90 protein-coding genes, 3 pseudogenes and 2 riboswitches (1 of these 95 running past the window's edge) are annotated in these 115,343 nt (G+C 65.3%); of the genes and pseudogenes, 38 read left to right on the plus strand and 55 right to left on the minus strand.

The genetic code is table 11. The features are described from left to right. The 3 genes from DCO48_RS07770 to cobW form a co-directional block, all read right to left on the minus strand. Positions 1-877 (minus strand): ATP-binding protein (locus DCO48_RS07770; RefSeq protein ID WP_116550019.1); only part of this gene is annotated, 877 nt, incomplete at its 3' end. A gap of 2 nt (positions 878-879) precedes the next feature. Continuing rightward, on the minus strand, positions 880-4,635 hold the full coding sequence (gene cobN, locus DCO48_RS07775) for a cobaltochelatase subunit CobN (protein ID WP_116550020.1): 3,756 nt from the start codon (positions 4,633-4,635) through the stop codon (positions 880-882). 3 nt (positions 4,636-4,638) lie between these two features. Further along, positions 4,639-5,706, minus strand: a complete 1,068-nt coding sequence (cobW, locus tag DCO48_RS07780) for a cobalamin biosynthesis protein CobW (protein ID WP_116550139.1) — start codon at positions 5,704-5,706, stop codon at positions 4,639-4,641. A gap of 92 nt (positions 5,707-5,798) precedes the next feature. Continuing rightward, a riboswitch (cobalamin riboswitch) is annotated at positions 5,799-6,002 on the minus strand. 56 nt (positions 6,003-6,058) lie between these two features. After that, a riboswitch (cobalamin riboswitch) is annotated at positions 6,059-6,287 on the plus strand. Positions 6,288-6,382: 95 nt separating this feature from the next. Here cobW and DCO48_RS07785 point away from each other — a divergent pair. From DCO48_RS07785 to DCO48_RS07820, 8 genes are all read left to right on the plus strand, one after another. Beyond that, positions 6,383-6,565 (plus strand): CbtB-domain containing protein, encoded by a 183-nt coding sequence (locus DCO48_RS07785; RefSeq protein WP_116550021.1) that lies wholly within the window; start codon positions 6,383-6,385, stop codon positions 6,563-6,565. 11 nt (positions 6,566-6,576) lie between these two features. Next, positions 6,577-7,263 carry a CbtA family protein gene (locus DCO48_RS07790; RefSeq protein WP_116550022.1) on the plus strand — a complete coding sequence of 229 codons (687 nt, stop codon included), beginning with the start codon at positions 6,577-6,579 and terminating at the stop codon, positions 7,261-7,263. Further along, positions 7,263-7,670 carry a cobalamin biosynthesis protein gene (locus tag DCO48_RS07795; RefSeq protein WP_116550023.1) on the plus strand — a complete coding sequence of 136 codons (408 nt, stop codon included), beginning with the start codon at positions 7,263-7,265 and terminating at the stop codon, positions 7,668-7,670. Before DCO48_RS07790 ends, DCO48_RS07795 begins: the two co-directional genes overlap by 1 nt. A gap of 27 nt (positions 7,671-7,697) precedes the next feature. After that, positions 7,698-8,444: a precorrin-4 C(11)-methyltransferase gene (gene cobM, locus DCO48_RS07800; RefSeq protein ID WP_116550024.1), complete on the plus strand. Its 747-nt coding sequence runs from the start codon at positions 7,698-7,700 to the stop codon at positions 8,442-8,444. Positions 8,445-8,516: 72 nt separating this feature from the next. Continuing rightward, positions 8,517-8,762, plus strand: coding sequence for a DUF1272 domain-containing protein (locus DCO48_RS07805; RefSeq protein WP_116550025.1), 246 nt, complete (start codon positions 8,517-8,519; stop codon positions 8,760-8,762). Positions 8,763-9,139: 377 nt separating this feature from the next. Beyond that, the gene (locus DCO48_RS07810; protein ID WP_116550026.1) at positions 9,140-11,362 is read left to right on the plus strand and encodes a TonB-dependent siderophore receptor; all 2,223 of its coding nucleotides are present in this window, start codon (positions 9,140-9,142) and stop codon (positions 11,360-11,362) included. 246 nt (positions 11,363-11,608) lie between these two features. Beyond that, a complete protein-coding gene (locus DCO48_RS07815) occupies positions 11,609-12,223 on the plus strand; it encodes a response regulator transcription factor (RefSeq protein ID WP_116550027.1) in 615 nt (204 codons plus the stop codon). 8 nt (positions 12,224-12,231) lie between these two features. After that, on the plus strand, positions 12,232-15,522 hold the full coding sequence (locus tag DCO48_RS07820) for an ATP-binding protein (RefSeq protein ID WP_116550028.1): 3,291 nt from the start codon (positions 12,232-12,234) through the stop codon (positions 15,520-15,522). Here the strand turns inward: DCO48_RS07820 and DCO48_RS23190 are convergent. The 3 genes and pseudogenes from DCO48_RS23190 to DCO48_RS07830 form a co-directional block, all read right to left on the minus strand. Beyond that, complete coding sequence (locus DCO48_RS23190) at positions 15,519-16,013, minus strand: methyl-accepting chemotaxis protein (RefSeq protein ID WP_371919490.1); 495 nt, start codon at positions 16,011-16,013, stop codon at positions 15,519-15,521. The genes DCO48_RS07820 and DCO48_RS23190 overlap by 4 nt on opposite strands. A 42-nt stretch (positions 16,014-16,055) precedes the next feature. After that, positions 16,056-16,838, minus strand: a pseudogene (locus DCO48_RS23195) (PAS domain-containing protein); the annotation flags it as partial. Between the two features lie 89 nt (positions 16,839-16,927). Beyond that, on the minus strand, positions 16,928-17,947 hold the full coding sequence (locus tag DCO48_RS07830) for a LacI family DNA-binding transcriptional regulator (RefSeq protein ID WP_116550030.1): 1,020 nt from the start codon (positions 17,945-17,947) through the stop codon (positions 16,928-16,930). Between the two features lie 207 nt (positions 17,948-18,154). On the opposite strand from DCO48_RS07830, the gene DCO48_RS07835 reads away from it, so the two are divergent. Next, on the plus strand, positions 18,155-18,694 hold the full coding sequence (locus tag DCO48_RS07835; RefSeq protein ID WP_116550031.1) for a gluconokinase: 540 nt from the start codon (positions 18,155-18,157) through the stop codon (positions 18,692-18,694). 99 nt (positions 18,695-18,793) lie between these two features. Further along, complete coding sequence (locus DCO48_RS07840) at positions 18,794-20,146, plus strand: GntP family permease (RefSeq protein WP_116550032.1); 1,353 nt, start codon at positions 18,794-18,796, stop codon at positions 20,144-20,146. A gap of 118 nt (positions 20,147-20,264) precedes the next feature. Here DCO48_RS07840 and DCO48_RS07845 read toward each other — a convergent pair whose 3' ends face one another. Then, positions 20,265-20,480 carry a molybdopterin-binding protein gene (locus tag DCO48_RS07845; RefSeq protein ID WP_043862773.1) on the minus strand — a complete coding sequence of 72 codons (216 nt, stop codon included), beginning with the start codon at positions 20,478-20,480 and terminating at the stop codon, positions 20,265-20,267. A gap of 171 nt (positions 20,481-20,651) precedes the next feature. Further along, positions 20,652-20,861 carry a hypothetical protein gene (locus tag DCO48_RS22590; RefSeq protein WP_133247601.1) on the minus strand — a complete coding sequence of 70 codons (210 nt, stop codon included), beginning with the start codon at positions 20,859-20,861 and terminating at the stop codon, positions 20,652-20,654. Between DCO48_RS22590 and DCO48_RS07850 the strand changes: the two are divergent. The 5 genes and pseudogenes from DCO48_RS07850 to DCO48_RS07870 all read left to right on the plus strand — a co-directional run. Next, a pseudogene (locus tag DCO48_RS07850) lies at positions 20,860-21,063 on the plus strand (FMN reductase); the annotation flags it as partial. The gene DCO48_RS22590 and the pseudogene DCO48_RS07850 sit on opposite strands and share 2 nt — an antisense overlap. Before the next feature lie 107 nt (positions 21,064-21,170). Beyond that, on the plus strand, positions 21,171-22,358 hold the full coding sequence (locus tag DCO48_RS07855) for an acyl-CoA dehydrogenase family protein (RefSeq protein WP_116550033.1): 1,188 nt from the start codon (positions 21,171-21,173) through the stop codon (positions 22,356-22,358). A gap of 10 nt (positions 22,359-22,368) precedes the next feature. Next, positions 22,369-23,469 carry a sigma-54-dependent Fis family transcriptional regulator gene (locus DCO48_RS07860; protein WP_116550034.1) on the plus strand — a complete coding sequence of 367 codons (1,101 nt, stop codon included), beginning with the start codon at positions 22,369-22,371 and terminating at the stop codon, positions 23,467-23,469. A gap of 180 nt (positions 23,470-23,649) precedes the next feature. Next, entirely contained in the window at positions 23,650-24,822 is a 1,173-nt protein-coding gene (locus tag DCO48_RS07865) for an amidohydrolase family protein (protein WP_116550035.1), read from the plus strand. 84 nt (positions 24,823-24,906) lie between these two features. Then, on the plus strand, positions 24,907-25,962 hold the full coding sequence (locus DCO48_RS07870) for a lipopolysaccharide assembly protein LapB (RefSeq protein WP_116550036.1): 1,056 nt from the start codon (positions 24,907-24,909) through the stop codon (positions 25,960-25,962). A 407-nt stretch (positions 25,963-26,369) separates the two neighbouring features. Here DCO48_RS07870 and DCO48_RS07880 read toward each other — a convergent pair whose 3' ends face one another. Both DCO48_RS07880 and DCO48_RS07885 read right to left on the minus strand, forming a co-directional pair. Then, on the minus strand, positions 26,370-28,415 hold the full coding sequence (locus DCO48_RS07880) for a PAS domain-containing sensor histidine kinase (protein WP_256584008.1): 2,046 nt from the start codon (positions 28,413-28,415) through the stop codon (positions 26,370-26,372). Positions 28,416-28,437: 22 nt separating this feature from the next. Continuing rightward, positions 28,438-28,905, minus strand: a complete 468-nt coding sequence (locus DCO48_RS07885; RefSeq protein ID WP_116550038.1) for a nucleoside deaminase — start codon at positions 28,903-28,905, stop codon at positions 28,438-28,440. 145 nt (positions 28,906-29,050) lie between these two features. Between DCO48_RS07885 and DCO48_RS07890 the strand changes: the two genes are divergently transcribed. Both DCO48_RS07890 and DCO48_RS07895 read left to right on the plus strand, forming a co-directional pair. Further along, positions 29,051-29,740: a type 1 glutamine amidotransferase domain-containing protein gene (locus DCO48_RS07890; RefSeq protein WP_116550039.1), complete on the plus strand. Its 690-nt coding sequence runs from the start codon at positions 29,051-29,053 to the stop codon at positions 29,738-29,740. A gap of 150 nt (positions 29,741-29,890) precedes the next feature. Next, positions 29,891-30,670, plus strand: coding sequence for a CSS-motif domain-containing protein (locus DCO48_RS07895; RefSeq protein WP_116550040.1), 780 nt, complete (start codon positions 29,891-29,893; stop codon positions 30,668-30,670). An 82-nt stretch (positions 30,671-30,752) separates the two neighbouring features. Here DCO48_RS07895 and DCO48_RS07900 read toward each other — a convergent pair whose 3' ends face one another. The 10 genes from DCO48_RS07900 to DCO48_RS07945 all read right to left on the minus strand — a co-directional run bounded on the left by DCO48_RS07900 (position 30,753) and on the right by DCO48_RS07945 (position 43,825). Further along, positions 30,753-32,108, minus strand: a complete 1,356-nt coding sequence (locus DCO48_RS07900; RefSeq protein WP_116550141.1) for an MFS transporter — start codon at positions 32,106-32,108, stop codon at positions 30,753-30,755. Between the two features lie 54 nt (positions 32,109-32,162). Then, on the minus strand, positions 32,163-33,335 hold the full coding sequence (locus DCO48_RS07905) for an acyl-CoA dehydrogenase family protein (protein ID WP_116550041.1): 1,173 nt from the start codon (positions 33,333-33,335) through the stop codon (positions 32,163-32,165). A gap of 9 nt (positions 33,336-33,344) precedes the next feature. Continuing rightward, positions 33,345-35,018 carry an ABC transporter ATP-binding protein gene (locus tag DCO48_RS07910; RefSeq protein WP_116550042.1) on the minus strand — a complete coding sequence of 558 codons (1,674 nt, stop codon included), beginning with the start codon at positions 35,016-35,018 and terminating at the stop codon, positions 33,345-33,347. Next, on the minus strand, positions 35,015-35,902 hold the full coding sequence (locus tag DCO48_RS07915; protein ID WP_116550043.1) for an ABC transporter permease: 888 nt from the start codon (positions 35,900-35,902) through the stop codon (positions 35,015-35,017). Before DCO48_RS07915 ends, DCO48_RS07910 begins: the two co-directional genes overlap by 4 nt. A 27-nt stretch (positions 35,903-35,929) precedes the next feature. Continuing rightward, the gene (locus DCO48_RS07920; RefSeq protein ID WP_116550044.1) at positions 35,930-37,273 is read right to left on the minus strand and encodes an LLM class flavin-dependent oxidoreductase; all 1,344 of its coding nucleotides are present in this window, start codon (positions 37,271-37,273) and stop codon (positions 35,930-35,932) included. A gap of 22 nt (positions 37,274-37,295) precedes the next feature. After that, entirely contained in the window at positions 37,296-38,534 is a 1,239-nt protein-coding gene (locus tag DCO48_RS07925) for an acyl-CoA dehydrogenase family protein (protein ID WP_371919489.1), read from the minus strand. Between the two features lie 57 nt (positions 38,535-38,591). Beyond that, positions 38,592-39,524, minus strand: coding sequence for an ABC transporter permease (locus tag DCO48_RS07930; RefSeq protein WP_116550046.1), 933 nt, complete (start codon positions 39,522-39,524; stop codon positions 38,592-38,594). Then, positions 39,521-41,233, minus strand: coding sequence for an ABC transporter substrate-binding protein (locus tag DCO48_RS07935; protein WP_256584009.1), 1,713 nt, complete (start codon positions 41,231-41,233; stop codon positions 39,521-39,523). Before DCO48_RS07935 ends, DCO48_RS07930 begins: the two co-directional genes overlap by 4 nt. A 56-nt stretch (positions 41,234-41,289) precedes the next feature. Next, positions 41,290-43,395 carry a TonB-dependent receptor domain-containing protein gene (locus tag DCO48_RS07940; RefSeq protein WP_116550047.1) on the minus strand — a complete coding sequence of 702 codons (2,106 nt, stop codon included), beginning with the start codon at positions 43,393-43,395 and terminating at the stop codon, positions 41,290-41,292. A 226-nt stretch (positions 43,396-43,621) separates the two neighbouring features. After that, positions 43,622-43,825: a hypothetical protein gene (locus tag DCO48_RS07945; RefSeq protein WP_116550048.1), complete on the minus strand. Its 204-nt coding sequence runs from the start codon at positions 43,823-43,825 to the stop codon at positions 43,622-43,624. Here DCO48_RS07945 and DCO48_RS07950 point away from each other — a divergent pair. From DCO48_RS07950 to DCO48_RS07960, 3 genes are all read left to right on the plus strand, one after another. Beyond that, a complete protein-coding gene (locus DCO48_RS07950) occupies positions 43,824-44,831 on the plus strand; it encodes an aldo/keto reductase (RefSeq protein ID WP_116550049.1) in 1,008 nt (335 codons plus the stop codon). The two genes, DCO48_RS07945 and DCO48_RS07950, sit on opposite strands and share 2 nt — an antisense overlap. A 184-nt stretch (positions 44,832-45,015) precedes the next feature. Continuing rightward, positions 45,016-46,089 carry an enoyl-CoA hydratase/isomerase family protein gene (locus DCO48_RS07955; protein ID WP_116550050.1) on the plus strand — a complete coding sequence of 358 codons (1,074 nt, stop codon included), beginning with the start codon at positions 45,016-45,018 and terminating at the stop codon, positions 46,087-46,089. A 16-nt stretch (positions 46,090-46,105) separates the two neighbouring features. Further along, a complete protein-coding gene (locus DCO48_RS07960; protein WP_116550051.1) occupies positions 46,106-47,257 on the plus strand; it encodes an acyl-CoA dehydrogenase family protein in 1,152 nt (383 codons plus the stop codon). Positions 47,258-47,308: 51 nt separating this feature from the next. Here DCO48_RS07960 and DCO48_RS07965 read toward each other — a convergent pair whose 3' ends face one another. The 20 genes from DCO48_RS07965 to DCO48_RS08060 all read right to left on the minus strand — a co-directional run bounded on the left by DCO48_RS07965 (position 47,309) and on the right by DCO48_RS08060 (position 69,167). Next, positions 47,309-48,148: a CsgG/HfaB family protein gene (locus DCO48_RS07965; RefSeq protein WP_116550052.1), complete on the minus strand. Its 840-nt coding sequence runs from the start codon at positions 48,146-48,148 to the stop codon at positions 47,309-47,311. Positions 48,149-48,178: 30 nt separating this feature from the next. Further along, on the minus strand, positions 48,179-48,595 hold the full coding sequence (locus tag DCO48_RS07970) for a curli assembly protein CsgF (protein ID WP_116550053.1): 417 nt from the start codon (positions 48,593-48,595) through the stop codon (positions 48,179-48,181). Further along, the gene (csgE, locus tag DCO48_RS07975; RefSeq protein ID WP_116550054.1) at positions 48,592-48,987 is read right to left on the minus strand and encodes a curli production assembly/transport protein CsgE; all 396 of its coding nucleotides are present in this window, start codon (positions 48,985-48,987) and stop codon (positions 48,592-48,594) included. Before csgE ends, DCO48_RS07970 begins: the two co-directional genes overlap by 4 nt. Next, positions 48,984-49,505, minus strand: a complete 522-nt coding sequence (locus DCO48_RS07980) for a type II secretion system protein (protein WP_116550055.1) — start codon at positions 49,503-49,505, stop codon at positions 48,984-48,986. Before DCO48_RS07980 ends, csgE begins: the two co-directional genes overlap by 4 nt. Beyond that, on the minus strand, positions 49,480-49,854 hold the full coding sequence (locus DCO48_RS07985) for a type II secretion system protein (protein ID WP_116550056.1): 375 nt from the start codon (positions 49,852-49,854) through the stop codon (positions 49,480-49,482). Before DCO48_RS07985 ends, DCO48_RS07980 begins: the two co-directional genes overlap by 26 nt. Positions 49,855-49,859: 5 nt before the next feature. After that, on the minus strand, positions 49,860-50,333 hold the full coding sequence (locus DCO48_RS07990; protein WP_116550057.1) for a type II secretion system protein: 474 nt from the start codon (positions 50,331-50,333) through the stop codon (positions 49,860-49,862). A gap of 3 nt (positions 50,334-50,336) precedes the next feature. After that, positions 50,337-52,160 carry a secretin N-terminal domain-containing protein gene (locus tag DCO48_RS07995; RefSeq protein WP_116550058.1) on the minus strand — a complete coding sequence of 608 codons (1,824 nt, stop codon included), beginning with the start codon at positions 52,158-52,160 and terminating at the stop codon, positions 50,337-50,339. Continuing rightward, positions 52,157-52,654 (minus strand): hypothetical protein, encoded by a 498-nt coding sequence (locus DCO48_RS08000; RefSeq protein WP_116550059.1) that lies wholly within the window; start codon positions 52,652-52,654, stop codon positions 52,157-52,159. Before DCO48_RS08000 ends, DCO48_RS07995 begins: the two co-directional genes overlap by 4 nt. Then, positions 52,654-53,199, minus strand: a complete 546-nt coding sequence (locus DCO48_RS08005; RefSeq protein WP_116550060.1) for a GspMb/PilO family protein — start codon at positions 53,197-53,199, stop codon at positions 52,654-52,656. Before DCO48_RS08005 ends, DCO48_RS08000 begins: the two co-directional genes overlap by 1 nt. Further along, positions 53,186-53,728, minus strand: coding sequence for a PilN domain-containing protein (locus DCO48_RS08010; RefSeq protein WP_116550061.1), 543 nt, complete (start codon positions 53,726-53,728; stop codon positions 53,186-53,188). Before DCO48_RS08010 ends, DCO48_RS08005 begins: the two co-directional genes overlap by 14 nt. A 1-nt stretch (position 53,729) precedes the next feature. Then, on the minus strand, positions 53,730-54,521 hold the full coding sequence (locus DCO48_RS08015) for a hypothetical protein (protein ID WP_116550062.1): 792 nt from the start codon (positions 54,519-54,521) through the stop codon (positions 53,730-53,732). Beyond that, positions 54,502-56,205, minus strand: coding sequence for a GspE/PulE family protein (locus tag DCO48_RS08020; RefSeq protein ID WP_116550063.1), 1,704 nt, complete (start codon positions 56,203-56,205; stop codon positions 54,502-54,504). The genes DCO48_RS08015 and DCO48_RS08020 overlap by 20 nt, the downstream gene beginning before the upstream one ends. Before the next feature lie 71 nt (positions 56,206-56,276). Next, on the minus strand, positions 56,277-56,810 hold the full coding sequence (locus DCO48_RS08025; protein ID WP_116550064.1) for a response regulator: 534 nt from the start codon (positions 56,808-56,810) through the stop codon (positions 56,277-56,279). A 223-nt stretch (positions 56,811-57,033) separates the two neighbouring features. Continuing rightward, positions 57,034-57,699, minus strand: a complete 666-nt coding sequence (locus DCO48_RS08030; RefSeq protein ID WP_116550065.1) for a SurA N-terminal domain-containing protein — start codon at positions 57,697-57,699, stop codon at positions 57,034-57,036. Positions 57,700-57,749: 50 nt separating this feature from the next. After that, positions 57,750-59,273 (minus strand): ABC transporter substrate-binding protein, encoded by a 1,524-nt coding sequence (locus DCO48_RS08035; protein WP_177410595.1) that lies wholly within the window; start codon positions 59,271-59,273, stop codon positions 57,750-57,752. A 3-nt stretch (positions 59,274-59,276) separates the two neighbouring features. Then, the gene (locus tag DCO48_RS08040; protein ID WP_116550066.1) at positions 59,277-59,942 is read right to left on the minus strand and encodes an SCO family protein; all 666 of its coding nucleotides are present in this window, start codon (positions 59,940-59,942) and stop codon (positions 59,277-59,279) included. Next, a complete protein-coding gene (locus tag DCO48_RS08045; RefSeq protein WP_116550067.1) occupies positions 59,939-60,595 on the minus strand; it encodes an SCO family protein in 657 nt (218 codons plus the stop codon). The genes DCO48_RS08040 and DCO48_RS08045 overlap by 4 nt, the downstream gene beginning before the upstream one ends. A 28-nt stretch (positions 60,596-60,623) precedes the next feature. Beyond that, a complete protein-coding gene (locus tag DCO48_RS08050; RefSeq protein ID WP_116550068.1) occupies positions 60,624-62,570 on the minus strand; it encodes a YncE family protein in 1,947 nt (648 codons plus the stop codon). An 18-nt stretch (positions 62,571-62,588) separates the two neighbouring features. Continuing rightward, positions 62,589-68,411: a manganese-oxidizing multicopper oxidase MnxG gene (gene mnxG, locus DCO48_RS08055; protein ID WP_116550069.1), complete on the minus strand. Its 5,823-nt coding sequence runs from the start codon at positions 68,409-68,411 to the stop codon at positions 62,589-62,591. Positions 68,412-68,561: 150 nt separating this feature from the next. After that, positions 68,562-69,167, minus strand: a complete 606-nt coding sequence (locus DCO48_RS08060) for a lytic transglycosylase domain-containing protein (protein WP_116550070.1) — start codon at positions 69,165-69,167, stop codon at positions 68,562-68,564. Positions 69,168-69,341: 174 nt separating this feature from the next. Here DCO48_RS08060 and gspG point away from each other — a divergent pair, with 174 nt between their 5' ends. Both gspG and DCO48_RS08070 read left to right on the plus strand, forming a co-directional pair. Further along, positions 69,342-69,764, plus strand: coding sequence for a type II secretion system major pseudopilin GspG (gspG, locus tag DCO48_RS08065; RefSeq protein ID WP_116550071.1), 423 nt, complete (start codon positions 69,342-69,344; stop codon positions 69,762-69,764). A gap of 12 nt (positions 69,765-69,776) precedes the next feature. Then, entirely contained in the window at positions 69,777-70,964 is a 1,188-nt protein-coding gene (locus DCO48_RS08070) for a type II secretion system F family protein (RefSeq protein ID WP_116550072.1), read from the plus strand. A 1-nt stretch (position 70,965) separates the two neighbouring features. On the opposite strand, the gene DCO48_RS08075 is transcribed toward DCO48_RS08070, so the two are convergent. The 4 genes from DCO48_RS08075 to DCO48_RS08090 all read right to left on the minus strand — a co-directional run bounded on the left by DCO48_RS08075 (position 70,966) and on the right by DCO48_RS08090 (position 75,076). Then, positions 70,966-72,075: an RHS repeat-associated core domain-containing protein gene (locus DCO48_RS08075; RefSeq protein ID WP_116550073.1), complete on the minus strand. Its 1,110-nt coding sequence runs from the start codon at positions 72,073-72,075 to the stop codon at positions 70,966-70,968. 169 nt (positions 72,076-72,244) lie between these two features. Then, complete coding sequence (locus DCO48_RS08080) at positions 72,245-73,276, minus strand: RHS repeat-associated core domain-containing protein (protein ID WP_116550074.1); 1,032 nt, start codon at positions 73,274-73,276, stop codon at positions 72,245-72,247. 103 nt (positions 73,277-73,379) lie between these two features. Beyond that, positions 73,380-74,225: a tyrosine recombinase XerC gene (xerC, locus tag DCO48_RS08085; protein WP_371919491.1), complete on the minus strand. Its 846-nt coding sequence runs from the start codon at positions 74,223-74,225 to the stop codon at positions 73,380-73,382. 179 nt (positions 74,226-74,404) lie between these two features. Next, entirely contained in the window at positions 74,405-75,076 is a 672-nt protein-coding gene (locus tag DCO48_RS08090; RefSeq protein ID WP_116550076.1) for a DUF3313 domain-containing protein, read from the minus strand. Positions 75,077-75,235: 159 nt separating this feature from the next. On the opposite strand from DCO48_RS08090, the gene DCO48_RS08095 reads away from it, so the two are divergent. Both DCO48_RS08095 and DCO48_RS08100 read left to right on the plus strand, forming a co-directional pair. Continuing rightward, positions 75,236-75,829: a hypothetical protein gene (locus DCO48_RS08095; RefSeq protein WP_116550077.1), complete on the plus strand. Its 594-nt coding sequence runs from the start codon at positions 75,236-75,238 to the stop codon at positions 75,827-75,829. 181 nt (positions 75,830-76,010) lie between these two features. Further along, on the plus strand, positions 76,011-76,658 hold the full coding sequence (locus tag DCO48_RS08100; RefSeq protein WP_116550078.1) for a DUF1345 domain-containing protein: 648 nt from the start codon (positions 76,011-76,013) through the stop codon (positions 76,656-76,658). On the opposite strand, the gene DCO48_RS08105 is transcribed toward DCO48_RS08100, so the two are convergent. After that, positions 76,630-77,841: a pyridoxal phosphate-dependent aminotransferase gene (locus DCO48_RS08105; protein WP_116550079.1), complete on the minus strand. Its 1,212-nt coding sequence runs from the start codon at positions 77,839-77,841 to the stop codon at positions 76,630-76,632. The genes DCO48_RS08100 and DCO48_RS08105 overlap by 29 nt on opposite strands. 286 nt (positions 77,842-78,127) lie before the next feature. Between DCO48_RS08105 and DCO48_RS08110 the strand changes: the two genes are divergently transcribed. Beyond that, entirely contained in the window at positions 78,128-78,385 is a 258-nt protein-coding gene (locus DCO48_RS08110; protein WP_116550080.1) for a DUF1652 domain-containing protein, read from the plus strand. Positions 78,386-78,388: 3 nt separating this feature from the next. Here the strand turns inward: DCO48_RS08110 and DCO48_RS08115 are convergent, their stop codons facing one another. After that, positions 78,389-80,467 carry a bifunctional diguanylate cyclase/phosphodiesterase gene (locus DCO48_RS08115; RefSeq protein ID WP_116550081.1) on the minus strand — a complete coding sequence of 693 codons (2,079 nt, stop codon included), beginning with the start codon at positions 80,465-80,467 and terminating at the stop codon, positions 78,389-78,391. Positions 80,468-80,800: 333 nt separating this feature from the next. Between DCO48_RS08115 and DCO48_RS08120 the strand changes: the two genes are divergently transcribed. From DCO48_RS08120 to DCO48_RS08140, 5 genes are all read left to right on the plus strand, one after another. Then, positions 80,801-81,721, plus strand: coding sequence for an RHS repeat-associated core domain-containing protein (locus DCO48_RS08120; RefSeq protein ID WP_133247602.1), 921 nt, complete (start codon positions 80,801-80,803; stop codon positions 81,719-81,721). 207 nt (positions 81,722-81,928) lie between these two features. After that, positions 81,929-82,462, plus strand: a complete 534-nt coding sequence (locus DCO48_RS08125) for a cysteine hydrolase family protein (RefSeq protein ID WP_116550083.1) — start codon at positions 81,929-81,931, stop codon at positions 82,460-82,462. A 313-nt stretch (positions 82,463-82,775) separates the two neighbouring features. After that, positions 82,776-83,936, plus strand: coding sequence for an LLM class flavin-dependent oxidoreductase (locus tag DCO48_RS08130; RefSeq protein WP_116550084.1), 1,161 nt, complete (start codon positions 82,776-82,778; stop codon positions 83,934-83,936). Next, complete coding sequence (locus DCO48_RS08135; RefSeq protein WP_116550085.1) at positions 83,933-84,991, plus strand: ABC transporter substrate-binding protein; 1,059 nt, start codon at positions 83,933-83,935, stop codon at positions 84,989-84,991. The genes DCO48_RS08130 and DCO48_RS08135 overlap by 4 nt, the downstream gene beginning before the upstream one ends. A gap of 194 nt (positions 84,992-85,185) precedes the next feature. Then, entirely contained in the window at positions 85,186-87,420 is a 2,235-nt protein-coding gene (locus DCO48_RS08140; RefSeq protein WP_116550086.1) for a TonB-dependent receptor, read from the plus strand. Positions 87,421-87,474: 54 nt separating this feature from the next. Here the strand turns inward: DCO48_RS08140 and DCO48_RS08145 are convergent, their stop codons facing one another. The 3 genes from DCO48_RS08145 to DCO48_RS08155 form a co-directional block, all read right to left on the minus strand. Then, complete coding sequence (locus DCO48_RS08145) at positions 87,475-87,852, minus strand: hypothetical protein (RefSeq protein ID WP_116550087.1); 378 nt, start codon at positions 87,850-87,852, stop codon at positions 87,475-87,477. A 114-nt stretch (positions 87,853-87,966) separates the two neighbouring features. Next, positions 87,967-88,551 (minus strand): Fe-S biogenesis protein NfuA, encoded by a 585-nt coding sequence (gene nfuA, locus DCO48_RS08150; protein ID WP_116550088.1) that lies wholly within the window; start codon positions 88,549-88,551, stop codon positions 87,967-87,969. A gap of 95 nt (positions 88,552-88,646) precedes the next feature. Next, positions 88,647-90,947, minus strand: coding sequence for a fatty acid cis/trans isomerase (locus DCO48_RS08155; protein WP_116550089.1), 2,301 nt, complete (start codon positions 90,945-90,947; stop codon positions 88,647-88,649). Positions 90,948-91,102: 155 nt separating this feature from the next. Between DCO48_RS08155 and metH the strand changes: the two genes are divergently transcribed. Beyond that, entirely contained in the window at positions 91,103-94,810 is a 3,708-nt protein-coding gene (gene metH / locus DCO48_RS08160) for a methionine synthase (protein WP_116550090.1), read from the plus strand. A gap of 60 nt (positions 94,811-94,870) precedes the next feature. On the opposite strand, the gene DCO48_RS08165 is transcribed toward metH, so the two are convergent. Then, a complete protein-coding gene (locus tag DCO48_RS08165; protein WP_116550091.1) occupies positions 94,871-95,875 on the minus strand; it encodes an RHS repeat-associated core domain-containing protein in 1,005 nt (334 codons plus the stop codon). A gap of 144 nt (positions 95,876-96,019) precedes the next feature. Between DCO48_RS08165 and DCO48_RS08170 the strand changes: the two genes are divergently transcribed. Further along, the gene (locus DCO48_RS08170; protein WP_116550092.1) at positions 96,020-96,238 is read left to right on the plus strand and encodes a DUF2970 domain-containing protein; all 219 of its coding nucleotides are present in this window, start codon (positions 96,020-96,022) and stop codon (positions 96,236-96,238) included. A gap of 275 nt (positions 96,239-96,513) precedes the next feature. Here the strand turns inward: DCO48_RS08170 and DCO48_RS08175 are convergent, their stop codons facing one another. Beyond that, positions 96,514-97,596, minus strand: a complete 1,083-nt coding sequence (locus tag DCO48_RS08175) for an ABC transporter substrate-binding protein (RefSeq protein ID WP_116550093.1) — start codon at positions 97,594-97,596, stop codon at positions 96,514-96,516. A gap of 217 nt (positions 97,597-97,813) precedes the next feature. On the opposite strand from DCO48_RS08175, the gene DCO48_RS08180 reads away from it, so the two are divergent. Both DCO48_RS08180 and DCO48_RS08185 read left to right on the plus strand, forming a co-directional pair. Then, complete coding sequence (locus DCO48_RS08180) at positions 97,814-99,472, plus strand: nitrite/sulfite reductase (RefSeq protein WP_116550094.1); 1,659 nt, start codon at positions 97,814-97,816, stop codon at positions 99,470-99,472. Beyond that, on the plus strand, positions 99,456-99,950 hold the full coding sequence (locus tag DCO48_RS08185) for a DUF934 domain-containing protein (protein WP_116550095.1): 495 nt from the start codon (positions 99,456-99,458) through the stop codon (positions 99,948-99,950). Before DCO48_RS08180 ends, DCO48_RS08185 begins: the two co-directional genes overlap by 17 nt. Positions 99,951-100,001: 51 nt before the next feature. Here DCO48_RS08185 and DCO48_RS08190 read toward each other — a convergent pair whose 3' ends face one another. The 3 genes from DCO48_RS08190 to sohB form a co-directional block, all read right to left on the minus strand. After that, positions 100,002-104,927, minus strand: coding sequence for an NEL-type E3 ubiquitin ligase domain-containing protein (locus DCO48_RS08190; protein ID WP_116550096.1), 4,926 nt, complete (start codon positions 104,925-104,927; stop codon positions 100,002-100,004). Positions 104,928-104,996: 69 nt separating this feature from the next. Beyond that, positions 104,997-110,207: an NEL-type E3 ubiquitin ligase domain-containing protein gene (locus DCO48_RS08195; protein ID WP_116550097.1), complete on the minus strand. Its 5,211-nt coding sequence runs from the start codon at positions 110,205-110,207 to the stop codon at positions 104,997-104,999. A gap of 140 nt (positions 110,208-110,347) precedes the next feature. Continuing rightward, positions 110,348-111,364, minus strand: a complete 1,017-nt coding sequence (gene sohB / locus DCO48_RS08200; RefSeq protein ID WP_116550098.1) for a protease SohB — start codon at positions 111,362-111,364, stop codon at positions 110,348-110,350. Positions 111,365-111,691: 327 nt separating this feature from the next. On the opposite strand from sohB, the gene DCO48_RS08205 reads away from it, so the two are divergent. The 4 genes from DCO48_RS08205 to DCO48_RS08220 all read left to right on the plus strand — a co-directional run bounded on the left by DCO48_RS08205 (position 111,692) and on the right by DCO48_RS08220 (position 114,817). Further along, positions 111,692-112,390 carry a histidine phosphatase family protein gene (locus tag DCO48_RS08205; RefSeq protein WP_116550099.1) on the plus strand — a complete coding sequence of 233 codons (699 nt, stop codon included), beginning with the start codon at positions 111,692-111,694 and terminating at the stop codon, positions 112,388-112,390. A 57-nt stretch (positions 112,391-112,447) separates the two neighbouring features. After that, complete coding sequence (locus DCO48_RS08210) at positions 112,448-112,765, plus strand: SCP2 sterol-binding domain-containing protein (protein ID WP_116550100.1); 318 nt, start codon at positions 112,448-112,450, stop codon at positions 112,763-112,765. Between the two features lie 193 nt (positions 112,766-112,958). Then, entirely contained in the window at positions 112,959-114,026 is a 1,068-nt protein-coding gene (locus tag DCO48_RS08215; RefSeq protein WP_116550101.1) for a phosphotransferase family protein, read from the plus strand. Positions 114,027-114,049: 23 nt separating this feature from the next. Then, the gene (locus DCO48_RS08220; protein WP_116550102.1) at positions 114,050-114,817 is read left to right on the plus strand and encodes an SDR family oxidoreductase; all 768 of its coding nucleotides are present in this window, start codon (positions 114,050-114,052) and stop codon (positions 114,815-114,817) included. A gap of 12 nt (positions 114,818-114,829) precedes the next feature. On the opposite strand, the pseudogene DCO48_RS08225 reads toward DCO48_RS08220, so the two are convergent. Next, a pseudogene (locus tag DCO48_RS08225) lies at positions 114,830-115,343 on the minus strand (AraC family transcriptional regulator N-terminal domain-containing protein); it runs 385 nt beyond the window's last position.

Genomic DNA, 115,343 nt, shown 5'->3' on the forward strand with positions numbered 1-115,343 from the left:
CGGCCGGCGGCGGGGCCGACTGCGCAGGCGGCTGGCGGCGATGGCGCAGGGCGAACTCGGCCACGGCGTCGATATCTTCTTCCTTTATATGCGCATCACCACGCCAGGCGGCATGCGCCCGCGCCGCACGCAGCCACACCAGGTCGGCGCGCAGGCCATCGACGCCCGCCGCAAAGCAGCGTTCGGTGATCTGCGCCAACGCGGCGTCGTCCAGTGCGATCTGTGGCAGGCGACTGCGCGCCGCCTGGCACTGCTCGCGCAGCGCCGCCTGAGCCGCTGCCCACTGGGCACAGAACGCTTCAGGGTCGCTGTCGAAGTCCAGCCGCCGGCGAATGATCTGCCCGCGCGCTTCGGGCAATGGCTGCCCGTGCAGCACCACGTTGAGGCCAAAACGGTCGAGCAGTTGCGGACGCAACTCGCCCTCTTCCGGGTTCATCGTGCCAATCAGCACGAACCGCGCACTGTGCCGGTGGGAAATACCGTCGCGCTCGACGCGGTTGGTGCCGCTGGCGGCAACGTCCAGCAGCAGGTCGACCAGGTGGTCTGGCAGCAGGTTCACTTCATCGACATAGAGCACACCACCGTCGGCCTTGGCCAGCACCCCCGGCGAGAATTGCGCACGGCCCTGGCCGAGCGCTGCATTCAGGTCGAGGGTGCCGACCAGACGTTCCTCGCTCGCACCGAGCGGCAGGGTCACGAACGGGCCCTCGCCCAGCAGGTCGGCCAGGCCGCGGGCCAGGGTGCTCTTGGCCATGCCGCGCGGGCCTTCGATCAGCACACCGCCGATCTTCGGGTCGATGGCGGTGAGGCACAGGGCCAGTTTCAGTTCCTCGGCGCCTACCACGGCAGCCAACGGAAAATGGATCGGTTCGCTCATGTTCAGTTCTCTTCTTCGCCGTCCAGCAGCTGCTCTTCAAGGGCCTCGCGGTACTCGCCCGGTTCCTGCCACAGCCCGCGCTGCTGGGCTTCCAGCAAGCGCTCGGTGATGTCGCGCAGGGCCTCGGGGTTGTGCTGTTGGATAAACGCGCGGGTCGCGGCGTCGAGCACGTAGGCGTCGGCCAACCCCTGATAATGGTGGTCGTCGATCAGTTGCGTGGTGGCGTCGAAGGCAAACAGGTTGTCGACGGTCGCCGCCAACTCGAAAGCGCCCTTGTAGCCATGGCGCTTGATCCCGTCGATCCACTTCGGGTTCAGCGCGCGGGCACGCATCACCCGGTTCAGTTCTTCCTTGAGGGTGCGGATGCGCGGCCGGTCGGGCTGGCTGTGGTCGCCGTGGTAGCTGGCCGCCGGTGCGCCGCCAAGGGTTTCCACCGCCGCCAGCATGCCGCCCTGGAACTGATAGTAGTCGTTGGAATCGAGCACGTCGTGCTCGTGATTGTCCTGGTTCTGCAGCACCGCCTGGACCTGGCTCAGGCGCCGGGCAAAGTGCTCGCGGGCGGCGGTGCCGTCGTCGGCGCCGCCATACGCATAGCCACCATGGTTGAGGTAGACCTCGGCGAGGTCTTCGCGGCGGTTCCACAGCCGGCCGTCGATGGCGTTCTGCACGCCGGCCCCGTAGGCACCGGGCTTGGAGCCGAAGATCCGCCAGCCCGCCTGACGCTGAGCGTCGTCGCGGCTCACACCATTGGCCTCAAGCGCAGCGCGCTCGCTGCGCACCTTGGCCGCCAGCGGGTTGAGGTCATCCGGCTCGTCCAGTGCCGCCACCGCCTGCACGGCGGCATCGAACAGCTTGATCAGGTTGCCGAAGGCATCGCGGAAGAACCCGGATACGCGCAAGGTCACGTCGACCCGGGGCCGGTCGAGCAGGCTCAACGGCAGAATCTCGAAGTCGTCGACGCGCTGGCTGCCGCTAGCCCAGACCGGGCGCACGCCAAGCAGGGCCATGGCCTGGGCGATGTCGTCGCCGCCGGTGCGCATGGTCGCGGTGCCCCACACCGACAGACCGAGCTGGCGCAGGTGGTCACCGTGGTCCTGCAGGTGGCGCTCAAGAATCAGGTTGGCCGAGGCGAAACCGATGCGCCAGGCCGTGGTAGTGGGCAGATTGCGCACGTCCACGGTATAGAAGTTGCGCCCGGTCGGCAGCACGTCCAGGCGTCCCCGGCTGGGGGCACCACTCGGTCCGGCGGGGACGAAACGGCCGTCTAGCGCCGCCAGCAGGCCGTGCATTTCCGCCGGACCACAGGCATCGAGCTGTGGCGCGACCTGCACCTGCAGGGCATGCAGGATCGCCTGCACCTCAGGCCAGTCCTCGGGCAGGCAGAGGCTGGCATTCAGGCTCGACACGATCAACTGTGCCGCATACAGCTCCAGACGCTCGCGGCTGTCGCCCGCCGTGCGCCATGGCTCGGCGCTGAGCGCCAGCAACGCAGCGGGGCGCGGTCCTTGCCACGGCTGGCCGAGGTCGCAGTCCAGCGGATCGAAGCCCAGGCGCATGGCGCGGGCCAGCGCCCGCAACAGGCTGGCATTGGCCCCGCGGCCATCGCCACGCTCGACGCGCAGCAGGGCCAGCAAGGTGTCGATGCGCAGGCGGCCGGCCGGCGACTCGCCGAAAACGTGCAGGCCGTCACGAATCTGCGACTCCTTCAGGTCGCACAGGTAGGTGTCCAGGCGTGGCAGCCAGACGGCGGCATCGTCCAGCGCACCTTCCAGCTGCAACTCGCGGTCGATATGGTTGTCGCGCACCAGTTCGAGAATTTGTCGCTGCAGCTCGCGCGCCCGGCGCGGGTCAAGCAACTGTGCCTCGTAGTACTCGTCGGCGAGCAGCTCCAGGTGACGCAACGGCCCGTAGGTTTCGGCACGGGTCAGTGGCGGCATCAGGTGATCGATGATCACCGCCTGGGTGCGGCGCTTGGCCTGGGCGCCCTCGCCCGGGTCGTTGACGATAAACGGGTAGATGTTCGGCAACGGCCCGAGCAGCGCGTCCGGCCAGCACTCGGCAGACAGACCGACGCCTTTGCCCGGCAGCCATTCGAGGTTGCCGTGCTTGCCGACATGGATCAGCGCATCGGCCGCGAAACCATGGCGCAGCCAGAAATAGAACGCCAGGTAGGCGTGCGGCGGCACCAGGTCGGGGTCGTGATAGACCGCGCTCGGGTCGACCTGGTAGCCGCGCGCCGGCTGGATGCCGACGAAGGTCAGGCCAAAGCGCAGGCCAGCGATCATCATCCGTCCGTTGCGGCACATCGGGTCGTTTTCCGGCTCGCCCCAGCGCTCGCGCACGGCCTGCTGGTTGGCCAGCGGCAGGCTGGCGAAGGCGGCGCGGTAAGCGTCCAGCGCCATGCTCTGCGCGCAGGGGCGCTGGTCGCGGCTGTCGAGGTCGTTGCTGACCCCACCGAGCAACGCCTGGATCAGCGCCGTGCCGCTCTCCGGCAGCGGTGCCAATGGGTAACCTTGTGCCTGCATGGCGCGCAGGATGTTCAGCGCTGCAGCCGGCGTATCCAGGCCGACACCGTTGCCGATCCGGCCATCGCGGGTCGGGTAATTGGCCAGGATCAGCGCCACGCGCTTCTGTGCGTTGGGCTGGCGCGCCAGTTCGCACCAGCGCCGCGCCAGCTCGGCGACGAAATCCATGCGTTCCGGGTGCGCGCGGTAGCAGACCACATCGGACTGGCTGCGCTCGCTGCGCCAGGCCAGGTCCTTGAAGCTGATCGGCCGGGTAATGATGCGCCCATCCAGTTCCGGCAAGGCAATGTGCATGGCCAGGTCGCGCGCGCCCAGGCCCTGTTCGCTGGCCTGCCAGCCTTGTTCGTTGTCCTGCGCGCAAATCGCCTGCAACACCGGAATGTCGCGGCGGAACGGCCGCAGGTGCGGCTGCTGCGGGCTGGACTGGGCAAAGCCGGTGGTGTTGATGATCAGCGCCGCGTCGACCTCGTCGAGCCACTGCTCGACCTGCTCCAGGCAGGCCGCCTCTTTCAGGCTGGCGACGGCAATCGGCAGCGGATTGAGACCGGCCGCCAACAAGCGCGCGCAGAAGGTATCGATAAAGGCCGTGTTGGCCGCCTGCAAGTGCGAGCGGTAGAACAGGATCGGCGTTACCGGCTGCTGCGGTAGCCAATCGGCGAACCAGTCGCGCAGTTGCGCCGTGGCCTGGTTCGGGTGATAGACGCTGGTCCGCGGCAGTTGCTGTGGCTCCTGCCAGGGGTAGGCACGGCCCAGCCATTGGCTGGCCAGGCAATTGAACAGGTTCAGCGCGTTGGCCTTGCCACCCTCGCGCAGAAAACGCCAGAGCCGTTCGGCCTGCTCCGCCGGCACCGTGCCGAGGCTGCTCAGCTCCGGGTCGGGACGGTCGTCGCCTGGCACCAGGATCAGTTGCACGCCCCGTGCCGCCAGTTCAACCAGCTGTTCGACGCCGTAGCGCCAATAGCCGATGCCGCCATGCAGCGACACCAGAATCACCTTGGCGTGACGCAGCACCTCGTCGACATAGAGGTCGACCGAGGCATGGTTCTGCACCTGCATCGGGTTAGCCAGACGCAGGCTGGGGTAGTCCTCGGGCAACTGCTGGGCGGTTTCCGCCAGCAGCGCCAGGTGCGAGTCACCGCTGCAGAGAATGACCAGCTCGGCCGGGGTCTGGCCGAGGTCGGCAATACTGTCGTCCGGTACAAAGCCACCGGGCTGGGTCCGCAGCAAGTGCATGGGTCAAGCGCCCAGGGCAGCGCGCAGCTTGGCTTCCAGTGCCGCCGCGTCAAGCTCCTGGCCAATCAGCACGAGGCGCGTGGTGCGCGGCTCGTCGGCACGCCAGGCGCGATCGAAGTGCTTGTCGAAGCGGGTGCCGACGCCCTGGATCAGCAGGCGCATCGGTTTGCCCGGAATCGCCGCGAAGCCTTTGACCCGCAGAATGCCGTGCTGCACCACCAGTTGGGTCAGTGCGTCGAGCAGCAGGCTCTCGTCGGCTTGCGGCAGCTCGATGGAGATCGAGTCGAAGGCGTCGTGGTCGTGATCGTCATGGTCGTCGCCGTCGTGGTGCGAATCGTGATGGGTCTTGCGCCCATCGATATGCACCTCGGACTCGGCGCCCAGGCCCAGCAGCACGTCCAGTGGCAGGCGGCCGTTGCTCGCCTCGATCACCTTGACCGCCGGCGGCAGTTCTTCCTGTACTTCGGCACGCACGGCGGCCAGGGCATCGGCGGCGATCAGGTCGGCCTTGTTCAGGATCACCAGGTCGGCGCTGGCCAGTTGGTCGGCAAACAGTTCGTGCAGTGGCGATTCGTGGTCCAGGTTCGGGTCGAGCTTGCGCTGCGCGTCGACCTGGTCCGGGAAGGCGGCGAACGTGCCGGCGGCCACCGCTGGGCTATCGACCACGGTGATCACCGCGTCGACGGTGCAGGCATTGCGGATTTCCGGCCACTGGAAGGCTTGCACCAGCGGTTTTGGCAGGGCCAGGCCGCTGGTTTCGATGAGAATGTGGTCCAGATCGCCGCGGCGCGCCACCAGCTCGCGCATCACCGGGAAGAATTCTTCCTGCACGGTGCAGCACAGGCAGCCATTGGCCAGTTCATAGACCCGGCCGCTGGCCTCTTCCTCGCTGCAGCCGATGCTGCATTGCTTGAGGATTTCGCCATCGATGCCGAGCTCGCCGAATTCGTTGACGATCACCGCGATGCGGCGGCCCTGGGCATTGTCGAGCATGTGCCGGAGCAAGGTGGTTTTGCCCGAACCGAGGAAGCCGGTAACGATGGTAACGGGGAGTTTGGCCAGTGTTTTCATGTCGATGCCCTTGGCAGGATGGCGGGCATGCAGGACGAGAGCCACAGGTGCAACCTGGGCGCGTTCGCCACCGGATCACCCCGCCCGGTTGAATGTTGGAAACTGTTCGAGGCAGGTCTCCTGGCTTGCGTTGTGCCGGCTGTTTCTCCGGCGCCAGCGACGCCTTCCCGCACCGTTGTGCAGTGGCTGTGTCGCTGTAGGGGCAACGCTTACAGTTGCGGGGGCAGCCGCGGCTTGAACCGCGTTCCCGTCTTAGCTCCGATTTGCACCGAAGAACCTCGAAGCGGCTAGGCTACGCAGTGCCTCCAGGCAGGTCAACCGCTGTATTGACGGATGCCGGCGCCCGTGATTTGCTAGCCGCATTCGTTTGGGTGCCTTTTTACAAGGTGAAACGGGAAACCGGTGCGTCGTCCACGGCTGTAAACGCCGAGCGACAATGCCGGTGCTGCCCCCGCAACGGTAAGCGAGGAAGCGTCTTGACCACTGTGCCCGCTGTTCCGGCATGGGAAGGTGACGCCCTTGGCTGCGCGTGATGCCAGCCCTCGCCAGCCCGGAGACCGGCCCAACGCTGATAGACAAACCCGCGGTGGGCGGGCGCTGTTGCAACCCCTGGGCGCTCTGCGTGCGGGGGGCGCTGCGCTTGCCTGTTGCCGAACAACACCCAGAGGAAAGCGCCATGCCGATCACCGCCAGTCACTCCGCCGTCACCCCCGTCAGCCTCAGCCAACGTATCGTCGTCGCCATCGGCGCGTCGCTGCTGGGCCTGTGCCTGGTGTACTTCGCCGGTTTCTCGCACATCGAAGCGGTGCACAACGCTGCCCACGATACCCGCCACAGCGCCGCCTTCCCTTGCCACTGAGACCTGCCCCGATGATCAAGCGCATCGCCCGCACCGCAGGCTTCAGCGGCCTGCTGGCTGCCCTGCTGCTGACCCTGCTGCAAAGTTTCTGGGTCGCACCGCTGATTCTGCAGGCGGAAACCTACGAAACCGCCACGCCGGTGGCCGAAGCGCACGAACATGCCGCCGGCACCGCCGAGCACCACCACGATGCCGAAGCCTGGTCGCCGGAGGATGGCTGGCAGCGCGTGCTGTCGACCACCGGCGGCAACCTGGTCGTCGCCGTCGGCTTCGCCCTGATCCTCGCTGCGCTGTATACCCTGCGCGCGCCTGGGCGTGCCGCCAGCGGCGCACTGTGGGGCCTGGCTGGGTTTGCCGTGTTCTGCCTGGCACCAACCCTCGGCCTGCCGCCGGAGTTGCCGGGCACCGCCGCTGCCGAACTGGCCCAGCGCCAAGCCTGGTGGGCCGGCACCGCTGCTGGCACTGCGGTCGGCCTGGCGCTGATCGTGTTTGCCCGCAACTGGCTGCTCAAGGCCCTGGGCGGGGTGCTGCTGGTGCTGCCACACGTGATCGGCGCGCCACAGCCGGAAGTCCATGCAAGCCTGGCACCGCAAGCGCTGGAAACGCAGTTCAAGGTGGCTTCGCTGCTGACCAACGCCGCGTTCTGGCTGGCCCTGGGCCTGATCAGCGCCTGGCTGTACCGTCGTCAGCAGGCTTGATGCCTGCGCTGTATGTCGGGCTGGGCTGCCGTCGCGGTTGCCCGGCCGAGACCCTCGAAGGGCTGCTGCGCCGGTCCTTCGCGGCCAACGCCCTGCCCCTCGACCGGCTTGCCGGTATCGCCAGTATCGGCCTCAAGCATGATGAACCCGGCCTGCACGCACTGGCGCGGGCGCTGGACGTACCCTTGCGTTTCTTCAGTGCTGGCGAGCTGGCGCAGTTCGAAGCGCGCCTGAGCCAGCGCTCTGCCATCGCCTTTGCCCACAGCGGTTGTTATGGCGTGGCCGAAAGCGCTGCCCTGGCCTTGGCCGAACGCCGCAGCGCGGGCCCTGCCAGCCTGCGCCTGCCACGCACCCTGGCCGCCGACGCCAGCCTGGCAGTGGCCTGGGTGCCGACCTTTGGCGGATAATCCGCCGACTCTTTTCAAGGATTTGCCATGACCGTCTATTTCATCGGCGCCGGCCCCGGCGATCCGGAGCTGATCACCGTCAAGGGCCAGCGCCTGATCCATCGCTGCCCGGTGATCATCTACGCCGGCTCGCTGGTTCCCGCCGCGGTGCTCGAAGGGCATTGCGCCAGCACCGTGATCAACAGCGCCGAACTGCACTTGGCGCAGATCATCGAAGCGATCCAGGCCGCACATGCCCAGGGCCAAGACGTGGCCCGCGTGCACAGCGGCGATCCGAGCCTGTACGGTGCGATCGGCGAGCAGATCCGTCACCTGCGCACGCTGGGCATTCCCTACGAGATCGTTCCCGGCGTGACCGCAGCCGCGGCCAGTGCCGCGCTGCTGGGCTGCGAGCTGACCCTGCCGGACATCGCCCAAAGCGTCATCCTCACCCGCTACGCCGATAAATCGCCGATGCCGGCCGGCGAGGCCCTGGCGAGCCTGGCCAGCCATGGCACCACCATGGCCATCCACCTCGGGGTGCAGCACCTGGAGAAGATCGTCGCGCAGCTGCGCCCGCACTACGGCGGCGACTGCCCGATCGCCGTGGTGCACCGCGCCACCTGGCCCGACCAGGACTGGGTGCTCGGCTGCCTCGACGATATCGTGCCGCAGGTGCTGGCCAAGGGCTTCCGGCGCACCGCGCTGATCCTGGTCGGCCGGGTGCTGGCCAGCGACAGCTTTGCCGAGTCGGCGCTGTACCGGGCCGGGCATGCCCATCTGTATCGCCCCTGAGCGGGGCCATTGCATCACGCCCACGATCGTCGCAGAGTAACCGCTCAATCGCCCCTGCCAGAGGATTCGCCCATGCTCGCGTTACGCCCGTTCTGTGAATGCTGTGCCACCCCCTTGCCGGGCGATAGCCGCGAGGCGTTCATCTGCTCGTTTGAATGCACCTTCTGCCGCGACTGCCACGACCATATCTTGAAGGGCCAGTGCCCGAATTGTGGCGGCGAGCTGGTCGCGCGGCCACCGCGTGTGGGGGCGGCACTGGCGCGCAATCCCGCGTCGACCGAGCGCATCGTCAAGCAGCAAGGCTGCAGCCGGCACTGAGCGGCGGGCGCCGGCAGGGTCGGCGCCTTGCTTCATTTGGCTTACGGCCTAATCCAAGATATAGCTGTAACTATAGCTCATAAGTCTTTGTTTTTATTGATTTTTAATCACTGAGAATACGCCAAACACCAAACCTAATAAAATGATTCAAAAATTCCTTATAACGCATTGATTTATAAGGTATTTACACAAAATTTACTTATTTCCTCTCCTCACTTACCCCTCGCTCAAACCGCTCTAACCCGTGGTTCCCGCTTAATATTTTATTTTTTCGCCAACCCCTTTACACACAAATGATAATAACTACCATTCTCGCCTTTCTTGAGCGGGTGAACCTCTGCCTGCCTGCTCGTTTTCTGTCTCAGGAGAGATCTGACATGGTGTCGCGCTTCAACCTCAGCCACCTCACCCTCGCCGTGCTGGCCGTCACCGGCACCACTGCGTTGCAAGCCGCCCCCGTGGCACTGGACATTCCTATCGAGGCCCAGGACCTGCCGGTAGATGGCAGTCGCCAGGCCATCCAATTGGAGAACACCCGGGTGTTGGGTACCGCCGAAGAAGAACTGAAACAGGCACCGGGCGTGTCGATCATCACCGCCGAAGACATCCAGAAGCGCCCACCGAGCAACGACCTCTCGGACATCATCCGCCGCGAACCCGGCGTCAACCTCACCGGCAACAGCACCAGCGGCGCACGCGGCAACAACCGTCAGATCGACCTGCGCGGCATGGGCCCGGAAAACACCCTGATCCTTATCGATGGCAAGCCGTCGACCTCGCGCAACGCCGTGCGTTATGGCTGGAGCGGCGACCGCGACACCCGCGGCGAAACCAACTGGGTACCGGCCGAAGCCGTCGAGCGCATCGAGATTCTCCGTGGCCCGGCCGCCGCGCGCTACGGCTCCGGGGCCATGGGCGGCGTGGTCAACATCATCACCAAGCGCCCAAGCGCGGAGCTCAAGGGCGCCATGACCCTCTACACCCTGCTGCCCGAAGACGACGCCGAAGGCATGAGCAAGCGCACCAACTTCAGCCTCAGCGGGCCACTCACCGACGACCTGATCTTCCGCGTCTACGGCGGCCTGAACAAAACCGACGCCGACGACCAGAGGATCAACTCGGCCCACCAGGCCTTCGAGGAGTCGTTGATGGCTGGCCGCGAAGGCGTGCGCAACAAAGACATCAACGGCATGCTCAGCTGGAAGATCAACCCGCAGCATACCGTTGACCTGGAAGCCAGCTACAGCCGCCAAGGCAACATCTTCGCCGGCGATACCATGCTCAACGCCGGCGGCGCCTTCGTCGAAAGCCAGAACGGCAAAGAAACCAACATCATGCAGCGCTCGGCGTTCGCCCTCACCCACCATGGCGACTTCGACTGGGGCAGTTCGATGGCCGCGCTGTCCTACGACCTGACCCGCAACGACCGTCTCAACGAAGGCCTGGCCGGCTGGGGCGAAGGTGCCCCAAGCGCAGGCGCCGGGCGCTTCGAATCGCGCCTGCGCAACACCCGCGCCAACGGCGAGCTGAACCTGCCGCTGAGCTACGGCCTGGAGCAGGTGCTGACCGTCGGCGCCGAATACCTCTACGAGTCGCTCAACGACCCAGGCTCGCTGCGTCCGCAAGGCTACGACCCGGCCGGTTTCGCCCGCGAAACCAAGACCACCGCGCGCAGCCACGCGCTGTTCGTCGAGGACAACATCGAAGTCGGCAGCGACACCATCGTCACCCCTGGCCTGCGCTACGACCACCACGAGCGCTTCGGCGACAACTTCAGCCCAAGCCTGAACGCTTCGCACCAGATCACCGAGGCCCTGAGCATCAAGGGCGGTATCGCCCGCGCCTACAAGACCCCGAACCTGTACCAGGCCAACCCCAACTACCTGCTGTACAGCCGCGGCAACGGCTGCAATTCGGGCGAAACCAACATCGGCGGCTGCTACCTGCTGGGTAACGACAACCTCAAGCCGGAAATCAGCGTCAACAAGGAAATCGGCCTGGCCTACGACAAGGGCACCTGGCGCACCAGCGCGACCTACTTCCGCAACGACTACAAGAACAAGATCGACGCCAGCAACCAGGCGCTGTACCGCCTGCCCAACGGCCGCCGGATCCTGCAGTGGGAGAACAAGGGCAAGGCACTGGTGCAAGGCATCGAGGGCAACCTGTTCGTCGAGCTGACGCCGAGCCTGGACTGGAACACCAACTTCACCTACATGATCGATTCCAAGGACAAGGAAACCGGCGAAGCACTGAGCGTGATTCCCAAGTACACGGTCAACACCACGCTGGACTGGAACGCCACCGACAAGCTGTCGTTCCAGGTCAACGGCACCTATTACGGCAAGCAGGAAGCGCCGGGCTACAACGCCCGCCTCAACGAGCCGCTGGACCGCACGGTACAGAAGGACGTCGACCCGTATGGGCTGGTCGGCATCAGCAGCGGTTACGCCTTCAACCAGAACTTCAGCGTGCGCGTGGGTGTCAACAACCTGTTTGACAAGCGGCTGTACCGCGAGGGCAACTCGGACGAGGCCGGTGCCTTGACCTACAACGAACCGGGTCGTGCCTACTTCGCTTCGGTCACCACCTCGTTCTAACTGACCCCGTAGCCCCTCGGCGTGCAAGGCGCCCAGGGGCATTTCCCTGTGGCGCCGGGCGTTTCGCCGCGCGGGGACGGGTCTTGTAGGAAAAATCCTCAATCCACCCGCATTAATCCCACACATCTATACTTCGTGTACTCATTCAACCTGATTCGACGTATCGTGGCGTCCCTGCCGGTTTTTCCTGACAGGCGTCTTTCCGAATGACTCGGGAAACATACACTTCTGAAAAAGAGCTGCGCCATGCACAAGGTCCTACTCGTCGATGACCACCCCATCATATTGTTCGCCACGCGCCTGATGCTCGAACGCGACGGCTACGAAGTGGTTGGCCAGGCCCAGGATGGTGCAACCGCAGTCGGGCTGGCGCGCAAACTGCAACCGGACGTGGTCGTACTCGACCTCGGCATGCCACAGCTGGACGGCCTTGGCGTACTGGAGCGTCTGCGCGCGCAGGACAACCCGCCGCGGGTGCTGATCCTCACCGGCCGACCACAGCGCCTGTATGCCCGGCGCTGCATCGAAGCCGGCGCCTCGGCGTTCGTGGTCAAGGAAGACAGCCTGGATATCCTGCGTGCCGCGCTCAAGGCTGTGCTTTCCGGCTACTCCTACCTGCCGGACTCAGGCCATGTGCTCGACGCCTCGGGTTCGGAGCTGGAGCGCCTCGATCGTCTGTCCAATCGCGAAATCGCCGTGCTCGCCCTGCTGATCAAGGGCGCCTCCAACACCCATATCGCCGAGAGCATGCTGCTCAGCGCGAAGACGGTAAGTACCTATAAAGCGCGGATCATGGAAAAGCTCCAGGTTGATTCGCTGGTGGAAATGGTCGAGTTGGCCAACCGACACAAGCTAAGCTGAGCCGCCCTATGCCCCTACGCCCGCTTGTCCTCGTACTGTTCGGTGGCCTGCTCGGGCTATTTGCACTGCAATCGGCCACCGCCCTCGAACCGGTGACCCCACGCCACCTGCTGGCGCGCTCGATGAGCAGCAGCCCTGCGCTGCAACTCAGCGCCGAGCAGCGCCAATGGCTCAAGGCCAAGCAGGTGCTGCGCCTGGGCACCTCCTCGCCCGACTACCCGCCGCTGGACATCAATATCAGCCAGGACGATTACGAGGGGCTGACCGCCGACTACATCGGGCTGGTCAGCGAACAATTGAAGATCCCGGTCGAGGTCTACCAGTTCGCCAATCGCCGCCAGGCCATCGAGGCCCTGCACAGCGGCCGCATCGACCTGCTCGGCAGTGCCAACGGCTTCGAGGCCGCCGAGCAGAACCTGGTGCTGAGCGCGCCCTATGCCGACGACCAACCGGTGATTGTCACGCCCTTCGACCAGCGCTACCCCGACGACCTCGCCGGCCTGCGCCTGGCAATGGTCGATCACTACCTGCCGACGGTACAGGTACAGCGCCTGTATCCGCGCGCCGAACTGCAGCTGTACCCCTCGACCATGGCGGCCCTGTCGGCCACCGCCCTGGGCCAGGCCGATGTCTTTATCGGCGACGCGATCAGTGCCGACTTCATGATCGGCAAGAACTACCGCGACAGCTTGCTGGTATCGCGCTACGTCAAACCCGAGCGTTCCTCGTTCGCCTTCGCCGTCAGCGGCAAGAGTACGCAATTGCTGCAACTGCTCAATCAGGCGCTGGACAACATTACCGATAGCAACCGGCTGAACATCGCCCGGCGCTGGAGCAGCGGCGTCAGCAGCGTGCTGCTGAACAAGAAAGCCTTGACCCTGACCCCAGCCGAACTGGCCTGGATCAAGCAGCACCCGACGCAACGGGTGGTGGTGAACAAGTACTTCGCGCCACTGAGTTTCTTCGACGAGGGCCATCGCTTCCGCGGGGTCATGGCCGACCTGCTGGAGCAGGTCAGCCTGCGCACCGGGCTGGCCTTCAAGGTGATCGAAAGCGCCTCGGTACCGGACATGATCGCGCAGGTCGAAAACGGCCAGGCCGATATCGTCGGCGCCCTGCAATACGGCCCGCAACGCGCGCGCAGCCTGGCCTTCACCCGGCCCTACTTCGCCAACCCACGGGTGCTGGTGACCGGCCTGCGCGATAACGCCGTGCACAGCCCGAGTGAACTCAACGGCAAGCGTCTGGCACTGATTCGCGCGACACCAGTGGCCAGCGAGCTGCGCCGGCGCTACCCGCAGATCGTGCTGATCGAACTGGACGACCCGCTGGCGCTGATGGAATACGTGGCCCAGGGCCGTGCCGATGTCGCCCTCAGCTCGCTGATCAACGCCAACTATTACATCAGCCATGTGTTCAAGGATCGTCTGCGGATTGCCGCCCCGCTGGACGACACGCCGGCGCTCGCCGCGTTCGCCACCGCCCGCGACGCCAGCCTGCTGCACAGCATCCTCGACAAGACCCTGCTGAGCATCCCGCCGGACGAAATGACCGAGATGGTCAACCGCTGGCGGGTCAACGCACCGTTGGGCAGCACACCCTGGCACAACTACCGCTCGCTGATCTTCCAGATCCTCACGGTCGCCGGCCTGCTGATTTGCGCGATCGCCCTGTGGAACCGCTACCTGCGCAAACTGATCCGTCAGCGCAGCGACGCCGAGCAGGCCTTGCAACGTCAACTGAAAATCAGCGAAAGCCTGCTCGAAGAGCTGCGCCAGGCCAAGGAACAGGCCGACAGCGCCAACCACGCCAAGTCGACCTTCCTCGCCACCATCAGCCATGAAATCCGCACCCCGATGAACGCGGTGATCGGCCTGCTGGAGCTGTCGCTCAAGGATGCCGAGGACGGCCGTATCGACGCTTCGGCGCTACAGGTGGCCTATGACTCGGCCAACGGCCTGCTGGCACTGATCGGCGACGTGCTCGACATTGCCCGCATCGAGTCCGGGCATATCGAGCTGGCGGCGGAGCCGACCGACCTCGTGGCGCTGATCGGCAGTACCGTCGAAGTGTTCAGCAGCAGCGCCCGGCTCAAGGGCCTGGCGTTGCGCTGTACGCTCGACACGTTGAACCAGGCCGTGCTGCTCGACCCCCTGCGCGTGCGCCAGATCCTTTCGAACCTGCTGAGCAACGCCATCAAGTTCACCGAGCACGGCCACGTTGCGCTCGACCTCAAGGTGCGCCCGCAGGCCCACAGCCAGGCCCTGGCGGTCACCCTGACAGTAAGCGACAGCGGCATCGGCATCGATGCCCGCGACCAGGCTCGACTGTTTCGCCCATTCGCCCAGGCCGGCAACCAGCAGGGCCTGCAAGGCAGCGGCTTGGGCCTGGTGATCTGCCGCACCTTGTGCGAACTGATGGGCGGCCGCCTGAGCCTGCACAGCAGCCCCGGCGAGGGTACCCGAGTGACCCTGCAACTGACCCTGCCACTGAGCGACATCGCCGCCCTCCCGGTGCCCAGCGGGCCGCTGCAGCCGCAGGCGCGCACGGCGCTGGAGATCCTGGTGGTGGATGACTACCCGGCCAACCTGATGCTGCTGGACAAGCAGCTCGGCGTGCTCGGCCACCGTGTGCAGCAAGCCAGCGATGGCAGCAGCGCCCTGCACACCTGGCAGCAGGGTCGCTTCGACGTGGTCATCACCGACTGCAACATGCCCGGCATCGACGGCCATGAGCTGACCCGGCTGATCCGGGCCGCAGAACGCGCACGCGGCCAGTCCCGCGGCCTGATCCTCGGCCTCACCGCCAACGCCCAGCTGGAGGAGCGCGAACGCTGCCTGGCCTCGGGCATGGACGACTGCCTGTTCAAGCCCATCGGCCTGGGCGAACTGCGCCGGCACCTGAGCGGGGTAAAAGGCAGGTGCGGCGCCGTGTCCGCGCCCGCGCCCGGCGAGGCTAGCAGCGGCTTCAACCTGGACAACCTGACCCACCTGACCCTGGGCGATCCAGACCTCATCCAGCGCCTGTTACAGGAGCTGCTGCAGAGCAACGCCGAAGACCTCGACGCCCTGCGCGCCCTGGGTGCGGCACCGACCCGCGGCGCCTTGCGAGACGTGACCCACCGGATCAAGGGCGGCGCCAAGATGCTCCGTGCACGCGGCCTGGTGGCCCAGTGCGACGCGCTGGAACAGGCCTGTGTCGGCGACGCGCCGGCACAGGCCCTGGCGAGCTTGACCCAGGCCCTGGAGCACAGCCTCGAAGAGCTTCAGCAGCACCTGGTCCGTGCCACTGCCGGTTAATGCAGTTGCAGGGTCGAGTTGATCTGGCTGATGGCGTCGACCACATGCTGCGAGCCTTGCTGAATCTCCAGGATCACCTCGCCGGCTTCATTCGCCAGCTCCACACCCAGGTCGGTACGCGACAGGCTCGACTGCATGCTGGCGACGGCGGTCAATGACAGATCGTGGTTCTGCCGCACCACCTCGACAATCTCCAGCGTCGCCTGGCTGGTGCGCGCCGCCAGGTTGCGCACTTCGTCGGCGACCACGGCAAAGCCGCGGCCATGCTCGCCGGCCCGCGCCGCCTCGATAGCGGCGTTGAGGGCGAGCAGGTTGGTCTGGTCGGCGATGCTGCGGATGGTCTGAACGATCTGCCCGATCAGCTCCGATTGCCGGCTCACCGCATCGATGCTGCTGGCCGCGGCATTCAGCTCGCGGGAAATCTCTTCGATCACCTGCACGGTTTTCTGCACCACTTGCGAGCCTTTGCGCGCGCTCGCGTCGTTTTGCACCGAGGTGGCATGCGCGGCTTCGGCAGCGCTCTGCTGGGTGGTGACCTGCTGGGTGATGTCGCTGGCGAACTTCACCACTTTATACAGGCGCCCCTGGGTATCGAAAATCGGGTTGTAGGAGGCTTCCAGATAGACCATCTGGCCAAGCTTGTTGACCCGTTCGAAGCGATGGGAATGGTACTCGCCGCGATTGAGCGAGGCCCAGAATGCCTTGTAGGCCGGCGATTCGCTTTCGCTGCGGTGGCAGAACAGGCTGTGGTGCTGGCCCACCACCTCGTCGAGGCGGTAGTGCATGGTCTGCAGGAAATTCTCGTTGGCGCGAATCACCCGGCCTTCGGGGGTGAACTCGATCACCGCCATGGAACGGCCGATGGCATGCAACAGACTTTCGCTCTCATGCTCGTCGCGCACCCGCTGGCTGATGTCCGAGGCCACCTTGATCACGCTGGTAACCTGCTGGTTGCCGTCGACCACCGGCATGTAGCTGGCTTCCAGCCAGATCTCGCTACCATTCTTGTGCTGCCGGGCGAAGGTGCCGCTGCGCGGCTCGCCGCGGGCCAGGTCGCGCCACAGCTGGCGGTATTCGTCGGATTTGCTGTAGGCCTCGGTACAGAACATGCGGTGGTGCTTGCCACGCAGTTCTTCGGCGCTGTAACCAGTGGTTTTGCAGAAATTCGCGTTGGCATCGACGATGATGCCGTCCGCAGTGAACTCGATGACCGCCATGGAGCGGCTTATCGCGGCCAACTTCGCCTGAGCGCCGGAGAGTGCCTGATGACTACGTTGGATTTCAGCGAGGTCGGACTTATCGTGGATTCCAAACATTTTGCAACCACTCCATGGGCGGATGAGCTCAGCATAGAACGCGCTTTACACCCTGCAAGCTATCTGCCATCACCGCCCATCGCCCGAAATCAGCTGCTTTCGCGCACCACCAGTTCGAAGCCCAGGTCCTGGGTTCGCGCCTGCACCGCCTTGCCATCGAGCAAGGCCAGCAGCGCCTGCGCCGCCTGCCGGCCGACGGCGGCGCGCGGCGTGCGGATCGAGGTCAGGCGCGGTACCAGGTGCGCCGAGGCCGGCAGGTCGTTGAAGCCGACCATCGCCACCTGCCCCGGCACCTCGATGCCCTGGCGCTGGGCCTGGAAGATCGCGCCCTGGGCCAGGTCGTCGTTGCAGAAGAAGATCCCGTCGACATCGCCATTGCCGGCCAGCAACTGGCTGAACAACTCGCCCCCCAGGCCAATCGACGAGGGTTTCGGCGCCAGCATCTCCAGCGCCGGGTCATACAGTCCGGCCTCGACCAGCGCCTGGCGGAAGCCTTCGGCGCGCTGCATCACCCGCGGGTCGAGCTGCGCGGCAATGAAGCCCAGGCGGCGGCGGCCGCGTTCGATCAGGTGCTGCGCAGCCGCGCGGCCGGCCTGCTGCTGGGAGAACCCCACCGACATCGCCTGTGCCGGCCCGCCCAGCTCCATCATGTGCACGCAGGGCACACCGCTGGCGGCGAGCATGTTCTGCGCCGCCTCGGTGCGGTCGAAACCGGTCAGCAGGATGCCGCAGGGCTGATAGGCCAGGTAGTTGCGAATCAGGTTTTCCTCTTCCTCGACGTCGTAGTGGAAGTTGCCGATCAGCACTTCCAGGCCGCGCGGACGCATCACGTCGTGAATCGCTTCGAGGGTGTCGATGAACAGCTGGTTGGACAGCGACGGGATCAACACCACAATCGACTGGCTCTGCGCCGAGGCCAGCGCGCGAGCGGCCGGGTTGGCCACATAGCCGAGTGCGGCGGCGGCGTCCTTGACCTTCTGCACCAGTTCCGGGGCCACGGTGCTGACCCCGCGCAGCGCCCGCGAGGCGGTAATCGGGGAAACCCCGGAAAGCCTGGCGACTTCAGCCAGGGTCGGACGACCGGTAGTACGAGAGCCAATACGGGACATGGGGATTTTTATTTTTCGACTTGCAAAGAATGGGGAACGGGCACTAAGGTAGCGCTGTCTCAGGCGTCAGGCAATGCGTAACTGCAGGTGTACGGCGATGAGCGTCCAAACTGCTTCTACAAAACCAATAACATCCGGGTGGATAGCCACCGAGGGTTTCTCGCTCTCGGCCAAAGATAGCGCTATCTTGCCCTGCAGGAGGTCACGATGAACTCTCCCCTGTCCGCTATCGTGGTAATGGGTGTGGCTGGCTGCGGCAAGAGCTGCGTCGGTTCTGCCATTGCCGAACGTAGTGGCGGCCGCCTGATCGAAGGCGATGCGTTCCACCCCAAGGCCAACATCGACAAGATGAGCGCCGGTATCCCTCTCAACGACGACGACCGCGCCGGCTGGCTGATTCGCCTCGGCCAGGAGCTGCAGGCGACGATCAAGGCCGGCGAGCGGCCGATCCTCACCTGCTCGGCGCTCAAGCGCCGCTACCGCGACGCCTTGCGCCACGCAGTGCCCGACCTTGGCTTCGTGTTCCTCGAACTCACCCCGCAGGAAGCCGAGCGCCGTGTGCTCGCCCGCCCCGGCCACTTCATGCCGGCGAGCCTGATCGACAGCCAGTTCGCCGCCCTCGAAGCGCCGCATGGCGAGCCGCTGACCCTGACCCTGGACGCGACCCTGGCCATCGACACGCTGTCGTTGCAGGTCGACCACTGGCTAAAGCCTTCCGGTGAACCGGCGCTGGCGCGAACGGCCTGATGTCACGGGCGTTTCCGGCTCACCAAAGATAGCGCTGTCTTAGCTCTACTACGCTGCAATAGTTCCGCCCACAACAATGACAATATGAGGCACTGAACCATGTTTGGTTTGGCAACTGATACCTACCTTCTGCTCGACGCACTGGTCACCATCGTTGGTCTGGTGCTGCTGATTACCCACTTCAAGGTCCACCCCTTCGTCGCCCTGACCCTGGCCGCCGGCTTCCTTGGCCTGACCTCCGGGATGCCGGTAGCCAAAGTGATGAAGTCGTTCCAGGACGGCTTTGGCGGCGTGCTCGGTTTCGTCGGCATCGTGCTGGCACTGGGCACCATGCTCGGCAAGCTGATGGCTGACTCTGGCGGTGCCGACCAGATCGCGCAGACGCTGATCCGCGCCTTCGGCAAGCAGAAGGTGCACTGGGCGATGATGTTCGCCGCGTTCCTGGTGGGCATTCCGCTGTTCTTCGAGATCGGCTTCGTGCTGCTGATCCCGCTGGTGTTCATCGTCGCCCGGCGCTCCGGGGTGTCGCTGATCAAGATCGGTATTCCGCTGCTGGCCGGGCTGTCGGTGGTGCACGGCCTGGTGCCGCCGCACCCGGGGCCGCTGCTGGCCATCGGCATCTTCCAGGCCGATATCGGCAAGACCATCTTCTACGGGCTGATCATCGCGCTGCCAACGGCAATCATCGCCGGGCCGCTGTACGGTAACTTCATTTCCAAGTACATCCCCGGCTCGCCGTCCCAGGAGCTGATGGACCAGATCGCCCGCGAGTCCGAGCAGAAGAACCTGCCGAGCTTCAGCGTGACCCTGATCACCGTGCTGCTGCCGGTGTTCCTGATGCTGCTGAAGACCTTTGCCGACGTGGTGTTTGCCCCCGAGCACATTTTCCGCCAGTGGATGGACCTGATCGGTCACCCGATCAGCGCCCTGCTCGCCGCGTTGCTGCTGGCGTTCTATACCTTTGGCGCAGCGCGTGGCTTCTCCCGTCAGCAGATCATGAAACTGCTCGACCAGAGCCTGGCACCGACCGCCGCGATCATTCTGATTGTCGGCGCCGGCGGGGGCTTCAAGCAGATGCTGGTGGACACCGGCGTGGGTAACGTGATCGGGCAGATGGCGGTGCAGGCGCAGATCTCGCCGATCCTGCTGGCCTGGCTAGTGGCAGCGGTGATTCGCATCGCCACCGGCTCGGCAACAGTGGCAACCATCACCGGGGCGGGGATTGTCGCGCCGGTGATCGCCATGGTGCCGGGGGTGAACCGCGAGCTGCTGGTACTGGCGACCGGTGCCGGTTCGCTGATCCTGTCACACGTGAACGATGCCGGGTTCTGGCTGGTGAAGCAGTACTTCAACATGACCGTGGCCGAGACGTTCAAGACCTGGAGCATGATGGAGACGCTCCTCTCGGTGGTCGGGATCATCTTTATCATGCTGCTGTCATTGGTGGTGTAACCGCCCCCTGCAAAAGCCCTGTGGGAGCCGGCCTTGCCGGCGATAGGGCCAGTGCGAGCGCATCGCCGGCCAGGCCGGCTCCCACAGCAAAGCCCCCTCAGCCAACCGCCGACTTCAGTCAAAGCTTGGCGATCGACACCTCGGTCGACTTCACGAACGCAATCACCTCGCTGCCAATGCGCAGTTCCAGCTCATGCACCGAGCGGGTGGTGATCACCGACGTCACAATCCCCGCCTGGGTCTGCACATCGATCTCCGACACCACCGGCCCCTCGATGATCTCCTTGATCGTGCCCTTGAACTGATTGCGGACGTTGATTGCCTTGATGGTCATGTGCTGCTCCTTCCTGATTGGGGCACCGGCTGGCAGTGCGTTGAATGCAGATTGCATGCAGCCGATAAAATCTCAAAAGAATAAATAACGACATTTATATTCTATTTGGAAATATAAAAACCGAGCTATTGAAATGCCTAAAAGTTATTTATTCCAATGTTTTTAGATCAATTAGCATGATTCGAACGCAACAAGTGTTGCTCCAGCAACTGTTTGCCCAGCAACAGCAAAGCAACAGAAACCGCGCATCGGGTACAGCCCAATGCCCCCGGCGCCGTGCCCCCGCCCCATAAATTCAGGATGTAACAGGTTGGTACAGGTCTTGCTCCAGGCACTGCTGTCCATCATTGCCTGCTGAACAACAGCCAAGGAATTCATCATGTCTGCTCCGTTGCACGTCGTTGTCGTTTCCGGGGGCGCCTACCGCCCCTCGCGCACCCTGGTACTGGCCGAGGCCATCGTCGCCGAGCTGGCCCGCCAGCTGCCGATCAACGCCCATGTCATCGAGCTGGCCGATATCGCCCGGCCACTGGGTGGCGCGCTGTCGCGCCAGGAACTGCCGGCCAGCGTCGAAGCCGAACTGCTGCAGGCCCGTATCCGTCTGGCCGCCGAACGTGCCGCGCCAGTCCTGGGCCGCGCTGGCGCATCGCTGCGTCAGAGCGCCTGAACTCCCGACATAGGTAACCCCGCGTGAGCGCTACGTTGCACACATCCCGTTTATCCCCGTTGCACACTGCACGGGAGCTGGCCAGCGAGTTCGCCCTGACCGTGGTGGAGCGCGAACGCCTGGGCGGCACGCCCAAGGCCGAGCGCGACGCCCTGCGCGCCAGCGGTTTGCTGGCCCTGAGCATCCCCAGCGAATTCGGCGGTCTGGGCGCCAGCTGGAGCGAAACCTTCGAGGTGGTCCGTACCTTCGCCCGTGTCGACAGCTCGCTGGCCCACGTGTTCGGCTTCCATCACCTGATGCTGGCCACCGTGCGCCTGTTCGCCACCCCGGAGCAATGGCAGCCGTGGTTCGAGCTGACCGCGCGCAAGCACTGGTTCTGGGGCAATGCGCTGAACCCGCTGGACACCCGCACGGTAGTCAAGGATCGCGGCAGCTGGCGCGAGTTTTCCGGCAAGAAGAGCTTCTGCTCCGGCGCCAGCGACTCGGAAATGCTCATCGCCTCGGCGGTCGACGAAGCCGCTGGCGGCAAGCTGCTGATTGCTGCAATCCCCAGTGGCCGCACCGGCATCACCCTACACCACGACTGGCACAACATGGGCCAGCGCCAGACCGACAGTGGCAGTGCCAGCTTCGAACGGGTGCGGGTCGAGGACAGCGACCTGCTGCTCGATCCCGGTCCGCTGAGCACACCGTTCGCCTGCCTGCGCCCGCTGATCGCCCAGTTGCACTTTGCCAACATCTTCCTCGGCATCGCCGAAGGCGCGTTCGAGGAAGCCCGCAGCTACACCCGCAACGAGTCGCGGCGCTGGTTCAAGTCCTCGGCCCAGCACAGCCACGAAGACCCCTACGTGCTCGGCCATTACGGCGACTTCTGGGTGCGCCTGCAGGGCGCCCGGCTCCTGGTCGAGCAGGCCGCCTACGAGCTCGACCAGGCGTGGGCCAAAGGTGCATCGCTGAGCGCCGAACAGCGCGGCCAGGTGGCGGTGGCGATTGCCACGGCCAAGGTCGCCGCCAGCCGCGACGGCCTGGAGATCTGCAGCAAGGTCTTCGACGTCACCGGCGCCCGCGCCACCCAGGCGTCGGTCGGGCTCGACCGGCACTGGCGCAACCTGCGCACCCAGAGCCTGCACGACCCGCTGGACTACAAGCTGCACGAACTGGGCGACTGGGCTTTGAACCAGCGCCTGCCGATCCCGACGTTCTATTCCTAGTGTGCCTGCCATGCAACTGCTGACCTTACCGCCATCGCCCGCGCTGGCTACCTCGATCCGCGCGACGGCGCAGGTGTTCGAAGACCCGAAATCCCAGGCCCTGCTCGCCCACCTGCGGCAAGTGGCGCCAAGCGAAGCCAGCGTGCTGATCATTGGCGAGACCGGCACCGGCAAGGAGCTGGTGGCACGACACATCCACAACCTCAGCGGGCGACGTGACAAACCGTTCGTGGCGGTCAACTGCGGCGCGTTTTCCGAGTCGCTGGTGGAGGCCGAGCTGTTCGGTCACGAAAAAGGCGCCTTCACCGGCGCCCTGGCCGCCAAGGCCGGCTGGTTCGAAGAGGCCAACGGCGGCACGCTGTTCCTCGACGAGATCGGCGACCTGCCGATGCCGATTCAGGTCAAGCTGTTGCGTGTGCTGCAGGAACGCGAAGTGGTCCGACTGGGCTCGCGCAAGAGCATCCCGATCGATGTACGGGTGCTGGCGGCGACCAACGTGCAACTGGAAAAGGCCATCAACGCCGGGCATTTTCGCGAAGACCTGTACTACCGCCTCGACGTCGTCAGCCTGGATCTGGTGCCGCTGCGCGAGCGGCCCGGCGACATCCTGCCGCTGACCCGACATTTCATCGAAGCCTACAGCCAGCGCCTGGGCTACGGCCCGATCAGCCTCAGCCCGCGCGCCGAGCAGAAACTGCGCGGCTACAGCTGGCCAGGGAATATCCGCGAGCTGGAAAACGTGATTCACCACACCCTGCTGATCTGCCGCAATGGCGTGATCGAGCATGACGATTTGCGCTTGTCGAACCTGCGCATCGAGCGCCAGGACGACAGCCCGAGCAGCGCCGATTCGGCGGAGGCCCTGCTGCTGCGGGCGTTCCACAAGCTCTTCGAGGAACAGGCCGGGGCTCTTCACGAAAAGGTCGAGGACGCCCTGCTGCGTGCCGCCTATCGCTTCAGCCATTACAACCAGGTGCACACCGCCCATTTGCTGGGCCTGAGCCGCAATGTCACCCGCACGCGCCTGATCAAGATCGGCGAGCTGGCAGTCAACAAGCGCCGGCCAGTGCCATTCACCCAGGGCGAACGGGTATTGAACCTGTCGATTTGAACCGGCAGTGCCCGTCCCGCACCGCGCCGCCGGTAACATGCAGATTTCGAATGGAATCGATTCCAACGTTTAATTTGTGAATAGTGGTGCCTGCCCGATATCGTGTCTGCCTTCCCCCGCCACGCACCGCGCGCCCCTGCGCTGCCTCGCCGTGGGCACCTGACAGACAGAGACCAGGCCATGACCGATCGTATTTTCATCAACGCCGTTGCTGCCGACGGCAGCCCGCTGGAACTGGCTGTGCGCGACGGCCGCTTTAGCGCCATCGGCCGTCACTGCCCGCGCAGCGCGAACAGCGAGCTGATCGACCTCGAAGGCCAACTGGTGTTGCCCGGTTTCGTCGACGGCCATATCCACCTGGACAAGAGTTTTGTCGGCGACCGCTGGCGTCCGCACCAGCCGGTGGCAAGCCTGCGCGAACGCCTGGCCGTGGAGAAACACCTGCTGAGCAGCGCGCCACCGATTGTCCAGCGCGCCGATGCGCTGATTCGCCAGGCTGCCAGCTTCGGCACCTTCGCCATGCGCTGCCACGTCGATGTCGACGCCAGCACCGGCCTGGATAACCTGCACGCGATCATGGAAGCCCGCGAGCACTGGCGCGACCTGATCGATATCGAGCTGGTCGCCTTCCCGCAGGCCGGTGTAGTGTCCTGCCCGGGCACCGCGCAGATCCTCGATGCGGCCATGGCCGCCGGCGCCCAGGTGATCGGTGGTATCGACCCGAGTACCCTCGACGGCGACGCCGAGGCGCAGTTGGCTATCGTCTTCGGCATCGCCGAGCGCCGCGAGGTGAAAATCGACATTCACCTGCATGAGCCGGAGCAGATCGGCATCGCCCAGTTGCAGCGCATCGCCGAGCGCACCCTTGCCTTGGGCATGCAGGGCCGCGTGGCGGTGAGCCATGCCTATGCGCTGGGTGAAGTGACGCCGGACGAGGTCGAACGGATTGCCGCGCAGCTGGCCCGCGCCGACATCGCGATCATGACCAATGCCCCCGGCGACTGTGCCTTCCCGCCTGTGCTGCAATTGCGCAAGGCCGGCGTGCGGGTGTTCACCGGCAACGACAACATCCAGGACGCCTGGTGGCCGTATGGCAATGGCGACATGCTGCAGCGGGCCATGCTGGTCGGCTATCGCTCCGGTTTCTACACCGACGACGACCTGTATGTGGCGCTGCACATGGCCACCGAGGCCGGTGCGCAGGTGATCGGCAAAACCGATTACGGGCTCAAGGTGGGCAACGAGGCGAGTTTCGTCGTGCTCAAGGCGCCGAATGGCGCGGCAGCGGTGGCGGCGGCGGCACCCAGCGCCCGACGCATCGTGCGCAACGGCCAGTTCTGGGTCAGCGGCTAAGGGCGCCTACGTCGCGCCCTGCAATTGACTCCCGCCCCCACATATCCCAAGCTGGCCCACTTGCGCCCCACCCCGAGCCTCCGCATGTCCAGCCCGCGCCTATATACCGCCATCAGCCTGACCCTGCTCATCATCGTCGGCCTGGGCAGCTACTTCTGGCGCGACGACAGCCCGGCGCCGAGCCCCAGCGTGACCCAGGGCTACGCCAAAGCCCTGGCCCTGGCCCACAACGGCCAACCTGGCGCCGCCCGCGTGCTTTACCAGCAACTGGCACGCCGCGACCTGTCGTCGATCCGCCGGGCCAGCCTGCATGCCGAACTGCCCAACTACCCTTCACCACAGGCACTCAAGCTCGCCGACCACGACCTGCAACACCAAGACCCGCTGGTGCGCCGCGCCGCCATTGCCAGCATCGCCGCGCTGGTCCCCGGCCCGCAACGCAGCCTGCTGCTTGGCCCGCTGCTCGACGACGAAGAGCAAAGCGTACGCTTCGCCGCCGTCGATGCGCTGCTCGGCCTGAGCCCGGACGAAATCGGCCTGTACTTCGCCCCGCTGCAACACGCCCTGGACCAGTATGAAGCGGCCCTCGAAGCGCAAATCGACGACAGCGCCGCGCAAGTCCACCTGGCCCGCCTCTACGCCCATGAAAAAGACTACGCACCGGCGGCCAACGCCCTCGAACGCGCGCTGAAACTGGCCCCCGACGATCTCGACGCGCTGGCCACCCAGGTCCAACTGCTCGACGACCAGGGCCAGGTCGACGCCTCCCGCGCCGTGCTCGCCCAGGCCCTGCAGCGCCACCCCGAGTCGGCCTTCCTGCAGCATGAGTTGGGCCGTTGGCTAATGCGCCACAACCAGCACGAATATGCCCTGCTGGCCTTCGCCCGGGCGCTGGAACTGGAACCGGACAACAGCGACTATCGCTACACCCTGGCCACCAGCCTGCACGCGCTGGAGCAGGTCGACGCCGCTCAGCGCCAACTGGAAACCATCCTCACCCGCCAGCCGGCCAACCGCCGCGCCCGGGTACTGCTGATCGAGTACTGGAAAGAAACCGGACAACTGCAGAATGTCCAGGTGCTGCTGGCCCAGCTCGAACAGCAAAACCCCGACGATCCGCTCGTGCAACAAGGCCTATAGGCCGTCTCAGCCCCTTCACGCATCGGGGTTGAACCCTCATGCAAAGCGCGCGGTCCAGAGAGAGTGCAGAGAAGGCAGGCCAACGTCCGGCCTGCGCACGCCACCTCGTCGCTTGCCGAGCTTGGCCAGGCGCTCAACGAGGGGGCGGGCCTGGCGATCATCGCCCATGAGTGCCTCGCCGGCTTCGCCCACTCTCCCCTGCACCACCACCTCAAGACGCAACCCGACTGGTCCGACCTGCCGGTGGCGCGCCCTGAGGCTGTTACGCGGCGCCGAGCCGATCAACCTGCTGATCAGTGATATAGGCCTGCCCGGCATCAACGCTCGGCAACTGGCAAAAATCGCCCGCCACCGCCGCCATGCGATCAAGAAGCGCGCCCCAGCACAGGCGGCATCTGCGACGAACGCTACAGTTGAAGCAACTGGCCGACCTTGTCGGTCAGGGCATCCAGCGTGAACGGTTTGGTCAGCAACTCGATCCCGGCCTCCAGCAACGGGCCATTGCTGATCGAGCCCTCGGTGTAGCCGGTGATGAAGAGTATCTTCATCTGCGGACGTCGCTGGCGCACGGCACTCGCCACCTGACGGCCGCTGATGCCACCCGGCAAGCCGATATCGGTCACCAGCAAGTCAAGATGCTCCAGAGAGCGGAACAAGGCCAGACCGGACAGGGCATCCGCCGCCTCGAACACTTCGAAGCCCTGGTCTTCGAGCGCTTCCTTCATCAGCATGCGCAAGGTGGGCTCGTCGTCGATCAGCAGTACCCGCTCGCCGCCGGCCCGCTGCGCTGGCGGTGGCTGACTGTCGCCAGCGACGGTCCCCGGCAGTTCGCCGACAAAGCGCGGCAGTAGCAGCGAAACCCGCGTGCCGTGGCCGCATTTCGATTCGATCCAGGCACGCCCGCCGGACTGGCAGGCGAAACCGTAGACCATCGACAGGCCCATGCCGGTGCCCTGGCCGGGCGGCTTGGTGCTGAAGAACGGATCGAAGGCGCGCGCCGCCACGGCGTCGTCCATACCGCAGCCATTGTCCTCGACGCGCAGGAAGCAGTAGTCGCCCGCCGACAAGCCGTCCGGCCCGTGCAGGCCCGGGGCGAAACGCTCGTTGCCGGTGCAGAGTGTCAGGCAACCACTGCCCTGCATGGCGTCGCGGGCATTCAGGCAGAGGTTGATCAGGGCGTTTTCCAGTTGGCCGACGTCCACCAGCACCGGCCAGGGCTGCGGGTCGTATTGCAGCTTGAGGTCGATTTCCGGGCCAATGGCTTGGCGGATCAGCGGTTCGACGGCCCGCAGCAGGTCGTTGGGGTTGGCCGGGGTTGGCGCCAGCGGTTGCCGACGGGCGAACGCGAGCATGCGGTGGGTCAGGGTTGCCGCCCGTGCACTGGCGGCGCGGGCGGCGTCGATGTATTTGCCGAGGTTATCGAATTGGCCTTTGGCCAGCCGCCGTTCGAGGATTTCCAGGCTGCCACTGATGCCGGTCAGCAGGTTGTTGAAGTCATGGGCCATGCCGCCGGTGAGTTGGCCGACGGCTTCCATTTTCTGGCTGTGGCGCAGTACCTCTTCGGCCTGGCGCAAGGCCGCTTCACGCTCCCGCGCCAGGGTGATATCGCGGCCGACTGCGGTAATCACGCCATCGTTGGAGGTCGCCGCCCAGCTGAACCAGCGGTAATGCCCGTCGACATGGCGCAAGCGGTTCTCGATGCCCTGGATATCCTGGCCGCTTTCCAGTGCCTCGACGGCCAGGTCGGCGATACCCTTGTCGTCGGGGTGGACGAATTGCATCACGTCCAACCCGAGCATGTCCTCGCCCCAGCCCAGCACCTGCTGGCAGGCCGGGTTAAAGGCGCGCAGGCGCAGGTCGGCTTCGACCATCAGCATGACATCGCTGGACAGCTCCCAGAACCGATTGCGGTCGGCGGTACGCTCGTGCACCTGATGCTCGAAGGTGGTCGCCAGATCGCGCCACTGGCGCTCCGACTCAACCGACGCGGTGGTTTCGAACACGGTATCGAGGAACCCGGCAACGTTGCCGAACTCGTCGCGGATCGGGCTGTAGCAGAAGGTGAAATACACCTGTTCGTCGACGCCGTTGCGGTTGGTGATCAGCGCTAGGTTTTCCTGGAACACCGCTTCGCCGTTCATCACCCGGAACACCAGGTCGCCGACGCCGTCCCAGACATCGCTCCAGATGTCGTCGAAACTGCGGCCGAGCGGCGCCGGTTTGCCGCCGAGGATCGGCACGAAGGCGTCGTTATGGATGCTCACCAGCTCCGGGCCCCAGACCAGGCAACCGGGAAACTTCGAGGCCATGAGCATATCCACGGCGATGCGCAGCGAAGCCGACCACAGGTGCATCGGCCCCAGGGGGGTGCGGCTCCAGTCGTGGTTGCGCACTGCCGCACTCATGCCGCCTTGCTGAACGGGTGCTGCGCCGAGATGAATGACCTGCAACATGAGACGGTTACCTTGCCTGACCTTAGTTGTCGGACTCGTGGCCAATGTCTTCGTTCCACAGCGTCGGGTTGGCTTGAATGAAGCGCTGCATCAGGTCACGGCAGGTCGCCTCGTCATGCACCTCCACCGCCACCCCACGGGACCTGAGCAACGCCTCTTCACCCAGGAACGTCTGGTTTTCACCCACCACCACGCGCTTGATGCCATACAGCAGGATAGCCCCGCTGCACATCGCGCACGGAGAAAGCGTCGTATACAACGTGGCGGCCGCATAAACGCTGGCCGGCTGGCGCCCGGCATTCTCGAAAGCGTCCATTTCGCCATGCAGGATCGGGCTGCCGTTCTGCACCCGGCGGTTGTGCCCGCGACCAATGATCTGGCCGTTGTGCACGATCACCGAACCAATCGGGATGCCGCCTTCGTCGAAACCTTTCTGCGCCTCGTCGATGGCCGCCTGCATGAAACGCTGGGTATCGTCGCGTCCTGTCATTGCCAGACTACTCCTGTCAGATCGTCAATAGGCTGAAAGCTAGCACAAGGCTATCGTCCGTGGCGGGTTTTGCAGGCCCGGCTATGCTCAATGGGTTCGGAAAAATCCTGACTGCCTTCCTGGCATCGACGAAAGGAGCGCTGCGATGAGCAAGAAAGTGCTGGTGGTGGTGACCAATACGGCCAAGTACCCCGACCTCAAGCGCGCCACCGGCCTGTGGCTGGGCGAAGCGGTGCACTTTGCCGAGAAGATCCAGCAGGCCGGCTATCAGGTCGACTACGTCAGCCCGGCCGGTGGCTATGTACCGATCGACCCGCACAGCCTGAGCATGGCCCAGGATATCGACTGGGCCTGGTACAACGACAAGGCGTTCATGAACCGCCTGGGCAGCACCCTCAGCCCGGGCCAGGTGAAGGCGGCCGATTACCGCGCCCTCTATTTTGCCGGTGGTCACGGGGTGATCTGGGACTTCCCCGACAGTGCCGGCCTGCAGCAACTGGCCCGGCAGATCTTCGAAGCCGGTGGCGTGGTCAGTTCGGTGTGCCATGGCGCGGTGGGTTTGCTGAACATCAAGCTCAGCGACAATTCGCTGCTGCTCAAGGGCCGCGAGGTGACCGGTTTCTCGAATATCGAGGAACAGCTGGCGGAGCTGGACAAGGTGGTGCCCTACCTCACCGAAAACGAACTGGTGGCGCGTGGTGGCATTTATCGCAAGGCGGAAAACCCCTGGGAGGCATTCGCCATCTGCGATCAGTTGGAGGGCCGCCTGATCACTGGCCAGAACCCTGCATCCGGAGCCAAGGTCGCCGAACTGGTGCTGGCGGCACTGGGCTGATACGGCGAACCTTCGCCGCCCGGCGCGTCGAGCAATACCACAACCGCTGTCAACCCGTCTGACAGGAGCCCCCTTCGTCACTCACTTATGCTGGACCCCCGCTGCCCGGGCCCCCGGGCTCCGCGCTGGCCTTGTCCACATAGGTGAATCATGCCCTCAAAAAACGTTCGCGCCGGGCGCGTGTTGCTGGAACTGCTGGTAACCCTGCTGATCGGCATGGCGCCGGTGACCTGTGCCCTGGTGGTGGTGGTCTGGCAGGTCGACAAGAAGCTTGAAGCCACGGCCGAAGTTGCCTTGCGCGAAACCCTGCACCATACCGACGCGCTGATCGACACCCTGCATCAGGCCAGCAACAAGGTCTTGAGCCTGGCCGACTTTCCCTGTGACAAAGCCCTGCCAACCTTGCGCACCGAAGTGGTCACGCATTCAACCCTGCGCTCGCTGGTGCTGGTACGCGAGAACCGTGCCTATTGCAGCACCGTGCATGGCGAATCGCAGTTGCTGGTCAATCCGGGGCATTACTTCAACCAGCGCTTGCGCCTGGAAGCGGGCAATGATGTGACCCCGGATTCGGCCATCCTCTATTACCGCTTGCAGGAGTATCCATTCGGGGTGCTGGCACTGAGCGACGCCAGGCACCTGCAACAGGTGATCCGCGCGATCAAGGCCGATGTGACGCTGTTACTGGAGTTTGGCGATGACTACATGGCGGTCGACGGCATCGTCGACGGCAGCGTACCTGAACACCGTGAGCAGCATGTGCGGGCGATGTCGGAATACGGTTATGCGGTGCATGCCGGTTATCCGGCCGGGTACACCTGGAACGAGACCCTGGCGAATGCCCGCGCGGTGGCGCCCTCGGTGTTGCTGGTCGGGTTGCTGACGGCGATTGCCGCTTACTGGGCGATGTTCCGCCAGCGTCGGCGCTGACCTCAGCCAGGCTCACGCGCCCCCTGCAGGCGCTGGCTTGCCTGCGCCTACAGGGCGCGCGTGGCCCCTATCGTCCAATGCATCACGGCGCATACACCCCGCGCCCGGCATCCGCGGGCAGGCGCCGGAACAACAGGCCGGAAGCCACACAGGCCACGCCCCCCAGCAGCATCACCCAGGCCACATCGCTGGCCAGCAGGCTGGCATGCCCGCGCACGCTCATCAGCAACCCGAGCAACGCCGCCGCCATCCCCACCGACAGGCTCATGCTCAACTGCACCGTCATTGCCTGCAAACTGCTCGCTCGGCTGCTCAGTTGCGCCGGCACGTCGGCATAGGTCAAGGCGCCCAGGGTGCTGAACTGCAGTGAGCGGATCAGCGCACTGACAAACAGCATCAGCACAATCAGCCAGTACGGCGTATCGATACTGAACCACGCACACGCCGCCAGGCTCACCCCGGTAAACAGCGCATTCACTGTCAACGTGCGCCGAATGCCGAACCGGCGCACCACCCGCAGCGCCAGCAACTTCATCAGAAACGCCCCGGCACCGCCTGCCAGGGTCAGCAACCCGGCGGCCAACGGGCTCATGCCGAAACAGCTCTGGAACAACAGCACCAGCAGAAACGGCCCGGACGCGGTGCCCAGGCGCAGCAGGTTGCCGCCCCAGAAGCTGATGCCGAAACTGGGAATCCGCAGCAGCGACAGGTCCAGCAACGGCCGTGCACAGCGCCGCGCGTGGCGTATATACAGCGCACCGCTCACGCCCCCGATCAGCAACAGCGCCATTCCCCAGGGCAGCGGCAGCAGGCGGTGGCCGAGCACCTCGAAGCCGAACACCAGCGCGCCCAGGCCAATGCCGCTCAGCAGCAATCCACGCCCATCCAGAGGTTCGCCACGTACACCGGGAAACGCCGGGATGTGCCGCTGCACCAGCAGCAACCCGAGCACGGCAATCGGCAGATTCACCAGAAAGATCCAGTGCCACGACAGAAACGTCACCATCAACCCGCCCAGTGGCGGCCCGAGGATCGGCCCGATCAGCGCCGGGATGGTCAGGTAGGACAGGTTGCGCATCAGTTCTGCGCGCGGCGACCAGCGCAACAGCAGCACCTGCCCGACCGGCACCATCATCGCCCCGGCGACGCCCTGCAGCATGCGCGCCAGGCACAGTTGCAGCAGCGTCGAGGACAATGCGCAGGCCAGCGACGCCACGCCGAACAGCACAATCGCCCACTGAAACAGCCGCTTGGGCCCGAATCGGTCCGCCGCCCAGCCGCTCACCGGCACGAACAGTGCCGCCGCCAACAGGTACAACGACACCACCAGGTTCATCCGCACGCTCGGCGCCTCGAACTCCCGCGCCATCTGCGGCAAGGCCGTCATCACCACCGTGGCATCGATCAACTCCATGCACAGCGCACAGCCGATGATCATCGGCACCCGCCGCGAGCGGCTGTTCAGGGCAGGCAAACATGCCGGCAGGGTCACTCAGAACAGTCCCGAGGTTGGTGGCGGCGTGCCGCTCAGTTGCCAGGCGCCGACCGCTGCGGCTTTCCAGTGGCGCGGATTGTGGTTGGTGACGGTGCGCGCATTGCGCCAGTGGCGGTCGAGGTTGTGTGCACGGCCGGTGGTCGAGGCGCCGCCGACATCGAACAGCAGCTCGGCGGCCTTCAGCGCCGATTCGCCGGTAATGAACTGGGCCTGGGCAACATCGACGGCCGCCACGTCCACCAGCGTCGGTTCCAGCTCGGCGGCCCAGGCGCGGTCGATGCTCGCCGCCGCCTTGAGCACCACCGCTTCGGCGCTGAACGCCCGCGCCGAGATCTCGCCGACGCTCAGTTGCACGTAGGGATCGTCGACCGAGCGGGTGGCCGTGCTGTGCTTGATCGGCCGGGCGTGCTCGCGGGCAAAGCGGGCGGCGTCATCCAGTGCATTGCGCGCAATCCCGGCCTGTACGGTGGCCAGGAACAGTTGCAGGAACGGCGTGACAAGGGTGCGCCTGCCCTCCTCCACGGTACGCGTGCGGATCTCGTCGGCGAACACCTGCACGTTGTTCAGGCGGGTGGTGCCACTGGCGGTGAGGCGCTGGCCCATGGCGTCGAAGTCGTCGAGCAGCTCCAGCCCGGCGCGATCGCGCGGCAGCACGAACGACACCGGCAGGTCCTGCTCGTCCAGCGCCACCGTGCTGATCCAGTCGGCGTACAGCGCGCCGGTGCTGTAATACTTGCTGCCGCTGGCGCGAAAATGCGCGCCCTCGGCAACGATCCGCGCACTCACCAGCCCATTGGCACCGCCAACCTCCCAGCCGGCATTACCGACGATGGCACCGTCCAGGTAACGCGCGAACCAGCGCCGGCGCTCCTCTTCCGCGCCCTCGGCACGCGAGGCCAGCAGCCCTTCGACAAAACCGAAACCGGGGCGCAGGGCCTGGGCCACGTTGGAGTCGACGGCGGCGATGCGCAGCAACAGGCCGATCACATCGGCCACCGAACCACCGGGGCCGCCGTAGGCCTGCGGAATGCGGCAGGTATACAAGCCGGCCTCGGCGATCTGGCGGATCGCCTCGAACGGCAGTTCGCGCTCGCGTTCACGCCGCGCGGCGCCCTCGGCGATCAGTGGCAGCAGCCGGTCGAGGTTGCGCTGCAGGGTTTGTACTGACATGGAACGTCCTTATATGGCCAATTTGAGGAATTCGAAGGCCAGCCGCCGCCCGCTTTCCAAGTGCGGAATGGCGTCGAGCAGGGCCTGGGTGTAGGGGTGCTGCGGATGGTCGAACACCGCGCGCACGCTACCGGCCTCCACGGCCACGCCGTCCTTCATCACCAGCACGTCGTCGCTGACGTGGTTGATCACCCCCAGGTCGTGGGAAATGAACAGACAGGCCAGGCCCAGGCGCTGCTTGAGGTCGGTGAGCAGTTCGAGAATCTGTGCCTGCACCGACACATCCAGCGCCGAGACCGGCTCGTCGCATACCAGAATCTGCGGCCCGGCCGCCAGGGCGCGGGCAATCGCGATGCGCTGGCGCTGGCCGCCCGACAGCTCGATTGGCCGCCGACCAAGCAAGGCGCTGTCCAAGCGCACCAGACCAAGCAGCTCGGCGGCCCGCGCCGGCCAGTCGGCGCGTTTGTGCCCGGCCACCTGCAAGGCCTCGAACAGCACCCGCTGCACGCTATAGCGCGGGTCGAAGGAACTGAGCGGGTCTTGGAACACCACCTGAATGCTGCGCCGCAGCCCGCACCGCTGGGCCTCGCTGAGGCGCAACCAGGGCTGGCCCTTGAGTTCGATGTCGCCTTGATCCGGGGTTTCCAGGCCGAGGATCATCCGCGTCAGGGTGGTTTTGCCGGAGCCGGATTCACCCACGATGCCCAGGGTCTTGCCACGCTGCAGGCTCAGCGACACCGCGTTGACCACGGTGCGCAACTGCCCGTCCGGCCCCTTGAAAGCCTTGCTCAGGTTACGCACTCGCAGCAGTGGCGGCGGGTGCGGGCCGGCGGCCGGGGCTACGGCTGCCAGCGGCGCGCGCGGCGCGGCCGGCTTGCGCTGGAAGTGCACCGCGCGGCCGGCCTGCAGCAGGTACTGGGTGTAGGGGTGCTGCGGATCGTGCAGCACCTGCTCGACACTGCCCTGCTCGACGATCACGCCGTTGTGCATCACCGCCACGCGATTGGCCAGCCGCGACACCACTGCCAGGTCATGGCTGACGATCAGCATCGCGGTGCTGTCGCCGCGCAGCGTTTCGAGCAGGGTCAGCACCTGCGCCTGCACCGTGGCGTCCAGCGCCGTGGTCGGTTCGTCGGCGATCAGCAGGCGCGGGTTGCAAGCAATCGCCGAAGCGATCAGCGCGCGCTGACGCAAGCCGCCGGAAAGCTGATAGGGATACTGCCGGGCGCGCAGTTCCGGCGCCGGCACACCGACCGCACGTAACAGCTCGATGACCCGCGCCTCGCGCTCGGCACGAGTAAGACCGGTGTGCAACTGCAGCGGCTCGGCGATCTCCTTGCCAACCGGGCGCAACGGGTCGAGCGCGCCGAGCGCATCCTGCATGACGAAGCCGATCTGCGCGCCGCGAATGCTACGCCAGGTGCGTTCGTCGAACTGGCGCAGGTCATGCCCGGCAAAGGCCAGGCGCCGGGCCTGGACCTGCGCGCCGACGCCGGTCAGCCCGGCCAGGGTGCGTGCGCTCACGCTCTTGCCCGAGCCGGACTCGCCGACCAACGCCAGGCACTCGCCACGGTCGAGCTGGAAACTGATGCCCTTGAGGGTCGGCTGCGCCTGTGCGCCAAAGCGCACCTGCAGGTCCTCGACCTCGATCAGCGGGGGGGTGCGGTGCACGGTCAGGCTCATCGGGATTTTCCTTCGCTGCGACGCAGCAGTGCGCGGCCGATGGCGCTGATCGAGACCACCGTCAGGGTGATCGCCAGCGCCGGCCAGGTGACCAGCCACCAGGCGTTGGCCAGGTAATTGCGGCCGATGGCGAGCATCCCGCCCCACTCCGCGACCGGCGGCGGCGCGCCGAAACCGAGGAAGCTCAGCGCAGCGCCGGCAATGATGTTGCCGCCGATGCCGATGGTGGCGAGGATCAGCACCGGTTTGATTGCATTGGGCAGCACATGCCGGGCGATCACCGCGCGGCGGCGCAAGCCGAGGGTGGTTGCCGCTTCGACGTAGCCGGCATTGCGCACCACCAGGGTTTGCGCCCGAACCAGCCGGGCATAGCGCGGCACACTGGCGATGCCGACGGCGATCACGGTGTTGAGCAGGCCCTGGCCGAAGAAGGTGATGATCACCAGCGCCAGCAACAGGTCGGGAAACGCCAGCAACACATCGACCAGGCGCATCACCGCACCATCCAGCCAGCGCGGGCCAAGCCCGGCCAGTAGGCCGAACAGCGTACCGATCAGCAGGCCGATGGCGGTCGCCGCCAGCCCCAGCAGCAACGACGGGCGCACCGCGTACACCAGCCGGGTAAGAATGTCCCGGCCGTTTTCGTCGGTGCCCAGCCAGTGCAGGCTGTCCGGGGCGCGGAAGGCCAGGCGCGCATTGGCCGCCAGCGGATCGCCGCCGACCAGCCAGCCAGGCTGCACTGCCGCCACCAGCAACAGCAGCACGAACAGCGCCGCCAGCAGCAGGCCGGGGCGCCATTGCCAGCGGCGCCAGGCGCCGCGTCGCGGGCCCAGCAGCGGCTCGAAATCGAGCTTCAGCTCGGGGTTGCCAACAGTTGTGTTCATAGGCGTTCGATCACTGTGCGCAAGGGCTTAGACGGCGGCGGCCGTACGCTGGTACTGGCTGGCCGGGTATGGCAGGCCAAGGTGTTCACGCAGGGTGCTGCCGCGGTATTCGCGGCGGAACACGCCACGCTGCTGAAGCAGCGGCACCACCTGATCGACGAACACCTCGACGCCCGAAGGAAACACGTCCGGCATGATGTTGAAGCCGTCTGCGGCGCCGTTGCGGAACCAGTGCTCAAGGGTGTCGGCAACCTGCTCCGGCGTCCCCACCAGCAGCCGGTGCCCCACCAGGATCCGCCGCGACAGCGCGCGGAGGGTCAGGTTTTCCCGTCGTGCCAGGTTCAGCTGGGCTTCGAGGAAACCCTGCGAGCCACGTTCGAACTCGCTCACCGGGCCGATCCGCGCCCACGGCAATGGCGCGTCCAGGTCCAGCTCGCTGGCGGCCAGGCCGACCCGCGCCGCCACTTGCTGGATCAGCCCTTCCTCGCCGTAATAAGCGTTCAACTCGTCGAAGCGCGCGTGCGCCTCGGCTTCGGTGCTGGCGATCACCGTCGACAGGCCGGGCATGATTTTCAGGTGTTCGGGGTTGCGCCCCCAGTGACGCGCCCGCTGCTTCATCTCGCGGTAGAACGCCTGGCCATCGACCAGGGTGGTCTGGGTGGTGAAGATCGCATCGGCATAGCGTGAGCCCAAGGCCTTGCCGCCTTCCGACGAGCCGGCCTGCACCAGCACCGGCCGCCCCTGGGGCGAGCGTGGCAGGTTCAGCGGGCCCTTGACCGAGAAATGCTCGCCGACGAAGTCGATGCTGTGCACCTTGCGCGGGTCGGCGAAGTGGCCGTTGACGGTGTCGGCGATGATCGCATCGTCTTCCCAGCTGTCCCACAGCTTGAGGGTCACGTCGATGAACTCCGCAGCCCGCGCATAGCGGTCGACATGCCGTGGCGCGCCGGCCAGGCCGAAGTTCTGCGCGGCGGCGTCGGTGGCGTTGGTCACCACGTTCCAGGCCGCGCGGCCGCCGCTGAGGTGGTCGAGCGAGCTGAAGCGCCGGGCCAGGTTGAACGGCTCGTTGTAGCTGCTCGAAGCCGTGGCGATGACGCCGATATGTTGCGTGGCCAGGGCCACGGCGGTCAGCAATACCGTGGGTTCCAGGCGCCCGGCCGGGTGCCGGGCGACATCGGCGCCGAGTGCCGGGCCGTCGGCGAGGAAGATCGCGTCGAGGCAGCCGCGCTCGGCAATCTTCGCGATCGTGCTGTAGTAGCCGACATCCAGGTAGGCGTTGGCCGGCACTTCGGCCTTGCGCCAGGCACCGGCATGAGCGCCAAAGCCGAGGATGTTCATGCCGATGCTCATTTGTGCTGTTTCGCTGCTCATGGCAACTCCTGAGGTGAGGTGATCAAACCGCGCTGGCTTCATCGCGGCTGCCCTGCTGGGCGCCGTCCTGCCCGTGCAGGGCGCGCCAGGCGGCGCCGGGGCTGATGCCGTTGAGGTAGTAGTTGCCCAGCGCCTGCTCGCGGTACACCGCCGGGTTGTGCGAAGCCAGGGTCCGCGCGTTGCGCCAGTGCCGGTCGAGACGCCGGGCCTGGCTGGTGGCCGAGGCACCGCCAACTTCGAACAGCAGCGTGGTGGCCTCCAGCACCTGCTCCAGCACCATCTGCTGGGCCTGGAAGGTGCGGATGTCGGCCTCGACGTAATCGGCCTCGCTGGCCGTACCGGCCAGTTCGGCCTGGTGCACGCTTTCGAGCACCTCGGCCACCCGCAGCACCAGCGATTCGGCGGCATAGGCCAGGCTCGACAGGCGCCCGATCACCCGCTGCACCAGCGGATCGTCTTTCGGGCTCGACTGCCCCGGCACGCCGAACGCGCGGGTACGGCCCTGGACGAAGCTGGTGGCGTCGCTGAGCACCGCACGGGCGATGCCGGCCAAGGTGGCTAGGTGGAACAGCTGGTAAAACGCCGACAGGTACGATTCGGCGCGCAGCTCGCCCGGCTTGAAGCGGCGCAGGACGTGGGCGTCCGGCACCGCGACCTTGTTGAAACGGGTGGTGCCGCTGCCGCTCAAGCGCTGACCGAAGCCGTCCCAGTCGTCTTCGCGGCTGACCCCGGGGGCGTCGACGGCCACCACCACACTGACGAAATCCTTGTCGTGCATGGCCACCGCGGCCACCCAGTCGGCGTAGATGGCGCCGGTGCAGTAGTATTTTTCGCCATCGAGCAGCCAGCCGCTATCGCCGGCGCTAAGGCTGACCGAGTTGCTGCTACTGTCACTGCGCTCGGCCATCGCCGCGCCCCACAGCTGGCCGGCGACAACCTTGGCGAACCAGTAGTCCTGCGAAGCGGCATCGCCGCTGGACAGCCGGCCTTCGACAAAACCGAAATGCGCGCGAATGATCTGCGGCAGGTTCGAGTCGGCCTCGGCCAGGTCGATCAGCAGGCGAAACAGCACCGGCAGGCTGACCTCGCCGCCCTGGTGCGCGCGCGGCACGCGCAGGGCGGTGAAGCCTGCCGAGCGCAGCGCCGCGACCGCCTCGAAGGCCAGCTCGCGCTGCTGCTCGCGGGCCACGGCGCCGCGGGCAATCTCGGCGAACAGCGGCTGGAAGCGCGCGTGCAGTACGGAATAAGTGGCTTGGGTCATGACAGTTCCTTGCATCTTGAAAGTAGTGTGAGCGCACTGAAACCCTGTGGCACGGGATCACACGGCATTGGTCCGCGGGTCCACCCAGTGGTTGATCAGGTCGACCAGAAAATTGACCAGCACGTAAATCGCCGCCGCCAGCAGCGTGATCCCCAGCAGCATCGGCATGTCCTTGTTGATCGCCGCGTCCAGCATCAGCCGGCCAATGCCCTGGCGGGCGAACAGCAGTTCGATCACCACCGCGCCGCCGAGCAGGCTGGCAAAGACAAAACCGGACAGCGTCACCAGCGGCACCAGGGCGTGGCGCAGTGCATGCCTGAGGCGCACAGCGGTTTCCGACAGGCCGCGGGCACGGGCCATGGCGATAAAGGGTTGTTCGAGAATCGACTCCAGTTCCTGGCGCAGCACCTGGCTCAGTACCGCGGCAATCGGCAAGGCCAGGGCCAGGCTCGGCAGCACCAGCGCCTGCCAGCCACGGGAGCCGGACGGCGGCAGCAGGTGCCAGGCAAACGAGAACACCAGCAGCAACGCCAGGCCAATCACGAACGACGGCGCCGACGACAGCACCAGCTCACTGCCCGAGGCCAGCGCACGAATCCACGGCGCGCGGTTGGCGGTGAGCACGGCGACCATGATCGACAGCAACAGCGCCAGCGCGGCAGCGGCCAGCGACAGTTCCAGGGTCGCTGCCAACTGCGCGCCGATCACCTGCCCCACCGGCACTCGCAGGCGATACGATTCGCCAAGATCACCCTGGGCCAGACGGCCCAGGTACTGGCCGTACTGGACGATCAGCGGCTGGTCGAGGCCGTATTCGCTGCGCACCTGGGCGATCAGCTCGGCACTCGGCGCCGCGTCCGGGCCGCCGAGAATCGCCAGGGCCGGATCGCCGGCACTGAGGTTGATCGCCAGGAAGGTCAGCGTCGCCGCCCCCCAAAGCACGCCAACGCCCGACAGCAGCCGGCGCAGTACAAGTCGCAGACGGTTCATTGGCCCTCCTGGTCAAGCCAGACGCTGGTGAACAACGGGGTGTTATGCGAGGTATCGAAAATCAGCCCCTTGACCGCGTTGCGGTAGGCGACCAACACATGACTCTCGAACACCGGCACCGCCGGTACCGTCTCGGCCAGGCGCTGCTGGGCAATGCGATACTGGCGCGCCAGTTCGGCCGGCTCGGTGCTGCGCCGGGCGGCGCTGAGCGCCCGATCCAGCTCGGCGTCGCGCAACCGGCCGACGTTCTGCCCGATCAGCGTCGGCGTGCTGATCGACTGGCTGTGGTAGAGGATGAACAGCCCGTCCGGGGTGTTGGTATGCCAGTAGCCGCCGGCCATCAGGTCGAAATTGCTCGCGTAACGGCGTTCGGTGATCTGCGCCAGCGGCAGCAGCTCGATGTCGAGGGCCAAGCCGATCTTCTTCAGGTCCGACTGGATGGCCACGGCGATACTGCCGGGGAACACCCCGGACTCGTAGATCAGCAACTGCGCGGCCAGACGCTGGCCATCCTTGAGGCGGTAGCCGGCGGCGTCGCGCTGAGTCCAGCCGGCCTCGTCGAGCAACTGGTTGGCAGCGGCCACGTCGAAGCCGAGCCGGTCCTTGAACGCCGGGTCGTAGTAGCGGGTGTTGGCCGCGAGGAAATCGCCCTTGGGCAGGAACTCGCCGAAGCCGGCAATCCAGGCGATGCCCTCGCGGTCGATGGCGCGAGCCACGGCGCGGCGCACGCGTACGTCGTCGAAGGGAAAGCGCTCAAGGTTGAAGGTCAGGCTGCGAAACGGATTGGCCTTGCGAATGCGGCTGCGCATCTGCAGCTCGGGGTTGGCGCGGATCGCCTGGGCGTTCTGCGCCGGCGCGTCGACGGTAAGGTCCGACTGGGCGGACTCCAGGGTGCTGAAGCGGATCATCGGCTCGGGCACGATGCTCAGTTCCAGGCGGTCCAGATAGGCCTCGCCGACATGCCCGGTTACCGGCGGCGCCCAGTTGTAGCCCTGGCGCTTGACGAAGGTCGCGCCCTGGTCGCGGGTGTAGCTTTCCAGCACGAACGGGCCGCTGCCGATGGCGTGGGTGGCAATCGATTTCGGCGCTTCGCGGATCTGCTTCGGCGAGATCATGCTCAGCCACGACTGCGCCAGCACGTCGAGAAACGGCGAATACGGCTCGCGCAGGTGCGCTTCGAAGGTGTATTCGTCGACGATGCGCCCGTCGACATAGGGTGCGATATAGGCAGCGGCCAGCGGCGATTTGGTGGCCGGGTCGCGCATGTGTTCGAGGTTAACTTGCACCGCGCGGGCGTTGAATTTCTCGCCGTCACTGAAGGTGACGTCGTCGCGCAGGTAGAAGGTGTAGGTCTTGCCGTCGGCGGAAATCTCCCAGGACTTGGCCAGCCACGGCGAAATATTGCCCTGCTCGTCCTGGTACACCAGGCAGTCGAACAGGATGCGTCCCAGCCACTGCACGTTGCCGTGGGAGATCGAATGCACGTCGAGGGTGGTGGTGTCGGACGCGGTCGAGACCCGCAGGGTGCCGCCCGGCCGCCCCGGCCCGGCCTCGGAATAATCGCTGGCGGCATAGCGCAGCACGCCGTCGCGCACTTCGCCGTCGGCCTGCAACTGGCTGCTCGCCGGTGCTGCCGGCGGCTTGCAGGCGGCGAGCAGCAAGGTGCTGGCGAACAGTGCCAGGCGCGCGAAGCTGGAAATCTGCATCATCGGTGTCCCCCGCTGCGGCCGGCGCCGTTTCCGACGTCGGCCGCAGCCTCGCTGGCTCAGAAGTTGTAGGCGATGCCGGTGAAGGCGCCGAAACCGTCGCCCGGGTACAGCGCCGCCGTATCCTGGCCGTTGGCGTTGTAGACCGGCTGGATGGCCGTGGCGTAGTGCTCGTCGGTGAGGTTCTTCAGGTCCAGGTACACCTGCCACCTGCGGCCCGGGTCGTCATAGCCGAAGCGCGCGCCCCACAGCGTGTAGGACGGGGCGTAGAAGGTGTTGGCGTAGTCCACCGCCGTGCTCGACACCGAGCGTACGTTGACCCCGGCATAGAAACCGCTGGCGAACTGGTAGTTCAGCTCGCCCTGGTACACATGCTTGGGCAGGCCCGGCAGTTCGTTCTTGCGGAACAGCGGGTCGTTCTCGTAGTGGAAGTCGTTCAGGGTGTAGGCCTGGCGCCAGCTCAGCAGGTCGCCGTTGGCCCCTTGCCAGAGCCGCGTGGTGAGCCCGGCCTCGACGCCCTGGTGCACGGTAGGGCTGGCGTTGGCGGTGGAGTTGACCTGCGCCGTGGTCGGCGTGGCGGCCAGCACCTGCACCGTCAGCAGCTCGTCCTTGATCCAGGATTTGTACAGCGCCAGGCTGCCGTCGAAGACCCCCTGCGTGCCGCGAATACCGAACTCGACAGTGTTGGCGGCCTGTGGCAGCAGCGGCTTGGCGTAGTTGCTGGTCACCCCGGAGCCGGAGCTCGACCAGGAGCTTGGTGGGTCGATGGAGCGGCTGGCGTTGGCGAACAGCTGGATGTCCGGGGTCAGGTAATAGCGCAGGCCGATCCGCGGGGCGAGCTTCCACTGGTCATATTGGTAGTGGCTGGGCAGCCCGCTGCTGTTGGCCCGGTCGCTGTAGGTGACGTTGACGTCGCGCTTGATCTCGATGGCCGAGAGGCCGGTGTTCAGGTACAGGTTGTCGCTCAGGCCGAGCTCGTTGCCGAGGGTGAACACGTGGTCGAACGAACCGTCGTACTCCACCTGCTTCTGCAAAACCCCCAGATCCTTGTCGCCGCGATAGGTGCGAACCCCGGAGCGAATGTGCTCGGTGCTGCTCCAGCCAATCGAAGTGGCGCTGGGCAGGCCGAACAGCTGGTCGTTGCGGTTGTACTTGAGCGAGTAGTTGATGTCGCGCCAGTCCCAGTAGTTGGGGTTGATGGTGCTTTGGCGGCTGAGGATCTGCGGGTAGTTGTGGTAGACCAGCCCGGCCACCAGGGTGGCATCGTCGTCGAAGGTGTAGGTAGTCTTGCTGCCGACCCAGGTCGAGCCGCGCTTGGTCGAGTCGGCGCGGGCGCCTTCGGTGGCGGCGTTGCTCTGCTTGGGGTTGTCCTTGAGCTGGGCGCGGGTCAGGGTCGCCGAGTTCTCGTGGTACTCCTCGCGGTAGCGGACGAACAGCCGGGTTTGCAGTTTCGGGCTGAAGCGGTAGCCGAAGTTGCTCACCAGGCCCTGGGCCTTGGCCAGGGTGAAGTCCTGATAGCCGTCGCGACGCGCGTTGTCGATGCTGACGAAGTAGTCGGCGTTATCGACGGCGCCGCCGCTGCTCAGGGTCTGCTTCTGCCAGCCGAAGCTGCCGCCTTCGAGCTTGATGCGGGTGCCCGGTGCGGTCAGCCCGGAGTGAGTAACGAAGTTGATCGCCCCGCCCAGCGACAGCGCGCCGAACTCGAAGGCGTTGGCGCCACGCAGCACTTCGGTGTAGCTCAGCCCCTGGGTGTCGAGCAGCTCGTACGGGGTGCCACCGGCGCCGGTCAGGGCCAGACCATCGAAGAGGAACTTGGTGCCTTCGCGGAAGTAGCCCGGCGAGGTGTTGGCGCCGGAGCCGCGGATGGAAATCTTGATCGCATCGTTGCCGCCGGCCGCCTGGGCGTAGACGCCGGGCTGGAACGCCAGGGTGTCTTCAAGGGTCGCCGCACGGCCCTTTTCGACGTCGGCCTGGGTGACCAGGCTGGTACCGCCGGGGACTTCGTCCAACTCGGCTTTGGCGGCCTGTACCGGGGTGGCTTTGGCGGCCTGGACGGTAACCGTCTGCAGGCGCTTTTCAGTACTGTCGGCGGCGCTGGCGGTCAGTGGCGCCAGGCTCAGCAGGGCACTGCCGAAGGCCGCCAGCGTCAATTCCCGGTTGGCCATCAAGGAAAATCGTCGCGCGGTTGCGCAGGTTTCAGAAGGCACGCATTTCAAGGTATTGCTCCCCACCAGATTAAAAAAAGGTGAGTTTCTATTGGTATAGTCAATCTCCCTTAGGCAATTGCAGCGTTCGTGCCAAACCCTGAACTGCCTGTATTTGCTGGATTAGAGCGGTTCCTTGACCCTCTGCAGGGTGTTTCAAACAGGCCGATGTGTTCGACAACTGTTGCTAGCGCAACAGTTGTGCGCTGCGCCAGCCCCGGGCGATGTCCCGCGCGCGAGCGCGCAGCAAGGCCGAGGCCTGGGCGCAGGCCTGACGCTGTCCATCGTCAGCAAACGCTCCGTCGGCAGGCGCGTCCCGCGGTGCTTTTCTTCCCCGGTAGATCTGTGTAAAACAGAGCGGATCCAAAACCGCGAAGGGATTACCGATCATGATCTACCGTCCTCTGGGCCGCAGTGGTCTGCAGGTTTCCGCCCTCACCCTGGGCAGCATGATGTTCGGCGAACAGACCAGCAGCGAAGACGCCCTGCGCATCATCGACAAGGCCTGGGACCAGGGCATCAACTTCATCGATACCGCCGACGTGTATAACGCCGGGCGCTCGGAAGAGATCGTCGGTGAAGCCATCGCCGCCCATCGCCAGGACTGGATCCTCGCCTCCAAGGTCGGCTTTGGCCCCGCCGACGGCCTGCCCAATCGCAGCGGCCTGAGCCGCAAGCACATCTTCAATGCCATCGAGGCCAGCCTGACCCGCCTCGGTACCGATTACCTGGACATCTATTACCTGCACCGCGAAGACCACAGCACCCCGCTGGACGTCAGCCTCGCGGCCATTGGCGACCTGCTGCGCGAGGGCAAGATCCGCCACTGGGGCGTGTCCAACTTCCGCGGCTGGCGCATTGCCGAAATCTGCAACCTGGCCGACAAGTTGGGCATCGCCAAGCCGGTGGTCAGCCAGCCGCTGTACAACATCGTCAACCGCCAGGCCGAGCCCGAGCAGTTCACTGCCGCCGCGTACCATGGCCTGGGCATCGTGCCGTTCAGCCCGCTGGCCCGTGGCGTGCTCAGCGGCAAGTACGCGCCGAACGCTGCGCCGGACGCCAACAGCCGCGCCGGGCGCCAGGACAAGCGGATCCTGGAAACCGAATGGCGGCCGGAATCGCTGGCCATTGCGCAGAAGATTCATGCCTACACCGAGGCCAAGGGCGTCGGCATGGTCGAATTCGCCATTGCCTGGGTGCTGAACAACCAACTGGTCAGCTCGGCCATCGTCGGCCCGCGTACCGAGGCGCAATGGGACACCTACCGCGGCGCGCTGGAGGTGAAGATCACCGCCGAGGACGAAGCTTTCATCGACGCGCTGGTGACGCCAGGGCATGCCTCGACCCATGGCTACAACGATGTCGGGCATTTCGTCAGCGGCCGCCTGGCGCGCTGAGCTCACCCCCCCCAGGGAGTCTGGCTGCCACAGGAGGCCGGCTCCTGCAAAAATGCAGAAACCACCTGCATTTCTGCCAATTGCATCAGGCAAATTTGCACTGGTACGATCCGGCGATCCTTGAACTCATCTCCACGCCGCTGCAATTCATGTGGAAAATCAATAACAAAGCAGGGAGACAGCGATGACCGCGCACGCTACCACGTCGGCCGCCCAGTCGGATGTACTGGCCCAGGTCCGCAACCACATCGGTCACTTGACCCTCAACCGCCCCGCCGGGCTCAACGCCCTGACCCTGGACATGGTCCGCCGCCTGCAACGCCAGCTCGATGCCTGGGCCGCCGATCCGCAGGTGCACGCCGTGGTCCTGCGCGGCGAAGGCCCCAAGGGCTTCTGCGCCGGCGGCGATATCCGCTCGCTGTACGACAGCTATAAAAGCGCCGACAGCCTGCACCGCGATTTCTTCGTCGAGGAATACGCCCTCGACCTGAGCATCCACCACTACCGCAAGCCGGTGCTGGCACTGATGGACGGCTTCACCCTCGGTGGCGGCATGGGCCTGGCCCAGGGCGCCGACCTGCGGGTGGTCACCGAACGCAGCCGGCTGGCCATGCCGGAAGTCGGCATCGGCTATTTCCCGGATGTCGGCGGCAGCTATTTCCTCTCGCGCATCCCCGGTGAGCTGGGCATCTACCTGGGCGTCAGCGGCGTCCAGGTGCAGGCAGCCGACGCGCTGTACTGCGGCCTCGCCGACTGGTACCTGGAGAGCAGCAAGCTCGCCAGCCTCGACGAACGCCTCGACAGCCTGAGCTGGGGCGAGCGCCCACTCAAGGACCTGCAAGGCCTGCTGGCCAAGCTCGGCACGCAACACCTCGACCACCCGCCGCTGGCCGCCCTGCGCCCGGCCATCGACCACTTCTTCGGCTTGCCCGACATCGCCAGCATGATCGAGCAACTGCGCGCGGTCAGCGTGGCCGACAGCCACGAATGGGCGCTGAACACCGCCGACCTGCTGGAAACCCGCTCGCCGCTGGCGATGGCAGTGACCCTGGAGCTGCTTCGTCGCGGCCGCCAGTTGAGCCTGGAAGAATGCTTCAAGATGGAACTGCACCTGGACCAGCAATGGTTCGACCACGGCGACCTGATCGAGGGCGTGCGGGCGCTGCTCATCGACAAGGACAAGCAGCCGCGCTGGAACCCTGCCACCGTCGCCGGCCTCAGCCGTGCGCGGGTAGACCAATTCTTCGAGGGCCTGTGAGGGCCGGAGTACGCAGATGCAAGACCTGGAACTGAGCGAAGAGCAGATCATGATCCGCGACATGGCCCGGGACTTCGCCCGTGGCGAAATCGCCCCGCATGCCCAGGCCTGGGAAAAGGCCGGCTGGATCGACGATGGCGTAGTCAGGAAGATGGGCGAGCTGGGCCTGCTCGGCATGGTCGTGCCGGAGCAATGGGGCGGCAGCTACACCGATTACGTGGCCTACGCCCTGGCCGTGGAAGAGATTGCTGCCGGCGACGGGGCTACCGGCGCGCTGATGAGTATTCACAACTCGGTGGGCTGCGGGCCGCTGCTGGCCTATGGCAACGACGCACAGCAACAGAGCTGGCTGCAGCGCCTGGCCAGCGGCGAAGTGATTGGCTGCTTCTGCCTTACCGAGCCGCAGGCGGGCTCGGAAGCGCACAACCTGCGCACCCGCGCCGAATTGCAGGGCGATCACTGGGTGATCAACGGGGCCAAGCAGTTTGTCAGCAACGCCCGGCGTGCCGGGCTGGCCATCGTGTTTGCGGTCACCGATCCGGAGCTCGGCAAGAAAGGCATCTCGGCGTTCCTGGTGCCGACCGAGAACGAAGGTTTCGTGGTCGATCGCAGCGAACACAAGATGGGCATTCGCGCCTCCGACACCTGTGCGGTCACCCTGAACAACTGCCGAATCCCGGCGGCGAACCTGCTCGGCGAGCGTGGCAAGGGCCTGGCGATTGCGCTGTCCAACCTCGAAGGCGGGCGTATCGGGATTGCCGCGCAGGCGCTGGGTATCGCCCGGGCGGCGTTCGAGGCGGCGCTGCTGTATTCGCGTGAGCGAATCCAGTTCGGCAAGCCGATCAACGAGCACCAGAGCATTGCCAACCTGCTCGCCGACATGCAGGTGCAGATCAACGCGGCGCGCTTGCTGATCCTGCACGCGGCCCGCCTGCGTTCGGCGGGCAAACCGTGCCTGAGCGAGGCCTCGCAGGCCAAGCTGTTTGCCTCGGAGATGGCCGAGCGGGTGTGCTCGAAGGCAATCCAGGTACATGGCGGCTATGGCTACCTGGAGGATTACCCGGTGGAGCGCTACTACCGGGATGCGCGGATTACCCAGATTTATGAGGGGTCGAGCGAGATCCAGCGGATGTTGATTGCGCGGGAGTTGAAGCACTACCCGCTGTAGATCGGTGGCGCCTACAGGCTCAACGCACTTCCTGTAGGCGCTGGCTTGCCATCAAGGCTGCTGATACTGGCTCAGGTACTTGTCCAGCACCGCCTTGTCGCCACTGCCGTCCCCCGCCACCTGCCACAGCCGCCGCTCGATCCCCTGCGCCAGCAAGTGCCCCACCGCCGCCTCGATCGCCGACAGCACGCACAACTGCGCCGGCTCGTTGGTGGTGTAGCCCACCTCCGCTTCCAGCAGCTTCTTGAACTCGATGAACTTGAACACCCCGGCACTGCGCCCCACCGAGTAGATGGTCTTGCTGGTCATCACGTTCGCCAATACCTGGCCACTGCGCACATCCACCGCCCGCAGGTTCACCGACACCTGATCGACGCGGTACTCGCGGGAAATATCGATGCCCAGGTAACGCGCGCCCTCACCGCCGCTGCGCACGTTGGTGTCATAAGCAATGATGCCCCCCTCCAGCATCAGGTTGGCCGCCTGCAACGGTGGCAGCTCGCCCTGGATGTTCACTGGGGTATCGGGCTTCTTCTGCGACGCACGGATGATCTTGCGCTCGGTCAGCAGGTTCTGCAGGCCTTCGCGCTCCAGCACCACGAACCAGCCACTGGCCTGCAACGCATCCATCAGCATGCTCGCCGCGCCCTGGGTGACGCTGGTCGAGAACGAACTGGCCGGGGTCGGCTTGTATTGCCCGGTCTGGTCACGGAAACCATACACCACGGCCATCAGCCGGCCTTTGGGCCGCGGCATGTTCAGCAGGTCGTAATAGGTCGAGGCACGCGGGGTCAGCGTCGGGCTCTCGGTATCGTCGGCCGGCATCGGCTCACGCAAGCCACAACCTTGCAAGGTGGCGAGGATCAGCAGTGTGCTCAGTAGTCGTTTCATCTTCGTAGCTCCTGGATGACGCACTGCCGCTCAAGGGTTCAGCCCATTGACCTGGATTTCCGAGATCTCGCCGGTCGCCCGGTCGGTGATCTGAATGCTCAGGGCACCGGAATCGTCGATCACGTTGATGATGAACGAGTCGGTTGACAGGCTGCCGGTCTTGCCGTTGGAAACGTTGTCGAGCAACTGCGACAGCAGCCGCGACTCCAGCTGGTTGCTGAAGCGCTCCAACGCCGAGGTGCTGGCGAACGCCGAGGAGCGGCTGGCAATCGACGGATCGTCATGGTCGTTCTGTGCCTGGGCGTTGTTCAACAGGTAGGTGCCGTTCAACGGGTTGCCGCCGAACGCCGGATTGACCGGGGTGTGGACCAGTTCCGTGGCACCGACCTGGGCGCCCACGGCGGCCAGCAGCGTGCAGACGGCCAGGGCCGGAAGTGTGTGGTTCATAGCTCGTCCCTCTCCAGATCGGTTGTGTCCTGCAGCAGCGATTGCAGCTTGCGCTGGACAATCTCCGCCCTGACCAGGTCCGCGGCCTCGTAGGCCACGTCCTTGAGTTCAACGGTGTTCGGTGGCAGAAAGCGCCGGTAGATCAACCGTTGCTGAAACTCGACCGTCACCAGGCTGCCCCAGCGCGCATCCGGCCGCTCGCGTACCACCAGATTGAAATCCAGACGGCTGGTGGCACGCAGCCGCTCGGTAAAGCTGTTGTAGAACGCGTGGCCGATGTGCGAGACGGTGTAATCGACGATAAAGCCCATCATCTCGTCCTTTTCACTGGCCCGGGCCTGGTTGGCCAGCAGGGTCAGTACCAGTAGCAGTGCCGACAGCGTGCGGTTCATGGTGCGTCTCCTGCCTGCCGGGCCTTGCGGCCGTTGTCGATGAAGGCCTGCTCGGCGGCGAACTGCCAGTCGCTGTAATGCGTCAGCCCGGTGAAGTCCTGCCACTGCGCGTCGAACCCGGCCTGCTTCAGCGGCGACTGCTGCGAGCGGCTGTAAACCCCGCTGATACGCCCGTCGATCGAGCGCAGCAGACCCCAGTCGTCGCTGTTGGCGATCGGGTCGCGGTACAGCCGGCGCAGGTGGCGCACCTTGTTCGGGAAGCGCGGGTCGAGCAGCAGCTCGTCGAGGGTCTGCGGGTACTGCGCCAGCCCCGGTGAACTGCGGTAGTAGCTGCGCAGCGCCTGCGCATACTGGCTGCCGACCCAGAGCAGCTCGCGTTCACGCTCACGCTGGGCCACGGTCGACCACAACTCGCCGGCGGCGGCCAGGGCCATGCCCATCAAGGCGATCAGCAACAGCACGCCGAGGTAGCTAAAGCCGCCCTGGCGCTGCTCACCAGTCTGCATAGAGGCTGCCATCACGCGCCCTCCCGGTGGCACCGCTCTTGATGTCGCCAACCCCGCCGGCGACGCCATCGGGCGGCGGCAGCACGGTCCACAGGTCGCGGCGCTCGGTAATCGGGTCCAGCGGCGCGGCGCGCAGGTAACGTTGTTCAACCAGCTGGTCGAGCGAGTCAGGGTAGTGCCCGGTGTCGCCGTAGTAGTGGTCGAGGGCTTCGCGCATCACCGACAGGCTCTGGCGCAGGGTGGTCTCCCTGGAGCGCTCCAGGCTGCTGAAATAGCGTGGCATGGCGATGGTGATCAGCGTCGCGATGATCGCCATCACCACCAGCAGTTCGATCAGGGTAAAGCCCTTGTTCCGGCGCATGTCGTTCACCACTGGCTGTAGGCGATGCCGTTGAGGCCTTTGCCCGGCGCTTGCGAGTAGACGTCGAAGACGTCCTCGCCATCGCGTGGGCTGTCGGCCGAACTGTCGTAGGCACGCAGGCCCCAACCGCCCTCGTCGTCATCCTTGGCGCTGCGCAGCGGGTCGTGCGGGATCCGCCGCAGGAAGTAGAACTTCGCGCCCTTGGCACTGCGCACATCGCGCACCCCGTTAACCAGCACACTGAGGTTCGGCGGGTAGCCGCTGCCGGAGAGGTTCTTCTCGAGGTACCCGGCATCATAGGCACGCTTGTAGGCATCGATGGCGTCACGCAGCTGGAACAGCGCGGTTTTCAGCTCCTGTTCCTTGCTGCGGCGCACCAGGGTCTCGGTGAGCGGCGCGGCGATGGCGGCCAGCAGGCCGATCAGCGCCAGCGTCAGCACTACTTCGATCAAGGTGAAGCCGCCCTGACTGCGTTTCATCGCTCAAGGCCTCGCTGCGCTAGGCACGGCAGCAATCGGCGCGCTCGGAATCTCGATGTCGCGATTCAGGTTGCGGATCTGCATGCTGGTTTCGGTGCCGGTGTTGAACTCCATGTCCGACGGGCTCTGGTACGGCAGGTTGCGCACGATGCGCGGGGTGATCGCCAACACCAGCTCGGACTTGCCAACGTTGTCGTTGTTGCTGCCGAACAGCCGGCCCAGGCCCGGAATGTCGCCAAGGCCAGGGATCTTGTTGCCCGAGCTGGTCTGGTCGTTGCGCACCAGGCCCGCCAGCACCTGGGTTTCGCCGTCGTGCAGGCGCAGGGTGGTCTGCGCGTTGCGGGTGTCGACCTGGACCGGAATGGTGCCCTGGCGGGTCGGCTGCAACGGCGTGGCGTTGCTCACCTCAAGGGCGATCTTGATCGCCACTTCGTTGTTCAGGTGAACGATGGGCTGCACTTCGAGCTTCAGACCGACATCCAGGTAGGTGACGCTTTCGGTAATCACCGGGCCCTGGGTCGACGGCACCGAGGTGGCGCTGATGATCGGTACGCGCTGGCCGATGTGGATGCGTGCCTGTTCGCGGTTGGTCACGCGGATCACCGGGCTGGCCAGGGTGTTGACGTCTTTGTCCTGGGCGTTGATCTTCAGTTGCGGCGACGGCGTGAAGCCGATCCGCGAGGAGTTGATGCCACGCAGCTGGTCGAGCACGCTGACCGGGGAGCCGTCGGCATTGATGATGCCGAAGGTGTTCGGCCATTGCAGGCCGAGGTCGAGGATCCGCGAACGGGCGACTTCCATCACCTCCACTTCCAGCACCACTTCGGGGTTGGACTGGTCCTGCGATTGCAGCAGCTTCTCGGCCATGCGGATGGCGTCCGCAGTGTCGCGCATGGTCAAGGTGTTGAGGCGCTCGTCGACGAACACGTCGCGGGTCTTGAGCATGGTCTTGACCATGTTCAGCGCCGTGTTGGAGTCAATGCTGGTGAGGTAGAAGGTTTTCATCACCAGCTCTTGGTAGTCCTTGGTCTTCTGCGGCGAGTCCGGGTAGATCAGCAGGGTGTTGTCGTTCACCACTTTCTGGTGCAACTGGTTCTGTTCCAGCAGCAGGGCCACGGCGTCCTCGATGCGCACGTCGCGGACGAAAATGGTGGCTTTCATGTCCGGGCGCAGGTCTTTGTCGAAGATGAAGTTGAGCCCGGCGACCTGCGACAGCACCTCGAAGATGGTTTTCAGGTTGGCCTCGCGAAACTCCAGGGTCACCGGCCGATCCAGCTTGCCGCGCAACTGCGGGTTGGGTTGGGCGGTACGGCTCTGGACCAGCTCGATGTCCTTGCGCAAGGCCAGCGCGCCCTGGTTCTGCGGGTCGAGCTGGAGCACTTCGCGCATGTGCCGCTCGGCGCCGAACAGGTCGCCACGGCGCAGCGCGGCCTGGCCCAGGGCAGTGCGTTCGTCGATGTTGCGCATCTGTTCGATCTGACGCACCGCTTCCTGCGCGCGGCGGTTGTTCGGTTCGATGCTCAGCACCCGGCCGTAGGCCATCCGCGCGCCGGCAAAGTCGTGACGGCTACGGTCGCTGTCGCCCTGGCTGAGCAAGGCCTCTACGGCTTTGACCCGGCCCTGGCTCAGCGCCACGTTCAGCTCGGTGTCGCGGGGCGTCTCTGCCAGGCCTTGCTCGATCAGCGCCAGGCCCGCTTCATACTGGCCCTCGGCGATCAGTGCCTGGCCGTCCTTGCGGATGGCGTGGGTGCCGTTGCAGCCGGCAACGGCCACGAATAGCGCCAGCAGCAGGTACGGCGCGGTGGTGCGAAGGCATGGCGAGTTCATGGTGCGCTCCCTACAGACAAGGTCTGGGACAGGTGCAAAGGCAGGTAGACCAGGCTCAGCTCCGTGGCGGAGATCTGCTCGATCCGGTAGGTGTCTTCGATCACGTCGCCACGGCGCACGACGTAGAGTTTTTCGCCGCTTTGCAGGAACACCTGCTGATCGTCACGGTCATCCAGGCGCCCGACGAACTGGAACGGCAAGGCCGGCGCCACCGGGGTGACCTCGACCGGAGCCGCGGGGGCCGCCGCTTCGCTGACGCTGGCCAGCAGCGGCGCCGGCTTCCAGCTTTTGCTGGCGAACAGGTCGACCGTGCTCAAGGCCGCCGGGGCCTTGCTGGCGGCCACCGGAGCAGCGGCCGGCGCAGTGCGCGCGGCCACCGCCGGGGGGCTGTCGGCGGCGCCGTCGCTGTCGCCGAAGAAGTAATCGGGGGCCCAGCTCAGCAGCGCGGCGACGCCGAGAAATGCCGACCAGCCCAGCAGACGTTGAGTGTTCATCATGACCTCGACAGGTAAAGGGTCATGCGGATGCGCCCGGTCAGCTCGCTATCGCCGATCCGTTTGCGTTGCAGGTCGATGTCTTCCAGCACCAGCGCCGGCAGTTGACCGAGCAAGGCGTGCAGGAAGCGGCGGATCGGCGGATAGCTGCCGCGCAGCGGCAGGAGGATCTGGTAGCGCGCCAGGTGGGTCTTGGGATCGACCCCCAGCGAGTACTCGCCACGGGCCAGGCTGATTTTCTCGCGGCGCGCCAGGCTGTAGATGCGGTCGATGGCGTCGGTCGCCTGCGGCTGGGCCGGCAGCTGTTTGTGCAGGTCGAGCAGCGGGTCGTCCTTGGCCACCAGCGCCTTGCGCTCGCCACGTTGCAACTGCAGCAATTGCACGCTGGCTGCGGCATCCTGCGCCTGCAGGCGTTGCAACTGCTGCCACTGCGGCACCAGGCTGGCACCATAGGCCAGGCCCAGCAGCACCAGGACGCTGCCGACCAGGCTCGGCCAACCGAGCCGTTGCAGCTGTTCGTGAACCATCAGGCTAGAGATGCGCATCGCCGTTCTCCCAACTGGCCGACAGGTTGAACTGCACTGGATGCTCGGCTTGCTTGAGCTGGATTTCGTGGTTAAGCAGCGACACGTCGTGCAGCTCGGCGCTGGCCTCCAGGCGTTGGTGGAACGCCAGCATGGCTTCCAGGTCGCGCGCTTCGGCGCTGATCCGCACCTGGCCCTTGCGCGCATCCGGGGTCAGGCTGAGCAACGCGACGTCGTCCTGCGGCAGCGCTTCGAGCATGCCGAACAGGCGCTCCCAGGGCCGTTGCAGTTGTTGCGAGAGGCTGCGCATCTGCGCCAGGTTTTCCGCCTGTTCGCGGCGCTGCGCCGACGTCAGGCTGGGCTGGCTGCGGGGGCGCAGGCCGAGTTGCTGTTCGCTGTGCTGCAAGCGTTGCTGCAACGCCTCGGTGCGGCTGTCGAGGGATTGCTGCGCGACCACCGCGGCCAGCAGCAGGCTGCCGCCGAGCAGCAGCGGCAGGCCGCTGAGCAGGCGCCGCCGGGGGGGCTGGAAGTCCAGCAGCAGGCGGCGCACGTCAGGCCACCGCCCGCGCCATGGTGCACAGCACATCGTGCACCGGCGCGGTCTCCACAGGCAGTTCACAGAGGTTCACCCCGGCCAGTTGCGGGCGTGGCTCAAGCCGGCCCGGCGCATGCAGGTAGAGGTGCGAGAGGTCGTCCTGCAACTCGCATTCGCGACCGATCAGCGCGGCCAACGCGGCGTCGCTGTCGCTGCTACCGAGCGAGCGCACCTGCTGCCAGTGCCCGCCCTTGGCCGTCAACAGCACGCTGCGCTGCGGTTCGGCGAGCAGGAACAGGAAGTCGTTGTGCGCCAGCCCGTCGACGAAGCAGTTGAACGCGCTCATCAGGTACGGCTGCACCGAGTGCAGGCTCAACCCGGCCTGCGCGCTGATCTCCGCGGCGCGCTGGATCAGCGCTTCGGGCAAGGCGGCGGCGATGCGCGGGTGACCGACCGGCTCGCTGGAGAGGATCACTTTCCAACCTTCCAGCGATTGCCCGTAGTGCGCTTCAAAACAGGCCCGGGCGTAAGCTTGCAGCTCCTGCGGGCGATGAATTTCATCGCTCCAGGGCACCAGGCAGAAGCGGCTGTAATGTGCCGACAGCACCAGGTACAGGCTGCCACGCGGCACCGTGTGCTGGCCCAGCAGGCACTGCAAGGCATCCAGGGCCACGGCCCAGGCCTGGCTGCGTTCGGCAATGAAACCGACGCTGCCCAGCCAGTGCTGCTGGCTGCCACTGCGCCGGCACAGGCCGACGCCCTGGGCGCCGAGCACGGCGATAAATCGATCAGGCGACAAAAGTGACACGATTGATCTCCTCAAGCGTGGTCCGGCCATCGCGCACCAGCTCCAGTGCCGAGCTGCGCAACAGGCGCAGCCCGCGCTGGCAAGCCAGGGCCTTGATCCGGGCAATCGGTTGGCGTTCGACGATCATCTGCCGCAGCTCGTCGTCCAGGTGCAGCAGTTCGGCAATTGCCGTGCGCCCGCGGTAGCCACTGCCGCGGCACTGGCCGCAGCCGCTGCCGTGGACGAAGCGATAGCCACTGACACGCGCCGCCTCCAGGCCGGACGCCGCCAGTTCGTCGGCGTCGGGTTGATGCGGCACCGCGCAGTGCGGGCACACCAGGCGAATCAGGCGCTGGGCCAGCACGGCGTTCAGCGCGGAAACGAAGCTGTAGGGGTCGACCTGCATCTGGCTGAAGCGGCCGATCACGTCGAAGACGTTGTTGGCGTGGATGGTGGTGAACACCAGGTGCCCGGTGAGCGCCGATTGCACGGCGATCTGCGCGGTGTCCGGGTCGCGGATCTCGCCGACCATGATCTTGTCCGGGTCATGGCGCAGGATCGAGCGCAGGCCACGGGCGAAGGTCAGGCCCTTCTTCTCGTTGACGGGAATCTGCAGGACGCCGGGCAGTTGATACTCCACCGGGTCTTCGATGGTGATGATCTTGTCTACGCCGTGGTTGATCTCGCTGATCATCGCGTACAGCGTGGTGGTTTTGCCGCTGCCGGTGGGGCCGGTCACCAGGATCATCCCGTAGGGTTCGCTGGCCAGCCGGCGCAGGCTGCGCAGGGTCTGGTCCTCGAAGCCCAGCGCCTGCAATTGCACGCCGCTGACGCGGTCGGCCAGGTCCTGCTTGTCGAGCACCCGCAGCACCGCGTCTTCACCGAAGATGCTCGGCATGATCGAGACCCGGAAGTCGATCTGCCGGGCGCTGATGCCGATCTTGAAGCGGCCGTCCTGCGGTACGCGCTTCTCGCCGATGTCCAGCTCGGCCATGACCTTGATCCGCGAGATCACCTGATCGGCGAACTCGCTGCCGCTGACCTTGCTGATGCCGTTGAGCACGCCGTCGATGCGGTACTTGATCACCAGGCCGCTGCCGGTCACCCCCAGGTGGATATCGCTGGCGTGCATTTTCAGCGCGTCGTAGAGGGTCGAGTTGACCAGCTTGACCACCCGGCTCTGGTCTTCGCTGATGCTGGTCAGCGACAGGCTGTGCAGGGTTTCGTGCTCGGCGCTGGCGTCGCCTTCGCTGCCCAGCGAGTCGACCGCGTGGAAGCTTTCCTCCTGGCGGGCAAGAAAGCCGCCAAGGTCGGCCAGTTGCACCAGGTACAGCGGCGCGCCTTGCAGGCACTCGTCGATCCAGGCCAGGCGGGCGCTGTCGAAGGGGTCGGCGAACACGCCGACGGTGGCACCGGCATGTTCGATCAGGACGAATTCACGTTTCAGGCACTGGGCCAGGCTGACCTGGTCGAAGCGCGGGCTGGCGGCGAACAGCGCGGCGCTGTCCAGCACCGGGTAGTGCAGGCTGTTGCCGAGGGCCTCGACGAAGGCTTGTGGGGTGAGCTGGCTGAGGCTGCGCAGCGCCTCGATCAGGCGCTCGCCGCTTTGCTCGGCCTGGCGCCGGGCCTGGGCCAGCAGGTCGCGACCGAGGCTGGCCGGCGGGCTGGCAGTGGCGGACGCGACGGCGAACGACAACGGTTCCATGGCTTGCTCTCCAACGCTGCGGGGCGGTAGCCCGAACGGCGCGGCAAGCCAGGTGTCAGTCTGCTCGCGCCCTATTCCCCGGTGAGCAGTTGGTCGTCGTCAGGAGCCGGCGGGCTCGTGGTGTTTCTACGCCTGTCCGCCAGAACCCAGCTGCCGTCGTACAACTGCAGGGGGAAACTCTGGTTACGGCCTTGGCGGCGTTCGACGAAGCCGGTTTCCTGGCTGGCCCCGGCCCTGCCGGTGCGCTCGACGCCTGTCAGGTCGCAGACTGCGCGGGCCAGTTCCGCCAGCGGAAAAGGCTTGAACAGGATATGGCTGACACCGAGCTGGTTGGCCCGCTCACGGACCTCGACGGTCGGGTGGGCGGTAATCAGGACGAAATGGCAGTTCCTGTGTTGGCGCGTAGCCTGCAGAACCTGAAACCCCTCCATATCGGGCAAGCGGTAATCGAGCACGATCACATCGGGTGCGAAGCGTTCGGCCAGGCCGATGGCACTTTCCCCGTCGTGGGCAACCTGGACATCGAGACCTTGCGCACCCAGGTAAGCCTGGATATTGCCGGCAAGGGTCTGTTCGTCATCCACCACCAAAACTCTGTTAACCAAGGTCGACTCCTTGAAACTAGGCAGGCCCGGTTTTCGGTCCGGCTGGAGTGCGCCCTTGTACAGGCTTACGCACGCATCGTGCCAGACCCGAGCCGGTGCTCGGTACAGCGCTAACCCTATGATTTTACAAGTACTGCGAAAACAGCTGCGCACGCTTGCCCCCACTCTCGGGGACTAGCTGGCACATTGCCCCTAGCGCTGCCCCCAACAGTGGGGGACGCGCTTACCGTGCGTCAATCCGTTCGATGCGGGACTGGTTACGCAGGCGCTGCAGTAGCGCCTCATGCGCCTGCGCCTGTCGTTGCTCGATAAGGTGTTTTTTTGCCAATGCCAGTCCCTGTTCACGTTCGACAGAGTCACCGGCACTTTGGTTCGCCGTGGGTGACTGCTTGTCTTGACCTTCCTGGTAAAACGCCTGGATGTGCTCCGGGGTGGGCTCCGGCACGCGGGTCAGGTCCAGATAGACCTGTTGCGCGGCCATTTCATGACGAGTGTAGTCGGCGAACGAGGCTTCATCGAAGCCGGCGTCGGCCAGGGCGCGCGCGTAGTGCTCGCGGCTGGGAAAGGCACTGCGCAGACTGTCGAGACGGGCCTGCAGGCGGCTGTCGCTGATGCTGATACCGCGGCGGGTGGCTTCCTGGAACAGCAGCTCCTTGTCGATCATGGTTTGCAGGGCTTGTTCGCGCAGGCGCTTGTACAGGCTGGGGCTGCGGATACCGGTGATCGGCCGGCCCTGGTCTTCGAGGTATTCGGCAAAGTAGCGTTCCAGGCGGTATTCGCTGATGGTCACGCCGTTGACCCGCGCGGCGGCCATGCCGCCCTCCTCGGCCTTGAGCAACAGGGCCTGGGCCACGGCGATGAGCAGCAGGATCAGCAGGAAGATTTTCATGGTTCACCTCGCTTGGAATGGAAGTCGGCAACTGCGCGGGTGTAGGCGGTTCATGGCCCCAGCTCCAGCCGCCGATACGGCGCCACCGGGTAGAACATCGGCCCCGGCAGTTCCAGGATCACTACATGCGCGCCGTCCAGCCCACGGCGTCGGCCGGGGCCGAAGCCCAACGGTGGGGTCAGCCCGGTGTCGACGTCATGCAGGCCCTCCAGCGCTGCCACCAACTTGTCGCGGCTGGCGTCACGCCCAGCGCGCTTGAGCCCTTCCTCCAGCAGCAGCATCGAACACCAGGCGCCCACCTGCAGCAGCGCCTGGCGGCCATCCAACCCTTCGCGCGCGCGCAGCGCGGTCAACGCCTCGCGGCCACGCGCGCTCCAGTCGCTGGGGATGAACGGATAGGCCAGAAACACCCGCCGCGACCACTGCTCGGGCAAACGCGCCACCGCCCCGGCGACCTGACTCGACGCGGCAAACAGATACGGTGCCCGCCCCGCCGCCTGCAACGCCTCCACCACCTGCTCGAACGCCTGCGCCGAGCCCAGGTAGAACAACGCCAAGGTGTCCGGCGCCTGCCCGTCGAAGCGCAGCACCGGCACCTCGCCCCAGCCGCGCCTGCGCAAATCAGCTTGCAGCGCCGTGGCCGTCGCGGCCTGCTCGGCCTCGCTGTAGACGATCTGCGCCGGCCCCTGCTGCACCGACAAACGCGTCTCGGCATACGCCGCCACACTCTGCAATTGCTCGCGGACACCCGGCAACGGCTCGAAAATCTGCCGGCTGTAGGCCGCCTGCCCCAGCGCCCCGACCAAGGGCACCTGCGCCTGTTCCAGCCGCGCGGCCAGGGTCTCGTCCAGCGCCGGGGCCATCGGCATGACCAGGGCAAACACCTGCTCCTCGCCGAGCAGCCGCTGCAAGGCCTGCTCGGCAGACGCTCGGTCCGGCCCCGGATCGAGCGTCACCAGTTGCACCTGCCGGCCATGAATGCCGCCCTGCTCGTTGATCTGCTGGATGCTGCCGTCGAGCACCGCCGCCACCACCTGCGCCGCCTCGGCCAACTCGCCGGCCTGCGGCAGCAGCGTGCCGAGGCGCAGGGTCTGGGCTTGCAGCCCCGGATCGCGGTCCGCCTCCAGGCGCTTGAGGTAGGCAATCAGGTTGCACCGGTCACTCAGGGCCATGGAAAATCGCGGCATCGCCGGGTCCAGGCGCTGCCCCGCCGGGTCACGGCCCTGTTCGATAGCCCGCGCCAGGCTGGCCTCGGTGTAGGCCGGATACCTGCGGCCATTCACCTGCCGCTCGCCCTGCCCCAGCGCCAGCCGCTGCCAGCTCAGCGCCGGCGGGCGCACACCGCCCTCCGGCCGGCCCTGGCCATCGGCGCCATGGCAGCCGGCACACGGGGTGACACTGGCCGGCACCTGCATATCGGCCGCGCCGACCCACGCCGTGACCTCGCCGCCAGTGGCCGAAAGGCCCTCGCGGTACAGGCGTTTACCGGCCAGTTCCTGCGCGTTCAGCTCCAGCGCCTGGGCCGACTGGGCCACGCTCAGGGCCAGTAGCAGCACGATCTGCCAGCGGTTCATGGCTTACAACCCGGCCACAGGTTGCGCGAGCAGTTGCAAGCGCTGAGCGATGGCCTGCGGCGGCGCATCCGGGCGAATCTTGCTCCAGCGCTTGCCGGCCACATCGCCGACGATCAGTTGGGTGGAATGCTGCTCGGGACTCGGCACCATCTGCCCCAGGCGTGCCAGCACCAGGTCGATCTGTGCCTGTTCGCCAGTCAGGAACAACCAGTTCGGGCCGTCCACCCCCTGCTGCTGGGCAAAGTTCTTCAGCACGGCCGGCGAGTCGTTGCTCGGGTCGCTGGTCAGCGAGATGAAGGTGACCTTGCTCGCCGCCGCCTCGCCCATCGCCTCGCGCACCTCGCGCAGCTTGCGGGTGATCAGCGGGCAGGCATCGTTGCAGTGGGTGTAGATCACGTTGAGCAGCACTACACGGTCCTTGAGCACGTCGCTGTAGAAGCGCAGCTGATTGCCGTTCTGGTCGCGCAACAGGCTGTCGGTGAAATACGTCTGGGCATCGCGGGTGCCGCCGGCCGGCGTGGCCGGGGTGGCCAGCGGGCCGCCACTGCCGCTGGCTGGCTGATGGCCGTCGTGGGCAAAGGCCATCGAGGCCATGATCCACAGGCAGGCGCCCAGCACCAGCCAATCGAAGGTTTTCATGCCGACCTTGCGCTGCATGACCGTGCTCATGGCTGTTGCTCCTGGGCAATGGCCGTGTGCTTGGCATGCACGCGGCGTGCGCTCAAGCGATTGATTTCGGCCACCAGTACATTCGGGTCGGTGAAGCCGTAGAAGCGTGTCCAGTGCCCGCTATGGCCGTCGCCGACCAGGATCAGCGGCGGATGATTGTTCAGGTCCGGGCTCCAACTGCCGAGCCCCTTGAGGGTTTCGCTCACTGCGTATGGGCTGCCGGTCAACCAGCTCCAGCCCGGACCTTGCTGGAAGGTCCGCGAATAGCCGAGCAGGCGCTGCGGATCGTCGCGCTGCGGGTCGACGCTCAGCGACACCAACTGCACCTCGCTGCCGACCCGGCCGCCCAGTTGCTGCTGGACCTTGCCCATGATCGAGGAGACCACCGGGCACACCGTGGTGCAGCGGGTGTAGATAAAGCCCATCACCACCAGCTTGTCGCCGACCAGGTCTTGTTCCAGGCGTACCGGCATGCCGTGCTGATCCAGCAGCGACACATCGGCAAAGCGTACCTGGGTTTTTTCCGCATGCGCCGGCGGCGCCTGGTGCCCGGCGTGCTCGTCGGAGTGGGCGCCGGAATGGGCCATGGCGCTGCCGCTGGCGGCGGCCAGCAGGCACAGGGCGAACAGTCGGCTCAGGGTCTGTGATTTCATCGCGCGTTCCTCGTGCGGGTTCAGCGGGTCATTGCGCCTTGGCAGGCAGAACCCGCAGGCTGGTGTAGTTCTTTTCGGCAAACGCCGTGCCCAGCGACGGTGCCTGCACATGCAGGTACCAGGCGCCGGCCTCGGCCAGCTGCAACGGCGCTTCGTAGAGCCCGTCGCCCAACTCCTTGACCTCGCTGCTCATGGCCCGCGACGACGGCGCGAGGAAATAGCGCAGCGACAGATCACGCACCCCCAGGCGCGGCTGGCCGCTGCCCTCGACCAGGCGGAAGCGCGCCACGAACGGGCTGCCCTGCTGCGCCGGGGCCGGGTCGAGGAGAAACTCCACCCGCGTCACCTGACGGTGCGGGGCGCTGGCCGACGCCGCCACCTGGGTGCTGAAGCAGTGGATGATCTGCGGTTGGTTGAGCAGGAAGGCGACATCGAAGGTGCCGGCCGCCGGCAGTTTTACCGTCGAGCTGTAGACCCCCGGCGACACCTCGCGCAAGCTGCGGTCGACGACCAGCGCGGCGCGTGCGGCGTGCCCACGGTTGGCATAGCCGGACATCGGCGCGTTCATCCCTTCGGCATAGAAGTAGGTGGTGTTGTCCACCGGGTTGACGACAAACACCGAGTTATCGTCGCGCGCCGTGGTCAGGCCCAGGGCCAGCGGCAGGTCGCCGGCCTGGCGCGGCGCCGCCGGGCCGGCGTCGAAGCCCTGGATGATCGGCTGGCGGCCGCGGCCCAGGCTCGACAGGTTGATCATGGTGACCTTCGGCGAGGCCAACCCGCGAATGTAGGCGTAGGCCTGGGTAAAGGTCACCTGATACGGCTCGGCAGACACCTCAAGGTTGTGTACCAGGCTGTCGTTGCTGGCGTCGATCACCGCGGCGCGGTTTTCCAGGGTATTCAGGACGATGCCGAAACGCCCGTCCTGGCTGAAGCGCATCGGCCCCAGACCCTGCTCGGCCTGGATGCGTGTGCGCAAGGTGTGGCGTTGCGCGTCGATCACGCTGATGCTGCCGTCGCGCCCATCGGCCACGTAGACCGCCTGGGACAGTGCCGAATAGGCCACCGACAGCGGGTGCGGGCCGACCTGGAGTGTTTGCGCCAGGTGCATGTTGCTGCTGTCGATCACACTCAGGGTGCCGCTATCACGGTTGCTGACGAACACGTAGCGCGAGTCCTGGCTGAAGGCAATCTCGTGGTGGCCGCGACCAGTGGCGAAAAATTTCACCGGGGTGCGGCTGTGCGCGTCGATGGCGGTGACGCCGCTGTGCGCGGCGTCGGCGGCGTTGTTGCCGACCCACAGCAGGCGCTCGTCCGGTTGCAGGGCGACGCGCACCGGTTGCTGCCCGGCCGGCAGGTCGGCGACATGCTGGAAGGTTGCGGTGTCGATCAGCGCCACCTTGCCCACCTCCGGCAGCGAGACGAACACCTGCTTATCGTCGCGGGTCGCCACCCAGTCCATCGGCGTGGCGCTCAGGCCGATCCGCGCCAGGGTGCTGGTGACGCCGCCCACCGACACCGAGGGGTCGATCACGGTGAGGCTAGCGTCCTTGTTCAGCACCAGCAGGAAGTAGCTGTTGAGGTCCATCAACGGCCGTGCACCGATGCTGCTCTTGAGGAACAGCGCGACCCGCGCCTTGCAGCTCTTGTCGCGGTCCTTGGCGGCATCGCCGGTCAGTGCCGGGTCGATCCAGGCCCCCGGCGAGACCCCCGACAGCGGCTGCCCGGAGGCCTGCTGGGTAACCCGGAACAGCACGTTGGCGTACCCACCCTCGACCAGCCCGTCGCTGCCGGCCAGCGGCCGCGCCTCGAACTCGACGGTGACGCCGTCGCGGCTGAGGCGGTGGTTGGCCTCTGGTTCCTGCTCGCTCAGCGCTTCACGCGGGTCGCACCAGAGGTTCTCGTAAGCCACCCCCAGCCCCATCAACAGCACGCCAGTCAGGATGCCCAGGTACAGCGCTCGATTCTTCTTGTGCATGGCCCTTCTCCTTCCCCATTACTGCGCCGGTGCCGTCGCTGGCGGTGCCTCGTTGGTGACCCGCAGGATCCCCCACAGCCCCGAAACGTTGCCGTAGGCGGCGTAGTCGCGGAACAGGTAGTCACCCAGCACCGAGTTGCTGCCGCCGGCGCTCGGGTGCATGAAGCTGAAGTGCGCTGCCGGCAACACGCTCTCCTGGGCGCCGATGTACATCGCTTGCGGGTTGTAGCCGAAGCGCACCGAACCGATCCCCGGCAGGCTCATCGGGTAGCCACTGGTATCGGACTTCTCGGCCTGGTAGGCGTGCAGCGGCCACAGGTGCCCGTCGAGCTGGTAGGTGATGCCGCGGCTGCCGCCGCTGGGCATCAGCACATGGGTGCGGAACGGCTGACCGGGCTTGGCCCACAGCACCGGGGTTTGCGGATCGCCGCCGACCAGGCTGTTGCTGTAGGCCATGTGCGCGTTCGGCACATCGGCCATGCCGTGGCCGTCGGCGTGGCCGAACGGCGCATCCGGGGCCAGGCCGAAGCGGAACCACAGCGGCTCGGACTTGTAGTTGATGCTCATGCCCGAGTTGTCCTTCGGATCGCCAGGTACGCCGTTGCCTTCGGTCTTGATCCCCTCCACCGGCCGCCCATCGGCCCAGCGCATGTTCACCGCGCGCTGCCAGACCGTGGCGAAGTCGCGATAGGCCGTCTGCCCGCTTGCCTGCACCGTGGCCGAGGCCCGGCTGGCAGTGTCTTCGGTCCAGGTCGCGGCTTGCGGCAGGATGCTCATGGCGCCGACCAGGCCTTTCTGCGGCTGCTTGATCAGGTCGGCCGGGGTCAGGTTGAGGCCGCCGAACTCGATCGCCGTGGGGTTGATGTTGTCGACACTGCGGCCCAGTTGCAGCACTGGCTTGCCCTCCCGCTCCAGGTGCCCGGCGTAGTACTGGTAGACCTTGTTCGGGTAGGCGCCGCTGTTGCCGACCCGTGGCGGTACGGTCTGCACCGGGTTCTGGCCGACGTTGGTGCCGTCCGACTTGGTGATGTCGTAGGCCAGCAATTGCGCATGCAGGCCAACATGGCTGGACGGCCGCATCAGGTTGTTGTTGAACGCGGTGGAGCCCTCGCTGCCGTTGCGGTCGCGCTTGACCACGTTCTGCATCACGGCAGTGCTGGCCAGGTCCGGCATGACGGCCGGCAGGCGGTTCTCCAGGGTGATGTTGATGCAGTCGCCGGCAGTGGCACGCAGCACCAGCGGTTCGATCGGCACCCCGGCCTTGAGCTTGCCGGTAACCGGGTCAAGGTCGGCCTTGCGCACGTAGAGCACGGCGGTCGGATCGTGCAGCGGCCCGGCGTGGCCGCCGATGGTGAAGGTTGCACCGTCCTCCTCGTCGACCACGGTCACCTGCGGGATGCTGGTGCTGCGGCTGTTGTAGACCAGGGTGCCGCCGTTGGCCTTGAGTGGGCCGCCGACATGCTGGCCGACCCCGCTCGGGTCGGTGATGCTCACGCCCAGGTTGTTGTTGAGGATGTCGTTGGCCAGCGCCGCCACCACTTCATAGTTGCGCTGTACGGTCGGCCGGGTACCGATGCCGTTCGGGTTGGCGGTGTAGCGCGGGCAGATGCCGTCGAACGCCACGGTATTGCGTGCGGCCATCGGTTTCGGGTTGTTCGGCAACGGGAACAGGTCGTTGCGGCTGGCGGTGTAGTTGCGCATCACCCCCCACACGCCATTCCAATAGCCTTCCAGCGAGGCATCCAGCGAGTACATGTAGTCGCCGGTGGTGCTCGCCGCGCTCGAAACCATCGACACCGGCGCCAGGAAGCCGAGCTGCTCGGAGATGCCGACCATCTGCGAAGCCTTCCAGCCCGAGTTGGAGCTGCTGCCGAAGCCCGAGCCGCTTTGCAACCATTTCACCCCGTGCATCGTCACGTTGTGTTCCTCTTCATGACCGCCGGCATGCATGCGCAGGCGTACGTTGTCGCCGGAATAGGTGCGCAGCATCGGTGTGAACGGGTCGCCCGGTTCGCTGCCGCCCTTGTTGATGTGCGGCGGGAACTGGGTGGTGCCGCCAGTAGGACCGACTGCCGAGGTGATCGCCGAAGGCGCCAGGTTCAGCGCCGGGATCGCCCGGTCGGTGCGGCTTTGCATGGCGTAGGCAAGGTCGCCCGGCAGGCCGTCGGCCTGCATCCCGCGCTTGCCGTCCGGCGCCGTGCGGTTCGGGTCGAACACGCGCAGGCCGAGCGGTTCGTTGCGGTAGTTGACGACGAACATGCCTGGGTCATCCACCGAAATCGCCTGCGGGCATGGCCGGCTCGGGCAGCCCGGCGCCAGGCCACCACGCGACTCGACCACCGCTTCGAGCAGGTTCGAGGCCATCTGCCGTACCGGCGGATTGATCGCGAAACGGAAGCTGTCGGCCGTGGCCGGGTAGGCCTGGGCGTTCGGCTTGCCGTCCGGGCCGGCGCCGACATAAACGCCGGCTTCATAGGCGTGCTGGAAGTCGGAGAACTCCAGGAAGAACTCGCGGAAGCTGTCGTTGCGGCCGTCATTGTCGAGGTCGCCGGTGGCAATCACCGCCTGCCACGAAGTGGGCCCGCCGTCCTGCCGCAGGGCCTGGTTGTACAGCTGCTCGCCGGTTTCGGCGTGGTACCAGGTGGAGCCGGCCGGTTCCGCCAGCACGGTGGCGTACAGCCCCAGTTGCTGGTGCGTCGATGGGCCGAGGTGGTCATGGGTGAAGATGGTGCCCAGGCCACGGTCGACGTTGTTGACGTTGACCACCGGGTCGGTGAACCAGCGCTGCATGGCCGTGCGGGCGCCCAGCCAGTCCGCGCGGTTGTAGCGGCCAAAGAACGGGTGCGCCTTGGCCACCGGACACGCGGCCGTGCCTTCACGCGGGTCGCCGGCCTGGCATTGGTTGTATTCGCGAATGGCATGGATGCGCTCGACCACGGTGCCGGGCGAGAGAATGCCGTCCTCATAGTTCCAGCCGTTGGACGAGCCGTCGGCGGCGGTCAGGTCCCATTTCGGCAGGTGGATGTGCTGGCCGATCACGTCGGTCGGGGTGCGCACCTGGTAGTCGTCCATTTCGTAGTACGACGGGATCAGGTTGGTGTGCTGGTACATCACGCAGTCGAAGGTGTTCATGCGCATCACCAGCGGCTCCGGTGGGCGCTGTTTGTTGATCACTGCCCAGGCGTCCTCCCAGAGGCTGATGATCCGCGCTTGCGGGAAGTGGTAGCCGACCTTGTTGTACACGGCGTCGAACTGGATGTTCGCGCCTTTGTAGATGCGTGGCTTGTCGGCAGTGAACGGCGACGAACCGCTGAAGCTCATGCCGTCCATACGTTCGCCGCTGTGGTACTCGCCCACACCGGCGGCCTGGGTCAGGCGCTTGGCGCGGTCGTCCATGCACGGCTCGTAGTACGGCGCGCCGGCCACCGGCAAGGCACCGTTGGTGCGGAAGTTGCGCGCCACCAGCTGGTTGCCCGGCAGCAGGGCAAAACTGGGGTGCTCAAGCTTGGAATGGAAGAGCATCGCCGCCTGCTCTACCTCGGTGCCCTCTTCCGGCAGGTACACCGGCTTGGCGCGGGTGATGGCCTTGGAGAAGTCCAGCGCGGTGGTGGTGGTGATCGCTTCGCCGCCGGCGGCCACGCCGTCCAGCGCGTGCCGCGGCAGGCCGCCGTCCCAGCCACCGACCTGGGCCGGGTCGAGGTTGGCCCAGAGGGCCTTGCCGCTGTCGCGCAGGCTGCGCGCCTTGTCTGGGTCGAGCATGTCCAGTGGTGGCGTCGGCGGACGTTGGCCGACAGTGCTTTCCATGCCGCCGATCCAGAACGGATAGCCAGGGTTCTTCAGGCTGCCGTCGGCGTTGCGGTTGCTTTCGCTGCGGTCGACCAGTACCACCGAGCCGATGGCCTGCGGGCCGTCCTCGTGATGACCGCTGTTGTCGTCGCCCTCTGCTTCGGCGTCGTCCTGGTCCTGGTCCTGGTCCTGGTCCTGCGCGGCGACCAGGGTTTCGGCCATTTTCGGGATCACGGCAACTTTGCCCGGCATTGGCGCCATGGCTTTGCCCGGCAGCGGCACGATGGCCGGAATCGGCGTACCGGCGACGATCTCGCCATCCGGCAGTGCCCGCGCGCCCGGCACCGGCTTGCCGCTGCGCAGGGCCCACGGTTGGCTGTGGTAGCCATCGCTGCCCTGCTCCGAGACTTCCAGGCGAGTACCTTCCTCGAACACGTCGTGCACCCGCCACATGCTCCACATGCCCTGGGCGAAGTGCGGGTAGAAGTGACAGTGGTAGATGGCGTCGCCGGCCACTCGGTTGCGGTTGCCGGAGCCGCCGTTGGCGATTTCGTAGGTGTAGCCGACACCTGGGCCGATGCCCTGGGCATCGACATAGTCGGAGTTGTCGTCGTTCGGGTTGAACAGCCACTGGTGCCCGTGCAGGTGGAAGATGTGCTGCTCGTGACCGTTGTGGCTGTTGCGGAACTTGACGAAGTCGCCGATGTAGCTGTGATTGACGTTGGCCGGTTCCGACGGGTAGAGGGCCATGCTGGCCTTGACCCCGGTGTCCTTGCGGTCCGGCACTTCGCCGGGACGGATATTTTCCAGGCCGACGTTGGCCGGTACGTCCACCAGCATGGCCACGTCGCCGACGGTGTGCGAGCTGAGGAAGAATTCTTCATAGGCACATGACAGGCAGTCGTGCATCGGCCCGACACCCAGGCGGTTGGCGACCACTTCGGCGCCCATGCCGCCGGAGCCGTAGTTGATCATGAACGAGTCGCGCGCCGGCTCCAGCACATGGCCCATCACCGGGTCGGCCCAGTAGCCGGGGAAGGCCTGGCTGACCGCCGCTTCGTCGGTGAACACTGAAGAGAAGTCACGGAACGCTTCCAGCCGGTTGGGCAACGCCGGGTTGCGCTTGCCGATACTTTCCAGTGGGTAGGTCGAGGGCGGGAAGCTGCCGTCGGCGTTGGGCCCCATGACAATGGCGTCGGCTTCGCTGGAAATGATCTCGCTGCCGTCGACCATGGCAATGATCGGCATGCCGGCCTTGCCTTCGCTCAGCCAGGGCTCGCGTTGCGGGTAACGCGCCTGGTAGTCGATCACCGGCTGGCCAGTGGGCGCGCGGCCGGTGGTGCTCAGGCGCATTTCCTCTTCGGTGAGGGTGTTGCGGTAGGTGCGCCCACCTTTGGGGGTGACGATCACCTGGCCGAACAGGCCGTTGGCGACGTTGCCGGCACCGCCTTCACCACCGAAGGTCGCGCCTTTGCTGGTAGCGGCGAAGGCGCCTTCGCGCTCGGCGAACAGGGTGTAGGAGCGGGTATTGCCGGGGGCGACGAGGAAGTTGGCGTTACGCCCGGTAAACGCCGAGATGTCCTGGATGCCGTTGACCGCTTGCAGGCCGTTGACCTGGAAGCCAACGTGGCGGTCGCTGACCTGGTCGTCGACCACCGCTTCCAGCGATTCATCGGTGAGGTGCTTGTTCGGGTTGGCCTGGTAGGCCAGCAGGTTCTGCAAGTTGACGGTCAGGCAGTCACCCGCCGCAACCCGCAGCACAATGGGCCGCGGGCGTTTATCAGGGCGCAGCGAGACCTTGCCGGGGACAGCGGCGCCGCCTTTGCTCAGGGGCACGTTGCGTTCGTCGACCACGTCGCGGCGCAGGGCGAACATCATGCCGTTAGGGTTCTGCGCGCCGAGGCGGTTGAACATCATCGGCTGGTCGAAAGCGACGATATTGGCCACCAGCGTGCGCTCGCAACGCACAGCGGCCTCGACGGAGGTTTCCAGGCCGAACAGAGAGGTGACAAGCAATATGAACTGGGTCAGGACAGTGCCTTTGACTGAACTCATCGTGGCGTGCCTCGGTTGCACTGGGGTGGGTCGTTTGAGCGGGTGCTGCAAGGCTTGAGCCAGTTTTTATTTGTGTTGTTTTTCAAAGAGCTAGAGCGAGCTGGGGAACTGGATCGGGGGTTTTCCCCTGTATTGGGGCCGGCACACCGTTCACAACGGCGCATCCAGCGCCAGCCCCTGTAAACGCCGGTACTGGCGCAACACCGTCGGCACATAGCGCCGCGTCTCGGCAAAAGGCGGCACCACCCGGCCCCGGCTCAGCACCGCCTCCGGCCCGGCGTTGTAAGCCGCCACGGCCAGCTCGATATCGTTGTCGAACAAGGTCAGCATCTTTTTCAGGTAGCGTGCCCCGCCCTGCAGGTTCGCCGCCGGGTCGAGCACATTGCTCACCCCCAACTCCCGCGCTGTTCCCGGCATCAGTTGCATCAGCCCACCCGCGCCTTTCGGCGAGCGGGCATTCGGGTTGTAGCGCGACTCGGCCTGCACCACGGCGTGAATCAGCGCCGCCGGCAAGTCGTTGGCCTGCGCCGCTGCGGCAATCAGCTCGGCATACGGCATGCCGGTAATCAGTTGTGGCTGGGCACCGATCGCCACCGTCACGTTCGGTTCGGCAATCACCTGCTGGTACTGCCGGCCGGGCCGGTGCACGTTGGAAAGGACGATGCTGCCGCTGGCCGACATCGAAATGTAAACGTCGGCCTGGGCCGGGGTGCTTGCGGCCAGCCAGGCCAGCAAGGCGGTGGTCAGAATACGCATGGCGCGGTCTCCTCGAAGCGTCCCCAAAAAGTGGGGGTTATCCCCCGCCGGGCGAGGTTTACCGGAGCTAACGCAAGCACTGTGCCGGTCTGCGAGCCAAGCGCTACAAGGCCCGGCGCAGACGCGCACGGCAATTGCATAAGGCCTTGCAGGCGCACACAGGAGGGCCTGGGCATGAACCGTAATCGCCGCTCACAACGTGGATTCACCCTGCTTGAACTGCTGGTGGTGCTGGTGGTGCTGGGCCTGTTGGCCGGCATCGTCGCGCCGAAATACTTCAGCCAGCTCGGCCGCTCCGAGGCCAAGGTGGCCCGCGCGCAGATCGAGGGGCTGGGCAAGGCGCTGGACCTGTATCGGCTGGAAGTCGGCCATTACCCCTCCACCGAACAAGGCCTGCAGGCGCTGGTCAACGCGCCCAGCGACGAGGCGCGCTGGACCGGGCCATACCTGCAGAAAAACGTCCCGCAGGACCCCTGGGGCCATGCCTACGTCTACCGCTACCCCGGCGAGAACGGCGAATACGACCTGCTGTCGATGGGCAAGGATGGCCAGCCCGGCGGCGAAGGCGAGAATGCCGAGATCGCCAGCTGGCAATAGGGGGGATGCACCATGCGCTACCAGCTCAAAGCCCTCGGCAAGGCCGGCATCGTGGCCGTCGAGATCGAGGCCCAGGACCCCACCCAGGCCCGCGAACTGGCCGAGCAGCAAGGCCTGCGGGTGGTCAGCCTGCGCAGTGCCACGCGCTTCGGCGGCCTGCGCTGGCGCCGCCGCGAGCCGTTCGACCTGGTGCTGTTCAGCCAGGAACTGACCACCCTGCTCAATGCCGGCCTGCCGCTGATCGATGCCTTGCAAAGCCTGGCCGAGAAGGAAAGCGCGCCGCAGGCCCGCAAGACCCTCGACCAACTGGTGCGCCTGCTTTACGAGGGCAAGTCGTTGTCCCAGGCCCTGGCGCAACTGCCTGCGGTGTTCCCCACCCTGTACGTGGCGCTGGTGCAGTCCAGCGAAAAGACCGGGGCCCTGGCCGAAGCACTGGGGCGTTATGTCAGCTACCGCCAGCGCATGGACGAAGTGCGGCAGAAGATCGTCAGCGCCTCGATCTACCCACTGCTGCTGTTGCTGGTCGGCGGCGGCGTGGTGCTGTTTCTGCTCGGCTACGTGGTGCCGCGCTTCAGCCTGGTGTTCGAAGGGTTGGGCAGCAACCTGCCGTGGCTGTCGCAGGTGCTGATGAACGCCGGGCTGTTTTTGCATGCGCATCAGACCGAATTGATCGCCGGCACCCTGGCCGCAGTGGCCGCGCTGAGTCTGCTGCAACGCCAACCCGCGGTACGCCGCTGGTTGAGCCGGCAACTGGAGCGCGTCCCGGCGCTGCACCGCCGACTGGTGATGTACGAGCTGGCACGTTTCTACCGCTCGCTGGGGATTCTGCTGCAGGGCGGCATCCCGATCCTCACCGCCATGGCCATGGCCCGCGGGCTGCTCGGCAGCGCCGCCGGCGAACGCCTGGACCAGGCCTGCGAACGGGTGCGCGAGGGCTTGTCGCTGTCCAGTGCGCTACAGGCCGGCGAACTGGTGACGCCGGTGTCGCTGCGCCTGCTGCGCGCCGGCGAGCAGTCGGGCAACGTCGGGCAGATGATGGAGCGCAGCGCCGACTTCTACGACGAGGAAATCGGCCGCTGGATCGAATGGTTCGTGCGCCTGTTCGAGCCGTTGCTGATGACTTTCATCGGCTTGCTGATCGGCCTGATCGTGATCCTGATGTACATGCCGATCTTCGAACTGGCGTCGAGTATTCACTGAATCACCCGTCTCGCGCCGCCAAGGTGGTTTTGGCCGGGGTGGACAGCGTCGATACATTCGGCGAACGTGTTTCCAGGGTGCCCGGGAACATTGCCTCGTCATAGGTCGGCAAGCTACCCAGGTCGTTCCTGAGGGTTCGGACCTCGTGCTCTGCCTGCCAAAGCCTCTGCTCCATGCTGACGGGCACATCCCAGCCGTCCCTGATCATGAGGTCGACCTCGGTGCGTCTGCTACTGAGGATGAATTCGGCGGCGTCCAGCCGTTGCGCCAACCCGGCGGTTACACTCGGATCGCGCGCTGCCGGCGCCATCGTGTAGGCAGGCGGACCGATGTTGCCAACCTGATGCGGGTACGCCGGGGGCCTTTCCGGGGCTGGGAACGTTGTGTTGTCTAGTCGGGAATAGGCTGGCGGCCCGTTCTGCCGGTTACGCCCCAGCAGGTTGCGCACCCGGCCGCGAAGGCCCGAACCTGCCGCCGGTCGGCCCGCCGACGAGGCACTCGCCGCGCCCTCGGTAAGCGCCGCAGAGCGCCGTGCAGAGGGGCGTATCAGCCTGAGCAGGTCATCGAGCATGCCCAAACCGAAGTGCCCCGTCGGGTCGCGGCTGTTCAGCGGATCCCCCTGGACATAGGCATAGGTATTCAGACCGCCCTTGCCAAATGGACTCCAGCTGTCAGGGCTGTTGAAACGCATCAGTGTCGGCATGAAAGCCCTGTAGCCATTGCCGAGCAGGTAGTGCCCGGTCACCGCTTCGTCGCACTCGCCGTTAAACCCCGGCAGAGCCTCGGCGGCCGACTGCGCACGCCGCAACCCATAAGGGGTGTAGGCGAATGTGCGCGCCGCCATCGACTCGACGCTGCCCAGCACCGACATTTGCCGGTCGCTACCCAGCACTGCCGTCTCCCACGCCGCCGCCCAGTGGCGCCGCTGGGCCAAGGCACGACCGTCGTGCTGGAACAACGAGCGGCGTGTCTCGCCATCGCTCTCACTGACCGCGCGCGCCCCGCAATGGAAGCGTTGCATGACGGCACGCCCCGGCCGCAGGACCGCCACCAGCCGGTCGAGCGAATCGTAGCGGTTGCGGCATAACAGAGGACCCAAAGTAACGGACATCCCAGGACTTCCCCAATGATGGTGCTCGGGGGCTCACTATGCTGTGCCGTCGGCGCGGCTGTCACCTGACAGAAATACCAGGTGGCCGCCGCGCCTCAACAATCGAACCGATCCACCGCCCGCCGCCGCTCGTTGTCGTCGCACTGCAAGAGCTAAGCGCTCATGCTCACTACTCGGCAATCGGTTTAAGATCAACAGGCGATACTAATTGATCGTGTAAATGAATCCCATACGGCGGGACCACGCCGGCGTTGGTCCTGATTCTGTGCACCCGGAGATTCTGCTCGTAGAGCCTGTCCATTAGGTGTTTCGGTTCTCTAAAGCCGTTACGACGGAATTCCACGACCAGGCGCCTGGTTTCCCGATACTCCTGGAGTGCGCCTGGGAGCGCCGCCAGAGCCTCCTGCGCATCAAGATCATTGACCGTTTCGGTAAGCTCGCCTTCAGTCCTTGCGTAAGGCGGCGGGCCTTCCTTAGTCAGTGTGCGCGAAGAATAACTCGGAGGCCTGCTCGGCGAAGGTGCAGCATTCGCGCTGTGTGTCGCCGGCAGACCTGTCCGAGTCACGTGCCCACGGGCGCTTGGCGCACCGTCTGCCACATTGCTGGCGACGGTCGATCTGGCCACCCGGCTGCTGGGCGTGCGCAACCTGAGCAGGTTGAGCAACCCCTTGAGCAGACCATGCCCGCTTGGGTCGCTCGCATTTACCGGATCCCCTTCGCAATAGGCGTAAGCATTCAGCCCACCTCGCCCGAACGGGCTCCAGGAGTCCGGGCTGTGGAAGCGCATCAGTACCGGGTTGAAGGCGCGGTAGCCGTTACCCAGCAAATACTGCCCGATCGCCGCCTCGCGCGGCTCGCCGTTGAACCCCGGCAAGCCGTCCGTATCGCCCGCAGGCGCGTGGTATCCAAACGGTGTGTAGGCCTGCTCGGCCGACGTCTGGGGCGTGCCCAGCACCGATTGCTTGTGATCCACCCGCAGCACCTGCGCAACCGTGCGCCCAGCCTGATACTGCTGCTGGGCGAGCAGCCGGTTGTCGTGCAGGAACAGCGAACGCTGCAGGTCACCCAGCACTTGCGTGACCCGCCGTTGGCCGCAGTAGAAGTGTTGCAGGCTCGCCTGGCTAGCGCTCAGCATGCCGGCGAGCCGGTCAAGCGGATCGTATTGGTACTGGCACAGCGGTGTGTTGCGAAACGCTGTCATCGTAGAGCCCCTGGGAATGGTGATGCCGGGGTTCTACCTTGCGCCAAGGTTGAGCGATTGTCGCCTGGCAAAAATACCAGGTAGACGGCTCAAGCCCCGCGCTTCAGCAGTCGAACCGATCCACCGCCCGCCGCCGCTCGTTGTCGTCGCGCATGTCGTAGTTGGCCGTAGTCTGGATGTTGCTGTGGTGCGCCAGTTTCTGCGCAATCGACAGGTCGTGCTCTTCGATCAACCGCGTGATGAACGAGCGGCGGAAATCGTGCGGCATGATCTTCACCCCCACCTGGGCACCGCGCTGGCGGGCGATGTAGTAGATGGCGTGCTTGGTAATGCGCTCGCGGGTGATATGGCTGCCCCGGCGGATCCGGTTGAACAGGAACGCATCGTCGGCCTGCCCCGCCGGCAACTGCGCGCGGCGAAAGGTCAACCAGGCGTTGAGCGTATCGAAGGCCCAGGTCGGCGCGTACTTGATCAGCTGTTTGTTGCCCTTGCCGGTCACCCGCAGGCTGCGCTCGGCAAAGTCGATTTGCGCCAGGTCCAGGTCGACCGATTCCGACTTGCGCATGCCCGTGCCATACAACAACGCGATGACCGCCGCATCGCGCAAACCCTGTGGCCGTGGGTCGGCAGCGCACGCCGCCATCAGCTCGCGAATCAGCGTGCGCTTGAGGTTGCGCCCCACCGGCAGTCGCGTGCCCTGCCCCGGCTTGACCGAACGGATCTTCAGCAACTGCTCCTGATCGATCAGGCTCAACCGCCAGGCCTCGTTCATCACCCCACGAATGGCGTTGACATACAGCGAGCTGGTATTGGGCGCATAGCCATCGCTGCGCAGCGCCGCCACCAAGGCGGTGATGTGACCGGGTTGCAGCTGTTGCCAGGGCACCTCGGCGATATCGATTTCGTCATAGCCTAGCCGATCGGCCGCGTCCTGCAGCACGTAGCGCATGGTCAGCTGGCTGGAGGGCGCCAGGCGGTTGAGGTATTGCAGCAACGGGTTGTGCAGTGAATCGGGCAAAACGTTAATCCTTGAGTGGCGTCAGCGCCCGATGGTACCTCAGCTGGAGGTCGGCTGGGGACGCTCACTGGCCCTGTCGGCGAGCGCCCATGCCAGACCGTTTACACCCGTTAGTGCCCCTTCAACTTCAGATAGGACTGATGCAGATCCGCCGCCCAGCCATCGAGCACCGCCTTCACATCCTCGGCTTTCATCACCTGACTGTCGTTTTCCAGCGGCTTGCCGTTGCCCTTGCGCACCACCTGGGCGACCACCTGCCGAGTACCGCCGTCGAGGAAGGCCGCTTCGGTGGAGATAGCGGTTTCCTGGTCGCGAATGCCCGACGCGGTACTCACCGCCGCCGCCACCAGCGCCACCGGAATCACCTCATAGGGTTTCAGCCCCTCCGTCTTGCTGCTGACGGCGGTGATGGCCGGACGCACGACCAACGTGCCGGGCCCGGGCCCGCTGGCCAGCGGCAGGTCGCGGCCGATCTCGCGCTTGAGCGCTTCGTCGTAGTACCGGGTAATGCCGGTCAGCGTGCTTTGCGGGATCTTCGCCGTCGGTTGCGGCTTGGGATAGAACTGGCTGGGTTCGATATACACCTGGGTGTAGCGATCGAGCTTGAGCTGTGGATCGACCCAGCGCATCACCGTGGCCCCCGACGGCGACTTGGCCTCCTTCAGGCGGCTGTAATCCTTGAGAAATCCCGAGTACTGATCCGGCTGCACAGTGCTGCTGGAACAACCGACCAGACCAAGCCCGGCGAGACACAGCGTACCGACCATTAGTGTGTGTTTCATGCTGACGCTCCAAGTCGCAGGAAAGGGCCCACTAGGTATAGGCCAGACTTGCCACGCCAGCCATCGCCCAACGCACGCGGGGAAAACTTTCTGAATCCCGCCCGGCGCCGACTCTCGTTAGGTTGGCAGCGCAGTTCATCCTGGACAGGAGGTCCACCCATGTCGTTCGCTATAAGCTTCATCGCCAGCCTCTACGCCTTCAGCCACAACAGCTTCGCCCCGGTTACCCTGACCCCGCCACTCAACTGCGCGCCCGCCGAAGATGGCTGGTTGCGGGTTGGCATGGGCTTCGGGCAGGGCAACAGCACGCCGCCGGCGCGCTTCCAGTTCCGCTGCAACTTTGCCAGCGACTGGACACCCTCCCACTGCATCACCGTCATCAACCCCGACGGCCCTGGGCACGACCACCAGTTGGAGGTCAGCCGCAACGGCTACCTCGGCGTGTATGCCCCCAGCGAGCGCAAGCAGTTATGGAAGGTGCTGCAGGACCCCTACGCGCCCAGCGCCAGCCAACTGCTGCAAAACAAGTATGGCGCGCACCCCGATCCGCTGCGGCGCCTCGATCAGGCAGAGGAATCGACATTGGCCGCGCACCTCTTGCGCATCTCCCTGAGTGCCAGCCCCGGCTACCGGGTCAACCTGCATCAGCAGAGCGCATACCTGTGCAGCGAACGCTACCACGACGACAATGGCCAGGTGCTCGCCCCAGACGAGCCTGTAGCGCTGTTTCTGCACATCGAAACCCTCAATTGAGGCGCCGGGTGGGCTAGAGTTGCCTCTGAACCCATCGTGCACAGATGCCAGCCTTACCCCTGCGGGAGCCCGCCTTGCTGGCGATGCCCGGCCTGCGGGCCAGAAAGCACGGCACGTCGCCGGCAACGCCGGCTCTCACATAAGACAGCTGTAGCCCCCCCATCCATCGACGCGAGGCAGCATGGCTTTCCACAAACTGGCCCACACCCACCCCCGGCTCAGCGCGGCCGCCCTCGCCGGCGGCCTGGCCGGCTACTTTGCCCATACCGACGACCCGGTCCAGCGCGTGCTGATCGGCTGGAACGTCGGGGTCTGGCTGTACCTGCTGCTGGTTGGCTGGCTAACCGTGCGGGCCAGCCCCGAGCGGGTCCGCAAGGTGGCCAGCATCGAGGATGAAAACGCCGGACTGGTGCTGATAACGGTGAGCATCGCGGCCATCGCCAGCCTTGCCGCCCTGACCCTGCAACTGGCCGGCAGCCAGGGCCTGGACAGCCCGTCACGGGTGCTGCACTACCTGTATACGGCGGTGACGATCGCCGGTTCCTGGCTGCTGATCGGCACCGTCTTCAGCCTGCACTACGCGCGGCTATTCTATAACGACGAGGGCAAGGCGCCGGTGCTGCGCTTCCCCGAAGGCGAATGCACCCCGGACTACTGGGACTTCCACTACTTCTCCTTCACCCTCAGCGTCGCCGTGCAGACCTCGGACGTCGGCGTGGCCGGGCGCGGCCTGCGCAAGGTGGTGCTAGCGCATTCGCTGATCGGCTTCGTCTTCAACACCGCGATTCTCGGCTTCACCATCAATATTGCCGCGGGCCTGCTGAACTGAGCGCTGCCCCGCCCAGCACCTGCACCGCGCAGCGCGCGATGCGCTGGCAGGCCAATTCCAGCTGGGCGCCGTCGAGCACCAGGCCCAGGCGCAGGTGCCCGGCTGCACTCGGACCGAAGGCATCGCCGGCGAGCACCGCCACCCCATGTTCGTCGAGCAGACGCTCGGCAAACGCTTGGGCGCCGAGGCCGGTCTGGCGGATATCGATCATCACGAACAGGCCGCCGGCCGGCTTGTGCACGACGATACCCGGGCAGCCCTCCAGGCAGGCGCAGACCAGGTCGCGGCGTTCGCGGTAGGTCTGGCGCATCTGCGCCAACTCCGGCAGTTCGGCCTCCAGGGCCACCCGCGCCGCGTGCTGGATGAAATCCGGCAAGCCGTAGAGCATGCACAAGGCCAGGTGCGTGAGGTGCTCGGCGAGTGCCGGCGGGCCGATCACCCAGCCTACCCGCCAGCCGGCCATGGCATGCGACTTGGACAGACTGTTGAGCGTCACGCAGCGCCCGGCCATGCCCGGCAGGCTGGCCGGGTGGACGTGCTGACCATCGTAGAGCAGCTCGCTGTAGACCTCGTCGGCCAGCAGCCACAGGTCATGGGCCTGGCACAGCTGCGCCAGGCACATCCAGGTGGCGCGCGGCAGGCTGGCCCCGGTCGGATTGTTCGGGCTATTGACCAGCAGCGCCCGGGTACGCGGGGTGATCAGCGCGGCGAGGGCCTGCGGATCGAGGCGAAAACCATCCTCCGCGCGGGTCGCCAACGGCACCAGCCGGGCTCCACACGCACCCAGCACCGCTTCGTAGGTGACGTACATCGGCTCGGCGACGATCACCTCGTCGCCCGGATCGAACAGGCACTGGGCCACGGCGAACAGTGCACATTGTGCCCCGGCCATCACCACCACGTGCTGGTCGTCTTCGGCCAGGCCGCACTGGCGCGCATGCCGCCGGCCGATGGCCTGGCGCAAGGCCGGATCGCCGCGCACGGCCGAATAATGCGTGTGCCCCGCCAGCAGGCTGTCGATGGCGGCCTGTACCACCGGCTGCGGGGTGTCGAAATCCGGGTCGCCAACGGTCAGCATGAGCACCTGGTGCCCGGCGCGTTGCAGGGCCTCGGCCCGGTAGTGGATGTTCCAGGCCTCGGCGCCGTTGCCAGCGATGCGTTGGGTCAGGGCGGCGTAACGCATGCGCGGTCTCCTTGACTGAGCCGTTGGTCAGAAAGGCCAACGCAGGCATCCCAGCCGACTGCTGGTAAAAATAGCAGATGGCCGGGCCAGCCCACGGGAAATCTGGCGCTGAACGTTTGCGCACGTTCGCCGGCTAAACACCCGTGTGTGATGTGCGTCATAAGCCGGGGAATTGTTACCGAAGGGTCATGATAGGCCTGCTATCTTTAGCCTCTGCCCGGTGTTCCACTGCGCGGGCAATCGGCCAGGGTCGGGGCCAGGTGTTCAGCCGTACAAGGAAGCCAGCATGAACAAACTCACGTTTCCCAACGCCTGTCAGATGATGCGCTGGCATTTCCACCCATTGGGCTTCGAGGCCACCATGGATGCGCCGCGCAGCATGGTCGCCCGGCTGTTCGACCGCGCCACCGGGGAAACCCTGCTGGCGATTGCCGGTATCCCCTGCGCCACCGTGATGGCCGCTGCCGATGTCGAGCGGATCATCGAAGCGGTGGAAGACGAGCTGGATGCCTTCCAGCGTTTCTGCACCCTGCGTTCGGCCTGACGTTCAGGCCTTATCCAACTTTTCCTGGGCAAGCGCGGCGATGAAGCGCTCGGCCGGCATCGGCTGCCCCAACAGATAACCTTGCAGCGAGTCGCACCCGAGGCGGGTGAGGAAGTCCTGCTGACGGTCGGTTTCCACCCCTTCGGCAACAATCCGCAGGCCCAGCGCCTGCCCCAGGGCGACGATGGCCGAGACAATCGCGGCGTCGTCACTGTCCTGTTCCAGATCGCGCACAAAGCCGCGGTCGATCTTCAGCTCGTTGGCCGGCAGGCGCTTGAGGTACATCAGGCTGGAATAGCCGGTGCCGAAATCGTCGATGGACAGGTCCACCCCCATTTCCGACAGGCGCTGGAGCACCTCAAGGCTGGCGTCAGCGTCACTCATGGCAGTGGTTTCGGTGATTTCCAGAGTCAGGCTGTTGGCCGGCAGGCGGTGTCGCGCCAGCGCCGCAGCGACGCTGTCGACCAGGCCGACATGACAGAACTGCAGCGCCGACAGGTTCACCGCGATACGCCAATCTCTATGCCCCTGGTCGATCCACACGCGCATCTGCCGACAGGCTTCGTCCAGCACCCATTCGCCAATCGGGATGATCAGCCCGGTTTTCTCGGCCAGCACGATGAAGCGGTCGGGCAGCAATAGGCCCATGCTCGGGTGTTCCCAGCGCAGCAAGGCCTCGGCGCCAATCGGATGGCGACCGACGGCGTCGAACTTTGGCTGGTAATACAGGCAGAACTGTTCGTGCTCCAGCGCGGCACGCAGGTCCTGCAGCAGTTGCAGTTGCAGCCGGGCGTTGCTGTTCATCGAGGCGTCGAAGAAGCTGTAGCCGTTCTTGCCGGCACTCTTGGCGTGGTACATCGCCGCGTCGGCGTTGCGCAGCAGTTCAAGCTGGTCGGCACCGTTGCCCGGGTAGAGGACGATGCCGATACTGGCGGAAATCTGCAGGTTCTGCTCGGCCACGCGGAACGCCCGCGACACCAGGTTGACCTGCTTGGCGGCGACGCCCAGGGCATCGTCGGGCTCCTGCAACTCGACCAGCAGGACGAACTCGTCACCACCGATCCGCGCCAGAGTGTCCTGGCTGTGCAGGTGGCCGCGCAGGCGCAGGGCAACTTCCTTGAGCAACTGGTCGCCCATGTGATGGCCAAAGGCATCGTTGACCGGTTTGAAGCCATCCAGATCGATGAACATCAGCGCAAAGTAGCCGCCCTGCTCGCCGACCTTGCTGATCGCTTGCTCGATGCGGTCGGCCAGCAGCATGCGGTTCGGCAGGCCGGTCAGGGGGTCGTGCAGGGCCAGTTGGGTCAGTTCCTGGTTGGCACGGGTCAGTGACTGCGCAAGTTCGGCGGTGCGCGCTTCGAGCCGGGCGTCGAGCACCGAGGTCAGCAAGGCCACCGCCAGCACGGCGATGGTGGTGATCAGCACCAGGTAGTCCAGGCCATTGCCACTGAGCCCGGTCGTCAGCGCGCCACAGAAACTGCCGTCGGGGAAGTTCGCTGCGGCCATGCCGGTGTAGTGCATGCCGACAATCGCCAGGCCCATGATGACGGCCGCGCCACCGCGAATCTGCCGCACGTAGGGTGTGTGCCGGCGCAGGCGGAAGGCGATCCACAGGGCCGCCATCGAAGCGCCCACCGCAATCGCCAGCGACAGGCCGAACAACCATGGGTCGTAGTCGATACCCGGCTGCATCTGCATGGCCGCCATGCCGACGTAATGCATGCAACTGATGCCCGCGCCCATGATGAACGCGCCGAGAATCAGCAGCCGTCGCGGCAGGCTCGGCTGGCTCACCAGCCACAGCGCAAAGCCCGACGACAGCACCGCAATCAGCAGCGACAGTGCGGTCAGGGTCAGGTCGTAACCGAGCTGAATCGGCAGGCTGAACGCCAGCATGCCAATGAAGTGCATCGACCAGATGCCAACGCCCATGGCCAGCGCACCACCGGCCATCCACAGCGGTACGGCGCGGCCTTTGGCCGTGGCAATGCGCCCGGTCAGGTCAAGTGCGGTGTACGACGCCAGGATGGCCACGCACAGCGAAATCAGTACCAGCGAAGGTGAGTAACTACCGATCAACATGAGAATTCCACAACCGCTTGGAAGGGCCGCGTCCCTGCCCCGGACAAAAGCCGATGATTGTACTCAAGCTTTGGCGAAACGCACGGAGTTTCAGTGCGCTGCCTGCCGTTTTACGGGACCTCATGGCCCTTTCCCAGGACGGATCTGCGTCTTTGCAAGTGGACAAGCCACGGTTCTACATGCCCCAGAACCAGACACTCAACGGCCTGTCGCGGCAACGGCTCGGGCAGATCGACGAAGGCTACGGCCGGGTCCAGCCGGATATCGTCCTGGCGCACCGGCAACCTGCGCCCCCCGTGGCCAGGCGCTCAGCGCTTCTACCAAGATGGCCGATTGGTAACGGAGCGCCAAGGCAACTCATCGCATTCGCTGTTTCAACACGGCCCGGTGCTGCTCGCCCAGCGCCGTACCGGAGCAACCAGCGCCAGCGCACTAGCAGCGAGCGATATGCAACGTTCGGTGCTGGCTACAACGGCGCCAGACTCGGCGCGGGCATACACCGCCTTCGGCGATAGCCGGGCACACCCGACCACAAGCGTTATCGTCGGTTTCAACGGCGAGCGCATAGATCCCTTTACCGGCCACTACCAGTTGGGCAATGGTAACCGGGAATACAGCCCAGGCTTGATGCGCTTTCACCGGCCCGACCCGCGGAGCCCGTTCGACCTGGGGGGACTCAACGCATACGCCTACTGCCTGGGCGACCCGATAAATCGCAGTGACCCCTCGGGGAACTTTTCACTGTTTCGTGCCTTAGCCAAGCTGTTATCCAAAAAGCCCAAACCCATCGAGAAAATGCGCACGCTGAAGAACTTGAGGCCCGAGTATCATCTTGCGGAGGTGGCCCAGACCCAGCAGTACTACAAAAGTGGTCACATAGCATTCCGGAAAATCCAGGACAATGCGTCCCTGCATGAAATCCTGAATAACCCCTCGCTAAATGCGCACAAATGGATCATGACAAGACGCCGAGAGCTGGTAGTGGGTAGTTACGCCGCCAGCATGATAGAGCCTACCCATGCGAGCATTGCGGCAGTGGCCTCTCAGGTACTGGGTAGCAGTAAGCAGGTTGTCGGTGCCGGCCGGCTAATGAAACGGAACGGTGACGTCATACTCAACAACTGGACTGGGCACTATGAAATGCCCGCTTCCGGCATGAAGAGCATCAAGCAGCACATTCAATCACTCAATATTGATATCAGGACCAAGAAGGTCTATCCCCAGCCTGGCGACGAGGAGCCCAATTATTTGTGACAATCACGCCTGGCTCCTCTTCGACACAGTTGATTCTGAGAGTGGGCCAGCGCACTCCAGCGACTAGGCCTGCACCAGCCCCTGAACGCCACCGAGCGGCCTGGGTAGGTGTGCGGCGGTCGGCTTGACCGGCGATGGGGCCGGTTCTGTTTCCAACCAGAGCAAGCCTAGGCACAATCGGCACTCGTCCCCTTGGAAAGCCTCCCTATGCGCACCGCCCTGCTGGTCATCGACGTACAACAAGCCCTGTGCGAGGGCGAATACGCCATGTTCGACGCCGCCGGCGTTATTGCCCGCATCAATGCCGTCAGCAGCCAGGCTCGTGCACAGGGCCTGCCAGTGATTTTCGTCCAGCACGACGAGCCCGAACCGCCGCTGCTGCTCGATTCGCCCGGCTGGCAACTGGCGACCGGCATGGACGTGCAGCCGGGCGATATCCGCGTGCGCAAGACCACCCCGGATGCCTTCAACGCTACCGACCTGCAGGCACAGCTGGCCCAGCGCGGCATCGAGCGCCTGATCGTCTGCGGCATGCAGAGCGAGTATTGCGTCGACACCACGGTACGCCGCGCCCTGGCGCTGAAATACCACGTAGTGCTGCTGGCCGACGCCCACACCAGCATGGACAACGAGGCGATCACCGCCCGACAGATCATCGCCCACCACAACGTGACCTTCCGCCATATGAGCAGCTTCGGGCCACGGATCAAGGTGCTGCCGGTGGCACAGCTGCAACTGTAAGGGGCTACCCGCTCCCGTGTAGGCGCTGGCGGGCCTGCGTTCTGTCGCAACGCGGCAGCAAAACCATCCCCTACGGTGAGCCAGGTGTACGGCGGACTCAGGGTTTGCGGCTGCTGCGCAGCCGATCGCGGGCAAGCCAGCGACAGAAAAACACCCCCTGCCCTATCACCAACCCACTGCTGCAACCGCCGCAGCCACTGCTGAGCCAGTGCTGCTCCAGCAGCACCCATCGCCGCTACCGCGCCTGAAACCGGGTGTTCCCGGCGTGGCATGAGCGTTGCACCAGGCCTCGGACAACCACCGAGGAACAGCCATGAGCACCGAATTCTTCTGGCGTCTGCCACTGGGCAGCGACGGCCCGCAACTCAGCACCGACAAGCACAACCGCGGCAGTTTCAGCCAGCGCCCCGGGCACATCGCGCCCGGCCACCTGGCCAACGGCGACGCCGATGGCTTCACCTACATCGACTACATTGCCCAAGTGGCCAAGGCCGCCGAACTCGCCGGCTTCGAAGGCGCCCTGCTGCCCACCGGCCCCGAGCCGTGGATCGCCGCCGCCGCACTGGCCCGGGAAACCCGCCGCTTGCGCTTTCTGATCGCCTTCCAGGCCACCTGGACCCTGCCCGCCTATGCCGCCCAGCAAGCCGCCATCCTCCAGCACCTGAGCCACGGCCGCCTCGACTGGAACATCATCACCGGCGGCAACCCGGCCAGCCAGCGCGCCCAAGGCGACTTCCTCGACCACGACCAGCGCTACCAGCGTACCGGCGAGTTCCTCGATATCATCCAGGGCCTGTGGAACAACGAACGCTTCTCCTACAATGGCGAGGTCTATCGCCTGGAGAACGGCGCCCTGCCCGAACACCTGCACAACGAACGCAAACCCGGGGTGTATTTCTCCGGCTTCTCCGACCCGGCCCTGGAGGTCGCCGCACGCCACGCCGACGTCTACCTGAACTGGGCCGAACCGGTCGAACAACTCAAGCCGCACATCGAGCGGGTCCGCGAGCTGGCCGACAAACAGGGCCGCACCGTACGCTTCGGCCTGCGCGTCGACCTGTTCGCGCGGGAAACCGAAGAAGCCGCCTGGCGCGACCTGCGCCGCCAGTTCGACAAGCTCGAAGGCAAACCCAGCGCCGTGTCCAAGGCCTTCACCACGGCCAGCGACTCGGTCGGTGGGGCACGCCAGAGCGCCTATCACCAGAACATCCAGCGCTTCGACGACCTGATCCTCGGCCGCAACCTCTGGGCCGGCTTCGCCAAGGCCAAACCGGGGCCGACCGTGGGCCTGGTCGGCAGCCACGAGAACATCGCCGAACGCCTGGCCGAGTACCGCGACGCCGGCTTCTCGACCTTCATCCTGGCCGGCAACCCGCACCTGGAAGAAGCCCTGCGCATCGGCCAGGAAGTGCTGCCGCTGGTGCGCCAGCACGCCTGCCCTGAACGCCAGCGCACGAGCGGAGCCCGCGCATGAGCATACCGTTGCAGACCCTCTGGTACACCCATAGCCCGGTGCCGACCGGGCTTGGCATTGCGGTGCAGACCGGCCGCCTGGCCGAGGCCTTCCAGCCGCTGGGGACCTCGATCCAGTCGCTGCGCGAATCCAGCGAGCGCGAAGTGCGCGAAGCGCATTACGACCATCACCTGACCAACTCGGTGCGCCATGGCGGTAACATCCCGGCGATCTGGGCCTATTCGGCCGGCGTGCAGACCCGTGTGCTCGGGCTGAGCTGGGCGGATGAAGTACAGCTGATCCTGACCACCGAAGAAAGCGGCGTGAAGCACGTGCGCGACCTGAAGAACCGCCGCTTCGGTCTACCCAAGTGGGCCAACGTGCAGATCGACTTCACCCGCGCCCAGGCCTTGCGCGGGCTGGAAAATGCGCTGCGCCTGGAGGGCCTGCAGGTCAGCGATGTCGAGCTGGTCGACTACCCCTATGGCGGCACCCACAGCGACGAGCAGGTGACCCATGTGCACGGTGCGGCGGTGACCCTGGGGGTGAACCGGGTGAGCCGGCGCAACAACGAGTTGATCGGGTTGCTGCGGGGCGATATCGACGCGATCTTCCTCAAGGGCGCGTCGGCGTTGCAGCTGGCCCATGAGTTCGGTTTGAAGGTGGTGATCGACACCGGCTCGCACCCGGACCCACTGATCCGCTCGAACAATGGCACGCCGCGCACGCTGACCGTGGACCTCAACCTGTTGCAACAGCACGTTGGCGCCTGCAAACGGATCGTCGACGTGCTGCTGCGCACCGAGCAGTGGGCCTGGGCCAACCCGGATGAAACCCGGCGATACCTGGCGCGGGAACTGAACACCAGTGAGTACTGGGTCGCAGCGGCGTATGGCGAGGACGCGCACCGGCGCTTGCGGACCACGCTGGACAGCCGTTCGATCGAGGCGTTGCAGGATTTCACCGATTTCCTCTACCGCTGGCATTTTATTGCGCGGCGCTTCGATGTACGCGACTGGATCGATTTTTCGGTGTTGGAAGCGGTGATCGGCTCGACGTCTCGCGTCGCGACCTAAGTGTGTCGGGGCTGCTGTGCAACCTATCGCCGGATCCGCCTTGCTGCTCTAGCAACACCCATTCCACACGGCCTTGCTGAATAACGAGCAATTAACCCGGAAAAATCAGTTAATTTCTTTATAATTCAACAACTTACAAACATGGCACAAACCCTGCTCTCTCCCTGTATCTGCAATGCTCGGGGAGAGCCACCATGTATCAACTCACGCCACTCGCCAAAAGCATCGGGCTCGGCCTGCTGCTTGCCAGCTACACCGATCTGCTGCGCGCCGACGACACCACGCCGGCCCTGAAGACCGTCACCGTCACCGCCCAGCACCGCGAGGAAACCCTGCAGGAAGTACCGGTGGCGGTGTCTGCCGTGCAAGGCACGCAGCTCACCGCCGACGGCGTGCGTGCGATGGGCGACATCACCACCTTCGTGCCCAACGCCTCGGCGAAAAACCCCGACGGCGATGGTCGCCCACGCTGGTACATTCGCGGCCTGGGCACCGGCGATACCGGCGCGGCCACCGTCTACCCGGTCGGCCTCTACGCCGACGACGTCTACCTCAATGCGCCGGTCGCCGGCGGCGGCCCGCTGTTCGACCTCGAACGCATCGAGATCCTGCGTGGCCCGCAAGGCACCCTGTACGGCAAGAACACCACCGCCGGCGCCGTCAACGTGATCTCCAAGAAGCCCAGCTTCGACACCGATGGCTACGGCACCATAGGCTTTGGCAGCAAGAACGAACGCATCCTCAACGGCGCCATCGGCGGCGCTCTGGTCGACGAGCGCCTGGCCGCGCGGGTGTCGCTGTACTCCGAAGAGCGCGACGGCTTCACCCACAACCTGAGCAACGATCAGACCTACGGCGACGTCAACAAGAAGGCCGTACGCGTGCAGTTCCTCGCCCAGCTCACCCCCGATCTGGAAGCCCTGTGGAAGATCCACGGCCGCCAGTTCAAGGGCGACGGCAGCAGCGGCTCGCTGCCCCTGGGCCGCTACTACAACGTCGGCTACCAGCGCCCGGAAGGCCGGCGCATCCAGCTGAACGTCGACGAGGACAGCACGCTCGACCACGACGGCACTTCGCTGACCCTGAACTGGGACATCGGCGACTACACACTGACCTCGATCAGCGCCTATGACTACCTCCGCAGCCAGTCGCTCAGCGATGCCGACTACACCCCCTACGAGGTCAACGGCGCGACGGACAGCGACAACCGCTACGACCAGTACTCGCAGGAGTTCCGCCTCAGCTCGCCACAGCAGGAAACCCTGCGCTGGATGCTCGGCAGCCACTACTTCCACGAAACCCTCGACAGCAGCGCGCTGCGCACCGTGCGACCGGGCCCGACACCGAACGGCAGCGGCTCGAACCAGACCGGCGGGGTGGTCGACTTGCGCGACCTCAACTACACCCACCGCACCGACAGCTACGCGCTGTTCGGCAACCTCGCCTACGACCTGACCGACAACCTCACGGTGACCGGCGGCCTGCGCTGGACCACGGAAAAGAAAGACATCGACCTCAACCTCACCCAACTGACCCGCACCACCGCCAACGGCCCGCTGATTCCACTGAGCGCCGCCGGCAGCAACGGCGCGCAGGACGAAAGCAAGCGCTGGGATGCCTGGACCTACGACTTGACCCCGGAATACCGGATCAACGACAACCTGCGGGTGTTCTTCCGCTACGCCCATGGCTTCCGCTCCGGTGGCTTCAACACCGGCCTGTCGACCAGCCTGGCGCAACTGACCACGGTCGATCCGGAACAACTCGACGCCTATGAACTGGGCCTGAAGTCGGAATGGTTCGACCACCGCCTGACGGTCAACGCCAACGTCTTCTACTACGACTACCAGGACATCCAGGTCAACCTGCTGACGGTCAACAGCGGCATCCTCACCACCGCACTCACCAACGGCGCCAAAGGTACGGTGAAAGGCGCCGAGTTCGAGCTCGAAGGCCAGCCGACCGATGCCCTGCACCTGCGCGCCGCGCTGTCGTTCCTCGACACCGAGTACACCGACTTCAAGAACACCAACCCGACCACCGGCGCGGTCACGGCCGACTACAGCGGCAACAGTTTCGTGCGTTCACCGCGCTACGTGGTCTCGCTGGGTGGCGACTACACCATCCCGCTGGAGGTCGGCGGCAAGCTGGTGGCCGGCGCCGATGTCAGCTTCCGCGACAAGGAATACTTCCTCGCCGACCGCCAGAGCAGCGCCGACGACCCGCTCAACCAGCCGCACTACACCCTGGTCAACAGCCGCCTGAGCTGGTTCAGCCCGGACGACAAACTCAGCGTCACCGGTTTCGTCAACAACCTCACCGACCGCCGCTACCAGGTCCATGGCCGGCCCAACGGTACTGCCGGCCAGTACGTGATCACCTACGGCGACCCGCGCACCGTTGGCGTGAGCGTCACCAGCCGCTTCTGAGTCCCCGTTCCCGGCGCCCTTGCGCGCCGGCCCCTGTTCCGCGGTAAGGCGTCTTCACACGATTTTCGCAATGAACAACTCGTTCATCTGCGCCACCAGCGCCTTGGCGCCATAACAGCGGAAACGGAACTCGCCATCCAGGTGCTTGACCCGCACGATCCCGGTAAACCAGCCGGATTCATACTCGACCGCGACCAGATCTTCCGTCGCAATGTGCACTTCGTTCATCCGCTCATGGAAATCGCGGTTGAGGCCGTTGGCTGCGAACGACACCACCTCCTTCGAGATTTCGACCGCCCCCCCTACCCACAACCCACCGAGCTTGCGGCCGATCAGCTTGGTGGTGAGGTAGGCGGCGATACCCACGTCCAGTTGCGGCGATGCACTTGGAATGAAGGCGTTGGCGAGTTTCTTGATGGGTAGTTGGGGCATGTCGATCCTGACTGGTTGATCCGTTAAAAGCATCGCGGGACGAGCCCGCTCCCACAGGGGTCTAGGTGATCCCTGTGGGAGCGCGCTCGTCCCGCGATGCGCTGCCGCAATACTTCAGTAGTAAGCGTTCTCTTTCTGCGAGTGATCGGTCACGTCGCGTACGCCCTTGAGCTCTGGAATGCGCTCAAGCAAGGTCCGCTCGATGCCTTCGCGCAGGGTAACGTCGGCCTGGCCGCAACCCTGGCAGCCGCCACCGAACTGCAGCACGGCAATACCGTCCTCGACCACTTCGATCAGGCTCACCTGGCCGCCGTGGCTGGCCAGCCCCGGGTTGATCTCGGTTTGCAGGTAGTAGTTGATGCGCTCGTTGATCGGGCTGTCGGCGTTGACCATCGGCACTTTGGCGTTCGGCGCCTTGATCGTCAGCTGGCCGCCCATGCGGTCGGTGGCGTAGTCGACCACGGCGTCATCGAGAAACGGCTCGCTGACCGCGTCGATGTAGGCCGTGAAGCTCGCCAGGCCCAGCGCGGTGTCTTCAGGTTTTTCTTCACCCGGCTTGCAATAGGCAATGCACGTCTCCGCGTACTGGGTGCCCGGCTGGGTGATAAAGATGCGAATGCCAATACCCGGAGCGTTCTGCTTGGACAGCAGATCGGCCAGGTAATCATGCGCGGCGTCGGTAATAGTTATGGCGCTCATGGAAGTTCCTCACAGACTTGCCGGCAGTTTACGCCAACCTGGCCGCCGAACAAAGTCCTAGTAATTATGTCGGGAAAACGCACCGAACGCTGACCTTAGAGGTTCTCGTAGCGGTTCATGTCCAGTACGCCGGCCTCCAGCGGCTCGGTTTCCTGGATGTAGCGACTGAGGTCGTGGAAGTACTGCCAGAACTGCGGATGACTGCGGCGCACGCCCCAGCGCATGACGATCCGCTCGAACTTCGCCGTGTCGGCGCGGGCCGCTTCGAGGTCCTCGACAAACTCTGGTACATCGCTGGCCGGTACGTTGAACATGAAGTTCGGGTAGCTGCTCAGCACGCCAGGGGCCAGGGTCAGGGTGTCCAGCCCCGGCTGGTAGCGGTAGGCCTCGCCGAGCATGAAGGCGACATTGCTGTGCGCCCGGTTGCGCAGCAGGCTGTAGACCTGGCGCTGGCCACCCTGCCCTTCGACGCGCAGCAGGGTCGCTTCCGGCAGTTGGCCGATCACCTTCAGCCCGGCCGCCGGGCGCGACACCAGGCGGCTGAGCGACTGTTCGACGTCACGGAACTCCTCGCTCATTTGCGGCCGCGAGCAATAGGCGCCGCTGCAACGGTTGATCGGGTCGGGCGCGGCATTGAGGCTGCCGGTACGCTGGATCAGCTTGAGGCCGAAGTCGCGACGCGGGTTGCGCGGGTCAAGCTTGAGCGCGCTCGGGGTGTCGTTGTCGATGTCCTCGTAGTCCATCCACATCTTCACCTTGCCGCTGTTCTGGTACCAGTCGCTAAGGATCGCGCCGCGCTTGTCGGCCGGCATCAGGCGCAGGAAATTGACCTCGGCGCCGTTACGGATCAGGTCGAAGTACAGCCGCGTCTGCGCCTGGTGGGAGACGTTGCCATAGACATCGAAGTTGACCGCCAGCTGGTAATAGGTGCGCTCCAGCAGCGGGTAGTCGAACAGCCACAGGGTCAGCGGCACATCGCCGATCAGGCCCTTGGTCACCGAGGCACTGTCGAAGTGGCGGAAGATGCTCAGCAAGGCGTTGTCGTTGCCAGCCCACAGCGTCGACCAGCTCGGCGGCGGCAACTCGGCATAGGCGTCGCGGCGTAACGCCTCGTACTCGTTGCGCTTGTCGCGGTACGAGTGCCAGAGGGTCAGGACGCTGCCAACGTCGTCGATCTGCCCAGGCATCGCCAGCAGTGGCGTGGCCTTGCCGCGGTACTCGGCGTCGGTCAGGTAGCGGTCGTGGGCCGGCTCCTGGAACATCGCCCAGAAGTTGTCGCGGATCACGTCGGTAGCGATCTGGCCACGGCACACCGGGCCACGGATGAAGGTGCGGACGAAGTACTCGGCGTTGTCCAGCATGAACTGGTAGCGGGCCACCGCCGGAATCGCTTCGAAGGTTTCGAACGGGTTGGCGCGGTGGCGCGGGCCATAGCCAGGCAGCGCGGTGGCATGCCAATCGCCGCTGTAGAACAGCTGCTTGACCCGCTTGAGCTTGTTTGGCCCCAGCGGGTAGGTGATGTGGGTTTTATGCACGATCACACCCTGCACGGGCATCAGCCGATAATAGAAGTCGGTGCCCGGCGGATCGTTCGGCCGGCGCGTGGCGATCAGGTCGATCGGCTGCCCGCTCGGCGTGCGCGAGCGCACCCACTGGAAGAAGTGCCCCGGCTCGCCGCCGACGAAATGCACGTGGGCGAGGAACAGGTGTTCGTAGAGCCAGCGGCCGACCAGCGCTTCGCTGGAGCCCGGACGGTTGAGCAGCTCTTCCCACTCGACGATCTGCGTCGCTTCCTTCGCGCTGGCCTGGATCGGGTTGTGCTCCACCGGCGCACCAGCCGCCAGCCAGCGGCGCAGGGTCTGGTACTGGGCGTCGGTCAGGCCGGTCACCGCCAGCGGCATACCCTCTTTCGGGTGCGCGCCGGCATAGGCATCGAACTCGTCCGGCGCCGGGCACAGATTGTTGCGGTTCAGGCCCAGAACGATTTCTTCCGGCAGCTTGGCATTGGGCGTCAGCGGCGTGCGGTGACCCAGTTCGAGCATCCGCGCCATCAGCGCGGCCTGGCTGCCCTGGTTGTCCAGCACCGAATAGAAGCCCTTGCGCTGCCAGGCCTCGACGCTGTGGGCATCGTAGAACAGCCGCGTCGGCGCCACCGCCGTGCTGCGGTCGCCCTGGTACACCGGCACTTTCGAGGCGCCGCGCGCGGCCCCCTCGGCACTGCCCAGGTTGAGCTGGCACGCGGCGTCGTTACAAGCGTGGCAGGCGACGCACTTCTCGGTGAAGATCGGTTGAATGTCCCGGGTGTAGGAAATCGCCGGGGTGGGTTGGGGGGCTTGCGCTAACGCCGCGCCACTGACGAGCAGGGCGAAGGCGCCGGCAAGTAAACGATGCACCATGTGCAGTATGTCCTGGTTCTATTTAGCTTCACGATTCTACCGGTGGCTCCGACGCACCAACATGAATGAAATTCATGTAAACCTGCGGCACGTCTAAAACCGCGCAACTTTGTTATTATCCCGCAACTTTTGTAATTGCCCGACCAGGTAGTCCTATGTCTGACCGCAGCGCTCGTTTCCAAGCCCTTCAGCAAGCACTCAAAGAGCGCATTCTGATCCTCGATGGCGGCATGGGCACTATGATCCAAAGCTACCGCCTCGAGGAACACGACTATCGTGGCACGCGCTTTGCCGATTGGCCAAGCGACGTCAAGGGTAACAACGACCTGCTGCTGCTCTCGCGCCCGGATGTGATCGCGGCCATCGAGAAAGCCTACCTGGATGCCGGCGCCGACATCCTCGAAACCAACACCTTCAACGCCACGCAGATTTCCCAGGCCGACTACGGCATGCAGGCGCTGGCCTACGAGATGAACGTCGAAGGCGCGCGGGTGGCGCGTCGCGTGGCCGATGCCAAGACCCTGGAAACCCCGGACCGCCCGCGCTTCGTCGCCGGCGTGCTCGGCCCTACCAGCCGCACCTGCTCGATTTCCCCCGACGTCAACGACCCCGGCTACCGCAACGTCACCTTCGACGAACTGGTCAGCAACTACATCGAGGCCACCCGTGGCCTGATCGAGGGCGGCGCCGACCTGATCCTGATCGAGACCATCTTCGACACCCTCAACGCCAAGGCCGCGATCTTTGCCGTGCAGCAGGTGTTCGAGGAGGACGGCCTGGAACTGCCGATCATGATTTCCGGGACCATCACCGACGCCTCCGGGCGGACCTTGTCCGGGCAGACCACCGAAGCCTTCTGGAACTCGGTACGCCACGCCAACCCGATTTCGGTGGGCCTGAACTGCGCGCTCGGGGCCAAGGACCTGCGGCCGTACCTGGAAGAACTCTCGACCAAGGCCGGCACCCACGTGTCCGCGCACCCCAACGCCGGCCTGCCGAACGCCTTCGGCGAGTACGACGAAACCCCGGCCGAGATGGCCGTGGTGGTCGAAGAGTTCGCCGCCAGCGGTTTCCTCAACATCATCGGCGGCTGCTGCGGGACCACTCCCGGGCACATCCAGGCCATCGCCGAGGCCGTGGCCAAATACCCGCCGCGTGCCATCCCGGACATCCCCAAAGCCTGTCGGCTGTCGGGCCTGGAACCGTTCACCATCGATCGCAACTCGCTGTTCGTCAACGTCGGCGAGCGCACCAACATCACCGGCTCGGCCAAGTTCGCCCGGCTGATCCGCGAAGAGAACTACACCGAAGCGCTGGAAGTCGCCCTGCAACAGGTCGAGGCCGGTGCCCAGGTGATCGACATCAACATGGACGAAGGGATGCTCGATTCCCAGGCGGCCATGGTCAAGTTCCTCAACCTGATTGCCGGTGAGCCGGACATCTCTCGCGTGCCGATCATGATCGACTCGTCGAAATGGGAAGTGATCGAAGCCGGCCTCAAGTGCATCCAGGGCAAGGGCATCGTCAACTCGATCTCGATGAAGGAAGGCGTCGAGGCCTTCAAGCATCACGCCAAGCTGTGCAAGCGTTACGGTGCTGCCGTGGTGGTGATGGCCTTCGACGAAGTTGGCCAGGCCGACACTGCCGCGCGCAAGCGCGAGATCTGTCAGCGCAGCTACGACATTCTGGTCAACGAAGTCGGCTTCCCGGCCGAAGACATCATCTTCGACCCGAACATCTTCGCCGTGGCCACCGGCATCGAAGAGCACAACAACTACGCCGTCGACTTCATCGAAGCCTGCGCCTATATCCGCGACCACCTGCCCCACGCACTGTCGTCGGGTGGGGTGTCGAACGTGTCGTTCTCGTTCCGGGGCAACAACCCGGTGCGCGAGGCGATCCACTCGGTGTTCCTCTACCACGCGATCCAGAACGGCCTGACCATGGGTATCGTCAACGCCGGCCAACTGGAGATCTACGACGAGATCCCGCCGGCGCTGCGCGAGCGGGTCGAAGACGTGGTGCTCAACCGCACCCCGGAAGGCACCGACGCCCTGCTGGCGATTGCCGACGACTACAAGGGCGGCGGCGCCACCAAGGAAGTGGAAAACGAGGAATGGCGTTCGCTGCCAGTCGACAAGCGCCTGGAGCACGCGCTGGTCAAGGGCATCACGGCCTTCATCGTCGAAGACACCGAGCTGTGCCGGCAGCAATGCGCGCGGCCGATCGAGGTGATCGAGGGCCCGCTGATGAGCGGCATGAACGTGGTCGGCGACCTGTTCGGCGCGGGCAAGATGTTCCTCCCGCAGGTGGTGAAATCGGCACGGGTAATGAAGCAGGCGGTCGCCCACCTGATCCCGTTCATCGAAGCGGAGAAAGGCGACAAGCCGCAAGCCAAGGGCAAGATCCTCATGGCCACGGTGAAAGGCGACGTGCACGATATCGGCAAGAACATCGTCGGCGTGGTGCTCGGCTGTAACGGCTACGACATCGTCGACCTCGGTGTGATGGTGCCGGCGGAAAAGATCCTCCAGGTGGCGCGCGAAGAGAAGTGCGACATCATCGGCCTGTCCGGGCTGATTACCCCGTCGCTCGACGAGATGGTGCATGTCGCCCGCGAAATGCAGCGCCAGGACTTCCACCTGCCGCTGATGATCGGCGGCGCCACCACCTCCAAGGCGCACACGGCGGTGAAGATCGAGCCCAAGTACAGCAACGATGCGGTGATCTACGTCACCGACGCCTCGCGGGCGGTCGGCGTGGCTACCCAACTGCTGTCCAAGGAACTGAAGCCGGCATTCGTCGAGAAGACCCGCCTGGACTACATCGAGGTGCGCGAGCGCACCGCCAACCGCAGCGCTCGCACCGAGCGCCTGAGCTATGCCCAGGCCATTGCCGCCAAGCCGCAGTACGACTGGGCCAGCTACCAGCCGGTGGTGCCGAGCTTCACCGGCGTCAAGGTGCTGGAGAACATCGACCTGAAGGTGCTGGCCGAGTACATCGACTGGACGCCGTTCTTCATTTCCTGGGACCTGGCCGGCAAGTACCCGCGCATCCTCACCGACGAGGTGGTCGGTGAAGCGGCCACCGCGCTGTTCCAGGATGCCCAGGAAATGCTCGCCAAGCTGATCGACGAGAAGCTGATCAGCGCCCGCGCGGTGTTCGGTTTCTGGCCGGCCAACCAGGTGGCGCATGACGACATCGAAGTGTACGGCGACGACGGCCAGCCACTGGCGCGCCTGCACCACCTGCGCCAGCAGACGATCAAGCCAGACAACAAGCCGAACTTCTCCCTGGCCGACTTCGTCGCGCCGAAGGACAGCGGCGTCACCGACTATGTCGGCGGCTTCATCACCACCGCCGGGATCGGCGCCGAGGAAGTGGCCAAGGCCTACCAGGACGCCGGCGACGATTACAGTTCGATTATGGTCAAGGCCCTGGCCGACCGTCTGGCCGAAGCCTGTGCCGAGTGGCTGCACCAGCAGGTACGCAAGGACTATTGGGGTTACGCCAAGGATGAGCACCTGGACAACGAGGCGCTGATCAAGGAGCAGTACGCCGGCATCCGCCCTGCCCCGGGCTACCCGGCGTGCCCGGACCACACCGAGAAAGGCACGTTGTTCCAACTGCTCGACGGCACTGTCATCGGCGAGCAAGGGCCAAGCGGGGTGATGCTCACCGAGCACTTTGCGATGTTCCCGGCAGCCGCGGTCAGCGGCTGGTACTTCGCCCATCCGCAGGCGCAGTACTTCGCGGTGGGCAAGGTCGACAAGGATCAGGTGCTCAGCTACACCGGGCGTAAAGGCCAGGACCTGGCGGTGAGCGAGCGCTGGTTGGCGCCGAACCTGGGTTACGACAACTAACCGGCGGCGCCGTCCCCCCGAGTACGGCAACTACCCAACCCTCAGGGGCAGTTGCTGCGCTCAGTTCTGCCAGTGATTGTACGAGCGCATCGGTTTGGCCCGGATGTCGAAACTGCGCGCACGCAGTTCATATTTGACACTGCGCAAGGTCGAAGGGGTTGGCAGGTAGTGGCCCGAGTAGTTTGTCATGACGGTCTTGTTGCCAACTTTGCTGAGCATCCCGGCAGCCACCACCCGGCTGTCGGCGCCCAGCTCTTCGGTGGCAAGGGCCGCAATACTCGCGTGTGTCGGCTCTGCCCATTCCGGGTCATAACTCCCGACTACCAGTTCCTTTTGCTTAGTCATGACCCACTTGTGGTGAAACTCCGGGGAGGTCTCCAGGATATCATCCAGCTCCGAGTGGTCACTGATGATCTCGATTTCCAGATTGCCATTATTCATATGTCGCTGGCTCGTCTTCACTTCCGTAGCGAGGTTTTTGAGCTCGACGTTCTTCAAAACACGCATGTCTTCAATTTTCACGGGCTTTTTCTTGAACGCGGAGAACACCTTGCCCACGGCCCGAAACAGTGAAAAATTACCGGACGGATCGCTGCGATTGACCGGGTCGCCCAGGCAATACGCATAGGTATTGAGACCTCCGCGGCCGAACGGGCTCATCGGATCGGGGCTGTGACAGCGCCTCAATGACGGGTTGTACTCTCGGTTGCCATTGCCCAACGGGTAACGACCGGTAACCGGATCGATGCGCTCCCCATTGAAACCGATCAGCAGGCCTGCGCCAGCGCTGACCGGGCGATCGCCAAAAGCGCTGTAGGCCAGGTTCAGACCAGACGCCACGCTCCCGAGCAGCGTTCCTTGCATGTCGCACAGCATGATCGAGCTGACGCTCGGATTCGGCGTGCTGTGTTGGGCCAGCACAGCCTGCCCGTATCGCAGCAGCGAGTGCGCGCGGCCCCCGGCAAGCTCCGTGGTCAGCTGACCATGCTGGTAGAAGCGCTGCGCGTCGGCGCAGCGGGTCAGGGTATCGAGTGCATCGTAGACATAGCGGGTCGTTGATCGCATGGCACACCTGCGGCAATGAGCAGAACGAACCGGCGTAATATCCTTTGCCCCGGGAATCGGCACAACTGACAAAAATACCAGCTGTGCCCCCCGACCCGCGATGGGGTCTACACTGATGGACGAGCCCTAGCCAAGGAGCCCCTCATGGACGACCCCACTCAAGGCAAACCGCCGACTTTCTGGCAAATGCTGCAAAGCATTCTTGCCGCTGCCTTTGGCGTGCAAACCGGGAAGAACCGTGCCCGCGACTTCAACCATGGCAAGGCCAGCCATTTCATCGCCTTGGGCAGCCTCTTCACCCTGCTGTTCATTCTCGCGCTGATCGGCCTGGTGCAACTGGCCATGCACCTCACCGCGCGCTGAAACGCAAACCGCCCGCAGGTTCCATTCTGCGGGCGGTGTGTTTTTTATCCATCGCGTGATGTCACTGATGGCTGACCCAGTACACGGCCGTCACGACCACCAGGATGATCAGACAGAGTATCGCCCAGGCATCGACACTGCTGTCAGTCTTACCCGCTTTGGTTGGATTTCCCATTGCATCGCCTCTTGTAGTGGTTATGGGAATGCATGTCACCCGTAGCAGTTAAGTTCAGCAATGCCCTTTGCTCAAGCAGGGGCTTTGGGCAGTTCGTCGGTTAATAGTCGATGGCTCCCTGGAGAAACGGATAACGGAAGTTCGGTGCTTTTCCCTCGGCGCTGAACCGTTTGAAGTCCACACCGTAGTCATGCTTTCTTTCCCGCTGCAGCCAACGCCGTGCCCGTTCGGCGTCGATCAACTGCAACACCGGCACCTGATGCGCACGCTGGCCGTCGCGGTCGAGCGGCAAGCCGAGGGCATCGTCGTGCAGCAGCACCATGGCCCAGCCGCCGAGGGAGAAATGCCCGCCCATCAGCACACTCAAACGCCCGTCGATACGCGCCTGCAAGGCCGCCGGCGAGCTGTTCACGGCGCTGTAGAGCACCTCGTGACCAGGCCGCCGGCCGCGCTCTTCGAACGCCTGCATGGCACCAAAGGCCATCTCGTCGTTGGCCGACCACACCAGCCGCGTCTGCGGGTAGCGCTCGGCGAGCAACTGCGCCTGCTCGTAGGCGCGCTGACGGCCCCAGCCGCCGTACACCACCTGGCGCAGCTGCACCTGCGGGTGCTCGGCCAACGCCCGGCGCATGCCCTGCTCGCGCAGTTGCGACACCGGGGTGCTTTTCAGCCCGGAAAACGCCAACAGCTCGACGCCCTGGGCCAGTACGTCGGCCGGCAACTGCTCGATCAGCGTCGTCAGGGTCTGGTAGCCGGCCTGCTCGTCGTTGCCGATCAGGGTGCCGAGCAACGGTGGATAGCGGTCGGGGTTGCTGTCGATCATCTGCGCCTGATCGTCAGTCAGGCCGTTATTCACCAGGAACAGCTTGACGCCACTGCCACGCGACAGGCGGATGATCTCTGGGGCGATGTACTGCTCGTTGACCAGAATCAGGTAGTCCGGACGCTTTGGCCCTTCCAGCACTTCGCGCGCCTGGCTAAGCGCCAGGCTCGGCTCGCGCTCACTGTAATGGATGGTCAGCGGCATCCCCAGCGCACTGGCGGCGCTCTGCATGAAGCGCGAATAGCTGACCCAGAAGGTCTCGTCGGCGTATCCGGGATTGAGGAACACCACCGACGCGGCCTGCGCCTGGGCCACCAGCAACAGGCTCAGACAGACGGTGCGGCTCAAGGCCTTGAGCATGCGGGTTCGCTCCACGAATTCAAACGGCCGATTATAAACAGTAGTCGCGCCAGAACAGCCAAACGAAAGCCAATCTCACTTAGTCCAAACAGTTCTTTTCATATGCAAAAACATCACTTTTGCGCATAAACGCAAACTGCTATCTTGCCTCGGCTCCGCTCCGGAGTGCGCGGCCGTGCGCGCGATTAGCTGCAAGCAGCTTGAGAACAGGACCCCTATGTACGTATACGACGAATACGATCAGCGGATCATCGAGGACCGCGTCAAGCAGTTCCGTGATCAGACCCGACGCTACCTGGCAGGCGAGCTGAGCGAAGAAGAGTTCCGCCCATTGCGCCTGCAAAATGGCCTCTATATTCAACGTTTTGCCCCAATGTTGCGGGTCGCCGTGCCGTACGGCCAGCTGACCTCGCGCCAGACCCGGATGCTGGCGAAGATCGCTCGCGACTACGACAAGGGTTATGCGCACATCAGCACCCGGCAGAACGTGCAGTACAACTGGCCGGCGCTGGAAGACATCCCGGAGATTCTCGCCGAACTGGCAACCGTGCAGATGCACGCCATCCAGACCAGCGGCAACTGCCTGCGCAACGTGACCACCGACCAGTTTGCCGGGGTCGCCGCCGATGAACTGATCGACCCGCGCCCCTGGTGTGAAATCGTCCGCCAGTGGACCACCTTCCACCCGGAATTCGCCTACCTGCCGCGCAAATTCAAGATCGCCATCAACGGTGCGAACAGCGACCGTGCGGCCATCGAAGTGCACGACATCGGCCTGGAGCCGGTGCACAACGCTGCCGGCGAGCTGGGCTTCCGCGTACTGGTAGGTGGCGGCCTGGGCCGTACCCCGGTGGTCGGCGCCTTCATCAACGAGTTCCTGCCGTGGCAGGACCTGCTCAGCTATCTCGATGCGATCCTGCGTGTGTACAACCGTTACGGGCGCCGCGACAACAAGTACAAGGCGCGGATCAAGATCCTGGTCAAGGCACTGACGCCGGAAGTGTTTGCCGAGAAGGTCGAGGCCGAAATGGCCCACCTGCGTGGCGGCAGCACCACCCTGACCGATGCCGAAGTGCATCGTGTCGCCAAGCACTTCGTCGACCCCGACTACCTGGCGCTGGACAACCTCGACAGCGAGCTGGCAAAGCTGGATGCCGAGCACCCTGGCTTCGCCCGCTGGCGCTCGCGCAACACCCTGGCGCACAAGAAGCCGGGCTACGTCGCCGTGACCCTGTCGCTCAAGCCGACAGGCGTTGCCCCAGGCGATCTCACCGACAAGCAGCTCGACGCCGTGGCCGACCTGGCCGAGCGTTACAGCTTCGGTCAGTTGCGCACCTCGCACGAGCAGAACATCATCCTGGCCGACGTCGAGCAGCGCAAACTGCACGCCCTCTGGCTGGAGCTGCGCGAGGGCGGCTTCGCCACCCCGAACATCGGCCTGCTGACCGACATCATCTGCTGCCCAGGCGGTGACTTCTGCTCGCTGGCCAACGCCAAGTCAATCCCGATTGCCGAGTCGATCCAGCGGCGCTTCGACGACCTCGACTACCTGTTCGACATCGGCGAACTGGACCTGAACATTTCCGGCTGCATGAACGCCTGTGGTCACCACCACGTCGGCCACATCGGCATCCTGGGGGTGGACAAGAAAGGCGAAGAGTTCTACCAGGTGTCCCTCGGTGGCAGCGCCAGCCGCGACGCCAGCCTGGGCAAGATCCTCGGCCCGTCGTTCGCCCAGGAGGCCATGCCGGATGTGATCGAGAAGCTGATCGACGTGTACGTGGAACAACGTACCGAAGACGAGCGCTTCATCGACACCTACCAACGTATTGGCATCGACCCCTTCAAGGAGCGCGTCTATGCAGCGAATCATTAAGAACAACCAGATCGTCGACGAAACCTGGCACCTGCTGCCCAAGGACGTGACCCTGGACGAGTTGACCAACTGCGACGACTACATCGTGCCGCTGCAGCTGTGGCGCGAACACGCCCATGCCCTCAAGGCCCGCGATGGCGGCCTGGGAGTGTGGCTGGACAGCGACGAGGAAGCCGAGGAAATCGGTGAAGACGTCGCGCACTTCCAGGTGATCGCGCTGAACTTCCCGGCCTTCACCGACGGGCGCAACTACTCCAACGCGCGCCTGCTGCGTGACCGCTACAAGTTCAGCGGCGAGCTGCGGGCAATCGGTGACGTGTTGCGTGACCAGCTGTTCTACCTGGCCCGTTGCGGTTTCGATGCGTTCGCCCTCCGCGCCGACAAGGACCCGGTCGAAGCACTGGAAAGCCTGAAAGATTTTTCGGTGACCTACCAGGCCGCGACCGACCAGCCATTGCCGCTGTTCCGCCGCCGCTGAGGCTGCTCGCACCTGTGGACGCCGGCCTTGCCGGCGTCCACAGTGCTCGGCTCAAGGCACCAGCTTCAGCGTCTGCCCCGGTAGCGCGTTCCACAGCTCCACCGTCAGGTTTTCCAGCAAGCGCCTCTCCTCCGCCCGCCGCCGCGTATTGATCCGCTCGATCTGCTGCTTGAAGACCTGATCGGTCATCCCCTCCTTGTCTTTCTCCAGTGCCTCCAGGCGAGCGTAATAGGGTTTGTCGACCCGCTCGAATCGCTCGGCAAAACGCTTCTTCAGGAAGCTCGCCCAGAACGGCCGATCGACGCACGTCTGCTTCAGTGCCGCCGGGGTTTCTGCCGCCAGCACGGCCGCCTTGGCTGCATCCAGTTGCGCCTTGCTCACCCTGGCCACGCCAGCAAAGTTCATGTGCTGCGCCTGACCGGGCAGTTCCAGCGCCTCGGCCAGGCCCAGGCGATAGGCCAAGCGTACTTCCACCTCATCGGGCGACTCGCCGCTCAGGCGACGTTTGGCGATATCGGACAGGGCGATGCTCTCGACCCGCTCCAGGCGCATCAGGCCACGTGCCAGTTGCAGCAGGCTGCGCTCGGTACCCTCCACACTGGGTGCGGCCAGGGCCTGACGTACCAGCACCAGCACCTCCAATTGACTGAAGATCAGCGTAGCGCCGTCGGAACAGGTATCCGGGTTCGCCGCGGCCTCGAACAACTGCCCGCGCAGTTCGGTGTCTTCCACCGCCGCATCGAGAACGGCCCAGACCCGCGCGCGCAACTCGGGCAATGCGCGCCGGAAGTCGGCACTAAGGCGCAAGTCGTCAAGTACGTGAAAGAACGCAGCACTGTCCGGCTCCTGGTGCAACTGCTGCCATTTCGCCCGACGCAACGGGTGCAGCGCATCGGCATCGCCATCGACCCAAAGGGCGACCGCCTGGTCCGCCGGGACCACGGCGGGCACCCGCCGCGCACCTCCAGCGTGGCCGGCGCCCAGGGAAATGCCAGTGCGCTCATAGTAATGCCCGAGCCGCGCGAGGCTGTCCTCGTTGAGCGGATTGCCCGATAGCGACGTCGCCCGGTTGACCCGCGTCACGGCCTCGACGTGCGCTGGCATCGGCTCCAGTACCTGGGGCGGGACGTGGCTGATCAGGTTGTCGCGCAGGTCGAGCCATTCCACATGCGCCAGTTCGAACACCCCCGCCGGCCAGTCACGCAGACCGGTCCGGCGCAGCAACAGCCCGCGCAACGCCTCAAACCGAGACAGGTCCGGCAATTGCCCCAACGGGTTGTAATCGAGCTGCAAGATTTTCAATTGGCGCAAGCGCGCCAGCCGGGCAATACCATCGCCGTCGAGCACGATCGCATTGCCCGGCAACAGCAGCTTGGTGAGCCCCGTGAGTTCAGCCAACGCTTCGGGCACGCGGTCCAGACGATTGCGTGCCACGCTCAACCAGCGCAGGCGAGTGAATACCTGCAGAAACCGGGCCGGCAACTCGGTGAGCCCGCAATCGTTCAAATGCAACGCACCGACATGGCTGAAATCGCCCACCAGCGGTGGCAGTTCGACAAAACGCTGGCTGCTCAAGTCGAGCCGGTAGCCGATAGCGTGTCCATCGCGAGCAAACACCCGCTCGCTCTGCCGGCGCCAGCAACGCTCGATGATCTGCGCGGCATTACGCCGTGCCTCGGCCGGCACCAAGCGTGAACGCTGCGGGCCGTCCGGCTCCCAGTTGAAGGTGTCGACCCAGTTGTCCAGGCCTTCCAGCAAGGTGTTCAATTCCAGATGTTTGTCTTCCAGCCAGCGCCCGAGTTGCGCTTCCTCTACGCCGCTGTCGTCGAGCAGCGCATTGGTCTCGGCCAACGACAGATCCGGGTAAAGCAGACGTACCCGCTCCAGCAAGGCCGGGCTACGCAATGCCGCACCATCGCCACGCCCGCTGAGCGGGTAGCCAAGCTGGCCGTCCTCCAGCCGCAGTGGTGGCTTGAACCAGGCATTGCGTGGACGCTGGCGCAATAGCCGGCGGGCACCGACACGGTCGGCCGAGGCCGCCTCGGCAAGCCGCTGGCGCAACACGTCTGGCTGATCGATGGCGAGCCCCAGCGCTGCGCGCTCGCTGTCGGGCAAGGCATGAAGGATCGCAGCATAGAGCGACTCGACCCCGCCCAGCTCGTCACCGGCCTCGTCCAGCGCCTGATAACCAGCGCCCCGGCGCAGCAGATACTTCTTCGTGGCGCCGGCTTCGCCAATGCTGTCGAGCAGCGCACCGCGCCAGTTCAGTTCGCGCACTTGCAGCTCAAGCGAAGCGCTCCAGCCGTCCAACTGCTGCAATTGACCGAGAGCCAGGCGCAGGCTCTCGGGGCTCTCCTGATAGGCAAAATACAGTCCCTCGCAAGCTTGGTTCAGGGCCACATCCTCCAGCAACCAACGGGCTTCCTCGGCCAGCCGTAGCGGCACCCGTGGCGGTGTCGCCAGCAGCTGTTCCAGTTCCAGGCTGTTGGCCCGCCCAACCAGGGCCCTGCCCAGGCGCCACGGCAAACCGGGGAAGTCGCGGCGCAGGGGGCTCAACCCCGGTACATCGGGTAGCGGCTCGGCGGCGTGCAGCAGGTCGAAGACGTGTGCTGGATGCTCGGCGGCGAAACGGCCCGTCGCTTGTTGCAATTGCCTGCCGCGCGCCTCGGTTGTGCTTTCCAGGTAAGCGCCGATCAGGCCCTTCTGCTCGTTGTCGCTCAACAACCCCAGCAACTGTTGGCGGTAACTGCCATCGGCCAATTGCGCCGGGCTCAGGCGCAGCAGCCGCGGCGCCTGAGCAGCACGATTACCCCACTCGCCCAACACTTGCCCATCCTCGTGCAACTGCACGCAAAGGTCCCCAGGCCAGGCTGGCATCTGCGTCAGCAGTTGCAGCGGCAGGCTGTGCTGCCCCGCAGGCAATGCCTGACCAACCCGCAACTGCGCAATCGACTCGCCAACCCGACGGTGCAGTTGCCAACGATGCAGGGTTTCCTCCAACGCCGCCGGCAGCGGCTCGCGGTCCAGGTGCACGCGACGCAGGCAAGCGTCGCTGGTGCCGGTGGCCTGTGCCAGGCGCCGCAAGTCCTCGTCGCTGAGGCCCTCGACGCAAGGCCCCAGGCGCCGCCACAAGGTCAGCCCTTCCCAGCGCAATGGGTTTTCCCCCTGCAACCGCCAGGCGCCGCGAGTGTTGTGGACCAGCAGCGGTTGATAACCGTCAGGATCGCTCGGGTGCACCATGCGCCATTGTCCGGCGCCGTCGTCGCGGACCTGATAGGTACGCTTGTCGATGCGCACATAGGTCTCATCGCCCGCGCGGTACAGGCCCAAGGCATCGGCCTCCAGATGATCCAGCCCGACCGCCACCCGGTAGGGCTCAAGGCTCGGTCGCCAGAGGCGCGAGCGGCCATCGGGCAGCTCAACCTTGATCAGGCCATCGAGCACTTCGCTGCTGCTGACCGGCACCGCCGAGTGCCCGGTCTGGCTCAGGCCGGCCATCAGCGCCAGGTTGACCCCCACCGAACTGAGGTGATCCCAGGCCTGATCAAGTTCGCCATGTTCCCAGGCCTCGACACCGCTGATCACTTCACGTACCAGTTGCACCGCGGTTACCAGCGCCATCACCGCGCCGAGCGCCGGTATGACGAACGCCGCCGCGTTGACCAGGTTGAAACCGATACTGTCCCAGTAGGCCCGACGCGCCTCGCTGGCCTGCTCGTCGGCCTCGGCACTGGGCACGGCGAGCACTCGCGCATCGGCCTTGAGCTTGTCCAGGTGCTGCGCATACACATGCGCGAACAGCTCGCTGCTCACCCGTTCTTCACGCAGGTACAACGCATCGTCCGGGTTGGGCTGACGCTCGTAGAGACCATCACGACCTTCCACATTGTGATACAACGCCGCGTCCAGGCGGGCGAACACGTGCTCATGGCGCGCGCCTGGCAGGTAGCGGCGCAACAGCGCCTGGAAAGCCGGCAGGCGCAGGTTGATCCGCAGGTCGTCGCGGGCCGCCTGCACCGACGGGTATTCCTTGAGCGGGTACAGCGGCGCATCCGGCAAGTAGACGACCACCGGCTCCAGGCGGTCGCTGCCGACACGGTCGGCGCTGATCACCAACAGCTCGGCCAGCGGCACCTCGAACAGGCGTAACTGGCTGACCTGCACCGGCTTGCCATGCAGCAGTGGCGCCGGCTCGCCGGCGGCCAGCGCCAGCAGCATCTGCTGCGCCGAGGCGCTGATTTCGCCGCGCATGGCCGCCACCTGGGTGCATACCCGCAATTGATCCTGGTAGGCGGCGACCCACCGCGCGGCGACCTCGGCGCGCCGCTCTGGGGCCTCGTAGACCTGTGCCAGATGCTGCTGATAGCGTCCGCCAAGGTCGAGTTCGTGACAGACGCGGGCGAAACGCAGCGGCGAGATATCCAGCCGCTCGCGATACACGTAGCGAAAGCGCGGGTAAGCGTTCTCGGCACCCGGCAGCAACTCCAGGCCGAATGCATCGACCGGTGCCAGGCCGCTGGCCGGGTCGATGTCGGCGTCTACGGAAAAGTTCTGCAAGGCCGCCTGGAGCAGGCTCTGGCGCCGCGGCCGAATTTGCAGCGTCGTGCCAAACAGCATGCCCTCGCGCAGGATCTGCACGAACTCCACCCGGTTCACATCCGGCGTGCTGCCGAACTCGCGTTTGAGCCGCGCGTTCAACAGCGGCTCGGCGAAGGCGGCGATGCCTTTGAGGTCGCTCAGCGCGCCAGCCAGCGCCAGCGCCGAGGTGCGGCGCTGCGCCAGGTAGCGGGCCAGATCATTCTTGGCCTGCTCGGTGGTGTGCGCGGGGAACTGATACTGCGGGCGCCAGGCCTGGTGCAGACGCGCGAAGTCTTGCGGCTTGGCGTGGCCAAGCCAGCCAGGCAGGGCTTGCTGGATAAATGCTGCGTGCAGGCCGGGCAGCGCGGGTACGGCTGGCGGGGATGTCGAGAGCGACATGGCAAAGCTCCTATGGTGTGGGGGACACAGAAGACCCGTTTGCCCAGCGAACGACGCACTACATATTGCTCACCCCGCCAGTTCCTCAACGCGGGTCAGGCTGAGCATAAGGTCCTCTTCGGCCTTTTCATGGGCCTGCTGCAGGGCATTGACGGCGTGCAGATAGCGCTGGTTGTCCAACGTCGGATGCCGCAGTCGTCCACTGCTGTCGAGCACGTCCTCGTGGAGCGCGCCGCTCAGCAGCTCGCGCACGCTGCGGTCGAGCCGAGTCACCGAGGGCTCGCCCATGCCCAGGCAATCGTCGAGGTAATCCAGGCCCTCGGCCCAGAATTCGCTGATAACCTGGAACTGTGCGGCGAAGCGCTGTTTGAGATAACGCTGCCAACCCGGGGTAGTGACCATCCAGGCCCGCCGATTGCGCTCGGTCTCGCTCTTGAGCACGGCATTCTTCACCCGCGCCAGCGTCGCAGGCGAGACCTGGGCGATTTCGCGATAGAGCATGCCGCTGGAGGGCTCGGGAAAGTCCAGCCGCGGTGCCAGATCTTGGCGCATGGCCAGACGGATCTCGATGTCGTCGACGCTGAAGCGCGACAGAATCCGGTCGGGGATATCGTCCAGCGGGTCGAGCGCCGGCAGCGGCAAGCGCTGTTCGAGCAACGCATGGCGGCGCAGCGAGCGCTGCAGGATGATCCGATCGGCCAGGCGCTGCACCTGTGCCCGCCGATACAGTTTCTTGTAAAACGTCAACAAACCGCTGTGCCGGGCTCCGACGTCGGCTGCCACCAGGCCTTGCTGGAACGCCAGGCTCGCCAGCTCCAGCTCACTGAACGCCTCGGCCCCGGCATCGCCGCAGGTCACCGGGAAACCTTCGGCGATTGCCAGCAGTTCTTCGCGCAATTGCGTGTGCGCCGTTGCCGCTTCGAGCAGGGCCCAGATCCGCTCGCTGACAGCCTCCGGGCGGCGCTGGATGTCCTGGGACAGGAGCATGCGTTCGAGCATGTCCTTCAACGCCCGGTTCGAGCGCCCATGGAACAGGCCATTCCAGAGGTTGCGCCGGGCCTGGCTGGCACCCAGCAGCCAGGTCGTCAGGAGCATGCCGCGCCCTTCGCGGCGGGGGTGCGTACGCAGGCGCTGGAGTTGGCCGAACGCCGCAGCGTCCAACGGGTTCTGGTCGAGCAGCAGACGGTAACTGGCGGTCTCATCGGCGAGCAATTGCTGGGCGAAGCGCGTCGTGCCCAGCTCGGGCAACTGGGTGATGCCATTGGACGACAGGTCGACGATGCGCAAGCGCTCGCTGTGCTCCATCAGCGCGGTCACCCCCGACGGCCAGTCGCGGAGCAGGCAGCGCTCCAGGTTCAACCGTTCCAGCGCCCGTAAGCCGTCAACCTGCGGCGCCAGGCCCAAGGGGTTTCCCGACAGATCCAGGCGCTGCAACTGTCCATAGCGGGCGAACAGCGCGGCCCTTGGCGGGTCGAGGCGAATGAGGTTGTCGGCCAGTTCCAGCGACTCCAGCGACAGCTCGCTCAGCAGCTCCAGGGCCCCTGTTTCCAGGGTCAGGTAGTTACCACTCAGGTTCAGCCGGCGCAGGCCGGGCATCATCAACAACGTCTGCAAGGCTTCGCCGGGCAGGCTCATCAGGGTGTTGTCGGCCAGGTCCAGGCTACGCAGGTGCCGCAGCAGGCGCAGTGTCTCGAACATGGCAGGCCGGTGCAACAGGCGATTATTTTGCAGGTCGAGCACACGCAGGCGCCTCATCCAACACACCGCCTGCGGCACTTCGCTCAGCCAGTTACTTGCCAGGCGCAGCACCTGCACCTGGTCGAACTGATGCAAAAAGCCCACGGGGACTTCAGCCAGTTGCATGTTGTTCAGGCGTAGGTCGTGGATATGCTCGAAGCGGGTTTGCAGCGACGGCAATTCGCTGACCTGTATATCGGAAAGGTCGAGCAATTGCGAGCCCTCGCCGCTGCGCCGGCGCCAGGCTTGCAGCACGCGTGCGGCCAAGGTTCGGCGCGAATCGCGCTCGATGGCGTCGACACCGCGCTCGATCCAACTCTGCAGGTCCTCGTCCAGTTCCAGCCAGGCCTCCTCTAACGCAGCGATGGCGTCGCCGAGGCGGGCATAACGCAGCAATAGCGATTCGCGCAGCGCTACCAGCGCCTGTGCATCCAGCGTCGGAAACAGGTTGCGCAAGCGCCGGTTGCTACCCGACAGCGTGCTGCCGACGCCGCCCAGTGGGTAACCGTTGCGCCCGTCGGCCAGCTGCAACGGCGAGCGGAACCACGGCCGCACCGGCTGCAGGCCGAGCAGGTTCGCCGCCTGCCCGCGCGCGGCCAACGCCTGCCGGTACAGTGCGACACGCAGCGCCTGCGACGCATCCCGGGCCATCCCCAGGGCGCTGCCGGCAGACTCCGGCAGGGCCTGGAGGATCGCGTCGTAGATTGAGCGCTCGCTGGCCAACTCCTGGCCCTCGGCGTCATACACCCGGTAACGCTGGCCGATACGCAGCACGGTCGACGACGGGCCTGACGACGGGCCGAGGCGCTGTAACAGCGGGCCTTCCAGGGTCAGTTCGCGCAGTTCCAGGCTAAACGCCTGCGGCCAGCCAGGGAGGCGCTCGAGCAAGCCGAAGGCCAGGCAGGCACTGTCCTGGCTTTCCAGCCCCGGCGCATACAGCCCCTCGATGGCCCGGCCCAGGCGGATCTGCCGCTGGCACAACCGGGCCGCTTCGGCCAAGCGCAACGACGGTCCAGCCAGACCTTGGGCCAGTTCCTCGCGTTCGCTGCGCGGCACCTGGCCCAACAACTCCTGTGCGGCCTCGGCGCTCAGCCGCGGGAACATCGATTGCAGGCGCTGGACATCGGCCGGCTGCGTGGGCGTAGCGGCACCATGTAACTGGTCGAGCAGGCTGGAGCGCTGTCGGCCGCCCAGCTCGGCCAACTGTTCGCGCAACACCTGCGCCCGCGCCGACGCCGGCACCTGGCTGCCAAGCAGGCGCTGGACGGCCGGTTCGTCGAGCGCGGCGAGAATCGCTTCGGCCAGACGGTTATCGGTCAATTGCCTGAGCGACACCGGGATCGCTGGCCGGACCGCCCAACTGGGGTGGCCGAAGACACGCGGCGGTCCCTCCGCCAAAGCCCCAGGCGACACCGCCAACAACCGTTGCGGCCAACCCGGCAAGGTCACCGCGAGCCGAGCGCCGAGGGTGACTTCGGCCCGCAATGGATGGCCATTGCGCAGATCGTTCAGTGCATTGTCCAGGCGCTGCTCCAGGCGCAGGCGCTCCAGCGTGTCGCGCAGCAATGGCGGCACCCGCCGCCCGTGCAGGTGCATCTCGCGCAGCAGGTCGTCGCCGCAACCACTGATCTGCGCCGCCGCCTCCAGCAGTTCATCCGTCACGCCCTCGGCCAGCGGGCCGATCCGCCGCAGCAACTGCTGCCGGCTCCAGTCCAGCGGGCTCTCGTCGCGCAAGCGCCAGGCGCCTTGGCCATTGTGCCGCAGCGCTGGCCGGTAGGCCTCGGCAAACTCGGGGTGGCCCAGGCTCCAGCCGCCCGCCTCGTCCCGATGCACCTCGAAGGTACGCCCGTCGATACGCACATAACTCGACGTGCCCCGCCAGTACACGCCCTGGCTATCGGCAACAGCGGCGCCGAGATCGACGTCGCTGGCGTAGTTGCCGAGCGACGGCTTCCACAAACGAAAATTGCCATTGGGCAAGCGCACCTTGACCAGCCCGTCGACCAGCTCGCAAGCGAGCATTGGCTCGGCCGCCCGACCGGCTACGCCAAAACCGATCATCAGCGCTACATTCAGGCCGATCGAGCGCAGATGCGCCCACAGCTCGTCGATCTCGCCGTTCTCCCAGGCATGCACGCCTTCCACGACGTCATCGAGCAGTTGCACGGCGGTCACCAGCAACATCACCGCGCCCACTGCCGGCACCATGAACGCCAGCGTGTTGAGCACATTCAGGCCAATGTCCTCCCAATAGGCCAGGCGCCGCTCGCGCGCCTGCTCGTCGACATCGGCACTGGGGACTGCCAGGAAGCGCGCGTCCTGTTTGAGCTTGCTCAGGTGCTGGTCCTGCAACAGGCCGAACAGCTCGCCATGGATTGGCACCTCGCGCAGGTACAGCTTGCCGTCGGGGTCCGGGCGCTGCTCATAGATACCGTTCGGGTCCTTGACCAGGTGATACAGCGCCGCCTCCAGGCGGGTAAAGACATGGGCCTGATCGGCCTGCAGAACAAAACGCCGCAATAACGCCCGATACTCACCGAAGCGCAATTTGTGCAGCAGATCAGCGTGCAATGCCTCGACCGTGGCGTACTGCTTGAGGGGTTGTCGCGGTGCCCCCGGCAAATAGAGCAGGCACAACGCCTTGCCCGAATCGCCTTCGGAGCGGATGAACAAGGGTTCGAACAGTTGCGCCGTGAACATTTTCAGCCGGCTGACTCGGACCCGACGACCTCGATAAAGCGGCCGCTGCGGCGATTCGAGCAATTCCAGCAATGTCTGGCGGACGGATTCCTCGATGTCTTTTTTCATCAAGGCAAGCTGGATGTGCACGCGGAACTGGGCTTTAAAAGTAGCCACCGACGCGGCGCGGATCCCGGCACGGGTCGTCGGCGTCTCGAACACCTCGGTCAAATGACGTTGATAGCGCCCCCCCAGGTCCAGGTCGTGGCAAAGCCTGGCAAACCGCGTCGGTTCGATCGCCAGTCTGTCCAGGAAACGGTAACGAAAACGCGGCGCTCCGCCTTCGGTGCCCGGTACCAGTTCCAGGGTGAAGGCGCCTTCCGGTGCCAGCGCGGTGCCGGCCTCGAATTCGCAGTCCGCAGCAAAGTTCTGCAAGGCCGCCTGCAATAGACTTTGCTGACGCGGCACCAATTGCCGCATCGCGCCAAACACCACGCTCTGGTAGCGCACCTCGACGAACTGCGTGCGGTGCAGGTCCGGCTTGATCTTCAGGTCGTCCGCCATTCGCTTGCGCAGCAGCGGCTCACAGAACCCGCTGACGCTCTGCAGCCCCTTGAGCGCTCGCGCCAGCATCGCGGCCGTGCGGCGACTGCGGTGCAGGTACGCCAGGAAGGCCTCGCGCTCGCCGGCCGGAGCCTGATTGAACCAGTTGGCATTGCCTGCCAGAAAGCTGGGATCGACGAACAGACTGCGGCCAAGCCGATCCAGATCGGCAGGCGTTGCATGCCAGAGCCACGCGGGCAGCTGTTGCTGGATAAACGGCCCGTGCAGACCGGGAGCTTCGGGACGGGATGGGGTCGGCATGGGTGGGTCTCCTGTACTGGGCAAAGCCACAGCAGACCCGTCCCGAACCCGGCGCATGGACTACATATTGCTGAGCGCACGGATCAATCCGCGAGTGCCTCCGAGCAGATCAACCCAGCCAGGCCTGCACTACCTATTGTTCAGCGCCAGCGGCTCAGCCGGCTCCACAGGCCCAACAGGGTGTTTTCGAGGGCGCCGCTCGCGCTCAGGCCGACGCGCTCCTGCAAGCTTTTGCGCTCGGCGTAATGCAGGTGGTAGAGGTTGCAGTCGCGGGCGCGTTCGCCGAGGTACTCATCGCTGGTTTTCAGCTCGTCGACCAATTGCTTGTTCAGCGCGGCAACGCCGAGCCAGACTTCGCCAGTCGCAACATCATCGATGTGCAACTGCGGGCGGTAGCGCGAGACGAAGTCCTTGAACAACTGATGGGTAACGTCGAGGTCTTCCTGGAACTTCTCGCGGCCCTTGTCGGTGTTCTCGCCGAACACGGTGAGGGTGCGCTTGTACTCGCCGGCGGTGAGCACTTCGAAATCGATGTCGTGTTTTTTCAGCAGGCGGTTGACGTTCGGTAGCTGCGCGACCACGCCGATGGAGCCGAGCACGGCGAACGGTGCACTGACGATGCGCTCGCCGATGCAGGCCATCATGTAGCCGCCGCTGGCCGCGACCTTGTCGATGCACACGGTCAGCGGTACCCCGGCCTGACGAATACGCGCCAGTTGCGAGGCAGCCAGGCCATAGCTGTGAACCATACCGCCGCCGCTTTCCAGGCGCAGTACCACTTCGTCGCGCGGGGTGGCCAGGGTCAGCAGGGCCGTGATTTCATGGCGCAGGCTGTCGGTGGCCGAGGCCTTGATGTCGCCATCGAAATCGAGGACGAACACCCGGGGTTTGTCCTCGGGAGTTTTCTTCAGCTGTTTTTCGCTTTTGGCCTGCTGCTTGCGCAGGGCCTTGAGCTGCGCCTTGTCGAGCAGGCTGGATTCCAGGCGCTCGCGCAATGCCTTATAGAAGTCGTTCAGGCGGGTAACCTGCAATTGCCCACCGGCCTTACGCCGACCCTTGCTGCGCAAACCGGCAATGGCCGACAACACGACCAGAATCGCGATGACCAACGTCGCGGTCTTGGCGAGGAAGCTCGCATACTCTGCAAGAAACTCCATTTAAAACACCATTGAGGCTCGGAAACCGCCATTCTACGGGCATATTTCCGAGCCTGTCTAACGATGCACCGGTACGCGCGGTACGACAGTCTTTCCACTTATGTCATACGCAGTCACGGGGCTATTTCGCTGGGCATGATCCGTCAGCCGATCAGGCAACTCGTCACAGAAAGACGCCAGGTTCAGCAACTGCGGCGCTTGGCGAGCCAGGCACGGCACCCGTGCAGCGTCGTTCAAACGCTCTTTTCAAACGCTTGTATGTTTTTTCGTTGACAGCCTGCGGGCGGCAACCTAACCTCGCCAGATCCTTCAAAGCAGGCGGACGACGTGGGCAGTATCTACCTGATTCGACATGGCCAGGCCTCCTTCGGTGCGGACGACTACGACGTCCTCTCGACGTTGGGCATGCGTCAAAGCGAAGCCCTCGGCGACCACCTGAACCAGCTCGGCCTGCGCCTGCACCGCTGCCTGGCCGGCGACCTGCGGCGCCAGCAGGACACCGCCCGCCTGACCCTGGCGCAACTGCCCGGCGCACCGGCGCTGGAAACCGATACCGCCTTCAACGAATTCGATGCCGACGCGGTCATCCGCGCCCTGCTCCCCAGCCTGCTGGTGCACGAGCCAGAAGCCCTGCATGTGCTGCGCAATGCCCAACACAACCGGAGCGAGTTCCAGCGCCTGTTCGCGCTGATGATCCAGCAGTGGCACGACGGCGAATACGCCCACGACGGCCTGGAAAGCTGGAACAGCTTCGTCGAGCGGGTCAGCGGCGGCCTGCAGCGAGTGCTGCAGCAGGCCGGCCAAGGCGACAACATCGCCATCTTTACCTCCGGCGGCACCATCGCTGCCCTGCTCCACCTGATTACCGGCATTACCGCCAGCCAGGCCTTTGCGCTGAACTGGCAGATCATCAACACTTCGCTCAGCGTGCTGAAGTTCCGCGGCAGCGAAGTGACCCTGGCTTCCTTCAACAGCCAAGCCCACGTGCAGCTGCTGAGGGCGCCGGAGCTCGTCACCTATCGATGAGCCCCGGCCCACCGCGACTGGCAACGGTCGCTGCAATCACTTAACAAGGAATACACCATGACTTCTGTAGCCGATGCCGTTCAAGCGATGAAAGCCAAGTTCAACCCAGCTGCCGCTGCCGGCCTGGACCTGATCTTCGGCTTCAACATCACCGACGAAGACAAACAGTACGCGCTGATCGTCAAAGATGGCACCTGCGACCTGCAGGAAGGTGAAAACGCAGACGCCAACTGCACCCTGGTGCTGGACAGCGAAACCCTGAAAGGCATCGTCAGCGGCGAAACCGACGGCATGCAAGCCTTCATGGGCGGCAAACTGCGCGTCGAAGGCGACATGATGCTGTCGATGAAACTCAGCGAGCTGTTCCCGGCCTGAGCCCTGCGCTGATGCCGAACAAAACCGAAGCGCGCAACCGCTTCGGTTTTTTTTCGCCTGGCGTTTGACCCGGCATCAGGTACGTTGATCGACCGGCAACACGCGCGCCTATAAGGCTGGGCGGCGCTTGTCCGGCCCCGTTGTGAGAATTAGATTAGCCAATAGTAATCAGCTTTCAGAATAAGGGATCAGCATGACGCTCACCGACCAGTCCACCCAGGTCCGCCCCGGCGAAGAACTCGATGTCGCCCTCATCGACCCTTACCTCAAGGCCCACATTCCCGGCTTGAGCGGTACGCCGACGATCAGCCAGTTCCCCGGCGGCGCCTCGAACCTGACCTACCTGCTGCAGTACCCGCAACGCGAGTTCGTGCTACGCCGTCCGCCGTTCGGGCACAAGGCCAAGTCGGCACATGACATGGGCCGCGAGTTCCGCATCCTCAACCAGCTCAACCGTGGCTTCCCGTACTGTCCCAAGGCCTACGTGCACTGCACCGACGAGTCGCTGATCGGGGGCGAGTTCTATGTGATGGACCGGGTCAAGGGCATCATCCTGCGCGCCGACCTGCCGCCCGAGCTGGGCCTGGATACCGCGCGCACCGAGGCACTGTGCAAGAGCTTCATCCAGCGCATGGTCGAGCTGCACCAGGTCGACTATCACGCCTGCGACCTGGCCGACCTGGGCAAGCCCGAGGGTTATGTGCAGCGGCAGATCGAAGGCTGGGCCAAGCGCTACGACACCGCGTTGACGCCAGATGCACCACGCTGGGAAAAGGTCATTGCCTGGCTGCGCGACAAGCAGCCGGCCGACCACCCGCGGCCGGGCATCATCCATAACGACTACCGCTTCGACAACGTGATCCTCGATGCCGATAACCCGATGCGCATCATCGGCGTGCTCGACTGGGAAATGACCACCCTCGGCGACCCGCTGATGGACCTGGGCAACACCCTCGCCTACTGGATCGAAGCCGGCGACCCGGCCCCGGTGCAACTGATGCGGCGCCAGCCGAGCAACGCGCCGGGCATGCTCACCCGTCGGCAGTTCGTCGACTACTACGCCGAGCGCGCCGGCATTGCCATCGACAACTACGACTTCTATTACACCTACGGCCTGTTCCGCCTGGCCGGTATCGTTCAGCAGATCTACTACCGCTTCTACCACGGCCAGACCCAGGACAAACGCTTCGCCCAATTCATCCATATGAACACGTTGCTGGAGCAGATGAGCCTGCACGTCATCGCCAACTCCGACCTGTGACGACTACAACAAGGAAAACGCCCATGTCCAAAACCCAACTGTTCGACCTCGACGGCAAGATTGCCTTCGTTTCCGGCGCCAGCCGCGGGATCGGCGAAGCCATTGCCCACCTGCTGGCCCAGCAAGGCGCGCATGTGATCGTCTCCAGCCGCAAGCTGGAAGGCTGTCAGCACGTTGCCGACGCGATCATTGCGGCCGGCGGCAAGGCCACTGCGGTGGCCTGTCATATCGGCGAGATGGAACAGATTGCCCAGGTGTTTGCCGGTATTCGCGAGCAGTTCGGCCGCCTGGATATCCTGGTCAATAACGCGGCGACCAACCCGCAGTTCTGCAATGTGCTGGATACCGACCTGGGGGCGTTCCAGAAAACCGTCGACGTGAACATCCGCGGTTACTTCTTCATGTCGGTGGAAGCCGGCAAGCTGATGCGTGAGCACGGCGGCGGCAGCATCATCAACGTGGCCTCGATCAACGGCGTATCGCCGGGGGTATTCCAGGGCATCTACTCGGTGACCAAGGCGGCGGTGATCAACATGACCAAGGTGTTCGCCAAGGAATGCGCGCCATTCGGCATCCGCTGCAATGCCCTGCTGCCGGGGCTGACCGATACCAAGTTTGCCTCGGCGCTGGTGAAGAACGAGGCGATCCTCAACACCGCGCTGCAACAGATTCCGCTCAAGCGCGTGGCCGATCCGAAGGAAATGGCCGGTGCCGTGCTGTACCTGGCCAGCGATGCGTCGAGCTACACCACGGGTGTGGCGCTGAATGTGGACGGTGGCTTCCTGAGCTGACTCAAGCCTGAGTCAGGGCAATGTGGGCGCGGGCTCGTCCCCCGGGCTGCGGGCAAAATGCCGTTTGTACTCGCGGCTGAACTGCGATGGGCTCTGGTAGCCCACCCGGTGCGCCACCTGCGCCACCCCCAGCCCTTCGCCAATCAACATCTGCTGCGCCTTGAGCAAGCGCAAGCGCTTGAGGTACTGCATCGGCGCCAGCAAGGTGGTGCGCTTGAAATGCTCATGGAAGGTCGACACGCTCATGTTCGCGCAGGCGGCCAGCGCCTCGACACTCAGCGGTTCGGCAAAATGCTCGCGCAGGTAACTCAGCGACGCGGCAATCCGCGCAAAGTGGCCCTGCTGTTCCACCAGCGCCCGCAACACGCCAGCCTGCGGCCCGCGCAACGCCACATACAGCACCTCGCGCACCCGCGCCGCGCCCATGACCTGGCTGTCGAGCGGATCGTGCAGGCAGCGCAACAAGCGCTCGACACTGTCGCGCATCGGTGCATCCAGCGCCGCCGAGGTCATCGATTCCGGGGTC

This window comes from Pseudomonas sp. SDI, from assembly GCF_003105155.1.
In the GTDB taxonomy this organism is placed as follows: Bacteria; Pseudomonadota; Gammaproteobacteria; order Pseudomonadales; family Pseudomonadaceae; genus Aquipseudomonas.

What these genes read in the sequence shown, in the direction of transcription:
- DCO48_RS07980 (WP_116550055.1), bottom strand. Translation starts at nt 49,505, where the DNA reads ATGGCAGCCTCTATGCAGACTGGTGAGCAGCGCCAGGGCGGCTTTAGC.
- DCO48_RS08035 (WP_177410595.1), bottom strand. Translation starts at nt 59,273, where the DNA reads ATGAACCGCTGGCAGATCGTGCTGCTACTGGCCCTGAGCGTGGCCCAG.
- DCO48_RS07945 (WP_116550048.1), bottom strand. Translation starts at nt 43,825, where the DNA reads ATGATCGGTAATCCCTTCGCGGTTTTGGATCCGCTCTGTTTTACACAG.
- DCO48_RS07820 (WP_116550028.1), top strand. Translation starts at nt 12,232, where the DNA reads ATGCCCCTACGCCCGCTTGTCCTCGTACTGTTCGGTGGCCTGCTCGGG.
- metH (WP_116550090.1), top strand. Translation starts at nt 91,103, where the DNA reads ATGTCTGACCGCAGCGCTCGTTTCCAAGCCCTTCAGCAAGCACTCAAA.
- DCO48_RS08195 (WP_116550097.1), bottom strand. Translation starts at nt 110,207, where the DNA reads ATGCCGACCCCATCCCGTCCCGAAGCTCCCGGTCTGCACGGGCCGTTT.
- DCO48_RS08070 (WP_116550072.1), top strand. Translation starts at nt 69,777, where the DNA reads ATGCGCTACCAGCTCAAAGCCCTCGGCAAGGCCGGCATCGTGGCCGTC.
- DCO48_RS07905 (WP_116550041.1), bottom strand. Translation starts at nt 33,335, where the DNA reads ATGTCAGTACAAACCCTGCAGCGCAACCTCGACCGGCTGCTGCCACTG.
- DCO48_RS08045 (WP_116550067.1), bottom strand. Translation starts at nt 60,595, where the DNA reads ATGAAATCACAGACCCTGAGCCGACTGTTCGCCCTGTGCCTGCTGGCC.
- DCO48_RS08125 (WP_116550083.1), top strand. Translation starts at nt 81,929, where the DNA reads ATGCGCACCGCCCTGCTGGTCATCGACGTACAACAAGCCCTGTGCGAG.
- DCO48_RS08090 (WP_116550076.1), bottom strand. Translation starts at nt 75,076, where the DNA reads ATGAAACACACACTAATGGTCGGTACGCTGTGTCTCGCCGGGCTTGGT.
- DCO48_RS07860 (WP_116550034.1), top strand. Translation starts at nt 22,369, where the DNA reads ATGCAACTGCTGACCTTACCGCCATCGCCCGCGCTGGCTACCTCGATC.
- DCO48_RS07910 (WP_116550042.1), bottom strand. Translation starts at nt 35,018, where the DNA reads ATGAGCCTGACCGTGCACCGCACCCCCCCGCTGATCGAGGTCGAGGAC.
- DCO48_RS07845 (WP_043862773.1), bottom strand. Translation starts at nt 20,480, where the DNA reads ATGACCATCAAGGCAATCAACGTCCGCAATCAGTTCAAGGGCACGATC.
- DCO48_RS08220 (WP_116550102.1), top strand. Translation starts at nt 114,050, where the DNA reads ATGTCCAAAACCCAACTGTTCGACCTCGACGGCAAGATTGCCTTCGTT.
- DCO48_RS07805 (WP_116550025.1), top strand. Translation starts at nt 8,517, where the DNA reads ATGCTCGCGTTACGCCCGTTCTGTGAATGCTGTGCCACCCCCTTGCCG.
- gspG (WP_116550071.1), top strand. Translation starts at nt 69,342, where the DNA reads ATGAACCGTAATCGCCGCTCACAACGTGGATTCACCCTGCTTGAACTG.
- csgE (WP_116550054.1), bottom strand. Translation starts at nt 48,987, where the DNA reads ATGAACCGCACGCTGTCGGCACTGCTACTGGTACTGACCCTGCTGGCC.
- DCO48_RS07890 (WP_116550039.1), top strand. Translation starts at nt 29,051, where the DNA reads ATGAGCAAGAAAGTGCTGGTGGTGGTGACCAATACGGCCAAGTACCCC.
- DCO48_RS07955 (WP_116550050.1), top strand. Translation starts at nt 45,016, where the DNA reads ATGACCGCGCACGCTACCACGTCGGCCGCCCAGTCGGATGTACTGGCC.
- DCO48_RS08130 (WP_116550084.1), top strand. Translation starts at nt 82,776, where the DNA reads ATGAGCACCGAATTCTTCTGGCGTCTGCCACTGGGCAGCGACGGCCCG.
- DCO48_RS07870 (WP_116550036.1), top strand. Translation starts at nt 24,907, where the DNA reads ATGTCCAGCCCGCGCCTATATACCGCCATCAGCCTGACCCTGCTCATC.
- DCO48_RS08165 (WP_116550091.1), bottom strand. Translation starts at nt 95,875, where the DNA reads ATGCGATCAACGACCCGCTATGTCTACGATGCACTCGATACCCTGACC.
- DCO48_RS08145 (WP_116550087.1), bottom strand. Translation starts at nt 87,852, where the DNA reads ATGCCCCAACTACCCATCAAGAAACTCGCCAACGCCTTCATTCCAAGT.
- DCO48_RS07790 (WP_116550022.1), top strand. Translation starts at nt 6,577, where the DNA reads ATGATCAAGCGCATCGCCCGCACCGCAGGCTTCAGCGGCCTGCTGGCT.
- DCO48_RS07830 (WP_116550030.1), bottom strand. Translation starts at nt 17,947, where the DNA reads ATGTCCCGTATTGGCTCTCGTACTACCGGTCGTCCGACCCTGGCTGAA.
- DCO48_RS08135 (WP_116550085.1), top strand. Translation starts at nt 83,933, where the DNA reads ATGAGCATACCGTTGCAGACCCTCTGGTACACCCATAGCCCGGTGCCG.
- DCO48_RS07930 (WP_116550046.1), bottom strand. Translation starts at nt 39,524, where the DNA reads ATGAACCGTCTGCGACTTGTACTGCGCCGGCTGCTGTCGGGCGTTGGC.
- cobN (WP_116550020.1), bottom strand. Translation starts at nt 4,635, where the DNA reads ATGCACTTGCTGCGGACCCAGCCCGGTGGCTTTGTACCGGACGACAGT.
- DCO48_RS08210 (WP_116550100.1), top strand. Translation starts at nt 112,448, where the DNA reads ATGACTTCTGTAGCCGATGCCGTTCAAGCGATGAAAGCCAAGTTCAAC.
- DCO48_RS08020 (WP_116550063.1), bottom strand. Translation starts at nt 56,205, where the DNA reads ATGGAACCGTTGTCGTTCGCCGTCGCGTCCGCCACTGCCAGCCCGCCG.
- DCO48_RS07915 (WP_116550043.1), bottom strand. Translation starts at nt 35,902, where the DNA reads ATGAACACAACTGTTGGCAACCCCGAGCTGAAGCTCGATTTCGAGCCG.
- DCO48_RS08215 (WP_116550101.1), top strand. Translation starts at nt 112,959, where the DNA reads ATGACGCTCACCGACCAGTCCACCCAGGTCCGCCCCGGCGAAGAACTC.
- nfuA (WP_116550088.1), bottom strand. Translation starts at nt 88,551, where the DNA reads ATGAGCGCCATAACTATTACCGACGCCGCGCATGATTACCTGGCCGAT.
- DCO48_RS07960 (WP_116550051.1), top strand. Translation starts at nt 46,106, where the DNA reads ATGCAAGACCTGGAACTGAGCGAAGAGCAGATCATGATCCGCGACATG.
- DCO48_RS08075 (WP_116550073.1), bottom strand. Translation starts at nt 72,075, where the DNA reads ATGTCCGTTACTTTGGGTCCTCTGTTATGCCGCAACCGCTACGATTCG.
- DCO48_RS07795 (WP_116550023.1), top strand. Translation starts at nt 7,263, where the DNA reads ATGCCTGCGCTGTATGTCGGGCTGGGCTGCCGTCGCGGTTGCCCGGCC.
- DCO48_RS07895 (WP_116550040.1), top strand. Translation starts at nt 29,891, where the DNA reads ATGCCCTCAAAAAACGTTCGCGCCGGGCGCGTGTTGCTGGAACTGCTG.
- DCO48_RS08030 (WP_116550065.1), bottom strand. Translation starts at nt 57,699, where the DNA reads ATGAAAATCTTCCTGCTGATCCTGCTGCTCATCGCCGTGGCCCAGGCC.
- DCO48_RS08060 (WP_116550070.1), bottom strand. Translation starts at nt 69,167, where the DNA reads ATGCGTATTCTGACCACCGCCTTGCTGGCCTGGCTGGCCGCAAGCACC.
- DCO48_RS08140 (WP_116550086.1), top strand. Translation starts at nt 85,186, where the DNA reads ATGTATCAACTCACGCCACTCGCCAAAAGCATCGGGCTCGGCCTGCTG.
- DCO48_RS22590 (WP_133247601.1), bottom strand. Translation starts at nt 20,861, where the DNA reads ATGATGAATTCCTTGGCTGTTGTTCAGCAGGCAATGATGGACAGCAGT.
- DCO48_RS07885 (WP_116550038.1), bottom strand. Translation starts at nt 28,905, where the DNA reads ATGACAGGACGCGACGATACCCAGCGTTTCATGCAGGCGGCCATCGAC.
- DCO48_RS07785 (WP_116550021.1), top strand. Translation starts at nt 6,383, where the DNA reads ATGCCGATCACCGCCAGTCACTCCGCCGTCACCCCCGTCAGCCTCAGC.
- DCO48_RS07900 (WP_116550141.1), bottom strand. Translation starts at nt 32,108, where the DNA reads ATGATCATCGGCTGTGCGCTGTGCATGGAGTTGATCGATGCCACGGTG.
- DCO48_RS07995 (WP_116550058.1), bottom strand. Translation starts at nt 52,160, where the DNA reads ATGAACTCGCCATGCCTTCGCACCACCGCGCCGTACCTGCTGCTGGCG.
- DCO48_RS07815 (WP_116550027.1), top strand. Translation starts at nt 11,609, where the DNA reads ATGCACAAGGTCCTACTCGTCGATGACCACCCCATCATATTGTTCGCC.
- DCO48_RS07950 (WP_116550049.1), top strand. Translation starts at nt 43,824, where the DNA reads ATGATCTACCGTCCTCTGGGCCGCAGTGGTCTGCAGGTTTCCGCCCTC.
- DCO48_RS08185 (WP_116550095.1), top strand. Translation starts at nt 99,456, where the DNA reads ATGCAGCGAATCATTAAGAACAACCAGATCGTCGACGAAACCTGGCAC.
- DCO48_RS08095 (WP_116550077.1), top strand. Translation starts at nt 75,236, where the DNA reads ATGTCGTTCGCTATAAGCTTCATCGCCAGCCTCTACGCCTTCAGCCAC.
- DCO48_RS07940 (WP_116550047.1), bottom strand. Translation starts at nt 43,395, where the DNA reads ATGGCCAACCGGGAATTGACGCTGGCGGCCTTCGGCAGTGCCCTGCTG.
- DCO48_RS08040 (WP_116550066.1), bottom strand. Translation starts at nt 59,942, where the DNA reads ATGAGCACGGTCATGCAGCGCAAGGTCGGCATGAAAACCTTCGATTGG.
- DCO48_RS08110 (WP_116550080.1), top strand. Translation starts at nt 78,128, where the DNA reads ATGAACAAACTCACGTTTCCCAACGCCTGTCAGATGATGCGCTGGCAT.
- DCO48_RS08155 (WP_116550089.1), bottom strand. Translation starts at nt 90,947, where the DNA reads ATGGTGCATCGTTTACTTGCCGGCGCCTTCGCCCTGCTCGTCAGTGGC.
- DCO48_RS08000 (WP_116550059.1), bottom strand. Translation starts at nt 52,654, where the DNA reads ATGAACACTCAACGTCTGCTGGGCTGGTCGGCATTTCTCGGCGTCGCC.
- DCO48_RS07925 (WP_371919489.1), bottom strand. Translation starts at nt 38,534, where the DNA reads ATGACCCAAGCCACTTATTCCGTACTGCACGCGCGCTTCCAGCCGCTG.
- sohB (WP_116550098.1), bottom strand. Translation starts at nt 111,364, where the DNA reads ATGGAGTTTCTTGCAGAGTATGCGAGCTTCCTCGCCAAGACCGCGACG.
- DCO48_RS08115 (WP_116550081.1), bottom strand. Translation starts at nt 80,467, where the DNA reads ATGTTGATCGGTAGTTACTCACCTTCGCTGGTACTGATTTCGCTGTGC.
- cobM (WP_116550024.1), top strand. Translation starts at nt 7,698, where the DNA reads ATGACCGTCTATTTCATCGGCGCCGGCCCCGGCGATCCGGAGCTGATC.
- DCO48_RS07990 (WP_116550057.1), bottom strand. Translation starts at nt 50,333, where the DNA reads ATGAAACGCAGTCAGGGCGGCTTCACCTTGATCGAAGTAGTGCTGACG.
- DCO48_RS08180 (WP_116550094.1), top strand. Translation starts at nt 97,814, where the DNA reads ATGTACGTATACGACGAATACGATCAGCGGATCATCGAGGACCGCGTC.
- DCO48_RS08190 (WP_116550096.1), bottom strand. Translation starts at nt 104,927, where the DNA reads ATGTCGCTCTCGACATCCCCGCCAGCCGTACCCGCGCTGCCCGGCCTG.
- DCO48_RS07985 (WP_116550056.1), bottom strand. Translation starts at nt 49,854, where the DNA reads ATGCGCCGGAACAAGGGCTTTACCCTGATCGAACTGCTGGTGGTGATG.
- DCO48_RS07920 (WP_116550044.1), bottom strand. Translation starts at nt 37,273, where the DNA reads ATGAGCAGCGAAACAGCACAAATGAGCATCGGCATGAACATCCTCGGC.
- DCO48_RS08005 (WP_116550060.1), bottom strand. Translation starts at nt 53,199, where the DNA reads ATGCGCATCTCTAGCCTGATGGTTCACGAACAGCTGCAACGGCTCGGT.
- DCO48_RS08170 (WP_116550092.1), top strand. Translation starts at nt 96,020, where the DNA reads ATGGACGACCCCACTCAAGGCAAACCGCCGACTTTCTGGCAAATGCTG.
- cobW (WP_116550139.1), bottom strand. Translation starts at nt 5,706, where the DNA reads ATGAAAACACTGGCCAAACTCCCCGTTACCATCGTTACCGGCTTCCTC.
- mnxG (WP_116550069.1), bottom strand. Translation starts at nt 68,411, where the DNA reads ATGAGTTCAGTCAAAGGCACTGTCCTGACCCAGTTCATATTGCTTGTC.
- DCO48_RS08175 (WP_116550093.1), bottom strand. Translation starts at nt 97,596, where the DNA reads ATGCTCAAGGCCTTGAGCCGCACCGTCTGTCTGAGCCTGTTGCTGGTG.
- DCO48_RS08050 (WP_116550068.1), bottom strand. Translation starts at nt 62,570, where the DNA reads ATGCACAAGAAGAATCGAGCGCTGTACCTGGGCATCCTGACTGGCGTG.
- DCO48_RS07865 (WP_116550035.1), top strand. Translation starts at nt 23,650, where the DNA reads ATGACCGATCGTATTTTCATCAACGCCGTTGCTGCCGACGGCAGCCCG.
- DCO48_RS07935 (WP_256584009.1), bottom strand. Translation starts at nt 41,233, where the DNA reads ATGATGCAGATTTCCAGCTTCGCGCGCCTGGCACTGTTCGCCAGCACC.
- DCO48_RS08105 (WP_116550079.1), bottom strand. Translation starts at nt 77,841, where the DNA reads ATGCGTTACGCCGCCCTGACCCAACGCATCGCTGGCAACGGCGCCGAG.
- DCO48_RS07810 (WP_116550026.1), top strand. Translation starts at nt 9,140, where the DNA reads ATGGTGTCGCGCTTCAACCTCAGCCACCTCACCCTCGCCGTGCTGGCC.
- DCO48_RS07835 (WP_116550031.1), top strand. Translation starts at nt 18,155, where the DNA reads ATGAACTCTCCCCTGTCCGCTATCGTGGTAATGGGTGTGGCTGGCTGC.
- DCO48_RS07880 (WP_256584008.1), bottom strand. Translation starts at nt 28,415, where the DNA reads ATGTTGCAGGTCATTCATCTCGGCGCAGCACCCGTTCAGCAAGGCGGC.
- DCO48_RS07970 (WP_116550053.1), bottom strand. Translation starts at nt 48,595, where the DNA reads ATGAACCACACACTTCCGGCCCTGGCCGTCTGCACGCTGCTGGCCGCC.
- xerC (WP_371919491.1), bottom strand. Translation starts at nt 74,225, where the DNA reads ATGCGCTACGTGCTGCAGGACGCGGCCGATCGGCTAGGCTATGACGAA.
- DCO48_RS07840 (WP_116550032.1), top strand. Translation starts at nt 18,794, where the DNA reads ATGTTTGGTTTGGCAACTGATACCTACCTTCTGCTCGACGCACTGGTC.
- DCO48_RS08080 (WP_116550074.1), bottom strand. Translation starts at nt 73,276, where the DNA reads ATGACAGCGTTTCGCAACACACCGCTGTGCCAGTACCAATACGATCCG.
- DCO48_RS07965 (WP_116550052.1), bottom strand. Translation starts at nt 48,148, where the DNA reads ATGAAACGACTACTGAGCACACTGCTGATCCTCGCCACCTTGCAAGGT.
- DCO48_RS08100 (WP_116550078.1), top strand. Translation starts at nt 76,011, where the DNA reads ATGGCTTTCCACAAACTGGCCCACACCCACCCCCGGCTCAGCGCGGCC.